Source organism: Salipiger sp. PrR003 (assembly GCF_010500785.1).
GTDB lineage: Bacteria > Pseudomonadota > Alphaproteobacteria > Rhodobacterales > Rhodobacteraceae > Salipiger > Salipiger pacificus_A.
Genome location: NZ_JAAGOV010000028.1, coordinates 56,973 through 151,842 on the forward strand (window position 1 = coordinate 56,973; position 94,870 = coordinate 151,842).

The following is a 94,870-nucleotide window of genomic DNA, read 5'->3' on the forward strand; positions in this document are numbered from 1 at the left end:
CGCCGGAGGATGAAAAGAGCCCCGATCTCGGCCGCTTCCCCTATCTCAACCCGGATTTCACCTTCCGCGAGAAAGTGCCCGGCACCGCGCCTTGGCTCGGCAACGTCTATTGCTTCAACTACGGCGCCACCGCCAGCTTGGGCAAGGTCAGCGGCGACATCCCGGGCGTCTCGGAAGGCGCGGCGTGGCTGGCGCGCGAGCTCTGCGCGAAACTCTACGCCGAGGATGTGGCCAAGCACTGGCAGATCCTGCAGGATTACCAGACGCCGGAGCTGAACGGCGAGGAATGGACGCCCAGCGAGCTGCCGGGCGAAGACAAGACGACCAAAGGACTTGTGGCATGAGCGACCTCTCGACCCTGACCAGCACCGCCATGGGCGGTGTGACGGAAGGAGGGCCCGCCGCCGCCGCGGCAGAGCTGCGCGGCAACATCTTGGAAATGACCCAGACCGCCGAGGAGGCCGTGCTCGCGCCCGCAGACTGCGGCGCCTGGCCGGCCGACCTGCGCGCGGCGCTGGCCGCCCGTATCGCACGGCTGAACGGGCAGGAAGAGACCGCGCGGCGCTATGCCGCGCGCATGGCGGGCCAAGACTATGCCGCGCTGGCCGATCCCTCGGAGGACGGGGCGGTGATGGGACTGGCGCGGGTCGTCGCTTTCATGGATTCCGTTGCCATGCTGCCGCGCGACGTGACGGCCGAGGACATCTCGGCCCTGCTCTCCGCGGGGGTGTCCGATGCCGACATCGTTCGGCTCTGCGAACTCAACGCCTTTCTGGCCTACCAGCTGCGGCTGGTCGCGGGGCTCAAGCTGATGACGGGAGCGGGCGCATGAGCAAGGTCATCCACAAGTTCACCCGCAACGTGCCGCATTGGCAGCCGCGCGTGACGCCGGTCAAGCTCGAGGAGGCAACGCCCGAGCAGCTCGATGCGCTCCAGGTTACACCGTCAAACACTAAGGTCTCGGACTACGTGCTGACACTGGCGCATGACGTCGAGAGCCTGAAGGTGCGCTCGCCGCTGTTCAACGCGATCATGTACGACAAGCAGGGCCTGAGCCGCGCCGAGCGCGAGGTCGGCGCACTGGCCGCCTCGATGGTCAACCGCTGCATCTACTGCGCTGCCGTGCATGCTTCTCGCCACGCGCAGATCCTCAAAGACACAACGGTTACCGACGAGCTCTTCCTGAAGGGCGAGAAGGCCGATCTTGGCCCGCGCGACCGCGCCATCTTCGACTTTGCCCGCAAGCTCTCGGCGGCGCCCTCCGAAGCGGCGCCCGAGGACATGGCGGCGCTGAGAGAGGTGGGGCTAGACGAGGCGGAGATCCTCGATCTGATCCTGTCGACTGCGCTCTTCGGCTGGGCCAACCGGCTGATGCACATCCTGGGCGATCCGGTGCGCCAAGAGGTGGACGCATGAGCCTCTCTATCGGGATCGCCGGGGCGGGCAGCATCGCCTTCGGCACTGCCGCGGTGCTGGAAAGCCGCGGCCACAAAACCGCGCTCTGGTCTCCCTCGGGTCGTGGCACCGATGGGCTGAGGCAGGGGCTGACCGCCTCCGGCGCGCTGTCGGGGGTGTTCCAACCAGAGGTGGCGGACAGCGCCGAGGTGCTGGTCGCGGGCCGCGACGTGGTGCTGATCGCCGTGCCGGGCTACGGCCACAAGGCGGTGATGGACGCCATCGCGCCACACCTGTCCGAGGGCCAGCAGGTCATCGTCTCGTCGCATGCCTCCTTCGGCGCGGTCTACCTGTCCGAGCTGCTGGCCGCGCGGGGCCTGACGCTGCCGATCACGGCCTGGGGCACCACGGCGCTCACCGGGCGCCGCACCGGCGTTGCGGAGTGCAACGTCAACACCATCCGCGCCAAGATCGATATGTGCACTGTACCGGCCGACGCGCAGACCCAGGCACTCCGGACCTGCCAGGCGCTGTTTGGCGATGTCTTCGTGCCGCGCGACGGGCTTCTGGCCATCGCCCTGTCGAACCTCAATCCGCAGAACCACATGGGCATCGCGCTCGGCAACATGACCCGCATGGAACATGGGGAGGTCTGGTCGCAGGCCGGCAACGTCACGCGCAACGTGGGGCGGTTGATGGAGGCGCTTGACGCTGAGCGTCTGGCCATCGCCGAGGCGCTGGGGCTGAGCGTGAAGACCATCTTTGAGCACTACCACCAGAGTTACCACGTGCCGGTCGCGTCTATCCACGAAATGAACGCTGCGCTGGTCGCGGCGGGCACCGGAGGGCAGGGCCCGGCCACCGCCGACAGCCGCTACATCACCGAGGACGTGCCCTACGGGCTGGTGCCGACGGTCGTGCTAGGCGACCTCATCGGCGTGCCGGCGGAGCTGCACCGCTCGGGGGTCAAGCTGTTCTCGGCCATGTATGGCCGAAACTTCGAACAGGAAAACGAGCTGTTGTCTGCCCTATCTCTGGGCGATCTGAGTCTTGACGAAATGCGGGAGCTGGCCCTGTCGGGGCGGCGTCCGGGCCCGGAGCAGCACCGGGCCAGCGCCGGCTGACGAGCTGGCGTGGCTACACAGACGCTGGTCGACGGGCCGGCGCCGATCTCAACCAGACGGGCCTCAAAGACCCGCATTCCACCAACTAGGAGCGAACCCTCATGTCGAAACTGATCCTCAACCGCCGCCGATTCATGGGCACCGCGGCCGCCACAGCCGGCACGCTGGCCAGCCCGGTCTACCTACGCCGCGCCTACGCACAGGGCGGCGAGGTGAATATCTGGACCTACACCGACTTCATCCCCGAGGACTTCAAAAAACAGTTCGAGGACGAGACCGGCATCAAGGTGAACGTCCGCCTCGTTGATGACCAGGGCAAGCAGTTCAACCTCCTGGCCGCCGAGGCGCCGAACCCGACGGTGGACATCCTTACCGTCGCAGGCCATCGCTTCCTGCAATTCATTGCATCGGACCTGCTGGCACCGCTCGACACAGACCGGCTGAGCAACTGGGGCACGATCAACCCGATCTACTCGGAAAGCGACTGGTCGACGATCAACGGCAATAAGTGGGGTGCGCCGATCCTGTCGGGCATGGAGGTGCTCGCCTATAACACCGACATGGTGCCAGAAGAGGACGTGCAGTCCTGGGAGCCGTTCTTCTCGGACAAATACGCCGGCCAGACCGCCTATGTTCTGCAGGACATGATGTCGATCGTCATGCTGATGAAGGGCTACGACGGCAACATGGTCGAGTATCTCAACGACCCCGAGCGGGCCGCCGAGATCGTCGCCGAGGCGCGTGACTTCCTGATTGAAAAGAAGCCGCTGGCGCGCAAGTACTACGACGGCGGCGCCGAGGTGCAGCAGATGTTCGTCAACCAGGACATCACCATGGCCTGCGCCTGGAACGGCCCGATCGCCGCACTGATGGCCGAAGGCTTCCCGGTGTCGATGACCATCCCGAAAGAGGGCAGCTACGGCTTCGTCTACACCTACAACATTGCCAATAACGCGCCGAATGCGGACAATGCCTACACCTTCCTCAACGCCGTGTTGGCGTCGCCCGAGGTCGGGGCCGCGATGACCAAGGCGTCGGGTTTCATTTCGACATTCAAGGGCGCCGACCAGTATCTCACCGACGCCGAGAAGGCCGCGACCTCCTTCACCGACGAGGAACTGGCGGGCATGAAGTTCTTCCGCGCTGAGGCGAACGAGATGAAGTACGGCCTCGTCGATCCTGCCGTCGAAGCTATCAAGGCCGCCTGAGCACAAAGACCGGGGCTGCGGGGTCAAAACAGGGCCACGCAGCCCGACGCACGCGCTTCGTGCAGAGAGGAAACGCCATGACCAACAACGCCGTAGATGCTGGGGCACGCCGCTCCGCCGCGGCGGGAGACGCAGCCGACCGCCGCCCATTCTGGGGCCGGCTGGTCAACTGGGGGCCCTATCAGGCACTCGTCTCGCTGCTCTTCGCTTCGCCCCGCAGGCAGTTCGTGCTGCTGTCACTGATCCCGCTGATCTGGATCGTCACCCAGCACCTCGGGCCGATGCTTCAGATGCTGCAGGTCAGCCTGCTGGACGCCTATCCCATCGCACCGGGACAGGAAAACCACTACACGCTGGCCAATTACGCACGCTTCTTCCAAGAGAGCGTGTTCATGATGCCGTTCCTGCGGACGATCACCTATTCGGCGGTGCTGACGCTGGTGACTCTGATTATCACTTATCCGGTCGCCTATTACCTGGCCCGCTACGTCAAGCGCGAGAACCAGCTTGCGCTGCTTTTGCTGTTGCTGATCCCGTTCTGGACCGGCGAGATCGTGCGCACCTACGCGATCATGATCCTGCTTGGCAACAATGGCGCGATCAACCTCGCGCTCAAGACGCTGGGCCTTATCGACCGGCCGATCCCCTTTATGTACACCGGCTTCTCGGTCAGCGTCGGCCTGATCTATCTCACTGCGCTTTACATGCTCCTGCCGCTCTACTCGGCCTTGGAGAAGCTGCCGCGAAACCTGTCCGAGGCCGGCGCCGACCTCGGCGCGGGCGCCTGGACGCGGTTCCGGCGCATCACACTTCCGCTGTCGCTGGAAGGCATCGGCTCGGGCGCCACGCTCGTGTTCCTCATCTCCACCGGTTACTACGGCACACCTGTGCTTCTGGGTGGGCCCAACACCACGGTCTTTGCCGAGACCATCGCGGGCTTTTTCCACGTGGCCGGTGATCAGTGGCCCACGGGCGCGGCTTTCGCCGTCATCATGTTCTTCGCCGCGCTGGTGCTCACCGGGATCTTCGCCCGCCTTATTGCAGCGCTTCGCAAGGGAGACAGCAAATGACCCGCTCCGGACGCGTCTGGCTTTCCGTTTTCTTCTGGGCTTTCGTGGTCTACCTCTTCGTGCCGCTGCTGCTGATGATCCTGATGGGGTTCAAGGACAGCAAGTTCATCGGCTTCCCGATCAACAGCTGGACGTTCGATTGGTATCTCAGCGTGTTCGACGACGGCACGGTTCTGTCGAGCTTCGTCTATTCGCTGGTCATCGCGGTGGGCTCGACCGTGGTCTCGGTGGCCATGGGCACCTGGCTGGCGGTGCTGCTGAGCGGCCGAAAGTTCGTCGGCCGCTTCGCGGTATACGCGTTGACCATCCTACCGGCGCTGGTGCCCGGGATTATCTCGGCCATCGCTTTCCGTGTCTACGCGCGCCAGCTCGGCATCGAGCCCGGGGGCTTCGCAATTATGTGGTCGCACGCGGTGCACAACGTGCCTTTCGTGGCGCTGGTGGTGATGGCGCGGCTCTCGACCCTGCCGAAGAGCTTTGGCGAGGCGGCGCGTGATCTCGGCGCCGATCCCTTCGTCACCTTCACCCGGGTCACGCTGCCCTACCTGATGCCCGCCATCATCGGGGCGTCGATCTTCTGTCTGCTGCTGAGCTTCGACGATTTCGTCCGCTCGTTCTTCCTCGGCTCCTACGACCCGACTCTGCCAGTTCTGATCTTCGCCAAGCTGCGCTCGGGCATGTCGCCGGAAATCAACGCAATCTCTACCGTGGTGCTGATCCTGACCGCGGTCTTGGGGGTCTGGGCCGAGCGCTCCAGCCGCCGCATGAACAGGGAGCACTGACATGCTGTCCGAAAAGGAACCTATCGTCCGCCTCGAAGGCGTCTCCAAGGCCTACGGCAAGGCGCAGGCGCTGCACCCGTTGGACCTGTCGATCGCGCCGGGCGAGTTCGTCACCTTCCTCGGCCCGTCAGGCTGCGGCAAGTCGACCACGTTGCGCATCCTCGGCGGGTTCGAGAAGACCGACACCGGGCGGATCATCCTCGAGGGACAGGATGTCACCGCGCAACCGCCGGAAAAGCGCAAGGTCAACATGGTGTTCCAGGACTATGCGCTTTTCCCGCATATGACCGTGGCGCAGAACATCTCCTTCGGACTAGAGCTGAAAGGGCTGAGCAAGGCCGAGATCAAGCGGCGGCTCGACGAGGTGATGAGCTTCCTGGAACTCGGGCCCTTCGCGAGCCGCTACGCATCGCAGCTCTCGGGCGGACAGCGCCAGCGGGTGGCACTGGCGCGGGCGCTTGCGCCCGATCCGGCATTGTTGCTGCTCGACGAGCCTCTCGGCGCGCTCGACGCGAAGCTGCGAACGCAGGTTCAAATGGAGCTCAAGTCGATCCAGCGGCGCACCGACAAGACCTTCCTCTTCGTGACCCACGATCAGGACGAGGCCCTCACCATGTCCGATCGCATCGTGGTGATGAACGGAGGCCGCATTGAGCAAGACGGCACGCCCGAAGACCTTTATTTCCGCCCTGAGACGCGTTTCGTGGCGGAGTTCATCGGGGCGACCAATCTGCTCGATGGCACCGTGCGCGGGGTGGACAATGCCTCCAAGGAGATCGTGGTCGACTGGCGCGGAATCGAGTTGAGGGGCCGGGCGCCGGCAGAGGTGCCCGGCACGGGGCAGGAAGTCAGTGCCTCGCTTCGGCTCGAGAAGATTCGGCTGGCGGCCGAAAAGCCCCTCACCGGAAACGCGGTCATGGGGAGGATCGTTGACCGGACCTTCCTCGGCAGCCGCGTGGCTGTTGACATATTGGTAGAAGAGGCCGGTGCCGCACGGCTTCGCGCCTATACCGACACCGACACGACGATGAAACTGGGCGATTCCATGGTCTGGCTGGGCTGGGACAGCGCAAGCCTTTCGGTTCTTCGTCAGTGACCCCGACCTGCTTATAAATATGCGTGGCCCGGTCTTTGTGCCGGGCCACTCCATTCATGCGAGGCAGCCGCGTCACCTTGCCGAGGGCAGCCTCGATCGCTGCCTCCCGCGGTATCGGAACAGCCCTTTTTAGAAAGAAGCGGTCCCTCGCTCAGGCAAGGAGCGCTCGGCGTACGTACGTCCTGTCTTTCGCTAGGATCAAGATCCCCGCTGACCCGCGCAGGGATCGGTCATTTTGATCGTTGTCGGCTTGGTGCGTGATGCGCGACCAGGATCGTTCCGGGACCAAGCGCCATGAACCAGCGCTGGCAAAAATCTGTTTGTCTTGGGGTGCCACAAAGTGACGGTTCAATCGAATCTTTTCCGGTGAGCAATGTCGCATGTTAATTGCTGAATTAATTGCTGCGGTTCAGAGTCATCAATGTCATTGCAGGTCGCGGCCGTGGCAACAACCGCCCAAGGAGTCACGCGCTTCGTTCCGCCAAGTTTTATTTTCTTTACGGAGATTCTTCTAGGAAGGACCGAGATCGAATGGTTCGGAGGATTGCAGGGCTTCGACTGTACCACCAATCCGCGCGCCTACGGGGCTCTTAAGTCCAAGCGTCTTATGGCGTTTCTTCTGCTGGCGGTGTCTTCGCTGGGCCAGTAGGGCTTTGTGACCTGACGTTTGGATATATGGGTGCGACCGTCGGGGTCTCCTTCCTGCAGGTGCTTCTGAACGGCGAGCAGATCGCCGCCTTCAACTGGGACTCGGACCAGGGCGCCGCGCTCGCGAGCCGCGCGTGCCATACGGAATTCACCTTGGAATGGTTGGTTCTCTCGGGCGATGACGTGATCGAACTGGGTGGCCAGGGCGAGGGCGGCGCGCCGCTGCGGGTAGACTATCCCGAGTTGACCCCCATGAGCCTGCCGGGTGCGACCGATATCTGGTTTGAGGCGGTCAATCCAGACGGTGTCGGCAATCGGGTGATGATCGGGCGCAACGCCAGGACCGGTCGTTGCGCGGTAGCAGATCCCGGCGTCCGTTCGGGCGGTCGATCGGCCCTGGCTGCCGACGCGGACGGAGATGGCGACGACGATTTCGTCGAGTTTCGCGGCCTGCAGTCGCTCGATGGCATCGTCGAGATCCCTCCTCAGGACGACGACTCAGGTCCCGTCGAATTCGAATTTTCCTTCACCATCTATGAGAACATCGGCGGTGGGCAGTTCCTCATCGCTGAGAGGTACGACCTTCAAATCGGACTTCCGCTGCAAAGATTAATCCTCGAGAATGACTCTCTCCCGCCCAGAGGATCTGGTGGATATCCAGGACGCGGCGGACGCGGATGGCGATGGTGACGTCGATCTATTCGCGACGAGCTACATCTCCGAGCCCTTGCTCATCTTCGAGAATGGTGGCGCGGGGCGTTTCCAGGTTATGGCACGCAGCGACACCTCGCCTCTCGGCGCCGTGGTGGGCGACAACCATCTTGACCGGCACCGTCAGGCAAGTTGGCCGCCGCCGCCAGCCGTAGGGAGGGCGTAGCCCGACCGAAGGCTGGCGGCGGCGGCGCGGTTCTCTTCACGGGGGATTGCGGGGGGGGGGTGCTGGCCGCTGCGGGCCGGTAGGGTCGAAGTCTCTGCTACCAAACGGAGATCCGACCTTGCCGGGCAAACCCGTCACCGACCAGCAAGTGGGAGTCTACATGACCGACCGCCTTCAATACAGCCAGCGTATCGCTGCCGCCCGCGCAGGGTTCAGCGAACGCACTGCCCGCCGCCTCGAGGCGGATCCCCGCCTTCCTTCGCAGCGCCAACCCGCCCGCGGGCGTACCGTGCCTGATCCGCTCGAGGCGGTTTGGGAACCTTTTCTGCTGCCGATCCTCGAACGCGATCCGGCCGTTCAAGCCGTGACACTCCTGCGCCACCTACAGATGGCCGATCCAGACGCTTTCCCTGATGATCGGGTCCGCTGCACCCTCGAGCGCCGCGTTCGCGACTGGCGTGCCCTGCACGGCCCCGAGCGCGATGTAATTTTCCGCCAAGCGCCCGAGCCGGGCCGGATGGCGCTGTCGGACTTCACGGATGCGGGCAGGCTTGGCGTTACCATCGGTGGCGTGCCGCTGGAGCACCGGCTTTTCCACTTCGTCTTGGCCTACAGCGGCTGGGAACATGCTGCCGTGGTCCTGGGCGGCGAGAGCTTCACGGCGCTGGCCGAGAACCTCCAGAACGCGCTCTGGACCCTCGGCGGCGTGCCTCAGGAGCACAGGACTGACAGCCTTTCGGCCGCTTACCGCAACCTCGATGCCAATGCCGCGGCGGACGTGACCCGGCGCTATGACGCCTTCTGCGCCCATTACGGCATGCTGGCCAGTCGCAACAATCCCGGGGAGGCCCACGAGAACGGCGCCGCCGAGGCTCAGAACAACCATCTCAAGGTCGCTCTCGACCAAGCGCTGATCCTGCGCGGCTCCCGCGACATCGCCGAGCTCGACGACTGGAAGCGTTTCGTTGACGAACTGGTCGCCCGCCGCAACCGGCGGCGCGAGGTCGCTGTGCGCACTGAGATGGCCACGCTGCGACCGCTGCCCATCCGGCGCACCACCGACTTCACCGAGGTTGTCTCCCGCGTCACGAAGACCGGCGGCTTCCTGGTGCATGCCGTCTTCTATTCTGCGCCCTCCCAGCTCATCGGCAAGCGGCTGCGGGTTCATGTCTACGACGATCCGATCGAGGCATTCCTCGGCGCTACCCGGGTCGTCACCCACCCCAGGCAGCGCGGGCGTCGGGACGGCGTGCGTGTCCATTGCGTGAACTACCGCCATGTCATCCACGCCCTGCGCCGCAAGCCGCAGGCCTTGGCAGGGTCGGTCTATCGCGATGGCCTGTTTCCCCGCAGCGAGTACGAGGCCGCCTGGGCTGCGCTTTCCACCGCCTTGCCCCGCAGGGACGCCTGTCGCCGGATGGTCGACCTGCTTTGGCTTGCCCATGACGAAGCCTGCGAGGCCGAGCTCGCGGCGCTGATCGCCGGCGTCCTTGACGAGGGCCTCTTGCCCGAGGCCCGGGCCCTGAAGCCGAAGCTGGTACCGCGGCGGCGCGAGCTGCCGGGAGACACACCTGTCACCCTGACCGACCTCGCCAGCTTCGACGCCCTGCTGGAGGGCCAGGCATGACCGCGCCCGTGCCGCGCCCCGTCGACGTGCATGCGCTGCCCGCCATGCTCACTGCGCTGCGCCTCCCCAGCATCCAGCGGCACTGGCTCGCTCTGGCCGGGCGTGCCGATGCCGAGGGTTGGCCCGAGGCCCGCTTTCTTGCTGCCTTGGCCGAAATCGAGCTCGCCGACCGTGACGCACGGCGCATCCAGCGCCGGGAAGACCCATGTCCTCTGCGCCATCGGACATGCCTTGGTCGAAGCCGGGCGGCGCGTCCTCTACACCCGCACCACTGATATGGTGCAGCGGCTCCAGGCCGCCCGACGCGACCTCGCCCTCGAGGTTGCTCTGGCAAAGCTCGACAAGTTCGACCTGATCATTCTCGACGACATCACCTACGCGCAGAAAGATCAGGCCGAGAGCTCCGTGCTCTTCGAACTCATCGCCCGGCGCTACGAGACCAAGAGCCTCGCGATCGCCGCCAACCAGCCCTTCAGTGCCTGGGGCAGCGTCTTTCCAGACCAGGCTGTCACCGTTGCCGCGATCGACAGGCTGGTCCACCACGCGACCTTCCTGGAGATGAATGGGGACAGCTACCGCCGGCGAGCTGCAGCCTCCCGACAATCACCCGAGGCTGTCGCTCCGCCGACAGCCTCAAGCGACAACATCAGCGACAAGCACGAGGAGGAAACCGCACAGTAACATCAACGAAGAACGCAGCGGTCAAAACCAGCCAATTTGGTTGTCGGTAGCGGCCAAGGAGGTTGACGCCCTACAGCGCCGAAAGCACCGAGGCCTTGTTCGGGGAATTTACAGGGGACGAAACGTTGGACGCGATCGTTGCGACTGATGGCACCGACTCTCCGGGTCTGTAGCTCTGGAACGACGATGGCAGCGGGCACACTATGGCGGCAAGATCGTAGCCCCTTATTCTTCGGCCGAATACTTTTGGGGGCCGCGGATCCACCCGGGCCATTTCGGAAGTCAGGCCTCGTTGCTCTTGAGATGAATACACTCCTGTTCTGGGTGGTGACGCCCGAAAAGTGTGGAGCGCGCATGGGCGCCACGATTCCGCCCGCTCCGTCGCGTCGATCCGACGTGCTGGTCCGTGTGTCGTTGGCGCGCTTCGCTCAATGAGCGGAGGCCAGCGATGCTGCGCTGGCGATACTTCGCGGAGACCTCTCAAAGCCGCCTTGTGGCTTCCCGGCGGTGGATAGCGCAAAGGTGCGCCTCATCGTCTGAGCAGCAACTTGCTGTGCTCTGGAACGCAATCGACCGATCGAGGAGGATGCTGCAGTAGCAAGCATTCCACTTAAGCGTCTGTTACCACTGTCTTTCTGGGAAAAAGTGGTGCCCGGGGGCGGAATCGAACCACCGACACGAGGATTTTCAATCCACTGCTCTACCCCTGAGCTACCCGGGCACGGGAGAAGGCATCGCCTTCGGGTGAGGGGGATTTAGCCGAGGCATTCGGGAGTGTCCAGAGGCTTTTGCGGAAAAAATTTGCATGCCCTAGCGTCGCCCCAGATCGCTCTTTCTTCGCCGTCGGCGGCGCGGTACCAAATGCGCCATGCCACGCAAGATGACACAGCTTTCCGACTTCCTCCGCCATGGCTGCGACACGGTCATCGACGTGCGCAGCCCGGCCGAATTTGCCGAGGACCACGTCCCCGGCGCGATCAACCTGCCGGTCCTCGACAACGAGGAGCGGGCGCGGGTCGGCACCATTTACAAGCAGCAATCGCCCTTCCTCGCGCGCAAACTCGGGGCGGCGCTGGTGTTCCGCAATGCCGCTGCGCATATCGAAGGACCGCTGGCGCATCACGAGGGTGGCTGGAAGCCGCTGGTCTACTGCTGGCGCGGCGGGCAGCGGTCGGGCTCCTTTGCCTGGATGCTGCAGCAGATCGGCTGGCGCGCCGAGGCGGTGGAGGGGGGCTATCGCACATATCGTCGTCTGGTCACCGAGGCGCTCTACGATTCCGCGCTGCCGTTCAAGCTCATCCAACTCGGCGGGCACACCGGCACCGCCAAGACCGCGCTGCTGCCGAGGCTCGCGGCGCGCGGCGTGCAGGTGATCGACCTCGAGGGGTTGGCGCGGCACCGCGGCTCTCTGCTCGGCGACATGCCCGGTGGCCAGCCGAGCCAGAAGTGGTTCGAGACAGAGCTGGTGCAGGCCCTCGATGCGCTCGATCCGGCGCGCCCGGTTCTGGTCGAGGCCGAGAGCAGCAAGATCGGCCAGCTGCTGATCCCGCCCGCGATCTGGGAGGCAATGAAGGGGGCGCCCTGGGTCGAGGTCGCGGCGCCGCTGGAGGCTCGGGCGGGCTATCTGAACGCGGCCTACGACGACATTCTCTCGGATGGACCTGCGCTGAAGGAAAAGCTGTCGCCGCTGCGCTACCACCGCGGTCACGAGCTTGTGGACCGCTGGGAGGCACTCATCGACGCGGGCGAGCGGCTGGCGCTTTGCGCCTCGCTGGCGGCGGATCACTACGATCCTGCCTATGACAAGTCGATGCGCGCCATGTCTCCGCGCGTGGTTGAGCGGTTCGAGACCCCGGCTCTGGACGAAGCGGCGCTCGATGCGCTGGCGGACCGGATGGCGGAGCGGCTTCAGACCATGTCGATCTGACCGCTGCGGTCGGTAATCGCGCCGATCTCCACCGCCGGAAAGCCCGCCGCGCGCAGCTGCGCGAGGGTGTCTGCCGCGTCTCCGGGCACCGCCGCCAGCAGGCCCCCCGCGGTCTGCGGGTCGAACATGAGGTCCTCCTTTGGCCCCAGCGGCTGGAAGGGAAGGGCGGCGCGGTTCTTGGGGTAGAGCGTCGAGGCATGGCCCGCCGCCGAGAGCGCCTCGGCGCCGGGCAGCAGCGGCACCTTGCCCACCTCCAGTTGCGCGCCGACCCCCGAGGCGTTGCAGATGTTCAGCAGGTGCCCCGCCAGGCCAAAGCCGGTGACGTCGGTCATCGCATGGGCGTGGCCCAGAAGGCGCGCGGCGGTGCCCTGCGGCGTGGTCATGTGGCTGAGCGCCTGCGCCACCCAGTCCCCGCGCGCGGCGCCGGCCATCTCGGCGGCCATGATGACACCCGTGCCGATCGGCTTGGTGAGGATCAGCCTGTCGCCGGGGCGGGCGCCGCCGAGCGTGATCGGCGTGCGCGCGCACAGGCCGGTGATCGTCAGCCCGATGCTCAACTCGTCGCCCATAGCCGAGTGCCCGCCGACCAGCTCGGCGCCTTCGGCGCGGAGGATGCCGGTGATCGCGCCGAGGCATTCAGTCAGCGTGCGCTCGGCCAGCGGCTCGGACATGCGCGGCAGCGTGAGGCTGGCGACCGCGGCCTGGGGCGCGGCGCCCATGGCCCAGATATCGCCGAGCGCGTGGATGCAGGTGATGCGGGCCATGATCTCGGGGTCCTCGACGAAGGCGCGCAGGTGATCGACCGTCATCACCTGCCGCGCACCGCCCGTGAGCAGCAGCGCGGCATCGTCGCCGGGCAGCGCGGTGACGTCGGCGCGGATGGGCGGGGGCAGGGACGAAAGCGCCGAGGCGAGCGCGTCGCGGCCGACCTTGGCACCGCAGCCGCCGCACATGGGTTTGCTGCCGAGGGCCTCCTCCATGCCCGCCGCGTGGTGAGCAGGCAGAGGCGGCGGGGTCATCGCCGGAAGCTCTTGGAATTTACGCATGAAGCTGCGGTCGATGTGGTCCTTCCAGCGCCACATGAGCGGACCCGACAGGGCCAGACCCGCCTTGTCGGCCAGCGCCGACTTGCGGCCCAGCGAAATCAGCTTGAGGTAATCGCGCTGCGGGCGGTAGCAGCGCAGGGTGTCGCGTCCCTCGAGCGCAGCGCGCAGGTTGTGCAGCAGGATCGGCGCCTCGCGGACCGCAAAGACCCCGGCCTTGGGGCGGGGGGTCTCGGTCAGATGCGCGCAGTCGCCAGCGGCAAAGATCGCCGGGTCCGAGCTCTGCAGCGTCGGGGCGACCTTGATGAACCCGTCCTGCAGGTCGAGCCCGCTCTCCTGCAACCACCCCTGCGCCCGCGCGCCCGCCGCACCGGTGACGAAGTCGGCGGCGATCTCGCGGCCATCGGCGAGGCGCAGGCTGCGCGCGGTGATCTCGGTGACCTCGGCGGTCTCGATCAGCGTAACCCCCTGCGCGGCCAGCGCGTTGCGCAGCTTTGCCGCAGCCCGGGGGCGCAGCGCCGCGAGCGCGGTGGCGCGTTCGATCAGATGCACCTGCGCCGGGCGGCCGCGCTGCCGCAGGGCAAAGGCCATGGCGCAGGCCAGTTCGGCTCCGGCCACGCCGCCGCCGATCACTGCCGCCGAGGCTGTGCCGCCGCCGTCCCGGTAGGCGGCCCACCCCAAGGCGAAGGGGCCGAGCGGCTTGGCGGGCAGGGCGTGCTCGGCAAAGCCCGGCAGGTCGGGCATGGTCGAGGTGACGCCGATGTTCACCGAGGCGACGTCGAATCCGATCGGGGCGCGGCCCGCGACCCTGACCTGCCGCGCGGTGCGGTCGATGTCGGTCACCGCGCCGAGGATCACCCGCGCCCCGGCGAAGCGCGCCAGCTTCACGAGGTCGATATCGAGCTCGTCGCGGGCGTAATGGCCGGCGACGAAGCCCGGGAGCATCCCAGAATAGGGCGCGGTGGGCCCGGGGTTGATCACCGTCAGCCGCGCGCCCGGCAGCGGTTTCATCCCCCACATGCGCAGCAGCAGCGCGTGCGAATGGCCGCCTCCGACAAGGATGAGGTCGCGGGTGAGGGGCAGGCTGGGCGCGCGCATGAAGTTCTCCGGCTGGTCGGCTCGGGATGTAGCACGGCTTACGTGGGAAGGGGGAGGGGGCTCTGACCCCCACGCGCCGCAGGCGCGTCCTGAAGCAAAGGGGGGCTTGGCGCCCAAGGCTCACTGCGCCTTTTCCCGGGATGTTGTCGCCGGGAAGAACGGCCGGGTCGGAGCGCTGCCTTGGCCGCGGCGATCTCTGCCGCGAGCGTGGCGGGGCCGGCGGGAATGATGCGCGGCGGGTTGAGCGCCTTGATGCCGTAATACCCCGCCTTGATGTGATCGAGGTCGACCGTCTCGGCGATGCCGCCCGTGTTCAGCACCCGCAACATGTGCGCGTGCAGATGGGCATGATCCTCGAGCCGGCGGATGTTGCACTTGAAAAGGCCGTGATAGGCGGCGTCGAAACGGATCGAGGTGACGAAGATGCGGATATCGGTCTCGGTCAAGCTGTCGCCGAAATAGAAGGGGCGGCCGTCCGAGAAGTGCTGCTCCATCCGGGCCATTTCGTCGAACAGCTGGGTGACGGCCTCGTCATAGGCCGCCTGTGTGCTGGCAAACCCCGCCTTGTAGACGCCGTTGTTGTAGCGCGGGTAGATCTGGGCGTTGGCGGCATCAATCCGCGCGCGCAGATCCTCGGGGGCGAGGCGGATGTCAGAGGGGGCGAGTGCCGCGAAGGCGGTGTCGAACATGCGCAGGATGTCGGCACTCTCGTTGTTGACCATGACCCCCTGCGCCTCGTCCCAGAGCACCGGAACCGTGGCGCGGCCAGAGACATGCGGGTCGGCGCGCGTGTAGAGATCGTGCAGGTGGCCCGCGCCGTAGAGCGGGTCCTCATCCGCCCCCGCAAAGCCGCCGAAGCGCCAGCCTTGGTCGTCGAGCCGGGGGTTCACCACGGTGACCGGGATGATCTCTTCGAGGCGCTTGAGCTTGCGGGCGATCAGCGTGCGCGAGGCCCAGGGGCAGATCAGCGCGACGTAGAGCCGGTAGCGTCCTGCTTCGGCCTTGAAGCCGCCGGTCCCGGTGGGGCCGGCGCTGCCGTCCGGGGTGATCCAGTTGCGAAAGCTCGACTCCTGCCGCACGAAGCGACCCCTCTCGTCTGCCTTTTGCACCGGCTGCCAATTTGCGGTCCATTTTCCGTCGATGAGCATGGGGTCAGTCCTTCTGCGTCAGGGTGAATGTGGTGCCCCACGGATCGGTCAGCGGGGTCCTGTCGGTGGCACGGCGGCGAATTGCGGCGATCTCGGCAGCGGTGCTGCGCAGCTCGATCTCGGTAAGGCCGGTCGCGGGGTCCTTGCGCGGTCCGGCGCCGCGGCTCCTCCAGATGTTTGACGCAAGATGGTGGTGGTAGCCGCCCGAGCCGAAGAAGGTGGCGCCTGGATAGCGGCTTGTCACCGCCATGCCGAGGGTGTCCGCGTAGAAGGCCTCGGCGGGGTCGAGCTGGCCCACCTGCAGGTGGACGTGGCCGATGGCGGTTGCCTCGGGCGCGCCTTGCCAGGGGCCGGTGGCGCTCTTCGCGACGTCCTGCAGGTCGAGGGGATTGGTTGCCATCTCGATCTCGGCTCCCTTGTGGGTCCACTGGTCGCGCGGGCGGTCGACATAGATCTCGATGCCGTTGCCCTCTGGGTCGGCGAGGTAGAGCGCCTCGCTGACGAGGTGGTCCGAGGCCCCCTGAAGCGGGACGCGGCTCTCGGCCGCGTGGTGCAGCCAAGCGCCGAGGTCGGCGCGCGAGGGCAGCAGGAAAGCGGTATGGAAGAGGCCGGCCTCGCGTGGGGAGTGACGCGGCGCCGCCTTGTCCTGCCGCAGCGCGATGAGGCTGCGGCCAGACGCGCCGAAGCGGGCCTCGGTGCCGTCGTCCGACAGCTTATCGAGGCCGAGCGCGGATTGGTAGAAGTCGCCGACCCTGACAAGGTCGTTCACGGTCAGGCTCACTTGCCCGATGTCGAGGGGAACGTCGCTGGGTGCCATGATCTCTCTCCGAATACGTGTCCTGCGGATGCAAGGTGGTGCAGCGCTCGCTGCCGTTGGGAGGAATATGCGAGTTGGTATTTCGGAAAGAAATGGTGAATATATGGGGACACTATCCACGTTTTGTTCGGAATGAGCCATGGACATCGTCGAGCAGATCCGCGCCTTCGTTGCCACCGCGCAGACCGGCTCCTTCACCGCCGCTGCTGAACGTATAGGGGTGTCGAACCGGCTGACCTCGAAATACGTGGCCGAGCTGGAGGCGCGGCTCGGCACGCGATTGCTGCAGCGCACCACGCGGCGGGTCGGGCTAGCGCCAGCGGGAGAGAAGCTGCTGGCACGGGCGCCGGCCTGGCTGGAGGAGCTTGAGGAGCTGCTTGGGTCTGTCGAGGATGAGGCGCGGGGCTTTTCGGGCGTGCTGCGAGTGGCGGCGCCGCTGACCTTCGGCGAGATCTACGCCGCCGATCTTCTGAGCCGTTTCGCCGCGCCCCACCCGGAGCTGTCGGTCGAGCTGCGTCTGTCAGATGCCTACACCGATCTTGCACTCGAGGGGATCGATCTGGCCTTCCGCATCGGGCAGCTGACCGACAATACGCTGAAAGCGCGGCGGCTCTGCCGCATCGGGATGAAGCTGGTGGCCTCGCCGGGCTATGTTGCGGCGCGCGGGGCGCCCGGCAGTCCCGCCGCGCTGAGCGCTCATGCCTGCATCCACGACAGCAACCAGCGCAGCCCGCGCTGGCGCTTCGGTGCGGCAGGGGCGCTGCAGGAGGTGCGGATCGCCAGCCGCTTCGCGGTGAACAGCGCACGTGTGGCGCGGGACATGGCGCTCGCGGGGCGGGGCATCGCCTATTGCCCTGAGTTCGTGGTGACCGCCGACATCGAGGCCGGGCGGCTGGTCGAGGTCCTGGCGGAGGAGGAAAAGCCCGCACACGATCTGCACGCGGTCTATCTCGAGGGCGCGATACTGCCGCGCAAGGTGCGCGCGCTGGTCGATTTCGCTGCCGAGGACGTGAAGACCCACCTGCTTGCGGGCTAGCTCAGGCCTCGCAGGGCAGGGCGCCGAGGGTCTGGTCGAAGCTGCGGCGCAGAGCGACGTCGAGATCGTCCATGCTCACCGGCAGGCCCAGATCAACCAGCGACGTCACACCGTATTCGGTGATGCCGCACGGCACGATGCCATCGAAATGCGACAGATCCGGCTCGACGTTGATCGAGATGCCGTGGAAGCTCACCCATTTGCGCAGGCGGATGCCGATGGCGGCGATCTTGTCCTCGGTCACGCGCCCGTCCGCAAGCAGTGGCTTGTCCGGGCGTTCGACCCAGACGCCGACGCGGCCCTCTCGGATATGGCCGGTGACGTTGAACTCGGCGAGGGCGGCGATCACCCAGGCCTCGAGTTGCTGCACGAAACGGCGCACGTCGCGGCCGCGCTTGCCGACGTCCAGCATGACGTAGACCACGCGCTGTCCGGGTCCGTGATACGTGTACTGCCCGCCGCGCTTGGTGTCGAAAACGGGGAAACGCTCGGGCTCGCGCAGATCCTCGGGTTTTGCAGAGGTGCCTGCGGTATAGAGCGGGGGATGCTCGACCAGCCAGATGAGTTCCTCGGCCTCGCCTGCGGCAATCGCAGCGGCGCGCGCTTCCATGAAGGCAACGGCCTCGTCGTAGCCTGTCAGCCCGTCTGTCGTGATCCACTCAACCATGCCGGAGCGATTAGGAGCATTCCCCGCGTCGGTCAATAGAGCGGGCCGGGGGCGGAGTGCGCGGCCCTGACCGAAGAGCGAAAAACCGGTCTTTCGCAAGTTGCCGTAAGGTCGGGTGACATTTTCGCAGAAAGGTTCAATTTTCCTCTTCACATCCCCCGCAGGCTTCGTTAGAGACCGCTTCACCAAGTCAAGACAGTGCGGTCGTGGCGGAATTGGTAGACGCGCAGCGTTGAGGTCGCTGTGGGGTAACTCCCGTGGAAGTTCGAGTCTTCTCGACCGCACCAAAACTCTCCCCTAAGTGTTTGATCATCAGAGCAATCACGAAGGGTGGGAGAGTTTGGCCCCCCAGGCAATCCCCCCCCCGAAGTCGTTGCGCAACCTCCTGCGCCCTGACAGTTTGGTATTCGATGAACGCCTCGACGTCTGCGACTTTGAGCAGGGTGATAAGGCTCTTTCGGAAAGCACGCACCTGGCCAGCCGTCGACCAGAGATGGATCGTCGTGCGGTGGACACAGAAGAGCGCGGTGTTGATTTCCACACGGAACTAACCCGGGTGGCGGCGTAATTTCCATTGGGAAGTGACCCAAGTGACCCTCCCCGCGACGCAGCTTGCAGCGGGGGGTGTCCGGAGTGATCCATATAGAGGCATTTTAATTTCATCCGCCGCATGGCTTTGCGGGAAAAGCTACCGATCCGAGAGACCGCGCGCCGAACCGGCACTTCGCAGAACACGATGATGTCCTAGGGGGTTCTCTAATCGCCTCGGCCAGGGGCTCATGCTCGAGCGTTTCCATCCAGCGTGCCGAGCTCTGGGGTTCGCCATCCGCGACCCGCGTGATCTTGAAATCATAGCTCCGCCAGTCGTGCTCGACGGTGCTTATGTCCATGGCTTCGAGAGCTATGCGCGAAAGTGGCGCTGAGCGTGTCGCGGTTTCTTGTCCAACCTGTCTCTCTTTCTCTCTCTGGAGGCTGGAGAGAGGTCGACCCCCCCGGGTGTTGAGCGTCCGTGGGGTACTTGGAATTTCGGCTCGAAATAACCCGTGGTCCGCTCGACGAGCCGCTGCTTCCTCTCCGCCTGCGGATCGGCTAGGCCGGGCGCAGCTCTTACAACAGGACATGCAGATGCTTCCTTGGGACCTTCTCGCCACCGCCACCACGCCCGAGGGCGACACCCTGCGCCTGTTCCGGCGCGGAGAGGAATATTCCATTCGCCTCAGCGACGGGAACGAGCTGATGAACAGCCGGCTCGGCGGCTCCGAGGAGGCGCTGGCGACCCTTGCTTTCGAGCGGCTGTCCGGGCGCCCCGCGCCGCGCGTGCTCATCGGCGGGCTCGGCATGGGCTTCACACTGCGCGCGGCGCAGGCGGTCGCGCCGACCGGGGCGCAGCTTATCGTCTCGGAGATCGTCCCCGAGCTGATCGCCTGGGCGACGGATCACATGCGGGTGGTCTTCGGCGAGTGCCTCGCGGATCCGCGGGTCGAGGTGCGTGCGGGCGACGTGGTTGAGGAGATCCGCGGCGCGCGGGGTGTTTATGACGCGATCCTGCTCGATGTCGACAATGGTCCCGGCGGTTTGACCCGCGCCGGTAATGACACGCTTTACGGCGAGCGCGGCCTGCAGATGGCACATCGGGCGCTGACCCCGGGCGGCATCCTGGCGGTCTGGTCGGCGCATCCCGACGAGGGGTTCACCCGGCGGCTCGGGCGCTCCGGTTTCGAGGCCAAGGCGCATATGGTGCGTGCCGGCAGAACCAGGCGCGGATCGCGTCACACGGTGTGGATTGGGCGGCGAAAGGGCGCTTGAGGACGCTCTGCTGAGCGGAGCAAACCCGAGGGGTCGCGAAGCGCCGTATCTTTAATGTGGGTGGCGGAGACGAAGGGATTCGAACCCTCGAGACGGTTTCCCGCCTGCACCCTTAGCAGGGGTGTGCCTTCGACCACTCGGCCACGTCTCCGCTGACGCGTATATCCAAGCGAACATGGGAACCACAAGGCGAAACTGGCCTGTCGTGGAAAAATTTCTCTGCGTCCGGAAACCGTTCGGGACGATGCGTCGAGGGGTAACCCGCGGGGCGGCCTCCAGAGGTGGGCATTGGTCAGCCGGGTCGGTCCGTGGGGCGCGCTCGCGCCCAGTGCGCAGGCCTGCCGCCGCACTGGCAAGCCCGGGCAACTTCCGCTAAGAGCGCGACAACTCTAGATTCATTCGCGGGACGAACATGGCACGTCATCTGATCACCTCGGCGATCCCCTACATCAACGGGATCAAGCATCTCGGCAACCTCGTGGGCAGCCAGCTTCCGGCCGACCTCTTTGCGCGCTACCAACGGGCCCGCGGCAACGAGGTGCTCTTCCTCTGCGCCACCGACGAGCATGGCACCCCCGCCGAGCTCGCCGCCGCCAAGGCCGGCAAGCCGGTGGCCGAGTATTGCGCCGAGATGCACGAGGTGCAGTCGAAGATCGCCGATGGGTTCCGCCTCAGCTTCGATCACTTCGGCCGTTCGTCGAGCCCGCAGAACCACAGGCTGACCCAGCATTTCGCCGGGGTGCTTGCCGAGCGCGGGCTCATCCGCGAAGTGTCCGAGACGCAGATGTACTCGCCCACCGACGGGCGCTACCTGCCGGACCGCTACATCGAGGGCACCTGCCCGAACTGCGGCTTCGAGGATGCGCGCGGCGACCAGTGCGACAACTGCACCAAGCAGCTCGACCCGGTGGATCTGATCAACCCGCGCTCGGTGATCTCGGGCGCGACCGACCTCGAGATGCGCGAGACCAAGCACCTTTATCTCTGCCAGAGCCTGATCAAGGATGAGATCGAGGCCTGGATCGACAGCAAGAACGATTGGCCGGTGCTGACCACCTCGATCGCCAAGAAATGGCTGCACGACGGCGACGGGCTGCAGGACCGGGGCATCACCCGCGACCTCGACTGGGGCATCCCCGTCAAGAAGGGCGATGCGGATTGGCCCGGTATGGAAGGCAAGGTCTTCTACGTCTGGTTCGACGCGCCGATCGAATACATCGCCTGCGCGCAGGAATGGGTCGATGCCGGAAAGGGCGAGGACTGGGAACGCTGGTGGCGCACTGACAAGGGCGCCGAGGACGTGACCTACACGCAGTTCATGGGCAAGGACAACGTGCCGTTCCACACGCTCACCTTCCCCGCCACAATCCTCGGGTCGGGCGAGCCCTGGAAGCTGGTCGATTACATCAAGTCGTTCAACTACCTCAACTACGACGGCGGCCAGTTCTCGACGTCCCGTGGCCGCGGCGTCTTCATGGACCAGGCGCTGGAAATCCTGCCCGCCGACTACTGGCGCTGGTGGCTGCTCAGCCACGCGCCGGAAAGCTCGGACAGCGAATTCACATGGGAGAACTTCCAGTCCTCGGTCAACAAGGACCTTGCAGACGTGCTTGGCAACTTCGCCAGCCGCGTCACCAAGTTCTGCCGCTCGAAGTTCGGCGAAGTGGTGCCCGAGGGCGGTGCCATGGGCGCGCTCGAGACCAAGCTGATCGGCGACCTCGCCGAGAAGATCCGCGAGTACGAGGCGCAGATGGAGGCGCATGAGGTCCGCAAGGCGGCCGGCGCGCTCCGCGCCGCCTGGGTGCTCGGCAATGAGTATCTGCAGGAGGCGGCGCCCTGGTCGACATTCAAGACCGACCCCGAGGCAGCGGCGATGCAGATCCGCCTCGCGCTCAACATGATCCGCCTCTACGCGGTGATCTCCTCGCCCTTCATCCCCGACGCCTCGGCACAGCTTCTGGCGGCGCTGAAGACCGAAGATGACAGCTGGCCGGGAGACCTTGACGCGGCGCTGAGCACGCTGCCCGCGGGCCACGCCTTCGAGGTGCCCGAGGTGACCTTCCGCAAGATCACCGACGCCGAGCGCGAAGACTGGCAGGAGCGCTTCGCCGGCACGCGCTGAGCCGCCTTCGCCGGCGCATTCGGCGGAACATCAAGAGAAGCGCGGTCCGCAGGGCCGCGCTCTTCTGTTGGCGTCACTTGCTCGGCACGCCGCCCTCGACGATGCCGGTGGGGGTCGGGCTGAGCCAGCTGTAGAGCAACCCGCCAAGTGCCCCGCCCAGCAGCGGTGCGAGCCAGAACAGCCAGAGCTGCCCCAGCGCCCAGCCCCCGACGAAGAGCGCCGGTCCGGTGCTGCGGGCCGGGTTCACCGAGGTGTTGGTGACCGGGATGCTGATCAGGTGGATGAGCGTCAGCGCCAGGCCAATGGCCAGCGGCGCGAACCCCACCGGCGCCTGCCCGTGCGTGGTGCCCATGATGATGAAAAGAAACATCATCGTCAGCACCACCTCGGCGACGAAGCTCGAGACCAGCGAATAGCCCCCGGGGCTGTGCTCGGCGTAGCCGTTGGCGGCAAAGCCCGAGGCCACCACGTCGAACTCCGGCACGCCGCTGGCGATCACGTAGAGCACCGCGGCGCCGAGGATCGCCCCGATCACCTGTGCAAGGACGTAAGGCAGGATGTCCGAGGCCGGGAAGCGCCCGCCCGCCGCAAGCCCCACGGTCACCGCAGGGTTGAGATGGCAGCCCGAGACATGGCCGATCGCATAGGCCATGGTCAGCACCGTCAGGCCAAAGGCCAGCGAGACGCCGAGCAGCCCGATCCCCACCTCGGGAAAGGCCGCCGCCAGCACCGCAGAACCGCAGCCGCCAAACGTCAGCCAGAAGGTGCCAATGAGCTCGGCCGCGTATTTTCGGGAAGTCCCCATCGCAAACTCCTAAATTGAAATGTGTTCTGAAAAATAGTCCAGCGGGATACTGGCACCGGAGGCCGAGCGCGCAAAGCGCTTTTGCAGCTCCATCCCCGGAACAGGCGACGCGGCGCGAAGAGGGCGCATGCTGCTGCGGCGGAGCTCTGGCGCGTTCGGGTGCCGAGGGGCGCTGACCTGCCGCAGGCCTGCCCTGCCGGGGGAGGGGGTTGGGTGCGCGCACATGTGATGCGCATCGGGCGTGTCGCAAGGGCAGCCTGCGCGCCGGGGGCTTGGCTTCCCCGCTCAGGCCACTAGTGTCGCGCCGAGCGCTAACAGGAGACACCCGATGAAGAAAAACCCGCTGGGCCGCACAGGCATGTCGGTGACCGAGCTCTGCCTCGGCACCATGACCTATGGCAACCAGACGCCGCCCGAGGATGCCTTTGCGCAGATCGAGCGCGCGCTGGATGCCGGCATCAACTTCATGGACACCGCCGAGATGTACCCGGTGAACCCGGTAAAGGCCGAGACGGTGGGCCGCACCGAGGAAATCCTTGGCGACTGGTTCGCCAAGTCCGGCCGCCGCGGCGAGTGGATCCTCGCCAGCAAGCACACCGGCCCGTCGAAGCTGGTGCGCGATGAGGCGCCGATCAGCTCCGAGACCATCCCGGTGGCGGTCGAAGCCTCGCTGAAGCGGCTGAAGACCGATTACATCGACCTCTACCAGTTCCATTGGCCGAACCGCGGCAGCTACGCCTTCCGCCAGAACTGGACCTTCGCGCCCTGGACGCAGGACCGCGAGGCGACCCGCCAGCACATGGCCGACGCCCTCGGCGCGCTGCAGCGCGAGGTCGACCGCGGCACCATCCGCGCCTTTGGCCTGTCCAACGACAGCGCCTGGGGCACCGCGGAGTGGCTGCGCATGGCGGGTGAGGTGGGCGGCCCGCGGGTCGCCTCGGTGCAAAACGAATACTCGCTGCTCTACCGGATGGCCGATACCGACCTTGGCGAGCTGATGGTCAACGAGGACGTTGGCCTGCTGCCCTATTCGCCGCTCGGCGCGGGCCTGCTGACCGGCAAGTACCAGAACGGCGCGCTTCCCGAAGGCTCGCGCATGGCGATCAACGGCGATCTCGGCGGGCGCAAGACCGACCGCGTTTTCCCGGCGGTCGCGGCCTACATCGAGCTTGCGCAGGAATTCGGGCACGATCCGGTGCACATGGCGCTGGCGTGGTCGGCGCGCCGGCCCTTCGTAGCCTCGTCGATCTTCGGCGCCACCACGCTCGGCCAGCTCGAGCATCTGCTCGGCGCGGCGGAGGTGACGCTTTCGGACGAGCTGCTGGAGCGCATCGACGCGACCCACAAGGCGCATCCGTTGCCCTATTGACGCCCGGGAGCCGCGCCGGCTCCTGCACAAAAGGGCGCGGGGAGGATTGCTCCGCGCCCGCTTCGCCGCTACATCGCGGCGCATGACCAGCTCGAACAAGCATCCCGGCGCCCCTTGGCGCAATTTCTACGGCCGCGTAAAGGGCAAGTCCCTGCGCCCAAGCCAGGAGACTTACCTCGAAGAGGACCTGGCGAAGCTCTCGCCGGGCGCGGTCGACTGGGAGGTGAACCCCGAGCGCGAGAACCTCGATCTTCAGGCGATGTTCGGCGGCAAGCCGGTCTGGCTGGAAATCGGCTTCGGCGGCGGCGAGCACCTTGTGCACCAGGCCGCCACGCATCCGCACATGGGGATCATCGGCTGCGAGCCCTATATCAACGGCGTCGCCATGCTGCTGGGCAAGATCCGGCAGGCGGGGGTCGAGAACCTCAAGGTGTACCCCGGTGATGCCCGCAACATGTTCGACGTGCTGCCGGACGAGAGCATCGACAAGGCCTTCCTGAACTATCCCGATCCCTGGCCGAAGACGCGCCACCACCGCCGCCGTTTCGTCACGCAGGAGCATCTCGAGCCACTGGCCCGTGTGCTGAAGCCGGGTGCCGAGTTCCGTGTGGCCACCGACATTCCTGACTACGTCCGCCAGACGCTGCAGGAGGTGCCGAAGGCGGGCTTCGAGTGGCTGGCCGAGGGGCCGAGCGACTGGCGCGCCCCCTGGGATGACTGGATTTCGACCCGTTACGAGCAAAAAGCCCTGCGCGAGGGTCGTACGCCACATTACCTCACGTTCCGAAAGCGCTGAGTCGCGCTCGCACGCCGCGGCGCACGCACCAGCGGAAATCTTGGACGGGCAGGGCGCATGCGCTCTGCCCGCTTTTCTTTGCGGTCACAGAACCCTGTTCCCGCGGGCGCGGAGACTGTCGGGGGGGGGCTCGACGTGGGGCCGACGTGGGGCCACCGGGACGAGTCGCGCCGGGCGCACGCCGCGTGGCAGGGCAGTGGCATTCAATGTCGGCGAGGGCGTGGGTGGCCGAGCAGTCTCGGGAAGGCAAAATCGCGCGGCTGCGCGCGCGCCCCGTGCGGGAATGGACTGTCGTGAAAGGAAGGACTTCTGGTAGCGGAGGAGGGACTTGAACCCCCGACACGCGGATTATGATTCCGCTGCTCTAACCAACTGAGCTACTCCGCCAAGAAGTGAGCGCTGAATATGGGTATGGGCCGAGAGGGTCAAGCGGAAAAATCGCCTGCCGTTGCGGAAATTCCGCGCCTTTTCGCAGGGCCTCATTTCACGATGTCTTCGTCCCGAACGAAGAGGTTCGCCCAAGCCCTGTCGACCAGCTCTGGGGTCATCTTGTGGGGCCAGCCTTCGAAGTCGCAGATCGCTTTCATCTGATCGATGAGGAAGACCGGCTGGTAGTTCGCATAGAGGTTGTCGATGCTCGGATACTTGCTCTTCAGCAGGTAGACGAGCGAGGCCTCATCCAGGACCATCTGCTTCTTGCGCGCGACCATCGCGAAGATCTTCAGGAAGTCTTGCTGGTTCGGCCCGTCGATCTTGATCTTGAAGAAGATCCGGCGCAGCGCCGCCTTGTCGAAGATCTCGTTGGGGTGGAAGTTGGTCGAAAAGATCACCAGCGTGTCGAAGGGCACCTCGAATTTTTCGCCCGACTGCAGCGCGAGGATGTCCTTGCTTTCCTCCAGCGGCACGATCCAGCGGTTGACCAGCTTCTGCGGGGGCTCGGCCTGGCGGCCCAGGTCGTCGACGATGAAGAGCCCGCCGGTGGACTTGAGCTGCAGCGGTGCCTGGTAGGTGCGCGCGGTGGGGTTGTATACGAGATCGAGCATGTTCAGCGACAGCTCGCCGCCGGTGATCACCGTGGGCCGGTCGCAGAGCACGTAGCGCGAGTCGAAGCGGGTGGTGCGACGTAGGCGGTTGGGGTCCTCGAGCTCGGTCTCGGCGGCCTTGTGCACGATCGGGTCGTAGACGGTGATGACCTGGCCGGAATATTCGATGGCGCGGGGCACGTAGATCCTGTCGCCGAGGGCCTCGCGGATGCCGTTGGAGATCGACGATTTGCCGTTACCCGGCGGTCCGTACATCAGGATAGATCGGCCGGCGCTCACTGCCGGGCCGAGGTGCGCGAGCAGCTCGCTTGGCAGCACGAGGTGGCCCATGGCGTCGGTGAGCGCCTCGCGGGTGACTTGTATGTTGCGGATCGACTGACGTTGCACCTGCTCGCGATAGGCCGAGAGCGGCACCGGCATGGGGCCAAAGTACTCCGACTGCGACAGCGCGTCGAGCGCGCGCGCCTTGCCGCTGTCGGTGAGCTGGTAGTGCATCTCGCTGCTCAATGCGTCGCCACGGGTGCCCATGGCCTCGATCAACCCCTGCCCGCGGGCGAGGTCGACCAGCTCCTGGGTGATGACGATCGGCAGGCAGACCGCGCGGGCCAGCTCGGTGATCACGTTGGTGTTCTTGCGGAACAGGGTCTTGAGGATGATGTCGCGCATCATCGTGCGGGGCAGCACCATGTCTTCCAGCCGCTTGGGGGCGGGCGGCGCGATCACGCCGGAGCTTTGCATGTTCATCGGTCGAGCGCCCTGTCTTAACCCTATGTATGTCCTGTCGGCGGCCACAACCCAGAGCGGCCCGTCTGGCGCCAGTCCCTCCGCATGGTCCGCGTTGTTGCTGTTCAGGAAACTCCAGCATTGTGGCAAGAGCTTGTCTCGGTGCGGGAATTGCCGGGGCGGCTTGCGCGAATGGGTGGGGCGGGCGAGACTGGCGCGACTTGCGACGGGAGACCAGGATGGCGGATCATATGACGGTCGGGGTGATCGGCGGCACGGGGATGCTGGGGCGGAGCATGGTGGCGGGCCTGCTTGCGAGCGGCGTGGTGGCGCCCCAGTCGCTGTGGGTGGCCAACCGCTCCGCCAACCGTGGTGACCTGCCCGAGGGGGTTCAGGTCACCGCCGATGCGCAGGCGCTGGTCCGGGCCTGCGAGGTGGTGATCCTTTCGGTGCCGCCGGCACACTTCGAGGCGCTGGAGATGGCGGCCTCGGGCAAGCTGGTGATCTCGGTCATGGCCGGGGTCTCGCGGGCCCGGATCGCCGCGCAGACTGGCGCCGAGCGCGTGGTGCGCGCCATGTCGAGCCCGGCGGCGGCGCAGCGGCTGGCTTTCTCGCCCTGGTGCGGGGATCTCGGGGGCGAGGATGCCGCGCGGGTGGCGGCGCTTCTGGGGGCATGCGGCACCACGGTCCAGGTCGCGGACGAGGCGGAGATCGAGGTCTTCACCGCGCTCACTGGCCCGGTGCCGGGTTTTGTTGCGCAGTTTGCCGCCGCGATGGCCGACTATGCTGCGCGCCGCGGCGTGGCGCCGGAGGTGGCCGATATGGCGGTGCGGCAGCTCTTCCTGGGGTCGGGGCAGATGCTGGCCGAGACGGCTCCTACGCCGGAGGAGCACGTCGAGGAGATGATCGACTACGCGGGCACCACGGCCGCCGGGCTGCTGGCGATGCGGTCGGCGGGGCTGCAGGCCGCGGTGGACGCGGGGCTCGATGCCGCCGTGGCGCGCACCCGCGAGATCGCGGAGCAGGGGCTTCAGCCCGGGGTCGCGCCGTAGAGCGCGCCGAGCAGCAGGTAGAGCCCGAGCGTTCCGGCCAGCGCCAGCCCCATGGGGAAGCGGCTGCCGCTCTGCCAGCTCTTCCAGTCGGGCGCGAGCTTGCGCAGCGGGCTGGCGCGCACCAGCCTGTGGCTGGCAAAGGCGGCCAGCAGCGTCGCGGCAAACAGCGCCATCACGAAGCGCAGATCGCCGAGGTGGATGAAGGGGGCGGCGGCGGCGGCGAATTTTGCGTCGCCCGCCCCGACGGCACCCCCGGCATTGAGCGCGATCCCCGCGACCAGCACCGCGAGCATCTGCACGTAGCGCCAGGCATAGGAGTCCAGTGGCAGCACGAAGGGGCCGATGACCACGAAGATCGCAAAGAGCGCGATCACCGCCTTGTTGAGGATCCGCATGTATTTCATGTCGGTGAAGCACACCCAGAGGCACACCACCAGGACCAGGGGCAAGAACCAGATCGCGGCGGTTGCGGAGATCACCAGCATGTCTCCGGCCTCAGTTCGTCACCGTGCCTTCCAGCGCATCCAATGCGCGGGCGGCGGCTTCGAAATGCTGCGGATGGGTTTCCAGCGCGTCGCGCAGCAGGCCCTTGCCGATCTCCACGTCGCCGCGCTTCACCGCGGCGAGACCCAGCGTCTGCAACAGCTCGGCGCGCTCGACCTGGGTCATTTGCATGACCGGCAGCGCGTAGTTGCCCTGCGCGCCGCGCGACAGAACCAGGTTGTTCTTGGCCGTGAACAGCTTGGGGTCCTGGCGGATGGCGTCGGCAAAGAGCTTTTCGGCATCGGCGTAGTCACCGCGCGAAAGCTTGGAGTATCCCCAGTTGTTCAGCACCGAGGCGGGCTTGGTTGTCAGCCCCGAGGCGACCTCGTAGAAGCTGTCGGCCTTCTGCCATTCCTGGTGGCTGTCGGCGATCATCGCTTCGAGCCGGTAGCGCTGGAAGGACTCGTGGGTGGGGGGGATGCCGTCGAGCACCTGCTCGGCCCGCTCCCAGTTGTTGTTGCGGATCAGCGCGTCGGCGAGCGAGACGCGGTCCTCGTTGGACGATCCCTCGTGGGCGACGACCTGGGTCCAGGCGCTGGTCGCTTCGGGGTAGCGCTTGGCGCGGATCAGAGATTTGGCAAGGCCGCGCTGAAAATCGATGCGGGCGGGGTCCTGTTCGGCACTGCGCGAGAAATAGGCCACGGCCTCGTCGGGGTCGCCGGCGGTGAGCATGATCTCGGTCAGCCCGGCTCCGTCGATCGCGTTAACGCCGGAAAATTCGCGATCCACCGCGTCCTTGTCGATTTCCTTCTCGCAGGCGGACAAGGCCACAAGGCCCGCCAAAAGGGCGATCAAAACTCTCGGGTGGCGCATTTCCTGCGTCCTCTTGCTGCTCGGACCTCTTTTGCTGGCTGGTCTGTGCCGTCTTTGCGGCCTCAGCCCTCGCGCCGGATCAGGAAACTGCCACTGCCCCGGCGAACCAGCCTATAGTCTTGATTTTGCGCCGGATCATAACCGGTATCGTCCCGCTTTGCGAGCGCCAAGCGCAGATTGTCTCGAATTGCGTCACTTTCCCCATTGTCGAGCGCATAGGCCCGCCGGAATATCTCTGCCGCCTCCGATGTCTGGCCGCTTTCCATCAGCGCCACGCCGAGATTGTTCCAGGCCTCGGGCCAGGTCGGCTCGACCTCGACGGCGCGGCGCAGCAGGGTCTCGGCCTGCCCGAGGCGCCCCAGCGCGAGGTTGGCCGAGCCGAGCGAGCTGAGCACCTCGCCGGTGAGACCGTCGCGGCCGGCGGCGCGGGTAAAAGCCTCGAGCGCGAGCTCGGGCTCGCCCGCCTGCATCAGCCGATGGCCGACCAGCAACTGGTCCACCTCCGCACCCCTTGGATCAAGCGTGGGGGCGAAGGGTGTCCCGTCCTGCTGCTCCAACGTCTCGGGCGCGCCGAAACCATCAAGGCCGCCCGTGGAACAGGCGGCCAGACAGAGCAGGGCGATGGTGGCACAAACTGGACGTGGATGCATTCTGCCGAGTCTAGAAGTTGGCGCTGAACTGGCCGAGGCCCACGATCGACGGTCCGACGAGGATGATCATCAACGGGGGCACCGTCAGCATCATAGTGGTCAGCGTCATCTTTGTCGGCAGCTTGTTTGCCTTTTCCTCGGCGCGCATGACCCTTTTGTCACGCATCTCGCCGGCGTAGACGCGCAGGGCATCGGCGATCGAGGTGCCGAAGCTCGCCGCCTGGTTCAGCACGACCACGAAGGACGACACGTCGTGCACCCCGCAGCGCTCACCCATGTCCGCGAGCACCGCGGTCTTGTCCTTGCCCGCCTTGAGCTCGTGGCAGACGATTTCGAACTCGTCGGCGAGCGCGGCATAGGAGGCGCGCAGCTCGCTTGCGACGCGGTTGATCGATTGGTCGAGCGACTGGCCAGCCTCGACGCAGACCAGCATCATGTCGAGCGCGTCCGGGAAACCTTCCTCGATTTGCTGGCGGCGCTCCTCGACGCGGCGGGTGACCCAGTACTTCGGCGCCATGTAGCCCGCGGCGCCCGGACCGAGCATCCACATGAGCTTGGTGGTCAGCGGCGCATCCGGCGTGTCGAGCACCATGAGGTAATAGACCGAGCCGATGGCCAGCAGCCCCAGACCAAGCGTCATCTGCGCGAGGTAGTAGAGCCGCACCGCATCGCGCGAGCGGTAGCCCGCCTGCATCAGCTTCTTGCGGACCGCGCCGAGTTCTTCCTCGGTGGTCGGTTCGAGGTACTGCGCGTACTTGTTCAACTTCTCGTTGCGCCGGGTGTCGCGGAGCACCGCGCGCGTCTCTTTTTCCATGGTCTGGCGCGCGGTCTCGCGCAGCTTGTCCATGGGATCGGGGCGCGAGCGCAGCATCAGCGGAATGCTGGCGAGGATGAGCAGGAAGGCGAGGCCGGCAACCACCAGCAGCGGGCCGGCGGGGCCGAGCTGCGCGGTGATCAGGGTGTTGAGCGTGTCGAGCATGGCGTGCGCCTCAAACTTTGATGTTCACCAGGATCCGCATGACGATCAGGTTCAGAACCAGAAAGATGGCCACGGCGAAACAGGCGGGGATGAAGAGGGGGTGATCGATAACCCCGTCGTAGTAGTGCGGATCCAGCACCTGGATCGCGAGCAGCACGAACACCGGGAACCCCGAGAGGAACTTTCCGGACCATTGCGCTTCGGCGGTGATCGCCTTCACCCGGCGGAACAGGCGGAAGCGGGCGCGGATCACCTTGGCCAGACCTTCGAGGATCTCGGCGAGGTTGCCACCCGACTGCTGCTGGATGCTGACCGCCACGGCGAGGAAGCGCAGATCCTGCATGTCCAGCCGCTCGGCCATGTGTTTGAGCGCCTCGCCGATGTCGCGGCCATAGGTCGCCTCGTCCGATATCACGCCGAATTCGGTCGCCAGCGGGTCCTTGATTTCTTTCGAGACGATGCTGATCGCGGAACTGAACGGGTAGCCGACGCGCAGGCTGCGCACCATCAGCTCAACCGCGTCGGGCAATTGCTCCTCGATCAGCGACAGGCGCTTCTTGGCCTTGCCGTTGACCCACATGTAGACGCCGCCGACACCGATGCCGATCCCCATCACCAGCCGCACGGGCAGCGAGGCCCCGGTGGCGAGGCTGAGCGCGAAGAAGGCAAAGATGCTGACCGCGACCATGATCAGCATGAGCTGCTGCGGGGTGAAGGCAAGCGCCGCTTTCTGCGCCCGGTCCGCCAGCAGGGAATAGAGCGGGATGCCGCGGTTGTTGCCATGCTGGTCCATCTCCTTGCGGAGCGTCGCCAGCACGTCCTCGCGCGAGGTGTTCTTGCCGAGCATGTCCAGCCGGCGGTTGACCTTGCTGTTCAGCCGGATCGATTTGCCGAATGCGACGAGGTAGATGCCCTCTACCAGCACCAGCACACCTATAAAGATCAGGCCATAGATAATCGGTTCTGCGCTGAGCATGGGTTACTCCGGCCGGAAGGGTTCGTAGATCGAGGGCGGCACGTCGTAGCCCCACATGCGGAAGCGCTCGGAATAGTGGCTGCGCACCCCGGTGGCGGTGAAATGCCCGATGATCTTGTTGTCGGGGGTGAGGCCGACCCGCTGGTAGCGGAACACCTCCTGCATCGAGATCACATCGCCCTCCATGCCGGTGATCTCGGTGATCGAGGTCATCCGGCGCGAGCCGTCCTGAAGGCGGCTGGCCTGCACCAGCACGTTGACGGCCGAGGAGATCTGGCTGCGCATCGCCTTCAGCGGCATCTCGACGCCGGCCATGGCGATCATGTTCTCGAGGCGCGAGATGGCGTCGCGCGGGTTGTTGGCGTGGATCGTGGTCATCGAGCCGTCGTGGCCGGTGTTCATTGCCTGCAGCATGTCGATCACTTCCTCGCCGCGCGTTTCGCCGACGATGATGCGGTCGGGGCGCATCCGCAGAGCGTTCTTGAGGCAGTCGCGCGGGGTGACCGCGCCTTTGCCCTCGACGTTCGGCGGGCGGCTTTCCATGCGGCCGACGTGGGTCTGCTGGAGCTGGAGTTCCGCCGTGTCCTCGATGGTCAGGATGCGCTCGGCGTCGTCAATGAAGGAGGAAAGCGCGTTGAGCGTCGTGGTCTTGCCCGAACCGGTACCGCCCGAGACGATGATGTTGAGGCGGGTGGCGACGGCGGCTTGCAGGTAGACGGCCATCTCTTCGGTGAAGGCGCCGAACTGCACCAGGTCGTCGATGCCGAGCTTGTCCTTCTTGAATTTCCGGATCGACACCAGCGAGCCGTCGACGGCGATCGGCGGCACCATGGCGTTGAAGCGCGAGCCGTCGGCGAGACGGGCGTCGACATAGGGGTTGGATTCATCGACGCGCCGGCCCACGGCCGACACGATCTTGTCGATGATCCGCATCAGGTGGCGCTCGTCCTTGAAGGTCACGTCCGAGAGCTGCAGCTTGCCGCTGCGTTCGACGAAGATCTGGTGCGGACCGTTGACCAGGATATCCGAGACCGTGTCATCCTTGAGCAGGGTCTCCAGCGGACCGAGGCCCTTGACCTCGTCGTAGAGCTCCTGGTTCAGCGTGCTGCGTTCCTCGCGGTTCAGCACGATGCCTTTTTCCTGCAGCGACTCGGTGGCGATCGCGGCGATTTCCTCGCGCAGTTCCGCCTCGCTGGCCTGGTCGATGGCGGCGAGGTTGAGGTTGTCGAGCAGGGCGCGGTGCAGGTCGAGCTTGATCTCGCCCATGCGCTCCTTGCGCTTCTTCTCGCGGTCCTGCGGTCCCGGTTCAGCCGCGCGCTTGGGCGACGGCTTGCGCATTGCCTGCGGCCGGTCAGCGGCCTCGACTGGCACCATCTTGGGTTTTGGCGGCTCCGCCGGGATGGCGGCGGGCGGGGGCGGGGATTTCTTGTAACGCGAGAACATTGCGGGCTCCTATCACGCGGCTTCCGCATCCGACTGGCCGATGGCGTAGAGCTCGCCGGCCAGTTTGGCGATTTCCTTGCGCAGGGGGTTCTTCGCCGCCTGCTTGGCCAGCGGCAGGCCGTGGTCGCCGGCCATCTGGACCTGCTTGCCGCCATCGGGCAGCTGCAGGCCGATCTCGATCCCGAGGTTCTCGGCCATGCGCTTGGCGCGGGTCTTGCCCTGGAGGTCGGTGAACTTCGGCGCGCGGTTCAGCGCGAAGCGCAGCTTCTCGAAGGGCAGGTCCTCGGACTGCAGCGCGCGCTTCAGGCGCAGCGCGTTCTGCGCCGAGCGCATGTCGAGCTCGATCAGCGCGAAATAGACCTGGGATTCGGTCAGCACCGTCTCGGTCCAGTGGGCGATGGTCTTGGGCAGGTCAACCACGACAAAATCGAAATGGTCGCGCGCGGTGTCGAGAAGGGCCTTCACGTCCTCGGGCGAGAGAATGTCGAGCGGCAGCAGATCCGGCGGCGCGGTGAGCACGCTCAGCTTGTCGTCGTAGTTCACCAGTGCCTGACCAAAGCTGTCGCCGTCCATCGCGGGGATGTCACTGAGCAGTTCGAAGACCGCGTCGCGGCGCGGCAGGTCGAGGTATGTGGCGATGGTGCCGAACTGCAGGCCGAGGTCGATCAGGCAGACGCGGGGCGCGCCGCCCTTGCGCACGGTGGCAAGCTCCCAGGCGAGGTTGACGGCAAAGGTGGTGGTGCCGCAGCCGCCGCAGAGACCTTGCGCCGCGATCAGCACGCCGTCGCCGCCACCCTTCAGGGTCACCGTTTCTGGCGCAGGCGGGGCCATGGTTGCGGCGCGGGCGGCCTCGGCGCGGGCGCGCAAGCGCATCACGGCGGCCTCCAACTCGCCCTCGGGCAGCGGGTAGGGGGCAAATTCGTCGGCCCCGCCGCGCAGCAGCTTGTGCAATGACGCGGGAGTCACATCGTCGGCGATCAGCACCACCTTGATGCCCCGCTCGGTTGCGCGGGCAATGACCTGGCCGAGCAGCGGCAGGTTGTCCTCGTCCTCGCTGTCTATGGCGAGCGCGATGAACTCCAGCGATGCCGCGTCGGGCTGGCCGAGGAAGGTCAGCGCATCCTCGAAGCCGAGATCCCCCCAGGCTTCGCCCAAAAGCGCTTCCATGTCCTCGATGAGCAGGTCGAACGCCTGTACGTCCCGGCTGATGGTGCAGGCCAGGATGGGCGCAGGGGCAGGCTGCCGCTCGGGAGATGTGGTCATTCTTCTTGTCCTTTGCCTCTCGCGGGGGCGGTGGCAAAGGGTGCGTGCATCCGCAACCGCGCCCCGCCCGCCGCTCTGTGCCCCGACTCGAAAGCCGTGCCGGGAGCGACCCGCTGGGACAGAAATTGTCGGTCAAGTGGGGCAACATTTTGTCCGAATTTCCGTAATTGTACGGAATTGTCGGACGATAAGGCGGCGTATCTTAAGAGCCGCTACCGGACTGCGACAGAGACGTGCCGGTCAGCACAGTCTCGGGTTGAGCGCTGCGGACATACTCGCGGTAGATCACCTCGGCGTATTTTCCATCCAGCAGGGCGGGATGGCCGGCAACGAATCCCGAGACCTCGGTCACGGTGCGACGATTGCGGCGCTCGCGGCCCTCGGTGACGACCAACGGTTGTGTTTCCCCATAGGAAACAACCGCCTCGAGCCGGCCACGCGAGATTCCGAGCGTCGAGAGGTAGCTGACCACGGCCTGCGCCCGGCGCAGCCCGAGCGTCTTGTTGTAGCTGGTGCTGCCGACGAGGTCGGTGTGCCCGTAGACGCGGAACCTGATTTCGGGGAACTGGCGGATCCAGTCGGCCTGCTGGCGCAGGATGGCCTGCGCCTCGGCGTCGAGCTGGCTGCTGTTGAAGGCGAAGGTCACCATGCTGGGCACTTCGGCGGCAAAGCGGGCCGAAAGATCGTGCACGTAGCCCTGCTGACCGGTCATCACCAGCGTGTTGGTCATCGTGGAATTGCCGAAGGTGCCACCGTCGACGGCGGAGCCGCTCTCATTCGGCGAGCAGGCGGCGAGCAGGGCCAGACCCGCGGCGGCGCTTGCGATCCGGAGCATGGGGAAGCCGGTCATTTGCTGTCGTGCCTGCATCGGATCAATCCATCACATAGCCGTAGGAGCCGCTGAAGTCCTGCTTGGCGACCTCGCCAGCCGCGCCCTTCACCGGGCGGTTGCCCTCGGCGGTGGTCCGGCCATAGAGGAACAGGTCCCGCTCGGAGGGCGGCTTCACCCGGTCGGTGGGCAGCGCAAGCGCCTGGCCGCGGGTGGGGGTCACCAGGTGCGGCGTCACGATGATGACCAGCTCCGACTGCTGTCGGCTGTATTCGGCGCTGCGGAAGAGCGCTCCGAGCACGGGCACGTCGCCGAGCCAGGGAACCTGTCCGTTCAGATCGGTGAAGTCGTCCTGCAGCAGGCCGGCGATAGCAAAGCTCTCGCCATCACGCATCTCGACGGTGGTCGAGGTCTCGCGGCGGCGGAAGGCGTCAATGTGGATTTGCTCTTGGTCGAAGCCGTTGGAGCTGTCGATCGACGAGACCGCGGCCTTCAGTTCGAGGTTGATCAGATCGCCGTCGACGACCCGCGGAATGAAGTTCAGCTCGACGCCGAAGGGCTTGAAGTCGACCGAGATCGTGCCTTCCTGCTGCGCCACCGGAACGGGGTATTCGCCGCCCGCGAGGAATTTCGCCTCCTGCCCGGAGAGCGCGGTGAGGTTCGGTTCGGCCAGCGTACGGACCACGCCCTTGGATTCCAGCGCCTCGAGCAGGATGCCCACCTCGAGCCCGCCGGCGTTGAAGCCGAAGACCGCGGCCCCCTCTGTGCCGGCGGCCACAGTGACCGGCGAGCCAAGCGCATTGTCGCCGTCGATCCAGCTTCCGGTCTCGGAGGCCAGCCCAAGATCGCCGCCCAGCAGGTCGCCGCCCAGCGACAGCGAGCTGCGCAGGGTCTTGGCAACCGAGCGCTGCATCTCTGCGAAGCGCACCTTCAGCATGACCTGCTGCACACCGGCCACCGACATCAGGTTCGACACCCGCTCGGGCGCGTAGCGCTGCGCAAGATCCAGCGCGCGGTCGAGCTTCTGGGTGCTCGACACGGTGCCCGAGAGCACGATGCCGTCATTGGCGGTGCGCACCTCGATGTTCTCGCCGGGCAGGATTTGCCGCAGCCGTTCCTTGAACTCGGTGACATCGGCGGCGACGCGCACATCGACATTGGTGATCAGGCGGCCGTTCTCGTCGAGGATGGTCAGCGTCGTGGTGCCGGGCGTCTTTCCAAGCACGTAGATCGTCCGGTCCGACAGCGAGGAGATGTCGGCGATCGCCGGGTTGGCGATGGAAAGCTCGGCGAAGGGCGAGTCGCTTTCGACCACCACGGCGCGGTTCATCGGCACGTTCAGCGCAGTTTCGGTTCCGGTACGCACAACCCGCAGGTTCTCGGCCCGCGCGCTCGGGGGAAGGGCAGTCACGCTCAGCGCCAGCCCGAACAGGGCCGCCTTGAGGAAATTTTCGACTTTCATGTGACCTGCCTTTCGATCACGCCTCGGGAGCGGGTCGTGGCGCCCGCCTTTGCGCGCAGTCTGCGCGCAAACCTGTTTCCAATCAAGAATCAATGACTTCGCGCCGGTCCTTGGTGTGGACCCCGGGCAACATCCGGCTCGGAGACGGCAATGAAACAGGGGACGCCGATTTGGCGCCCCCTGTGCAAGCTGTTGATTCCGTATCAGTTCGTGCAGGGGATCGGGATGTCCGCCACCTCGCCGCCGCGCCGCACGCGGGTGGTGCAGGTCTGGGCGAGCGCTTGTTTTTGCTGTTCTTCCGGCGGCTCGAGGCCGAGCATGACGCGCTGGTCCACCTCGATGACGTCGGCCACGGTCTGGTCGTTGGCGTTCATCAGCGAGAGCGACAGCCGCCCCGAGCTTTGCGCCTGCGCCAGCGAGGCGATCTCCTGCGGGGTGGCGGCCACGGTCACCGAGCGGGCGATGTTCACGTCTGCATCGTCCATGTCGGCGGTCTGGTCGATGGCGATCAACCGCACGCCGGCCTGGATCAGCTTGGTGAACTCGCCGCGGGACTGCCGGGGGTCCTCCGAGGGCATGCGCCCGGTCCAATACACGTCGACCCGGTCGCCGGGGCGCAGGAAGCCCGACACGCCGGTGTGCACGTCGACCTTGATGGCAAAGGCGCGCTGGCCTTTTTCGAGGCGCGAGGTCAGCCCGGCGTCGCCGCCCGGCTCGCTGATCTTGATCGGCACCAGGGCTTCGAACTTCTCGAGCGGGCGCATCGCAAGGCGGGGCGCATCGCCCTCTTTGAAGAGCTGGGTGTTCGCGTCGAAGGCGTTCTCGGGAAGGATTTCGAGCGGCCAGGGGGCAAGCCGAACGTCCTCGGGGGTGATGATCTGCCCGTGGGAGATGGCGCGGGTGGTCACGTAGATCTGCTTGGTGGGCACCGCCTCGACGGATTTCTCGCGCTCTTTTTCCAGGGCGACCTGGTAAGCGCCGATGTAATTCTGAGCCAGGTAGACGGCGAAGCCGGCCAGGCCGAGCCCCGCGATGAGAACCAGTCCGAATAGCAGTCGCATCTCTGTCCCTTTCGATAGCGGGCCGGACCGGCCCCAGGCGCTACATCTGTCACATCAGCGCAGGTTTCCCATGCGCGGCCCAAGGAGGGTGTTACGTGCGGATTGTGGTGAAAAATGGCCGGTCCTGGGCCATCATGGCGGCGGGTGTTTACCGCGCCAGTGGCGCCATGAAGTCGGACATGTGGTAGGGGTGGTCCACTCCGCGACAACTCCCGCCAAAGATAGTGTCGCCGCAGGATGTTGATCCCGCGGCGACAACGCTTGTTCTCGATGCCCGCGCTTGCGGGCACTTGTTATTAGTTTACCGGCGTTGTGGCGGTGAGGTTCGTGCCGACACGGGTAAGTGCGTTGTCGACTTGGGTGTCGATCAGCGTGTAGGCGCCGGCTGCCATGGCGACCACGGCTGCGGTCAGAACGACCCAGTCCACAGTGACTGCGCCATCTTCGTCGTTGCGGAAGGTTTTGATAAATTTCAGCATTGTCTCTCTCCGTAAATCCAGTTTGCTCTCTCTCTCGTCAACCGCTGCGGGGGCTGTCGCGGGCCTCTCTCATTGCCCAGTCCCTTGCGGCCTGGAACCTATAAAGCCGTCGGAATGAGGCGGGACTTTGGCGCAATCGGATTGTTTTTATAGTCGGGAAAGGGTTTTTGGAATGTTTATCAAGGGTCTGATTTATATATGTAAAATATCAAACCCTACGCCATTTCTGGCAAAAGAACGCCCGTTCGAGGCGCCAAGGCCCCAATTTTTCACACGCATACCAGAGAATCTTGGTTGACTTCGCAATCTGTGCGAGACTCGTGCACGAAGCAGTTCGCAGGCGCGCCTCGAGCAGGGCGCGCGATTCCGTTGGTGAACCGCGACATGATCAGCCGGGCGCAGACCCGGGCAGGGCATCCGGCCGGGGTGCCGGCACACCTGGCAGACGAGGCAGCAGTGACCGCAGGCGCGATCCCCCATTCCTTTCTTCGTGCGCCCGCGCTCGCGGCGGCGCTTGCGCTCGCGCTGATCGCCGGGCCGCTGGCGGCAGAGACGCCGCCGCCCTTTCCCGAGTTCTCCGCCAAGCGGGTGACCCCGCCGAAGCCGGGCGCGACGAAGCGCATCACCGTGCAGATCGCGCCGCCGCCGCCGAAACCCCTGCCGCTGCCGCAGGCTGGCGCCGAAGCCGCGCCTATCCCCGGCAGTGTCCCCGGCAGCGCCCCGGGGCGCGCCAAGGGCGCGGGCAGCTACGCCTGGTTCTGGCAGGCGGTCTCTCCGGAGCTCTCGGCCTCCGGGCCGGGACGGCTCGAGCCGGCGCTGCTCAGCCTCGGCAAACCGCCGCAGGGGGCCGGGGTGGGGGCGCCACGGTTGCAGCAGCTGCAGGATATAGCGGCGGGCTATGGCCTCGAGCTGCTCAAGGCCACGGTGGGCACCCGCGTCTCGCCGGCGCTGGCACTGGCTGTTATGGCAGTTGAGTCGGGAGGACGCAGCGATGCGGTCAGCCGGGCAGGGGCACAGGGCCTCATGCAGCTCATGCCCGCGACCGCCGCGCGCTTCGGCGTCGCCAACGTGCTCGATCCGGTGCAGAACATCCGCGGCGGCGTTGCCTTCCTCGACTTCCTCATGGAGCGCTTCGACGGCGATCCGATCCTCGTTCTGGCGGGCTACAACGCCGGTGAGAATTCGATCCCGCAATACCAGGGCGTTCCGCCCTACGCCGAGACCCGCGACTATATCCCCAAGGTGCTCGCCGCCTTCACCGTCGCCAAGGGACTGTGCCTCACCCCGCCGCAGCTGCTCTCCGACGGCTGCGTCTTCCGTGTCTCTGCCAACTGAGCAGGGCCGCGCCCGTCTTCTAGGTCGACATACCCCGGGAAAGGCGTGAGCAGCGCGACGGCGGCGGAGACGTCCATATCCCGGCTCTCGACGCCGCGCCCGCGATCCCGCATAACCTCGCGCATGCAAAAACTGCCCATCGACGACGCCCTTCCCGAGCTCATCTCCGCCCTGCGCGCGCAGGGGCGCGCCGTGCTGCAGGCACCGCCGGGCGCGGGCAAGACCACCCGGGTGCCGCTCGCCATGCTCGAGGCCGGGCTGACGCCGGGCCGCATCGTCATGCTCGAGCCGCGCAGGCTTGCCGCCCGCGCTGCCGCGACGCGCATGGCAGAGACGCTGGGCGAGGCACCGGGCGAGACCGTCGGCTACCGCATCCGCGGCGAGAGCAAGACCTCGAAGGCGACCCGCATCGAGGTGGTGACCGAGGGCATCCTCACCCGGATGATCCAGTCCGACCCCGACCTGCCCGGTGTCGGCGCGGTGATCTTCGACGAATTCCACGAACGCTCGCTCAACGCCGACTTCGGTCTCGCGCTCTGCCTCGAGATTGCCGGGGCGCTGCGCGACGATCTTCTCCTGCTCGCCATGTCCGCCACGCTCGACGCGGGCCCCGTGGGCGAGTTGATGCAGGCGCCGGTCATTACCTCCGAGGGCCGCAGCTTCCCGGTCGAGCCGCGCTGGCTCGAGCGCTCGGTGCCGAAGACCCAGCGCTTCGAGCAGGCCATGGCCGATCTCATCGTGCAGGCAGCCTCCGAGACCCAGGGAGGGCTGCTGGCCTTCCTGCCGGGCGAAGGCGAAATCCGCCGCACCGAGGGGCTGCTCAAGGGCCGCTTGTCCAAGGACGTCACCATTCGTCCGCTCTTCGGTGCCATGGAGTTCGCCGCGCAGCGCGCCGCGATCCGCCCCGAGCCGCCGGGATCCGGCATCCGCAAGCTGGTGCTCGCCACCTCCATCGCCGAGACCTCGCTGACCATCGAGGACATCCGCGTGGTGATCGACGGCGGCCGCGCCCGCCGGGCGCGCTTCGATCCCGGCTCGGGCATGTCGCGGCTGGTGACCGAGAAGGTCACCCGCGCCGAGGCCACCCAGCGCGCCGGCCGCGGTGGCCGCGTCGCCGAGGGGATCGCCTACAAGCTCTGGACCCGGGGCGAGGAGGGCGCGCTGCAGGCCTTCCCCCCCGCCGAGATCGAGACCGCCGATCTTGCCGGGCTGGCGCTGGAGCTGGCGCGCTGGGGTGCCACGCCCGAGGAGCTGCCGTTCCTCACCGCGCCCCACCCAGGCGCCTTTGCCGAGGCGCAGGCGCTGCTGACGATGCTCGGCGCGCTCGACGCGCAAGGGCGTATCACCGCCCATGGCCGCCAGCTCGCCCGGCTGCCGCTGCACCCGCGGCTGGCGCATATGCTCAGCCTCGCCGGTCCCGAGGCCGCGCCGCTCGCCGCGCTGCTGGCCGAGCGCGACCCGCTGCGCGGCGCCCCGTCCGACCTCAGCTACCGCCTCGAGGCCATCCGAGACCTGCGCCGTTTCACTCAGAGCCGCCCCTTCGAGGTGACCCGCGCCGCGCTCGAGCGGATCAAGCAAGAGACCAGGCGGCTCGCGCGCGCCGCTGGCGTAGGGCAGGCTGCCGAGAGCGGCGAGCGGCTCTCGCCAGCCGCGCAGGCCGCGCTCGCCTATCCCGACCGCATCGGGCTGCGCCGCAAGGGCGATGCGCCGCGCTACCAGCTCTCCGGCGGCAAGGGCGCGGTGATGGACGAGGCCGACCCGCTGGCGCAGACCCGGCTCATTGTGGTGACGGACACGGACGGCAACCCGCGCGAGGCGCGCATCCGCCAGGCCATCCCCATCGCCGAGTCCGAGCTGCGCGCGCTCTTCTCCGAGCAAATCGGCTGGCACGAGGTCTGCGAATGGTCGAGGCGGGAGCGCAGGGTCATTGCCCGGCGGCAGGAGCGCTTCGGCGTGCTGGCGCTCGATGACCGGCAGTGGAAAGATGCGCCCGCCGAGGCAATCTCCCGCGCAATGCTGGACGGGGTGCGCGACCTGGGCATCCCGCTCTCCGACGCCGCCCGCCGGTTCTGCGCCCGTGTCGAGATCGGCCGCGCCGCCGGGCTCGACTTGCCGGACATGGGGCCCGAGGCGCTGATGGCCGGGATCGAGGACTGGCTGCTGCCCTTCCTGAATGGCGTGAAGAGCGTCGAGGACTGGAAACGCTTCGACCTGCTTCCCGCCCTGCGGTCCCGGCTCGACTGGGGGCAGATGCAGGCGCTCGACGCCAAGGTTCCGGGCAAGTTCACCACGCCGCTCGGGCGCGAGATTCCGATCGACTACTCGGGCGAGCACCCCGAGATCACGCTGCGCATCCAGGAGATGTTCGGCCAGCGCACACACCCGATGGTCGGCAAGGTGCCATTGCGGGTCACGCTGCTCTCGCCCGCCCGCCGACCGGTGCAGACCACCATGGACCTGCCGGGCTTCTGGGCGGGCTCCTATGCCGACGTGCGCAAGGACATGAAGGCGCAGTACCCGCGCCACCCCTGGCCCGAGGACCCACGCGAGGCCGACCCCACGCTCCGCGCCAAGCCCCGCGGCACGTGACCTGTCGCTTCGTCTCTTTCCAAAAAGGTTCTCTTTCCAAATAGGCCGGGGGGGTAAGGGCAGGCCAAGAGCGGGCACCGGCACCAAAAATTTTTGCCTGGAAGGAAGACCCCGCGGGTGGACATTGCGGGCGCAGGCGGCGCAAATCGAGCGCAAACGGAGCGAGGTGGCATGGATATCGAGGATCTGGCGGCACGCATCGAGGCCGGCGAACGGCGCGCGCTGGCGCGGGCAATCACGCTTGTGGAAAGCGGCCGGGCCGATCACCGCGCGCAGGCGACGGCGCTGCTCGACCGGCTGCGCGGCGGCGGGCGCCAGGGACTGCGGATCGGTCTCTCGGGTACGCCCGGGGTGGGCAAATCGACCTTCATCGAAGCCTTCGGCATGATGCTCACCGGGCAGGGTCTCAAGGTAGCGGTGCTGGCTGTGGACCCTTCTTCGGCGCGCTCGGGCGGGTCGATCCTTGGTGACAAGACCCGCATGGAGCGGCTGTCACGGGACCGCAATGCGTTCATCCGTCCCTCGCCAGCGCAGGCGCAGCTCGGCGGCGTGGCGCGGCGGACGCGCGAGGCGATCGGCCTCTGCGAGGCGGCCGGTTTCGATGTGATCCTGATCGAGACCGTCGGGGTCGGCCAGTCCGAGACCATGGTGGCCGACATGTCCGATCTCTTTGTGCTGCTGCTGGCTCCCGCCGGGGGCGACGAGCTGCAGGGGGTGAAGCGCGGCATCATGGAGAGCGCCGACATCATCCTCGTCAACAAGGCCGACGGCGAGCTGAAAAGCGCCGCCATGCGCACCTGCGCCGATTACGCGGGGGCGCTGCGGCTCTTGCGCAAGCGCCCGCAGGACCCGGAGGGCTTTCCCAAGGCGCTGACGGTCTCGGCGCTGGAGGAGGCGGGACTCGCCAAGGCCTGGGATGAGATGCAGGCGCTGGTGGGCTGGCGCCGCGAGTCGGGGCAGTTTGCCGCTCGGCGGGCGGAGCAGGCGCGCCACTGGTTCGAGGCCGAGGTGCGCGAGGGCCTCCTCGCCCGGTTGCGCAAGGAGCCTGTCCGCGGCGCCATGGAGGCGCTGGCACGCCGGGTCGAGGAGGGGCAGCTCAGCCCGGCCCGGGCGGCCGAGGACATCCTCGACACCTATCTGCGGGGCTATGCCGGGAAGGGCTCTTGACGCCGATGGGGCTTGGAGCTAGAGAAGCCCGACCAGATTCCGGGCGCTGTGCAAGCGGCGCCCTTTGATATTGGCGGAAGGCCCGCTTTCGCCCCGAGACATGAAGGAATGGACCCAATGTCGCGCGTATGCGAACTGACCGGCAAAGGCCCGATGACGGGCCACAACGTGAGCCACGCCAACAACAAGACCAAGCGTCGCTTTCTGCCGAACCTGAACGATGTGACCCTGCAGTCCGAGACTCTCGGCCGCGGCGTCAAACTGCGCATCTCGGCTTCGGCCCTGCGTTCGGTTGACCACCGTGGTGGCCTCGACAAGTTCCTCGCCAAGGCGAAGGACGTCGAACTCAGCGCCAATGCCCTGAAAGTGAAAAAAGAAATCGCCAAGGCACAGGCCGCTCAGGCCTGATCCTGCCCACAGAGATTTCCACAGCCCCGAAGCCTTGTGCTCTGGGGCTGTTTTCTTTTGTTTCCATTGCTTTAAGTCAGGTGCGCCTTCATGTGGCGTGCTGATTGGACATGAATTGTCCACACGTCATCCCCTTGCGGCAGCCGTGTGGATGGTCCACGAATTCCCAAGCATTGCGTTCACTTGGGGAGAATTGCTTAGAATGTGCCTGAAGATCTTCGCTGCCACTGTTCTGGCATTGTCCACAGTCGGGTCGGCGCGTGCCGATATCCGCATCGAAGAGGCCTACGCGCGGGCCGCGATGCCCTCTGCGCCTACCGCCGCGGTCTATCTCGAGCTGCACAATGACGGGTCCGAAGATGAGGTGCTGCTCGGGGCCAGTTCCGAAAGCGCCGCGAAAACCATGCTGCACGGGAGTTCCGAAGGGGCGGGCGGCGTGATGACGATGACCGCGCACCAAGGCGGCGTGGTGATTCCCGCTGGGAGCAGCCATGTCTTCGCGCCCGGCGGCGATCACGTGATGCTGATGGGTCTGACGGAGCCGCTCGACGCGGGTGCGACGCTCGGCCTCACCCTCAGCTTCGAGCGGGCGGGGGAGATTCGCATCGAGGTGCCGGTCGAACTCAGCCGCTGAGCGCGCGCGAGAGAATCTCCTCGACCCAGAGCGGGACGATCCGGCTGGCGGGGCCGACCCGGTGCTCGGAAAAGCTGCGCGAGGTGTCGCTGCCGCCAAGGTTCAGCTCGACCGTATGCGCCCCGGCGAAGGCCGCCTCCTGAACGAATCCCGCCGCCGGGTAGACCTGTCCCGAGGTGCCGATGGCGGCGAAGAGGTCGCAGCCACCGATGTGTTCGGCAATTTCATCCATGAAGTAGGGCATCTCGCCGAACCATACGATGTCAGGGCGGGTGGCGGGGCGGCCGCAGTCAGGGCAGGGATCGGCAGGACGCATGACCAGCGGCGCCGGCCAGCGCGCGCCGCAGGCGGCGCAGAGCGCGCCCTCCAGCGCGCCGTGCATGTGGATCGCCGCCGCGCCAGCCTTCTCGTGCAGCCCGTCGACGTTCTGGGTGACGAGAACCACCTCTCCCGTGTGTTCCTGCTGGAGGCGCGCCAGCGCTGCATGGGCGGCATTCGGCGCGGCCTCGGCGGCCTGCGCGCGGCGGGCGTTATAGAAGTCGTGCACCAGTTGCGGGTTGCGGGCGAATCCCTCGGGGGTCGCCACGTCCTCGATCCTGTGCTGCGCCCAGAGTCCTCCCTCATCGCGGAACGTGCCGAGTCCGCTCTCGGCAGAAATTCCTGCGCCGGTGAGGATGACGATCTTTTCTGCGGTGCTGCCCTGCGCTGCCATGGTGCCCCCAAAATTGCCTGCTGCGCTACGCGGGCCGCTTTGTATCGCCGCTGCCTTCGCGCTATCACGGGGCTCGAAGGAGACCCGCATGACCTACCGTATCCTCTTTGTCTGCCTGGGCAATATCTGCCGTTCCCCCTCGGCCGAGGGGGTGCTGCGCGCGATGGCCGAGGCACGCGGGCTCAGGCTCGAGATCGACAGCGCCGGAACCGGCGACTGGCACGTGGGCGAGCCGCCCTACGGCCCGATGCAGCGGGCGGCAAAGGCGCGGGGGTACGACCTGTCGGGTCTTCGCGCGCGTCAGGTCTCGCGCGAGGACTTTCATCACTTCGATTTGATCTTGGCGATGGACGAGGCGAACATGGCCAATCTCGAGGCGATCCGCCCGGCGGGCGGCGGGGCGGAGCTGGCGCTCTTTGCCGACTATGCCCCCGAAACCGGCGCCACCGAGGTACCGGATCCCTACTATACGCGGGATTTCGACGGGACGCTCGATCTGGTCGAGAGGGCCGCCGAGGGGCTGCAGGCGCGACTGGCGCGCTGAGACGCTGTGGCTTGGCGGATGCGCCGGTTTCCCGAGCCTGTCCGCCGGGTGGACAGCGCCGCATTCCTGCGCCATGCAGACGCCAGGATTTGACGGCGCGACAAGCGCCGGAGCAGACAGGAGAGCACAATGGCCAACGGAACCTTCGCGGTGCTGATGCTGATCGGTGGCCTCACCGACATGGGGATGAACTATTGCGGCACGGCCGAGGGCTGCCTCGGGCCGAACGAGACGCAGCCGCGCGTGGCCTTCTCTCTGGGCAGCGTGGTCGAGCGCCAGGCCGAGGCCAAGGGCGAGGCCTACCTGCGCTATGACTTCGGGCGCAAGTTCGGGCCTTTCGGTCAGGCCATCGGCGTGTCGATGACCGAAGATGGCGAAGGCTGGCTCGGCTATGGCGCCACCTACAAGAAGAACTTCGGCTACAGCCCCTTCTATGCCGAGCTTCATCTCATGCCGGGGATTTACATGGACAACGGCGGCTTTGACCTCGGCGGCCCGCTCGAGTTCCGTTCGGGCATCGAGCTGGGCTACGAGTTCAACCAGGGATGGCGGGTCGGTCTCAGCTACGACCACCGCTCCAACGCCGACATCTACGACAACAACCCGGGCATCGAGACGGTGCAACTGCGGGTGAGCATCCCGACGCGCTGAGCGACGCACCGATTGCGTGCCGAGGGGGCGTCCGGTTCGGACGCCCCTTTTTGCGTGCCGTGGCCGATCGCCAACCTGCTGAAGGTCGGTTGCGTTCTGGTGCGGGATCCAGAAGAGGCGCCCAGCGAGATCTGAGGCAGCCGGACAAAACCAGAGGGCCGGAGCAATGCGCCCCGGCCCTCTGATCTTTCTTCAGGTGCTCCCCGGAAAACCGCACCGCCGCGGCGATGCGGGGCAGGGGTGCTTTGCCTCGGGCGGCTTACCCCAGCGCCGCGTCGCAGCGGGCGCAGGTGGATGCGTGGCTGTGGGTGCCGACGTCGGGGAGGATTTTCCAGCAGCGCTGGCACTTCTCGCCTTCGGCTTTCTCGAAGACCACGCCGACGTTCGGCACATCCGCCATCCGGAACGCCTCGGCGGGGGCGGGGTCGGCGGTGAGCGCGATGTCCGAGGTGATGCAGATGTCCTCGAAGGCCACCGTCTTCAGGGCCTCGAGCATCGCCGCGTCCTCGACATGGACCACCGGGAAGGCTTCGAGCGAAGCGCCGATGACCTTCTCGGTGCGCTGGATCTCCAGCGCCGCGGTGACGGCACGGCGGGCCATGCGGACCTTGCCCCACTTCTCGGCCAGCGCGGCGTTGCGCCAGTCGGCCGGGGTCTGCGGGAAGTCCTGCAGGTGCACCGAGCTCTGCTCGCCCGGGAAACGGTCCAGCCAGACGTCTTCCATGGTGAAGGGCAGCACCGGCGCGAGCCAGGTTGTCAGCCGGTGGAAGAGCAGGTCCATGACCGTGCGCGCGGCCTTGCGGCGGGCAGTGTCGCCGTCGCAGTAGAGCGCGTCCTTGCGGATATCGAAGTAGAAGGCCGACAGGTCCACGGTGCAGAAGGTGAAGACCTGCTGGAACACGTGCTGGAAGTCGTAGGCGCGGTAGCCTTCGCGCACCACGTCATCCAGTTCGGCGAGGCGGTGCAGCACCCAGCGTTCCAGCTCGGGCATGTCAGCCGGCTCGATCCGGTCGCTTTCCTCGAAGTGGCCAAGCGCGCCGAGCATGAAGCGCATGGTGTTGCGCAGGCGACGGTAGCTGTCGGCAACGCCCTTGAGGATCTCCGGCCCGATCCGCTGGTCGGCGGTATAATCGGTCTGGGCGACCCAGAGGCGCAGGATGTCGGCGCCGTACTGCTTGATGACCTCTTCGGGCACGATGGTGTTGCCGAGCGATTTGGACATCTTGTTGCCCTTCTCGTCCAGCGTGAAGCCATGGGTGACCACGTTGCGATAGGGCGCGTGACCAGTGGTGCCGACCGATTGCAGCAGCGAGCTGTGGAACCAGCCACGGTGCTGGTCGGTGCCTTCCATGTAGACGTCGGCGATGCCGTCCTTGGTGCCGTCGGCGCGGTCGCGCAGCACGAAGGCGTGGGTCGAACCGGAGTCGAACCACACATCGAGCACGTCGTAGACCTGCTCCCACTCATCGGCGTTGTACTCCGCACCGAGGAAGCGCTCCTTGGCACCCTCGGCATACCAGCAATCGGCGCCTTCGACTTCGAAGGCCTCGCAGATGCGCGCGTTGACTGCGGGATCGCGCAGCAGGAAGCCCTCGTCAGTGGGCAGGGCGCCCTTCTTGGTGAAGCAGGTCAGCGGCACGCCCCAGGCGCGCTGGCGCGAGAGCACCCAGTCCGGACGCGCTTCCATCATCGAGTGGAGGCGGTTGCGGCCCGACTGCGGCGTCCATTTCACCTGGTCGATGCAGGTGAGGGCGCGGTCGCGGATGGTCTTGCCGTTCTCGTCCTGCCCGTCGTTCACGTCGCGGTCGATGGCGGCAAACCACTGCGGCGTGTTGCGGAAGATCACCGGCGCCTTGGAGCGCCAGCTGTGCGGGTAGGAGTGGGTGACGCGGCCGCGCGCGATGATGCCGCCTGCCTCGACCAGCTTGGCGATCACGGCGGTGTTGGCCTTGCCTTCCTTGCCCTTGTTGTCGAAGACGGTCAGCCCGGCGAAGAACGGCACATGCGGCAGGAACTCGGAGTCCTCGCCGACGTTGTGGGTCATCCGGTCGATCCAGTTGCGCTTGACGAAGCACTCGTAGTCGTCGGCGCCGTGGCTGGGCGCGGTGTGCACAAAGCCCGTGCCGGCGTCATCGGTGACGTGCTCGCCGTCGATCATCGGCACCTCGTAGTCCCAGAATCCGTCTGCGCCGTCGATGCCGGCGAAGGGGTGGGCGAGGGTGAGGCTCGACAGCTCGTCCGCCGAGACGCCGCGCTTGCGCGCGACCATCTCGGGCGCGAGCCGGGCGGCCTTGAAGACGTCGCCGGCCAGCTTGTCGGCCACGACGTAGAGATCGCCCACCGAGCACCAGCATTCCTCGGGGGTCGCGGTGACCTCGTAGAGCCCGTATTCGATGGCAGGGTTGAAGGCGACGGCCTTGTTCGAGGGGATGGTCCAGGGGGTGGTTGTCCAGATCACCACGCGCGCCTTTTGCAGCTCCTCGGCCAGCAGTTCGGTGTCGGCCCCGGCATAGTCGTCATCCTCGCCCTGCGGCAGCGCCACATGGCCGCCCGAGACGATTTGGAACGGTACCCAGATCGTGTGCGACTTGTGGTCGTGGTACTCGATTTCGGCCTCGGCCAGCGCGGTCTTCTCGACCGGCGACCACATGACCGGCTTCGAGCCCTGGTAGAGCGTGCCGTTCATCAGGAACTTCTGGAACTCCTCGGCGATCACCCGCTCGGCGTGGAACGCCATGGTGAGATAGGGATCGTCCCAGTTGCCGGTGATGCCGAGGCGCTTGAACTCGTCGCGCTGGATGTCGACCCAGCCTTCGGCGAACTTGCGGCATTCCTGCCGGAAGTCGATGACCGGCACCTCGTCCTTGTTCTTGCCCTTCTTGCGGTACTGCTCCTCGATCTTCCATTCGATCGGAAGGCCGTGGCAGTCCCAGCCCGGCACGTAGCGCGCATCGTGGCCCATCATCTGGTGCGAACGGACGATCATGTCCTTGATCGTCTTGTTCAGCGCGTGGCCGATATGCAGGTGACCGTTGGCATAGGGCGGGCCGTCGTGCAGCGTGAAGGGGGTGCGGCTGCCGTCCTCGGCCTTGTCGCGGAGGCGGTCGTAGACGCCGATCTTCGCCCAGCGTTCCAGCCACTCGGGCTCGCGCTTGGGCAGGCCCGCGCGCATCGGGAACTCGGTCTTCGGAAGGTTCAGCGTGTCCTTGTAGTCAGGCGTCTGGGTGGTGGTGTCGGCGCACATGTTCTGCGGTCCCGGAAGTTATGTCGGATGTCTGAGAAAGGTCGGCGCGGCGGTCCATACGCCTTGTCCCGGCGGCTCTAGTTAACAGAGCGCCGGGCATGTAATTCGAATGATGATCGCAGTGCGGGGCATCATGGCCGCCTTATAGGCATCCGACTCGCGATGGTCCAGTGGTTGCACGCAGCCGCGAACTGCCGCGAAGGCGTCGGTCGGGCGCAGGGGAAATGCGCGGAAATCCCCCTTTGGACGCTAGGCAAACCGGCGCGGCGCCGCCGGTCCGCGAGCGGGGCGGCGGGGATGTGCCAACTGCGCGCGGATATCTGGCGGCGGGATGCCTGAAATTGCGTGCGGTTTGGAAAAGCGGGATCTCTCGGTGCGTATCGGGTTCTTATCCTCCAACGCGGCGCCATCCTGACACTCAACCGGTATCCGGCGGCCGCAACCGAACCCGTGGAGGCGTTATGGCCTATCGTGACCCCGGGCTGCCCGGTGGCAATCCCCGTGGTGGCTCATTCGGCTCGACCCTGAGGTCCGAGCCAGGACTGACCTTGGCGGACCCGCGCCACACAGAGAACACCGGTACGCTCACCGGGGGTCTGCTGATCGCGGTTCTCATGTTCCTCGGCCTGCTGGTCGGGGTTGGAACCCTGAGGGTTGGTGGGGTGGGTGAGTCCCCCGCCACCTCGGGACGCGGGGCCGCTGGCTCCGCCTCTGGGTGGAGCGGAGGGACCGAAGCCGCTGCACCCCCGGTAGCGCAGGCCTATTAGAGCCTGCGTCCTGTTGTGCTCCTCGCCCAAGAGCTGGGCCCGCCACCACTCACGGATGGTCCGGGCGAGGACGTCCTCCCAAGTGATGCCTCTCGTACCGGGGCATCCCTCAGGCCAGTGCCGACATATATCTCCTTACACGGCACTGGCCGCCCCCACACTTCCAGAAGCATCGCGCCCCAACTGCGAGCCAACGCAGGGCCGAGAATAGCGGCCCCGGATCGCATCAATGTGGGCGCGCCGGGCTCACCCCTTGCCGCTCTCCTTGATCACGAAGCCTGCCAGCGCGGTGCGGATGATCTCGCGGACCGAGGGGCGGTTGCGGCGGGTGAAGGGCAGGGGGCGGCAGACCTCGATCGCGGCCACGCCCACACGGGCGGTCAGCGCGCCATTCACCAGCCCTTCGCCGAAGCGGCGCGAGAGCTTGCCGAGGAGGCCGCCGCCGAGCACCGGCTCGAGCATGTCGTCCCCAACCGCCACGGCACCCGTGGCGACCAGATGCGACATGACTGCCCGCGTCAGACGCCAGCTGCCCAAGGTGCCCGAGCGCCCGCCGTAGATTTCGGCAATGCGGCGGATCATCCGCAGGTTGGAGGAAAGCGCCGCAACCACGTCGGCCAGCGCCAGCGGCACCAGCGCGGTCACCGTCGCCACCTGCCGGGCCGAGGCCTCAACCTCGCGCCGTGCGGCGGCGTCGAGCGGCGCCAGCAGCTCGTTTTCGGCAAGCCCGATCAGCCCCGAGGCATCGAAAACCTCGGCACCCCGCTCCTTCAGCCGCTCGCGCCCCCAGCGCGTGTCCTCGCGCCCGGCGTAGAGGTTCGAGAGCTGGTCGACCACCTTGCGCGCGGCCTTGAGGTCATCGGAAGCCAACGCCGCATCGGCGGCCCGGTGCAGCGCATCGACCTTGGCCAGCCGCGACATGGCGGCAAGCTCCTTGACCACGATTGCCAGTCCGACCAGCACCACCAGCCCCATCAGGACCGAGACCGCGAGCCCAAGCAGCGGCACCGAGGCGATGAGGTCCATGGCAAAGCGCCAGGCAGCGATGGAGATCAGCGCAGAAACCAGCGTGCCCGCGAGCGCCCAGAACCAACGCGCCAGCTTGGACGGCTGCCGCGCGGCCAGCGCCGCGGCGGTGGTCATCGCCTGTCCCTGCGGGCCGGGCAAATCCGGCTCGGGCACCGGCGGTGCTTCGGAGGGGCTCAGAGGCGGCTGTTGCTCGTCGAGGTCGAAAAGGATCGGGCCTTGCTTGCGCGGGCCTTCGGGCGGGAGATCGCTCATCCGCGGGCCTCCATGCTGCGGGTGGCGGGCGCCTCCCAGACGTAGAAAAGATCGGGCAGGCCTTCCTCGTTGGCCGAGCCGTCGCCACGCCGGGTCACGGCAAAGCCCGCGCGCTCGTAGAAGCGCTGGGCGCGGTCGTTGGCAAGGAAGGTCCAGAGTTCCAGCCGCTGCGCGGCGCGCTGGGCGTCGTGCAGGAGTGTCCGCCCGATGCCGTGACCCTGGGCGTCGGGCGTGACGAAAAGTGCGTGCACGTAAGAGCCTTCTCGCGCGAGGAAGCCCAGCAACGCGCCGCCGCGGGTTTCGGCCACGGTGACCCAGCCGCGCTCGATCATCGTGCCGGCGTGGGCGATATCCTCGGCGCCGCTGTGCAGCGCGGGCTTCCATTCATGCGCGGCAACCGCATCGGTGATCATCGCGCCGAGGCTGCCGGCGTCGGTGGGGCGGGCGGGGCGCAGCAGAGGGCTCACAGCCTGTCCCCCACGAGGAATTGCGCCGCCCGGTCGAGGCGGATGTGCGGCGGGCCCTCGCCGGGTTTCAGCGTCAGCGGGGCAGGGGCGAAGCGCATGATCTCGTAATCGGCGTCGAGCCAGCCGGTCGCCCCCTCGCGCGCCGGGGTCAGCAGATGCGCCGGATCCTCGGGCAGCGCACCGGGGTAGAAGGCGGCCTGCCGCCCGCGTGTGCCGTCGGGGCTGAGAAGCGTGCCGCGCACGCAGTCGAGCTCGCTGCCATTGTGCGGCAAGGTCTGCTCGACGGTGGCGCGCAGCGCGGCGATGGACATGGCCGCGGTCTCGGCCCCGGCAAAGCGTGCGCGGTCGCGCGCCTCGCGGGTCAGCGCTTCCATGATGGCGGTCAGCCGCGGGTGCTGGCTGTGGTGCAGGTGGTCGGCCTTGGTCGCCGCAAAGAGGATTTTCTCGACCCGCCGCCCGCGCAGGAGCTGCGTCAGCCAGGCGTTGGAGCCGGGGCGGAAGGCCTTGAGGATCCCCGCCATGGTGCGCCGCAGGTCGTCCAGCGCCGGCGGGCCGGCATGGATCGCGCCAAGCGCATCCACCAGCACGATCTGCCGGTCGATGCGCGAGAAATGATCGCGGAAGAAGGGCTTCACGATCTGGGCCTTGTAGGCCTCGAAGCGCCGCTCCATCTCGCGCCAGAGGCCCCGGCGTGCGGGGCTGTCCGGCTTCGGCATCGGCGCGAAGGTCAGCGCCGGGCTGCCGGCCCTCTCGCCGGGCAGCAGGAAGCGCCCCGGCGTGCAGTCGGAAAACCCCGCCTCGCGCGCCACGTGCAGCGCCGAGGTGAAGGCCTCGGCGAGCGCCTTGGCCTTGGGTTCGGAGAACTCCTCGTTGGGATCGACCTCGCCGAGCAGCTCCAGGAAGGGCTCGGAGCCGGGGCGCTGCGGAAGGCGCTTGAGGGTCTCCTCGGTCCACTGCTCGAAGCTCTGCTCCAGCAGGCCGAGATCGAGCAGCCACTCGCCCGGGTAGTCGACGATGTCGAGATGGATCGTCCGCGGCCCCTGCAGCCCGGCGAGAAGCCCTGTCGGGCGCACCTTGAGCGAGAGCCGCAGCTCCGAGACCGCGCGGGTGCTGTCGGGCCAGCGCGGTGCCCGCGCGGTCAGAGCAGAGAGGTGGCTCTCGTAGTCGAAGCGCGCCACGGTGTCGTCGGGCTGCGGCTGAAGGTAGGCGGTGAGGATGCGCGATTCCGCCTCGGCGGCGAGCTGCGGCATCCGCCCGCGGTCGAGCAGGTTGGCGACCAGCGAGGTGATGAACACCGTCTTGCCGGCGCGCGACAGCCCGGTCACGCCGATGCGCACGACCGGCTCGAAGAAGGTTTCCGACAGCGTGTCGGTGACGTTGCCGACCCCGCGGGTGAGCGTGTCGGCGATGGTTCCGATGACCAAGGCGGCGTCCCTCGTTCTGCGTTTCCCTAGAGATAGAGGCGCGGGGGGCGGGATGCCAGTGCCTCGGGGCCGGGTTGCGGGCAGGGCACTGCCCCTCTCTGCCTGCGGCGACTCCATCCCGGGATATTTGGACCAAGAAGAATGCGCCGGGTCGCGGCGGGGATTGATGGGCGCGCGGCGGCGCGCTAAGGGGCTGCCCATGCCCAGATACGCGCTTTTGGTGGAATATGACGGCGGGCCCTTCGCGGGCTGGCAGCGTCAGGCGGATCAGCCCTCGGTGCAGGGGGCGATCGAGGCTGCGCTGGCGAAACTCGAGAGCCGCGAGCACACCATAGCCGCCGCCGGGCGCACCGACGCGGGCGTGCACGCCCGCGGGCAGGTGGCGCATTGCGACATGCAAAAGGACTGGGATCCGTTCCGCCTTGGTGAGGCGCTGAACTTCCACCTCAAGCCCGCGCCCGTGGCGATCCGCGCCTGCGCCGCCGTCGCGGACGACTGGCACGCGCGCTTCTCGGCAACGGAGCGGCGTTACCTCTTCCGGGTGCTTGTGCGCCGCGCGCCCGCGACGCTGGAAACGGGGCAGGTCTGGCGAGTGATGAACAAACTGTCGCTCGAGGCGATGCGCGAGGGCGCGGCGCATCTCATCGGTCTGCACGATTTCACCACCTTCCGGTCGACCATGTGCCAGGCCGCCTCGCCAGTGAAAACGCTGGACGAGTGCCGGATCGAGCAGGTCGAGACCGGCGCAGGCAGCGAGTTCCATTTCCACCTGCGCGCCCGGAGCTTCCTGCACAACCAGGTGCGCTCGATCGTTGGCACGCTGGAGCGGGTCGGCGCGGGCAGCTGGGCACCTTCCGACGTTAGGGACGCGCTCGGGGCCGCCGACCGCGCCGCCTGCGGGCCGGTCTGCCCGCCGGATGGGCTCTACCTGATGGGGGTCGGCTACCCGGACGACCCGTTTGCGGGCTGATCCGCGCAAGGCGCTTGATTTACGCGGGGAAACCCGGCAAGAGCCTGCGCATGACGCAAGCGATCCGAATCCGACGAGCCTGAGCTCTCCCTTCCGTGCCCAATACGGGCGCGTGCCGTCGTTTGTCCGTCAGACACTCCCTTGAAAACTTGACTTGGCCCCGGGCCCTTGGCACCAATCGGGCCTCATTGCAGAGGAAGCCCCTATGATCCCCTCCGTCCTGCCGACCTATTCGCGCGCGCCGCTTCACTTCGTGAAGGGCGAAGGCTGCTGGCTGATCGAGGAGGACGGACGACGCTTTCTCGATCTCGGCAGCGGCATCGCGGTGAACGCGCTCGGCCATGCCCACCCCGCGCTGGTGGCGGCCTTGACCGAGCAGGCGGGCAAGCTCTGGCACGTGTCGAACCTCTACGAGATCCCGCAACAGCAGGCGCTGGCCGACAAGCTCGTGGCCGCCACTTTCGCGGACACGGTGTTCTTCACCAACTCCGGCACCGAGAGCTGCGAGCTCGCGGTGAAGATGGCGCGCAAGTACTGGTACGAAAAGGGGCAGCCCGAGAAGACCGACATCATCGCCTTCACCGGCTCGTTCCACGGCCGGTCTTCGGCGGGCATCGCGGCGGCGGGCTCCGAGAAGATGGTCAAGGGGTTCGGGCCGATCCTGCCCGGCTTCAAGCATCTGCCCTTTGGCGACATGGACGCGCTGGAGGCGGCCATCGACGCGCAGACCGGCGCCATCCTCATCGAGCCGATCCAGGGCGAGGGCGGCATTCGCCCGCTGCCCGACGATCAGCTGAAGGCGCTGCGCAAGCTCTGCGACGACAAGGACATCCTGCTGATCCTCGACGAGGTGCAATGCGGCATGGGCCGGACCGGGCGTCTCTTCGCCCATGAGTTCGCCGGTATCACGCCCGATATCATGATGGTCGCCAAGGGCATCGGCGGCGGCTTCCCGCTCGGCGCGGTGCTGGCCACCGAAGAGGCCGCTTCTGGCATGACCGTCGGCACCCATGGCTCGACCTATGGCGGCAACCCGCTGGGCTGCGCCGTCGGCGGCGCGGTGATGGACGTGCTGACCGAGGGCGGATTCCTCGATGAGGTGGGCCGCAAGGCCGGCCTGCTGAACCAGAAGCTTGAGGGCCTCGTCGCGGCGCATCCGCAGATCTTCGAGGAGGTCCGCGGCCAGGGGTTGATGATCGGCCTCAAGACCAAGGTCGCCCCGGCGGACTTCGTCAAGGCCGGCTACGACAAGCTGGTGATCACCGTGCCCGCCGCGGACAATGTCGTGCGCCTTCTGCCGGCGCTCACCATCACCGAGGAAGAGATCGCCGAGGCCGTAGACCGTCTCGACGCCACCGCCACCGCTCTGGAGGTTGCCGCCCAGGTGACCGCCTGAGGACTGCCTGAGTTTCTTCTAGGCCAAGATATCCCGGGGGAGTTCGCGCGCCGCGCGGACGGGGGCAGCGCCCCCAACCCCGGCCCAACAAAAAGACCCGACAGATGAACCATTTTCTCGACATTCACAAAACCGACCCGGCGGACCTGCGGGGGATCATCGACAGCGCCAAGGCAATCAAGGACAGCCGCAACGGCCGCCCCAAGGCCATGGCCGATGACGAGACCCCGCTCGACGGGCGCATGGTGGCGCTGATCTTCGAGAAGCCCTCGACCCGAACCCGCGTCTCCTTCGACGTCGGTGTGCGCCAGCTGGGCGGGCAGACCATGGTGCTCTCGGGCAACGACATGCAGCTCGGCCATGGCGAGACCATCGCCGACACCGCCCGGGTGCTGTCGCGCTTTGTCGACATGATCATGATCCGCACCTTCGACGAGGCAGTGCTGACCGAGATGGCCGAGTTTGCGACGGTGCCGGTGATCAACGGTCTCACGGACCGCACCCACCCCTGTCAGATCATGGCCGACATCCTCACCTTCGAGGAGCACCGCGGCCCGATCAAGGGGAAGAAAGTTGTCTGGTGCGGCGACGGCAACAACGTCTGCTCGTCCTTCCTGCATGCCGCCGGGCGCTTCGGCTTCGACCTGACCTTCACCGGCCCGGTGCAGCTCGATCCCGAGATGGAGTTCGTCGGGCTGGCGCGCAACGAGGGCGCCAGCATCACCATCGAGCGCGACCCCTTCAAGGCGGTCGAGGGCGCCGACCTGATCGTGGCCGACACCTGGGTGTCGATGCATGACGCACAGAGCGCCAAGGAGCGGCGCCACAACATGCTGCGCCCCTACCAGGTGAACGAGAAGCTGATGGAGGCCGCGGGCAAGGACGCGCTCTTCATGCACTGCCTGCCGGCGCACCGCGGCGAGGAAGTCACCTCGGAGGTGATGGACGGACCGCAGTCGGTGATCTGGGACGAGGCGGAGAACCGTCTGCACGCGCAGAAGGCGATCATGCGCTGGTGTCTCGGCGCGTGATGCGTCGGGCACGGGGAGGGGGCTCTGCCCCCGCTCGCCTGAGGCCAGTCTCGCCCGGCGTATTCTGAAAGAGAGGAAGCCGGGCGGCAGCGCCCGGTTTCTTGCGTCTTGGGACACGCTATTCCCAAGCATGGGGGACGCACAGTGCATGTGCATCGCGGACCCGTATCGGCGGCTTGCCCGGGGCTCTGGTATCGCTATCTTCCGCAGCAGAAGCACAGGAGGCTGGCATGGCAGACCCGCGGATCGGCATTTACGGATTGGGCACGATGGGGGCGGCGCTGGCGCTCAACATGGCCGACAAGGGCATCGACATCGCCGTGTCGAACCGCAGCGATGCGCCTATCGCGGAGTTCATGACCCGCGCCGCGCCCTTCGCGGCGCATGTGACCGCTCTAGACACGCTGGAAGAGCTGATCGCCGCGTTGCCAAGACCGCGGCTCTTGCTGGCGATGATCCCCTCGACAGCGCCGATGGATGAATTTCTCGCGCAGGTGATCCCGCTGCTCGCGACAGGCGACACGGTGATCGACGCCGGCAATGCCGATTTCCACGCCACCCGCGCCCGCAGCGCCCAACTCGCCGAGCACGGGCTGCATTTCGTCGGCCTCGGCGTGTCGGGCGGCGAAGAGGGCGCGCGGCATGGGCCCTCGATGATGTTCGGCGGCTCCGAGGAGAGCTGGGCCGGGCTGCAGCCGATCCTGTCGAAGATCGCCGCGCAGTTCGATGGTGCCCCCTGCGCCGACCGCATGGGGCCGGACGGGGCTGGGCACTTCGTAAAGACGGTGCACAACGGCATCGAATATGCCGACATGCAGATGATCGCCGAGGTCTACGACCTGCTGCGCCATGGCGCGGGCCTGTCGCCAACAGAGGTCGGCGCGCAGTTCGCCCGCTGGAACGACGGCCCGCTGGAGAGCTACCTCTTCGAGATCACCGGCACAGTGCTCTCCTACGACGACCCGCTGGGACATGGGCCGATGGTGGATGCCATCCTCGACAGGGCGGGGCAGAAGGGCACCGGCCGCTGGACCGCCATTGAGGCCGTGCAACTCGGCCAGTCGGCGACAATGATCGAGGGGGCCGTCGCGGCGCGGGCCTGGTCCGCCGAGAAGGACCTGCGCGAGGTTGCGGGCGCGGCGTTCGGCTCTGATCGGGCCAGTTTTGCGCCGGACTTCGAAGAGTTGGAGGCGGCGCTGTTGGCGGCGCGTATCCTCGAATACGCGCAGGGCTTCCGCATCCTCGCAGCCGCCTCTGCCGAATACGGATGGCAGCTCGACTTTGCCCGCATCGCCGAGATCTGGCGCGCCGGCTGCATTATCCGGGCGCGGCTTCTGGACGACATCTCTGCCGCCTTCCGCGAGACTCCGCCCGAAGGGCAACTCTTCCTCGCGCCGCGCTTTGCGCCGGTGCTCGAGGCGGGCATCCCGGCGTTGCGGCGGCTGGTCTCGGGGGCGATCGCGGCGGGCTATCCGCTGCCGGTGCTCGGCTCGGCGCTGGAGTTCTGGGACACGCTGCGCCAGCCACGCGGCACGGCGGCGCTGATCCAGGCGCAGCGGGATTTCTTCGGCCGCCACGGCTTCGACCGGGTGGATGGCAAGGAGGCGCACCACGGTCCCTGGTGGAACTGACCTCGCTCCGGCACAGGCCGTTTTCCGGTTCGCGTCTGGCCGATCCATCCCTCCGGTCTATCTGACCGCTGTAGACGGGCCACGGTCCCGTGCCGGTTTTGTGGTGGGGCGCGACCGATGCCTTGAATTGGTCGGACAAGCCGCGCAGCATCCGCGAAGGCGGGATCGCGGCGCGGCTGCGCCGCGCGGACCGCAGGATGACCTAACATGAGGAAAAGACCATGCATTTGCCCATCCTGTCCCGGCTGACCGGCGCTCCGGCGGTCATCGCCCTCGGCCCGCTCCTCATCGCCGCCTGCACCCATTCCGCGCCGCCGCAGACCTCCGGCCCGACCGGCGGGGGCGGGATGTCCGCAGAAGTCACCGAACTTGCCATCGCCTGCCGTCACGACGAGGCGCTCGCCGCGCTCGACCAGCTTGATGCGGCGATGGGCGGCAGCACCAGCGCCTCGGAGCTGCAGAGGGTCGTGGTGCTGCGCAACGCCCGGGACACGATGGGCGCCGCACGTGTCCTGCGCGAGCGCAACGCCCGCGCCGATGTCACCGCCGACGAGGCGGTCAATTCCGGCACCGCGGTGGAGAACGAGCTGGAGATGATCCGTTCGGAGCGCGCAGCGCGCACCGGCAGCCGCACCTGCGGGTGATCCCCGTCCGCTGACACGCTTCCGGTCGCCGCACCGAGCTTGGACTGTGGTATCATTCTACCCGGGAGGATGCGGGCCGGATCGGCCTGCGTTGTGCAGAGGACGACCCGTGAGTCCTACCCGGGAGGACTCGGTATGCCGACATTCATAGTGACGGGGTGCTACACGGCGGCGGCCCTCAAGGGCATGATCGCCAATCCCAGCGACCGCGAAGAGGGCGCGCGCTCGGTGGTCGAGGCGGGCGGCGGCAAGATGCTGTCCTTCTATGCCACGACCGGACCGACCGACTGGATGGTGATCGCGGAGGTCTCCGACGTGCATGACCTGCTGGCCAGCCTCATCGGGGTCGGAGCCTCGGGCATGGTGAGCAACATCCAGACCGTCCGGGCCTTTTCGGCGCAAGAGCTGATGGAGATGCAGAAGAAAGCGGGCAAGGCGGCGCAGGCCTACAAGTCGCCTGCCTGAGCAAGGCCGGGGCGGCGCTGCGCCGCCCCGCCGGACGGGACGCGGGCGTCAGCTGCGGATCACCGCGCCCGGGTTCATGATCCCCACAGGGTCCAGCGCCGCCTTGATGGCGCGCATGGCGGCCAGCTTGGCCGGGTCGGCGTAGCGCTCTAGATCGTCGACCTTCAGGCGGCCGATGCCATGCTCGGCGCTGACCGAACCGCCCATCTCGTGGACGAGATCGTGCACGCAGCGCTGCACATCGGCGCGGACATCGACGTAGTCCTGCTTCTTCCGGCCCTTCGGGGGGAAGACATTGTAGTGCAGATTCCCGTCGCCGAGGTGGCCGAAGCAGTTGACCCGGAATTCGCCGAGTTCTGCCAGCCTTGTCAGCCCGGTCTCGATGAATTCGGGCAGGGCGCTCAGCGGCAGCGAGACGTCATGGCTGGCGATGGCGCCGATGTGGCGGTTGGCCTCGGGGATGCGCTCGCGGATGTCCCAGAATTGCTGTGCCTGCGCCTCGGACTGGGCCACCAGCCCGTCACTGACGAGGCCTGCCTCCATGCCGGCGGTAAAGAGGGCCTCGAGCGCCGTCTCCGGGTCCATGCCCTGCGCGAGGCCGAGCTCGACCAGAACGCACCACGCCGGTGCTTCGGCGAAGGGTTGGCGCACCTCGGGGAGCGCCTCGGCAAGGAAGTCGAACCCCATGCGCCCGATGAGCTCGAAGGCGCTGACCATCTCGCCGAGCTGTTCGCGGGCCAGCGCCAGCAGGCTGAGCGCGGCGGCGGGGCTTTCGACGGCGAGCAGCGCGGTGCCGGTGGCGGCGGGCACTGGAGAGAGCTTGAGCGCGGCGGCGGTGATCACCCCCAGCGTGCCCTCGGCGCCGAGCAGCAGCCCGCGCAGGTCGTAGCCGGTGTTGTCCTTGCGCAGCCGCTTCAGCCCGTGCCAGATCGTGCCGTCGGGCAGCACGGCTTCCAACCCGAGCACCTGCTCGCGGGCATTGCCGTAGCGCAGGACGTTGACGCCGCCGGCGTTTGTCGAGAGCAGCCCGCCGATCCGCGCGGTGCCCTCGGAGGCGAGCGAGAGCGGGAAAAGGCGGTTCCGCTCCAGCGCGGCAGCCTGCACGTCGGCCAGCACCGCGCCGGCCTCGGCGACAAGCACGTTCTCCTCGGGGTAGGTGGCGCGTATGGCCGTCATGCGCTCGAGCGAGAGGATCAGCGGGGCGGGGCCGTCGGGGGCGATCTGCCCGCCGACGAGCCCGGTGCCGCCTCCGTAGGGCAAGAGGCCGACGCGGGCCGCGTTGCAGGCGCGGGTGATGGCCGAGACCTCTTCGACGGTGCGCGGCAGCGCCACCCAGCCCGAGATGCCCAGCCAGCGGCCGCGCGGCTCTTCGAGGTAGCGCGGCTCGGTACGGCGCAGCGTGCCCTCGGGCAGCGCGCGGCTCAGGGTCTCGGCAAAGGCGTCATCGGCGGGATTGAGGGGCATTGCGGTCTCCGTTGTCTGTGCCGGTGATAGCGGCCTGATCGGCAAAGCCAACCCCTGCGGCGCGGGCGCGGCGGTAGAGCGGGGTCATCAGCAGCGGGGTCAGGAACATGGGCACCTGGTAGCAGCCGATGAACAGCAGCAGCGGGTCGGTCACCTGCGCCGGCAGGGCGACGAGGAAGATGCCGATGTTGCGGTTGCCGGCGATCATCGCCAGCGCGTCCAGCGCCTCGCCGCCCCCGCTGCGTCCGCCGCGCCCGCGTAGCCAGAGGATCAGCGCCTGCGGGCCAAGGTTCGCGGCAAAGGCCAGGGCCATCCAGCCTGCCAGCTCGAGCGGGCGCTCCAGCAGGGCGGGGCGGATCTCGGAGGTGAGGGCAAGCACGATGGTGGTCATCAGCAGCGCCGAGGCGCCGTCGAGCTGGGCGAGGGCCGCGGGGCCGGGGCGCGGCAGCAGGCGCGGGCGGAGCGCGAAGGCCAGCCCGGTCGCTGCGAGGATGACCAGCAGCAGCTTCAGCGCGGCGCCGAGAATGCCCGCAGCACCGCCGAAGGCAGGCAGCAGGGCGAAGACCGGCAGGGTGGTGGCGGGCAGGATCAGCATGCCGAGGATCAGCATGCGCAGCGCCGGGCCGGGCGCTCCGCCGACCATGAGCGTCAGGTTCGGGCTGCTGGCCAAAGGTGCCGCGGCCATGAGCAGGATCAGCGCCAGCGCCGCGGGGCTTTGCAGCAGGCCGAAGGCGGCGGCGAGGGCGATCAGGACCAGCGGGCAGAGCAGCTGGAAGACCAGCAGCGCCCCCAGCGTGCCGCGCAGGTGATGCACCGCGCCGAGCGCCGCGCGCGGGCCGATGCGCAGCGCCGCGACGAAGAGCATCAGCGCGACCAGCTCCGACAACCACGGCCGCACGACCTGCGCCGCCTGCGGCAGGGCGATGCCGAAGGCGAGGCCGATGAGCATGAGCCAACGGGCATGGCGGGCGAGGAACGGCAGGAGGCGCATCGCGGGCAGGTCTTACGAGAAGCGGTCCGGCGCGAAGGGCGCGAGATCCATGTTGGGCCTCTGCCCCGCAACCAGTTGCGCCAGCAGCCGTCCGGTCTTGGGCCCCGCGGTGAGGCCGACGTGATCGTGTCCGAAGCCGACGTAGGCGCCCGCGAGGCCCGGCGCGGCGCCGATCACAGGCAGCGAGTCGGCGATCGAGGGGCGGTGTCCCATCCATTCCACCTCGCGCGCCCAGGTGAGCCCCGGCATCGCCTTGCGAATGGAGCGGCGCAGCAGGTCGAAGGGCGCGGCGGAGGGCGGTGCGTCGAGCCCGCCGAATTCGACGATCCCGGCCAGGCGCAGGCGGCCTTCCATCGGGGTGGCGACGAACTTCTGCGCGGCGAACATGACGGGGGACTTCGGCATGACCGAAGGCTCCCAGAGTTCGAGGTGGTAGCCGCGCTCGCTCTCCAGCGGCACTTTGAGGCCAAGGCGCCTTGCCAGCGGGCCGGACCAGACGCCGGTGGCGACCACCGCGGCATCGCAGGGCAGGGTCTCGCCGCCGATTCTGAGGCCGCTCAACCTGCCGCCCTCCTCGACGAAATCCCGCACCTCGCCGATCACCAGCCGCGCGCCGAGGGTCTGGGCATGGGCGGCAAGGTCCTTCACGTAGTGCCCCGGGTCGGTGATGCGGCCGTGGTTCGGCTGGCGCACGCCGAGGGTGAAGTCGGCGCTCATCGCCGGGTCGTAGGCCTGGAAAGCGCCGTGCTCGAGCACCTCGTGCGCATAGCCGAGATCGCTCCGGGTCTTCCAGCCGAAGGCATCGGCCTCGAAGGCCGCGCGGTCGGGATAAGCAAAGACGTAATCCGACGGGATGAGCCATTTCTCTGCCGGGGTGCCGCCGGCGAGCGCGAGGTGATCCGCGAGGCTGTCGCCGAGCAAGGGCGCGATGGCGCGGGCGCGGGTCAGGGCGGCCTCGGCGTTCGCATGGGACATGTAGCGCATCAGCCAAGGCATCAGCCTGGGCAGGTAGGACCAGCGCAGGAACAGCGGCTGGTCGGGGTCGAGCAGCATTTTCGGCGCCTTTTTCCAGAGCCCCGGCCCGGTCACCGGCAGCACCCCCGCCGCGGCGAGCACCCCGCCATTGCCGTGGCTGGTGCCCGAGGCCGGGCCTTCGCGGTCGATCAGCACCACCTCGTGCCCGGCGCGGCGCAACTCGATCGCCGTGCTCACACCCACGATGCCCGCGCCGATCACCGCCACCGTCTTCGTCATCATCCGTACCCCGTTCGTGCGTCGGCGCCATAAGGCGACGTCGGGGGAGCATGTGCAAGGGGGCGCGTGGGACTAGTGCGGGAACCAGGCCGCCGCCGAGGCAACGCGGCCATGTTCGAGGTAGAAATCGTCGAGCTGCGGCGGGGCGTAACCGGCGTCCTGCAACTGCACATGGGCCTGTCCGCGGTGGTGGATCTGATGCTGGAAAAGGTGCAGCAGCAGCGGCTGGACCGTCTCGTGCACCGGACCGGAGCGGCGCTGGGTGAGGCGGCTTTCCCTCAGCGTCTCGGGGGTCAGCGCCTCGCAGAGGGCGAGCAGGCGCAGGTCGGTCTTTGCCTGCTCTTCGGCGAGCTTTGCCGGGTCGTCGATCTGCGGGCGGTTCCAAAGCGAGAGCCCAAGCCCGCCGCGCTCCAAGGCGTCGATGTAATAGAGGTCGACCAGAAGGATGTGGTTCATCGTCAGGCTGAGCGAGGGGAAGAAGCCGGGGCGGGGGTCGGTGAACTCCTCCTCGGTGAGCGCCGCGAGCACGGTGTAGAGCGTCTCGTTCGCCCAGGCGTTGTTGCGGGCCATCAGGGTGAAGGGCGTGGGCGCATGCATGGCGGATCCTCCGGGTGCCTGAGAGGAGCTTAGCGCAACAGAGGTGGGCGGCAAAATGATCATGCGGGTCGGCCCGGCGCCTTCACCCGCCCCGCGCAAACGACAAGGGCCGGGGCTTTCGCCCCGGCCCGGAAGTCTCAGTCCAGGTGGCTCACATCGCGTCGCGGAACAGCGCCTCGAGGTTTTTCTCGGTCAGCTCGACGGGGTTGCCGCCGCAGGACGGATCCTTGATCGCGCCCTTGACCAGCTCGGGGATCGCCGCCTCGGTCACGCCGAGCGCGGTCAGCCCCTTGGGCACGCCGAGGCTGTCGTTGAACTCATCCACGAAGGCGCAGAAGCCGTCGAAGCCGCCCTCGATGCCGAGATAGCCCGCCGCCTTGTCAAAGCGCTCGCGGATGGCGTCCGCGTTGAATTTCAGCACCGCGGGCATGCAGACCGCGTTGGTGGTGCCGTGGTGGGTGCCGAAGACCGCGCCGATGGGGTGGCTCATCGCGTGGATCGCGCCGAGACCCTTCTGGAAGGCGGTGGCGCCCATGGCGGCGGCGCTCATCATCTGGGCGCGCGCCTCGATGTCGCTGCCGTCGGCATAGGCGCGGGGCAGGTACTCGATCACCAGCCGCATGCCTTCGAGCGCGATGCCCTGCGACATCGGATGGTAGTGCGGCGAGGAGAAGGCCTCGACGCAATGGGCAAAGGCGTCAAGCCCGGTTCCGGCGGTGATCGCCTTGGGCATGCCGACGGTCAGCTCCGGATCGCAGATCACCACGGCAGGGAGCATCTTGGGATGGAAGATGATCTTCTTCTCGTGGGTCTCGGAGTTGGTGAGCACGCCGGCGCGGCCGACCTCGGAGCCAGTGCCCGCGGTGGTCGGCACGGCGACGATGGGGGCGATGGCGTCGGCATCGGCGCGGGTCCACCAGTCGCCGATATCCTCGAAGTCCCAGACGGGCCGCGACTGCCCGGCCATGAAGGCCACGCATTTGCCCAGATCGAGGCCGGAACCGCCGCCGAAGGCGATGACGCCGTCGTAACCGCCGGCGTTATAGGCCGCCACGCCTGCGGCAAGGTTGCGCTCGTTGGGATTGGGATCGACGTCCGAGAACAGACCGCAGTCGATGCCCGCCTTTTCCAGCACCGCGATGGTGCTCTCGGTGACCGGCAGCGCGGCAAGGCCGCGGTCGGTGACCAGCAGCGGTTTGGTGATGCCGGCCTGCGCGCAGGCGGCGGGCAGTTCCGCGATGCGGCCCGCGCCGAACTTGATGGCGGTGGGGTAGGACCAGTTGGCGGTCAGGCTCATTTCGTCACCTTCTTGAGATGGTAGGACTTGGGGCGGGTGAGGTTGTGGTAGCCGATGACCGACAGGCCGCCGCCGCGACCGGTCTGCTTGCAGCCGGTCCAGCAGAGCCCCGGATCGAGATAGTCGGCGCGGTTCATGAAGACGGTGCCGGTCTCGATGGCATCGCCGACCGTCTGCGCGCGCTCCACGTCCTGCGTCCAGAGCGACGCGGTCAGGCCAAAGGGGCTGTCGTTCATCAGCGCGATGGCCTCGGCGTCGTCCTTCACCTTCATGATGCCGACCACCGGGCCGAAGCTCTCGTCGCGCATGACGCGCATATCGTGGCTGACGTTCGTCAGGATCTGCGGCGTCAGATAGGCGGCGCCGTCATCCTCGGGGAAGGTGTCTATATGGGCCTTGGCCCCCATCTCGAGCGCCTCTTTGATCTGCGCGCGGACTTCCTCGGCAAAGCGGACGTTGGCCATCGGTCCGATGGTGGTCGCCTCATCCAGCGGGTTGCCGAGCTTGTAGCCCTTCACCACCGCCACGGCCTTCTCGACGAAGGTGTCGAAGAGGCTCTCGTGGACGTAGATGCGCTCGATCCCGCAGCAGCACTGGCCGGAGTTGAACATGGCGCCGTCAATCAGCGTGTCGACAGCGGCATCCACATCCGCATCTTCCATCACGTAGCCCGGATCCTTGCCGCCGAGCTCGAGCCCGAGTCCGGTGAAGGTGCCCGCCGCGGCGCGTTCGATGGCCTTGCCGCCGCCGACCGAGCCGGTGAAGTTGACGAAGTTGAAGATGCCCTCGGCGATCAGGGCCGAGGTGGTGTCATGGTCGAGATACAGGTTCTGGAAGACCGCCTCGGGCACGCCGGCCTTGTGGAAGGCATTGGCCAGCCGCTCGCCCACGAGCAGCGTTTGCGTGGCGCCCTTCAGAACCACGGTGTTGCCCGCGATGAGCGCCGGGGCCACGGTGTTGATCGCGGTCATATAGGGGTAGTTCCACGGCGAGACCACGAAGACCACGCCATGCGGCACGCGCTTGATGTAGCGCTTGAAGGTCGCGTCCTCGCCGACCTCGATGTCCGCGAGCGCGCCCTCGGCGATCTCGGCCATGTAGGAAGCGCGCTCGTTGAAACCGCCGAACTCGCCACCGTAGCGGACCGGGCGGCCCATCATCTGCGCCAGCTCAGGGACAATCTGGTCGTTCTGCGCGCCGATCTCGGCGACGCCCTTCATCACCAGCTCGATGCGCTCGGCGAGCGGACGGGCAGCCCATTCCGCTTGCGCGATGCGTGCCGAATTCGCGGCGTCGCGGGCCATGTCGAGGGTCAGGGTCTCGCGCGTTGCAAAAACCGAGCCGTCGATGGGAGAGATATTCTTCAGGGTTGTCATGGAAGCCTCCTCAGGCGCGCTCGAAGCCGCGCGCCAGCTCGTAGTCGGTGACCGCCTTGTCGAAGTCCTGCTGTTCGACGCGGGCGGCATGGGCGAAATGTTCGATGACGGTCTCGCCGAAGGCGTCGCGCAGCATTTTCGAGCTGGCAAACGCCTCGATGGCGGCGCGCAGCGTATTGGGCACATCCGGCACGTCGTCCATGCCATAGACGTCGCCCTGCGCGGGGGCAGGCAGCTCGAGCTTTTCCTCGATCCCGGCAAGACCCGCGGCCAGCTGCGCGGCGCAGGCGAGATAGGGGTTCATGTCCGAGCCGGGAATGCGGCATTCGATGCGCACGCCCTTGGTGTCCTCGCCGACGAGGCGGAAGCCCGCGGTGCGGTTGTCCACCGACCAGGCGGTTTTGGTGGGCGCGAAGGTGCCGGGGGTGAAACGCTTGTAGCTGTTGATGTAGGGCGCAAGGAAAAGCGTCACGTCGGGCGCGTATTTCAGCAGGCCCGCAACGTAATGCTGCATGGTCTGCGACATGCCGTGCGCGCCGTCCTTGTCGTAGAAGGCGTTGTCGGAGCCGCGGAACAGCGACTGGTGGATATGCGCGGCGCTGCCGACCTTGTCGGCGTGCCACTTGGCCATGAAGGTGGCGCCGTGGCCTTGCTGATGGGCGATTTCCTTGACCGCGTGCTTGGAAATCGCGTGGTGGTCGGCGCAGGTCAGCGCGTCGGCGTAGCGGATGTTCAGCTCTTCCTGACCGTGCTCGGCCTCGCCCTTGGTGCATTCCACCGGCACGCCCATGGCGTAAAGGTGGTTGCGCACCGGGCGCAGCACGTATTCCTCGCGGCTGGTGAGCTGGATGGAATAGTCCTGGTTGTAGGGCGAGAGCGTCTCGAGATCGCGCCAACCGCTGTGACGGATCTCGTCGTACGACCGGGCGTAGAGGAAGAACTCCAGTTCGGTCGCCATCATCGGGGTGAGACCCATGGCCTCGGCGCGGGCAACCTGCTTTTGCAGGATCTGACGCGGCGACTCGGCGGCGGGGTGGCCGTGATGGTCGAGCACGTCGCACAGGATCATCGCCGTGCCCTCGAGCCAGGGCACGGGACGCAGCGTGGCGAGGTCGGGCTTCATCACGTAGTCGCCGTAGCCCGAGGCCCAGCTGGTAGATGCGAAGCCCTCGGGGGTGCTCATCACGAGGTCGGTGGCGAAGAGATAGTTGCAGCAATGCGTTTCCTCGATCGCATGCTCGAGGAAGTTGGAGACGTGGAAACGTTTGCCCTGCAGACGACCCTGCATGTCCACGACGCAAACGAGGACGGTGTCGATCTCGCCGGCGCGCGCGGCGTTTTTCAGGTCGTCTAGGGTCAGGGGGGCGGTCATTCCGCGGGCTCCTTGCTGGGCTTTTACGTGTCGCCGCGCGCGGGCGCGGAGATTTGATCAAATTATGATGGCAGATTTATGCGAGGGGATCGGCCCCCGCAATAGCTGAGCGGGGGCCAAAGGGGGTGCGACGGCACGCCTCAGAAGTTGTAGGGCGGGCCGGCTTGGTTGATGACGCCGTTGTACTCTTCGAAGATCGAGACGACCTTGGCGTGGACTTCGCTTTCCTGGGCGATCTCTTTCCAGAAGGCCTTGGCGGCGTTCTCGACCTCGGCCCATTCTTCCGGCGGCACCGAGCGCAGCTGCAGCTTGTCGCCGGTGGCGCGCAGCTTGGCCTCGCCGCCCCAGTACCACTGGTTGCGATAGGTGTCTGCGGCCTTGATCCCCGACATGACCAGCGTCTTGAGGTGCTCGGGCAGGTCGGCCCAACGCTGCTGATTGACGAAGATCGAGCCAATCCAGGCGCCGGAAATGTTGTTGGTCAGGAAGTAATCGGTGACGTTCGCCCAACCGACGGTGTAATCCTCGGTGATGCCCGACCAGGCCATGCCGTCAAGCTCGCCGGTCTGCACCGCGACTTCCGCATCCTCGTAGGGGATGTTCACCGGGACCACGCCGAATTGCGCCAGGAAGCGCCCGGCGGTGGGGAAGGTGTACAGCTTCAGCCCGTCGAGATCGGCAAGGCTGGTGATCTCTTTCTTGGTGTTGAAGTTGCACGGGTCCTGACCGGCGGCGGAAAGCCAGGTCACGCCGACCTTTTCGTATTCCGAGCGCCAGATATCGGCGAGCCCGTATTGCTCGAAGAGCACCGGCACGTCGAGGATGTGCTTGGTGGCAAACGGGAAGTAGCCGCCGAAGACGCGCATCGGGGTGGGCGAGGCCATGGAGTCGTCGTCCGAGTGCACGGCGTCGATGGTGCCGCGCTGCAGCGCCTGGAACAACTCGCCGGTGGGCACGATCTGGTCGGCGTAGTAGAGCTCGATCTCGAGCTCGCCCTGGGCGGCGGTGTTGATGTAATCGACGATCGGCTTGGTCACCTGTTCGCCGAGGGCAGCGCCCGCATAGGTCTGGAAGCGCCACTTGATCGGCTCCTGCGCGCGGCCGATGGAGGGCGCCGCGAGCGCAGCCGGAGCGGCCAGTGCGGCACCGCTCAGGATCTTGCGTCGTGTCAGGGTCATTTTGTCTCTCCTGTTGCGTGGTTGAGGTTTGCGCCCCGTTTCGCGGGGGTCTCGTTGTTAATTGTTGTAGACGAGGTCCGGCAGCCACAGGGCCAGCTCGGGGAAGATCATGATGATCGCCAGCACCACGGTCATCACCGCCACGAAGGGGATGATCGAGGTGTAGATGTCGCGCAGGCCGATCTGCGGCGGGGCCATGGCGCGCATGAGGAAGAGGTTGTAGCCGAAGGGCGGGGTCATATAGGCGATCTGGCAGGTGATGGTGTAGAGCACACCGTACCACACCAGGTCGAACCCGAGGTGCCCGACCAGCGGCACGTAGAGCGGGGCCACGATGACCAGCATCGCCGTGTCGTCGAGGAAGGTGCCCATGACGATGAAGCTCAGCTGCATCAGGATGAGGATCATCCATGGCGAGAGGCCAAGCTTCTCGGTGAACAGCTCCTCGATTGCGCTGACCGCGCCCAGCCCGTCGAACACCGCGCCGAAGGCGAGCGCCGCGAGGATGATCCACATGAACATGCACGACACGCCCAAGGTGTTGCGCACCGAGTTCTCGAAGACCTCGCGGGTCATCCGGCCCTTGAGCACCGCCGCGACAAAGGCTGCGACCGCACCGATGGCCGAGCTTTCAACCAGCGAGGTCCATCCGCGTACGAAGGGCACCATCATCACGAAGAAGATCACCAGCGGCAGCAGCCCGGCGCGCAGCAGGCGCAGCTTCTCGGCCATGGGAATGTCGCGGTCGGCCTTGGGCAGGATCGGGCCGAGCTCGGGGTTCAGCTTGCAGCGGATGACGATGTAGATGACAAAGGCCGCCGCCATCAGCAGGCCGGGGATCACGCCTGCAAGCCAGAGCTGGCCGACCGGCTGGCGGGCGATCATCGCATAGAGCACCAGCACCACCGAAGGCGGCACGAGAATGCCCAGACTCGATCCCGCCTGGATCACCCCGGTGACCATGCGCTTGTCGTAGCCGCGCTTCAGCAGCTCGGGCAGCGCGATGGTGGCGCCGATGGCCATGCCCGCAACCGAAAGCCCGTTCATTGCCGAGATCAGCACCATCAGCCCGATGGTGCCCACCGCGAGCCCGCCAGACAGGCCGCCCATCCAGACGTGGAACATCTTGTAGAGATCGTCGGCGATCTTCGATTCCGACAGCACGTAGCCCATGAAGATGAACATCGGCAGCGTGAGCAGCGGATACCACTTCATCAGCTTGATCGAGGCGGCGAAGCCGAGGTCGAAGCCGCCCCGGTCGCCCCAGAGGCAGAGCGCCGCGACGACCGCGACGAAGCCGATGGCGCCGAACACGCGCTGCCCGGTCAGCAGCAGGCCCAGCATGCCCGAGAACATGACGATTGCGATCAGGTCTTGCGACATCAGAGGTCCTCTCCGCGGATGCGGGCGATGTCGCGGAAGAACTCGGCGACGCATTGCAAAATCATCAGCGTGACGCCGAAGCACAGGATGACCTTCACCGGCCAGACGTAGGGGCGCCAGGCGCTGGGGCTGCGTTCGAGATAGCCCATCAGCTCACCCGCCGCGTCGGGCCCGCCGGTGACGAAGGCCCAGATCAGCTCGCCGAAGAACTTGAAGGGCTCGGTGCCGAAATAGCCGAAGCTGTAGGCGGTCGAGCTGATCGCGCCCCAGAGCAGCACGCCGAGGTAGAACAGCAGGAACCAGATGGTGATGACATCGACGATGGCGCGGCGGCGCGGCGACCAGTCGCCGTAGAAGAAATCCATCCGCACGTTCGAGCCCAGCTGGATCGAATAGGGGCCGCCCAGAACGTAGTAGGCGACCATGATGAATTGCGCCGTCTCCAGCGTCCAGAGCGTCGGCGTGAAGAAGGTCTTGGAGACCGAGGACCAGATCAGCACGCCGATCAGCGCGAAGAGCAGGTACATGGCAAAACGCCCGATGGCGCGGTTCATCTTGTCGATGATCCGCACGTAGCAGACCATGGCTTCAGGCATTGTCCGTCTCCGTCAGTCCCAGACCCGCCAGCGCCGGGCGCAGCAGGGTCAGCAGTTCTCCGGCGATCATCTCGATCCCGGTCTGGTCGGCGAGCAGGTCGTTGCGCACCTCGATCATCACGTTGGGTAGCTCGTTGGCGATGCCGTGCAGCTTCAGCGAATGGGTCACCCCATCCTCGGGGCCGTAGGGATCGTTGCGGGCGATGCAGCGGCCGGGCAGGCGGCTCGCCTCGTCGAGGATGCGGTCGGCAAGCCGGCTGTCGGCGTCGTGCAGAATGCCGATCTCGACCTCTCGTGGCACGCCGAACCAACAGGGGGTGAAGCTGTGCACCGTGATCAGCGCGAAGGGCGTCTCCAGCGTCTTGCGGGTCACCACGGTGCCGGTCACCGCCGCGCAGAAGGGATCGTAGACCTCGCGGGTGCGCCGCGCGCGTTCCTCTGGCGAGAGGCCGATGTTGCCCGGCACGTCCACTGTCTCGGTCTTTGTCGGCATCGCCGAGGCGGCCTCGGGTGGGCGGTTCAAATCGTAGACGAGGCGGGAAACGGTTCCGGCAACCAGCGGCGCGTCGAGCGCCTCGGCCAGCCGCCGGGCGAGGGCCAGAGCGCCGGGATCCCAGGCGGCGTGGCTGCGCCGGTCCTCCTCGTGCAGCCCCAGCCCGTCGTAGCGCGCGGGAATGGCGTTCGAGGCGTGCTCGCAGAGGAAGAGCGCCGGGCCGCGGCCCATGGCTCTGCTCACTTCGAATGCGGTGGTGTCTTCTTCCGACACGTCTGTCCCCCTGTCTTTGGAAAAACCTTTCCACGCGCCAGATAATGCGTCAATATTTTTTCAGAACGATTTTGGGTCGAAGGGACCTGGCGCCAAGCGGCGCTGATTTCTGCCCAATTTTTGAACCTGAACCTAAGGGGAGCCCGTGGACACCAGCCCGACCGGCACCGTGCGCCAGCTCATACGCGAGCAGTACGCGCAGCTGACCAACTCCGAGCGCAAGTTCGCGCAGGCGCTGCTCGACGATTACCCCGGCGCGGGGATCGCCTCGATCACTGCCGCCGCGGCCAATGCCGGGGTCTCGACGCCGACCGTGGCGCGCATGGTGCAAAAGCTGGGATTCAAGGGCTACCCGGCCTTTCACGCGGCGCTGCTCTCGGAACTGCAGGCCAAGGTCTCGGGTCCCGAGGCGCGGCGTGCGGTCTGGGCCTCGGAGGCGCCCGAGTCGCACCTTCTGAACCGCTTCGCCGAGGCGGTGACGCAGAACCTGCGGCAGACCTTCACGAATATCGACGCGGGCCAGTTCGACGCGGCGGCGAAGCGGCTGGCGTCAACCGAGGGGCGGCTCTACGTGGTCGGGGGGCGGATCACCCGTTCGCTGGCGGAATATGCCTTCACCCATTTCCAGGCGATCCGGGCGCGGGTGACGCATCTGACGTCGTCTTCCGCCACATGGCCGCACTACGTGCTGGACATGGAGGAGGGCGACACGCTGCTGATCTTCGACATCCGCCGCTACGAGGACAACCTGCAGCGGCTGGCCGAGATCGCGGCGGCGCGCGGGATGCACGTGATCCTGATCACCGACCAATGGTCGAGCCCGATCGCCAGCGTGGCCGAACACGCGTTCAACTGCTGGGTCGAGATCCCCTCGGCCTGGGATTCCAACATCTCCACCCTGTCGCTGGTCGAGGCGCTGGTCGCTGCCGCGCAGGAGGAACGCTGGCCCGACGCGCGCGAGCGCTTCGAGCGGCTGGACGCGCTGTTCGAGCTGACGCGGCTGTTCCGCAAGCCTTGAAGGGCAGAGGTGCCCGGAATCAAGGCCGAAGGCCGCCGGGCGAGCGCCTGCCCGTCCCGGCGGGCTGGCGCTTTGTCATCGTTGCGCGACGCTCGTATGTCGTCCGGACTTGGCTGGGATAAAGCGCTGACCTCGGCCGGAGCTGCGCCACCCCACGGGCAGGCTCTCGCCCGGCTCCTCACCCCATCAAAAAGAGCCCCCGGCGCAATGAGGGGCGACGGGGGCAGTCTGGGAGCATTCCTTCGCGCAGGCCCGGCTCAGAAGCCGACGGCATCCGCGCCCTTGGTGTCTAGAATCTCGCGGGCCTCGTCCGGGGAGGCGATGTCCAGCCCCAGCCCCTCGATGATCTGCCGCGCCTTGCCAACCTGCTCGGCGTTGCTGCGCGCCAGCTGGCCGGGACCGGCCCAGAGCGAATCCTCGAGCCCGACGCGCACGTGCCCGCCCATCGCGGCGGCCATCGCGGCAATGGGAAGCTGGTTCTTGCCCGCCCCCAGAACCGACCAGCGGTACTGGTCACCGAACAGCCGGTCGGCGGTGCGCTTCATGTGCATGACGTCGTCGGGATGCGCGCCGATGCCGCCCATCAGGCCAAAGACCGTCTGGATGAACAGCGGCCCCTTCACCAGCCCCTGATCGAGGAAGTACTTCAGGTTGTAGAGATGCGCCGTGTCGTAGCATTCGAACTCGAAGCGGGTGCCGAGCGCGCCGAGCGTGGTGACGATGTGCTCGATCTGCCCGAAGCTGTTGTTGAAGATGATGTCCTTGTTGCCGACGTAGTCCCGTTCCCACTGGTGCGCGAGGTTCGGGAAGCGCTGGAGCATCGGAAAGAGACCGAAGTTCATCGATCCCATGTTGAGCGAAGCGATCTCGGGGCGGTGGGTCTGCGCCGGGCGGATGCGCTCCTCGATGGTCATCGTCGGGGCGCCGCCTGTGGTGATGTTGACCACCACGTCCGAGGCCTGCTTGATCACCTGCAGGAAGGGGGCAAAGGCCTCGGGCGTCTGGTCCGGGCGGCCGTCGTCAGGGTTGCGGGCGTGCAGGTGCACCACCGCGGCCCCGGCCTCGGCGGCGCCGATGGCGGCCTCGGCGATCTCCGAGGCGGAGACGGGAAGATATTCGGACATCGAGGGCGTGTGGATCGCGCCGGTCACGGCGCAGGTGATGATGACTTTGCGGGGCTTGGCCATGTCGATGTCTCGCCTCAGCCGCGCAGGGCGCAGGGCGCCGGCGGGCAGATCTCGGGTCGTGTCAGGCGCATTGCGGTCCTCCTCGGGGCGGGTGCCAAAGATCACACCAGATTCTGGTGACCCGAGTTCCCGTGGCAGTCAGTCCTCCCTTGCCGCGGGATCAACGGTTGCGGTCTTGCCCGTTCTGGTGTGATCTGAGATCACAGATGCAGAATGACTCGCAAAGAGTCAACGGGGAGAAACGGTAAATATGGGCGAACTTCAGGAGCGGCTGCCGGAAGAGCGGCCGCGCACGCTCTCGGAACAGGTGCATGAGACCCTGTGCGAAATGCTGTTGTCGGGGCAATTGAAACCACGCGACCGCATCTCGCTGCGCGATCTCGCCGAGCGCTTGGGCGTGTCGATGATGCCGGTGCGCGAGGCGGTGAGCCGGCTCGCGGCGGGCGGGGCCTTGCTGGTCGAGCCGAAGCGCGCGGTGCAGGTGCCGCTGATGAGCGCCGAGGACTTCGCCGACCTCACCGAAATGCGGGTTCTCACCGAGGCGCAGGCCGCAAGGCTCGCCGCCGAGCGTGCCACACCCGAAGAGATCGACGACATCCTCGCGCTCGCCGACCGGTTCGAGGCGATCCTCGATACGGCCTATGGCAGCCCCGAGGCGGTGGCGGCCAACAAGGACCTGCATTTCGCGCTCTATCGGGCGGCGGGCTCGAAAGTTCTGATGGAGATGATCACCATGCTCTGGCTGAAGGTTGGGCCGATCATCAACTTCGACATCGGGGTGAAGGCGGAGGTGCCGCTGGAAGAGGAAATCGGCCGTTCGCGCACGCACCATTCGCGCACCCATCACCGTCAGCTCTGCGACGCGCTGCGTGCCCGTGACGGCGACGCGGCGGCGCAGGCGGTGACCGAGGACATCCGCGTCGCAGCGGAGTTGATCCGCGCCTATGGCGCCGCGGAAATGGAAGACAGCCGTCGGAGGATCCTGCCATGAACCTGGAACTGGAGGGCGCACGGGTCATCGTCACCGCCGGGGCGCAGGGCATCGGGCGGGCCATCGTCGAGGGCTTCGTTGCCGTGGGGGCTCGGGTGGCAACCTGCGACATCGACGCTTCGGCCCTGGCATCGCTTCCGGCCGAGGTCTGGTGGCAGCGCTGCGACGTTTCCGATGCGGGGCAAATCGAGAGCTTCATGCGAGGCGCCATTGGCGAACTCGGCGGGCTCGACGTGCTGGTCAACAACGCCGGTATCGCCGGGCCGACGAGCCCGGTCGAGGAAATCGACCCCGAGGCCTGGGAGCAATGCCTCTCGGTCTGCCTCAGCTCGCAGTTCCACTGCGTGCGCCATGCGGTGCCGGCGCTGCGCCAGAGCGGCAATGCCTCGATCCTCAACCTCTCGTCGATGGCGGGACGGGTGGGTTTTGCCCTGCGCACGCCCTATGCCGCGGCAAAGTGGGGCGTGATCGGCTTCACCAAGTCGCTGTCGATCGAACTGGGCCGCGACGGTATCCGCGCCAATGCGATCCTGCCCGGCATCGTCGCCGGCGACCGCCAGCGCAGGGTGCTCGAGGCCAAGGCGCAGCGGCTCGGGAAGAGCTTCGAGGAGGTCGAGGCCGCAGCCTTTTCCTACACATCGCTCAAGGAATACGTGACGCCGCAGCAGATCGCCGACCAGATCCTCTTTCTCGCCAGCGCGCGGGGGCGGACGATCTCGGGGCAGGCGATCTCGGTCTGCGGCGACGGCCAGATGCTGGCTTGAGCCCGGACGCTCCGGCTCAGCTCTTCGGGCGGGCCGGGTCGTTCGCCGCGGAGGGCGCGTCGCAGCGCTCGAGCACGAGCAGGGTCATCATCCCCACCGGCGGCAGGGAGCGGCGTTCGAGCAGCTTCAGCCCCGGCGTGTCCAGCACCACCGAGATGTCGAAATCCGAATGCCAGCCGATGCGGTCGGCCAGTTTCGCGGTGTGCCGCGACAGATGCGCCATCGGGCCCTTCTTCTTCGCGAAGTGGTTGGACATGATCAGCTGCCCGCCCGGCTTCAGCACGCGCACGATTTCGCGCATGACCCGCTCGGGCTCGGGCACCACCGAGATCATGTGCATCGCCACCACCCGGTCGAAGCTGGCATCCTCGAAGCCGAGGTGACGCGCGTCCATGCGCTGCAGCGACTCGATGTGCGGCAAGTCCATGCGCGCGACCCGGCGCTCGGCCTGGGCGAGCATCTCGGAACTGTAGTCGACCCCGGTGACGCTCATGTGCCGCGGCAAAAGCGGCAGCGACAGGCCGGTGCCGACGCCGACCTCGAGCACCCGCATGCCCTCCGCGCCGGTGACCTTGCGCACCGCGGCGCGGCGGGCGGCCTGGGTGATCACTCCGAAGGTCTGGTCGTAGATTGGCGCCCAGCGGGCGTAGACGGTGGTGGCGGCGCGTGGATCCAAGATGCCCTCCCTGCATCTGCGGCCCGAAGATGGGCCCTTGGGGGCGCACCATGGATCCGAAGCGGCTGAGAGGAAAGGGCTTCATCCCCCGGCACGGACCCGCATCCGCGAGGTTCGCGGCTATTTGATGCCGAGGATGGGCATGGCTTCGGCCAATATGTCGATAGAGTGCTGATGCTCCCCCGCGGCGTGCAGGCGTTCGCCCTCTGTGCGCAGCTGCCGGACCTGGGCGAGATCCGCCTCGGACAGCTTGGGACCCGAGTCGAGCGCAGCACCGATCGTGGACATGCCGGCAAGACACTGGAAGGCGAAGGCGGGGGCCGCGACCAGCGGGAGCGCAAGCACGAGGGCAAGGCGTTTCATGGGGTCCTCCCTTCGATGGGCTCAACGTCCCACGGGAAAAGGGCCGTTCACGCCGAGGTGAAAGGGCAGGCGCATGTTTGCTTTCCGGCGGTGAATGTCCGGCGGGGTTCCGCAGGGGGGATTTGACGCGCGGCTCGCCGCTGGCGGCCCGGGGCCTTCCCGGCAACTCCTTGCTCGGGCGGCCGGCTTCGCCATCGCTGCATTGCGGCGCAGCCGCGGCGCCCCTAGCTCTCGAGGCAAGCCACGGGATGTTCCCGTGCAAGCACTCTGGGAAGGAGACTTCTATGACCCTCAAGAGCACCCTGCTTAAGTCGACCGTCATCGCTGCCCTTGTCGCGGCCCCGCTGGCCCCGGTGATGGCGCAGACCGCAACCCCCGAGGCGCCCGCCGAAGCCCCGGCCGCCGAAGCCCCCGCCGCGCCCGCGCTGGAGTTCAGCGAAGAGCAGCTGGCCGCCTTCGTCGACGCCGCAACCGAGGTCCAGGCCGTTCAGCAGGACTACATGGCACAGATCGAGCAGGTGGAAGAGCCCGAGGGCAAGCAGGCCCTGGTCGAGCAAGCGCAGGCCGAGATGGCCGACGCGGTGAACGAGACCGATGGAATGGACGTGAACACCTACAATGAGATTGGCCAGGCGGCGCAGGCCGACCCCGAGCTCAACCAGCGCATCCTCGCGATGCTGCAAGAGCGCGCGCCTGCCGGTCCCGAGACGATGACCGAGTGAACCCCCTCAACGACGGTCATCCTGGAGCCGCCCCCTCGGGGGCGGCTCTTCTTATATGAGCTAGGCCGCCCGAGTTCATTCGGGAGCAGGCATGGGCTCCGCTGCGGGCATCGCGGGTAGCTCGCCCGCGCCCGCATCTGGGCTCACGGGCGCGGGCGCTGCGGGAGCGGAAAGGGCGGAGGCCGGGGCCTCCGGCGCAGGCATCTCGACCACCGAGCCCTCCGGCACCGCCTCGCTCGGCGCATCGTCGGGCACGAAGACCACGCGGCCGATCTTGCGGTTCGGGCCCCAGCTCCGGTGCTTGAGCATGCCGTCGACGATATAGAGATCCTCGATCCGATAGGTGGCGCGGCTGCCCGCCTCGTCGTGGATCTCGATGAAGGGGTTCAGCGTGTTCTCCTCGAGCCGGAAATAGCTCGGATCGGAATGCGCCTCGAAGTCCCGCATGATCATCAGCACCTGGGAGTAATCGGTGATCCGCTCGTCGACGAAATAGGCGCAGGTGGCCTCGTAGCCCGCGCCTCCGGCGCCGAGGATCAACGCGGGCACCCAGACCATCGGGTTGGCCATGGCCGCGGCGGCGGCCGCGCTGCCCCCCTCCAGCAGCCCCGCCGCGCCGCCCGAGGCAGCGAGCTTGCCGCCGAGCAGCGTGAGCCCGCTGGTGGCGTTGACCAGCGTGTAGAACCCACCATCGCCGCGGCGCTGGCCTGCGACATGCGCAACCGCGCCGGTGGCCGCAGCGGCCGCGCCGGTCACCGTGTCGCCGACCAGCCGGCTTGGCCGGTAGTCGCAGATCGCGGCGGAGAGGGAGGTCGAGGAAAGCAGCAGCGCCAGCGCTGCGAGGGACGTCTTCGGTGCGGGCATCGGAAAGCTCCCATGCGGATATGCGGTGAAGAGGTGAAGGGCGAGGCGGGGCGCACGCCCCAACGTGAAAGGCCGGGGCGCATCTGCCCCGGCCTGCCATCTGCTGCGGACCCGGAAGACCCGGATCAGCTGTCCATCTTGAGTGCGGAGATGAAGGCCTCCTGCGGGATTTCGACCTTGCCGAACTGCCGCATCTTCTTTTTGCCGGCCTTCTGCTTCTCGAGCAGCTTCTTCTTCCGGGTGGCGTCGCCGCCGTAGCACTTGGCGGTCACGTCCTTGCGCATCGCGGACAGGGTCTCGCGGGCGATCACCTTGCCGCCGATCGCCGCCTGGATCGGGATCTTGAACATGTGGCGCGGGATCAGTTCCTTCAGCTTCTCGCACATCGCCCGGCCACGCATCTCGGCGCGGTCGCGGTGCACCATCATCGCCAGAGCGTCGACCGGCTCGTCGTTCACCAGGATCGACATCTTCACGAGGTTGTCCTCGCGGTAGCCGATCATCTCGTAGTCGAACGAGGCATAGCCCTTGGTCACCGATTTCAGGCGGTCGTAGAAGTCGAAGACCACCTCGTTGAGCGGCAGGTCGTAGACCGTCATCGCGCGGCCGCCGACATAGGTCAGGTCCATCTGGATGCCGCGGCGTTCCTGGCAGAGCTTCAGCACGTCGCCGAGGTATTCGTCGGGCACCATGATGGTGGCCTTGATGCGCGGTTCCTGGATATGGTCCACGGTCGACATGTCGGGCATGTCGGCAGGGTTGTGCAGGTCGCGGCGCTCGCCGTCCTTGGTGTAGAGATGGTAGATCACCGAAGGCGCGGTGGTGATCAGGTCGATGCCGTACTCCCGCTCGAGACGGTCGCGGATCACCTCGAGGTGCAGCAGGCCGAGGAAGCCGCAGCGGAAGCCGAAGCCGAGCGCCGCCGAGGTCTCCATCTCATAGGTGAAGGAGGCATCGTTCAGCGCCAGCTTTTCGATGGCGTCGCGCATGTCCTCGAAATCGTTGGCATCCACCGGGAAGAGCCCGCAGAACACCACCGGCACCGAGGGTTTGAAGCCGGGCAGGGCGGTCTCGCAGGGCTTGCGCTCATGGGTGATCGTGTCGCCGACGCGGGTGTCGCGGACCTGCTTGATCGAGGCGTTGAGATAGCCGATCTCGCCCGGTCCGAGTTCCTTCACGTTGGTCATCTTGGGGCGGTAGACGCCGACGTCATCGACGTCGTAGGTGCCGCCGGTCTTCATCATGCGGATGCGGTCGCCCTTCTTCAGCACGCCGTCGATGATCCGCACGATACAGATCACGCCAAGGTACTGGTCGTACTTGGAATCCACCAGCATCGCCTTCAGCGGCTTGTTGCGGTCGCCCTCGGGCGGCGCCGGCAGGCGCTTGACGATGGCTTCCAGCACGTCCGGGATGCCGACGCCGGTCTTGGCCGAGATCAGGCAGGCCTCGGAGGCGTCGATGCCGATCACGTCTTCGATCTGTTCCTTGACCCGGTCGGGCTCGGCGGCGGGCAGGTCGACCTTGTTGAGCACCGGCACGATGTCGTGGTCGGCGTCGATCGCCGTGTAGACGTTCGCCAGTGTCTGCGCCTCGACCCCCTGGGTCGCATCGACCACCAGCAGCGATCCCTCGACCGCGTGCATCGAGCGCGCGACCTCATAGGCGAAGTCGACGTGCCCGGGCGTGTCGATGAGGTTCAGCACGTAGGTCTCGCCGTCCTGCGCCGGGTATTCGATGCGGACGGTGTTGGCCTTGATGGTGATGCCCCGCTCGCGCTCGATATCCATCGAGTCGAGCATTTGCTCCTGCATGTCGCGTTCGGCGACGGTGCCGGTGAGCTGGATCAGCCGGTCGGCCAGGGTGGATTTCCCGTGGTCGATGTGGGCAACGATGGAGAAGTTACGGATATGCGCGAGATCGGTCATGATTGGCCCGATATGTAAGGCTTTTGGCGTCCGGTCAAGCCGGATCGAAGGGCAGGCGGCGCCGCCGCGCCCATCCGCCCGCGCCTCCCGCGATCCCGCCCGGCGCCGCATCGGTGCAAAGCGCGTCACGTCGCTGGTTCCGGGCGGTTTCCCGGCGCGGTCCGTGGCCTTCCTTCAGAGGCAGGCATCCCCCGGGGTGAACTGGCCGTTTGGCCAAGAGGGGCAACGCCCTTTGCATCCGCGGGCGGCCCGTCAGGCCGCTTAGCGTTGCGGAAGCGCCTGTCCAGCAACGAATCGGTGAATTGAATCCGACGCAGGCTTCGGGCATCCTTCGGCAAATCGAGAAAGCGCGGGCGCAAGATCCGCAACGTGAAGGGCAGTAAGAGAGCAGGCGGATGAAACCGATATACCTGGTGACGATTCTGGCGCTGGTGGCGGGCTGCGGTGGCGGCTCGGGCTCGGGCCACAGATATTACGCGACGGGGCCCGTGAGCAAAGCCTGCATGAGCTCGGACCGCAAGGCGCGCAACGATGCGCTCTGCGGCTGCGTTCAGGCGGCGGCGAACGACGAGTTGCGCGGCGGCGACCAGCGCCGGGCTGTGAAATTCTACCGCGACCCGCATCAGGCGCAGGAGGTCCGCCAGTCGGACCGTCGCTCCGACAAGGACTTCTGGACCCGCTACTCGGCCTTCGTGAAGCGCGCCGAGCGGATGTGCACCGGGCTCTGAGCCCGGCGCGGTCCCTTTTGCCTCACCCGGTTGCCCGGAAGGGCCGGGGCGCCAGCCGTGCCTCGGCGCTGCGGGCATGGCCCTCCATGCCCTCGGCGCGGCTGATCCCGGCGCTGGCACGGGCGAGCTCCGGCAGCGCCCGGGGCGACGCCTCCTGCCAAGTGACGCACTTCAGGAACTTGTGCACCGAAAGCCCGCTGGTGTGCCGCGCGGCGCGGCCCGTGGGCAGCACGTGGTTCGGCCCGGCGGCCTTGTCGCCAAAGGCCACGGTGGTGCCGGCGCCGAGGAAGAGCGATCCGTAGCACCGCAGCCGCGCGCGCCACCACGGCAGATCGCGCGCCATCACGTGCAGGTGCTCGGGGGCGTAGTGGTCGGCGATCGCAGCCATGTCTTCGCGGCTTTCGCAAAGCAACACCTCGCCGAGCTGCGCCCAGGCCTCGCGCGCCGCCGAGCGGTTGGGCTCGGGCAGGGTCTCGGCCAGCTGCGGCAGGCGGGCGATCACGGCTTCGGCCAGCGGGCGATGGTCGGTGGCCAGCCAGACCGGCGAGGTGCCGCCGTGCTCGGCCTGTCCCAGCAGGTCGAGCGCGACGATCTCGGGATCGGCGCTGGAATCGGCGAGGATCATCACGTCGGTCGGCCCTGCGACCATGTCGATTCCCACCGGGCCGAACAGCTGCCGCTTGGCCTCGGCGACGAACTGGTTGCCGGGCCCGGCGAGAATGTCCGCGGGCGGCAGGCCGAACAGGCCGAAGGCCATGGCGGCGATGCCCTGCACCCCGCCAAGCGCCAGCACCTCGTCCGCGCCTGCGACGTGCAGCGCGTGCAGGATCGCCGGCGGCAGCCCCTCCTTGCCCGGCGGCGAGCAGGCGATCACCCGGTCCACCCCGGCGGCGCGCGCCGTGGTGACGGTCATCAGCGCCGAGGCGATATGGGCGTAGCGCCCGCCCGGCACGTAGCAGCCGGCGCAGCCGACAGGAATCAGCCGCTGCCCGGCCCGCAGCCCGGGGCGCAGTTCGATCTCAAACTCCTGCACCGAGGCCCGCTGCGCCTCGGCGAAGGCGCGGATGTTGGCATGGGCATAGGCGATGTCCTCGACAAGCGTCACCGGCAGGGCGCGCTGCGCCTCGGCGAGCCGCGCGGCGGGCACCCCGATCTCGCCATCCCAACGGTCGAGCCGGATGGCATAGTCGAGGGCCGCCGCCTCGCCCTCGGCGCGCAGCCGGGCGAGCATGATCTGCACGATGTCGGCGGTGTCGGCGGCGGCCTGCGGCGGCAGGCCCGGGGCGGGCTTGAGATGGGTCACTGTCATGGGGTGGGGGGCTTGCCTGATCTGGGGGAGTTTCGGAAAAAGTTAATCTGTGGCATCGTCGCGCCGGGCCGGGACGGGCCGCGGAATGGGTGGGGGATGGCTTTATGCTGATGAAGGGAATCAGCCTGCGCGGGCTCGAGGTTTTCGAGGCGCTCTCGGCGACCGGCTCGGTGGCGCAGGCCGCCGAGCGCACGGGGCTCAGCCAGCCGGCGGTGAGCCAGCAGTTGCGCAACCTCGAGACCGCGCTCGGGGTCGCCCTGGTGGATCACGGCAGGCGGCCGATGCAACTGACCCCGGCGGGACGCTCGTTCCTGATGCGCACGCAGGCGGTGCTCGGCCAGCTTCGGCTGGCGCAGAACGAGTTGACGGTGATGGATCTGACGCATCTGTCGCAGCTCAACCTCGGGGTGATCGACGATTTCGACAACGACCTGACGCCGCAGTTGGTGACCATCCTGGCCGAGAACATGTCCCGCTGCCGTTTCAAGCTGGTCACTGCGCCGAGCCACGAGATCATGCAGTCCATGGTCGACCGCCACCTGCATATTGCCATCGCCGCGAGCCCCGGCACCGCGGTGCCGGGGGTGATCGAATACCCGTTGGTGCACGACCCCTTCGTGCTGGTGGCGCCGCGTGGCAAGGCGCGCGAGGCGGGCAGCACCGAAGCACTGATGTCGGCCCTGCCGATGCTGCGCTACGACCGCGACCAGATGATCGGCCGGCAGATCGAGGCACACCTCTCGCGGCTCAAGCTGGACTTCGCCGAACGGTTCGAGATCGGCGCGCATCTATCGTTGATGACGTTGGTGGCGCGCGGCGTCGGCTGGAGCATCACCACGCCGCTTGGCTACATGCGCGCGGCGCGCGTGCACGACCGGATCGAGGCGCACCCGCTGCCGATCAAGCCCTTTTCCCGCACGATTTCGCTTTTTGCCGCCGCCGACTGGGCCGACCGGGTGCCGCGCGACGTGGCGCGCACCATGCGCCAACTGGTCAGCGACCTGGTGATCACCCCGGCGCAGCGCCAACTGCCCTGGCTCGAGGGCAAGCTGCACCTGCTCGAGGGAGACTGACCCGGGGCGGGGCTGGGCGGGAGCGGCCATGTGGAAATTTCCGGAACATAAGCGTTTCGGAAACTAGAAGGGGCGGGCGTGCCCCTGGCGCAAGTGCCTCGACGGGCGATTTGAAAAGAGGAATGCGCGGATTCGGAAAAGGAAAATCCGCCCGCGCGTCAGCCCGTCAAATGGGCAGGGGGTGCTGCACCCTCAGGCCGTGAGATCGAGGAAGGCCCGCACCGCCGCCTCGAACTCGCGCGGCTTCTCGGCGTGCAGCCAGTGGCCGCAGCCCGGCAGTTTGGCGAATTTCGCCGCCGGGAAGAGCGCGCGGATGCGGTCGCGGTGCTCGGGAAGCACGTAGGTCGACTCCGCCCCTGAAAGGAACAGCACGGGGCGCTCGAAGCGGGCGTCGATCTCGGGGAAGCCGAGAATTTTCGCCATTTCGGCCTCGAGCACGTCGAGGTTCAGCTTCCAGCGCTTCTCCTTCAGGTCGAGCGACTGGGTGAAGAAGCTGCAGAGCGTCGGATCGTCTAGCACCTTTGCCAGCTGGTCATTGGCGTCCGAGCGCTTCTCGACCCGCGCGAGGTCCACCGAGCGCATCGCGGCGATGTTCTGATTCTGGTCGTGCGTATAGGTCACCGGCGCGATGTCGGCGAAGATGGCCCGGTTCACCAGCTCGGGCCGGGTGAGCGCGAGCGCCATTGCCGCCTTGCCGCCCATGGAATGTCCCAGCACGTCGGCGCGGCCCCCGAGGCTCTCGATCACCTCGGCGATGTCCGCGGCCATGCCCTCGTAGTCGTGGCTATCCTGCCAGGGGCTGTCGCCATGGTTGCGCTGGTCCACAGCGATCACCTCTCGCTGGTCCGACAGGCGCTTCGAGATCACGCCCCAGTTGCGGGCGGAGCCAAAGAGCCCGTGAACGATGACGAGCGGTGGTTGGTCGGTGGCGGAGCCGTGGCGGATCATGTTCAGCATGCGCCCTGTCTAGGCTGCGGGCGGCGCACGGAAAAGGCAAAAACGCATGGGTCGGCGGGGGGCGGCGGGCGAGCCCCCTTCGAAGCTGGTCGGCCAGCCCTGCCGGCGGAAATCGGGCGCCTCCGCTTCCGCGACGCGGCGGCCGCTTGCGCGCGGGCGCCAAATGCCCGAGATTTGCGCCATGGATCAGACCCCAAAATTCGGTGCGCGGCTCATGCCGCTTTTCGAAAGCCGCCTCGGCCTCGGCAAGGGCAGCTTCGACAAGCGCGCCCGGCGCGCGGCGCACCGGCTGCCGCGATGGGCCCGACGCGACCTTGCCGCACTGCGCGCGGCGCAGGGGATGACCGAGCATCCCAAGCTCGCCATGCGGCTCGACACGCCGGCGCTGGACCGGGCCGAGGCGCGCATTGCGCGCCATCTCGAGACGATCGACGTCAAGGCCGAACGCAGCCATTGGCGGCTCGGCGTGCTCGCGGGGCTGATGTTCAACCTCGCGCTCTTCGCGGCGCTGCTGGCGGCCGTCTACTACCTTCTGATCCGCAACTGACGCTTTGGACGGCTCTCCTCGGGCGATCCCGGGGCCCGGCCGTTGAGCCGCAGGAAGAGGCTTTCCTCGTCGTCGTTGCGGAAGAAGGGCACCGAACTTGGCGCGCGCCGGTCGGTGACCCGGGCTGCGACCTCGGCCAGCACCACCTCGGTGATGAAGGGCAGGTCGAAGCCGCGCACTTCGTCGAGCGGCACCCATTGCAGGTGCGACAGCTCGTCCGATGCGGCGGAGAAATCATCGGGATCGGATTTCAACGCCTCGGCATCCACCAGGAAGAAGCGCGCGTCGAAGCGGCGCGGGCGGCCCGGCGGGGTAATGGCGCGGAAAACGAACTGCAGCGCTGAGGCCGAGGGGCGGTGGCCGGTCTCGGCAAACCCCTCCCAGCCGTCGGGCGGGGTCGGCCATTTGCCGGGCCAGCCCAGCACCTGCCCGGTCTCTTCCCAGAGCTCGCGGATGGCGGCGGCGGCCAGCGCCGGACCCCGGCCCGCGGGCGCGCCCTCGTCCAACCGTGCGGCGCAGACGGCGGGCAGGGGGGCGGCGAGCTTCACCTCGGCGTCGGCGGCATCCACCGCGCCGCCGGGAAAGACGAACTTGTTGGGCATGAAGGCGGCCGCCGCGCCGCGCTGCCCCATCAGCACGCTCGGGCGGCTGTCGCGGTCGCGCAGCACGATCACCGTGGCTGCGTCGCGGATGGCTGTCTTGTCGCTGCTCATGCGCATTCCCCTGCGTCTTTTCGATGCCCTGCGGGGGAGGCGCCCGGTCTCAGTGGGCGCGCGCGAAGCCGTGCATTTCGCGCGCCCACTGGAAGCCGACGATCGCCCCCTTCAGTCGGGGCAGAAGGTAGAGGGAAAGCCCGATGCAGCCAATAAGGAAGATGGTGATCAGGATCAGCGGCTCGGGCCGCCAAGTAGTGAAAACCCAGAGCAGCGCCGGCGCCATGATGTGGCCGACGATGAGGATGGTCAGATAGGCTGGGCCGTCGTCGGCGCGGTGGTGGTAGAGCTCTTCGCGGCAGACCGGGCAATGGTCGCGCACCTTGAGATAGGAGCGCAGGATCGGGCCGTTGCCGCAATTGGGGCAGCGGCAGCGGAAGCCGCGCCAGACGGCGGGCCAGGTCTCGCGCTCGGTCTCGCGCTCCGGAGACATGTCGGTCATGGGATGCACCTTGGAAGTCATTCCCCAAAGGTGGCGCAAGCCCGGCCTCATTTAAAGAGGACAGGAGCGCGCAGCGGCGGGATGTCGCAAAGGGGCCTGGCGGATACAGGTTTTGCCGCCGCCGCGCCGCGATAGGTCTCCGGGAAATCAGGCCGCCGAAAAAATCTTCCAGAGGTGCGACGGAAGTTCCCGCCTGCCGCGTGAAAGCTTGTGATCGGACGGCAGACACGCCGCCGGCAAGAGACGCGATGCAATGAGGAGATCGCAGCGATGACCCGCATGACCAAACTGATGACCGGTGCCGCCCTTGTGGTTCTGGGCTCGGCGAGCCTTGCCCTTGCTGCAAGCGACGCCAAGCCGATGGGCCCGCGGGGTGACCGCCCGGCGCCGATGACGCGGATGTTCGAAACCTTCGACACCGACGGAGATGGCTCGATCAGCCGCGAGGAATTCGCGGCGCATGGGCCCGCCGCGGGCTTTGCCGAGGCCTATGCCGGGGCCGATGCGGATGGCAACGGGGCGCTGGAGGGTGACGAGCTGATCGCCTTTGCCGACCTTCGCAAGGCCGCCCGCGAGGCGCAGCGGCTGGAGATGCGCAAGGCGCGCATGCAAGAGCGCATGCTTGAGCGCTTCGACGCCGACAAGGACGGCAAGCTGACCCTCGACGAGATGCAGGCGCAGGGCCCAATGGGCTTTTTCGACCGCTTTGACGCCGATGAGGACGGCCAGGTGAGCCAGGACGAGCTGGCCGCTGCCGCTCCGATGCGCCACGCGCAGCGCGGCATGGGCGAAGGCCACGAGGGTGACCGGAGAATGCGCCACGAGGATGACCACCGGCAATGGCATGGCGAGCGGGGCGGGGATCACGGCGGCCCGGGCATGAAGCGCGGACCGCGGGACGGGCATGGCCCGCGCGGCGGCATCATGCGGGACTTCTGGCAGTACTGATGGGCCGAGGGCAGGGCCGTCGCTTCGGCCCTGTCCTTGCGCGGTCCGGCACTTCGGGCTAGCGCAAGAGGATGGACCGGATGCCCTATGACGCGATGAACGGCGAAAGCGACGAGGCCTTGCTCGCGGCCTACGCCGCGGGCGAGCAGGCCGCGGCGGGCACGCTGGTGCAGCGCCTGGGTCCGCGCGCCTTCGGCCATGCCCATCGCATGCTTGGCGACAGGGCCGAGGCCGAGGACGTGGCGCAGGAGGCATTGCTGCGGCTCTGGCGGGCGGCGCCGGGATGGCGCGAGGGCGAGGCGAAGGTCTCGACCTGGCTCTACCGGGTGGTGTCGAACCTCTGTATCGACCGCCTGCGCAAGCGCCGCGGCGGCGCGGTGGACATCGATGACATCGCCGAGCCCGCCGATCCCGCGCCGGGTGCCGAGGCGACCTTGCAGGGGCGTGCCCGGGCGGGCGCCCTGCAGGAGGCGCTGGACGCGTTGCCCGCGCGGCAAAGGCAGGCCGTTGTACTGCGGCACCTCGAGGGACTTTCGAACCCGGAGATCGCCGGGATCATGGACTTGGGCGTGCGCGCGGTGGAAAGTCTCACGGCGCGGGGACGCAAGGCGCTGGAGGGCCTGCTGGCCGGGCGGCGCGCAGAGCTGGGGTATGACGATGACTGATCAGCGCAGGAAGGAAGAGGGCACACTGGCGTCCTTGTTCGAGGCAGAGCGGCAGAACGCCGCGGTGCCGTCCGGCGACTGGATGGCCCGAATGGAGGCGCTGGCGCGCGCCGAGCAGCCCGCAGCGCGTCCGTCCGGGTCCGCCGCACCGGCCCCCCGTCGCCGCGCCGGCTGGCGCGAGGCGCTGCGCGCCTTCGGCGGCTGGCCGGCGGTGGTCGGGCTCGTCGCGGCCTGCGCAACGGGGGTCTGGATCGGCATCGCCTCGCCGGAGACGATGACCGCGCTGATCACCTTGGACAGCAGCAGCCAGCTCTCGGCCCTCGATCCGGCGAGCGGCTTCGACTACGCGATGTTGGGACTTTGATAATGACGCAGGACAACTCCCAGATGCCCGGGCCGAACAAGGGTCGGCCCTCCGCGGCACCGAAGCCCGCGCGCGCGCCGGGCTGGATGCGCTGGTTGCTGCTGGCCTCGCTGGCGCTGAACCTCGCGGTGGTCGGCGTGGTGGCGGGCGGCCTGCTGTGGCACGGGCGGCCCGAGCATGGTGGCCCGCCACGCGGGCGCGACTTCATCACCCCCTATACCGAGGCCTTCTCGCAGGATCAGCGGCGCGAGCTGGGGCGCAAGCTCTTCCGGTCTTTCGAGCGCAAGCAGGGGGATCGGCCGCGCCCGGCGCCCTTTGGCGACTATCGCAGCGCGCTGTCGCTGCTGCGCGCCGACCCCTTCGACAGCGCGGCCTTCACCGAGGTGCTGAGCGCGCAGGACGCCCGTGCCGCCGAACGGCAGAAGATGGGGCAGCAGGTGCTGGTGGACTATGTCTCGGCGCTCTCGCCCGAGGCCCGCGCCGCCTATGCAGACCGGCTTGAGGCGAAGCTGGACGAACTCGCGAAGCGACTGCCGCCGCGCAAACCAAGCAACTGAGGCGGCCCGCTGCGCCGGGCAGCTGCGCGTCGGGGTGCCGGGGCGCGCCCCCGGGCCGCGGTCCGGGGGGCGTGCCGTTGCGCTGAACCGGGTTGCGCCTCAGGCGCCGCGCAGCGCCCCGAAGGCGTGCGGAAAAGCAGCGGGGGGCGCCACATGGGCGCGGTTGCGCCCGGCGTGCTTGGCCGCGTAGAGCGCGCCATCGGCGCGCAGCAGGGCGGTTTCCACGGCTTCCCCGCCCGCGTCCATCAGCGCGATTCCGATGCTGATCGTCGGCGAGAAGAGCGACGGGCGTCCGGCCCTGAGGCGGGGCATGGGCAGAGACAGCCGCGCCACCTCCTCGCAGAGCAGCCGCGCGGCGGCGGCGGCGGAGTCGATGTCCGAGCCGGGCAAGGCGATGAGGAATTCCTCTCCGCCGAGCCGGGCCACGAGATCCTGCGCGCGTCGCCCCGCGGTGAGCCGCTGCGCCGTGGCAACCAGAACCTGGTCGCCCACGGCATGGCCCCAGCGGTCGTTCACCTTCTTGAAGTGGTCGAGATCCGCGACGAGCAGCGCCAGCGGCTGTCCGCACCGCGCCGCCTGTTGCGCCATGCGGGCGACCTCGGGCAGCGCATAGCGGCGGTTGTAGAGCCCGGTAAGCGGGTCGACCATCGCCGCGCGCAGCCCGTTGCGAAGCGCGGCGCGGTGCCGCTTCGCGCGGCGACTGCGGCCGATCAGCCGCGGCAGGCGGAGCGCGAGCTCGAGCGCCTCAGGCCCATTGTGCAGCACCTCGTCGGCGCCAAGGTCAAGCGCCCGCGCCGCCATCTCGTCCCGGCCCTTGTCGGTGACGTAGACCAGCACCGCACGGTGCTGTGCGCGGGCGGTGCGCAGCTGCGAGAGCAGCGCGAGCCCGGCGCCCGGCTCCCCCCCGGTATCGATCAGCACCACGGCCTCGGCCGAGATGGCATGGCTTTGCAGCAGCGTTCCCGCGGCCGAAAGCTCGACCTGCGCACCGATTCCCACTCGCAGCCGCGCCGCGATGGTGTCGAGCCCGAGCGCCGGATCGAGCGAAACCAGCGCGACACGCGCGGGCCTCTGGAAGCTGCGCGGCGCCTCGGACAGGCCGAGCGCGCGCTTGGCATCGGTGCGCAGCTCCATCTGGTCCTGCGCGCGGGAGCGGCGCAGCAGGCTGCGCAGCCGCGCGAGCAGCAGGATGTCTTCGACCGCGCGGGCGATCACGTCATCCGCGCCGACGGCGAGCAGCGCCAGCCGTTCGTCGACCAGATCGTCCTCGGTGAGCAGCACGAGCGGGGTGTCGGCCTGGTCGGGCAGGGCGCGCAGGCGTGTGCAGAAGCCGCTGCCGCACATGTCCGGCAGTTCGGTGGCGGCGAGCACGAGATCCGGGCGGGACTCATTGATCATCGCCAGCGCCTCGCCGCCTGTCTCGGCGACCAGAACCTCGTAGAAGGCCGAAGTCAGCCGGGCGCGCAGCAGGATACGATGGCTCGCGGTGCCCTCGACGATGAGTATGCGTCCTGCCATGCGTCTTTCTGCCCCCTATGCCAGATTTCGTACCGTTGCCGTTCCGCCCTGAAGCCGCCCCCAAGCCGCCCCGACGCCAGACCGGGGCCCTCTCGGCGCGTCTCGCTCCGGCGCGCCACCCGGGCGCTGCTTTTGCGCAGGCTTGCATCCGTTTGCCCGCTCAGTCTTTATGAAAAACGGTTAACAAAGCCTTTCGAAATGCGAGGACAGACGAAGATGGTGGGGCGTGACGAGGCCGAGCTGATCGGGCTGCAGGCGGTGGCCTGGCTGGCAGCGAATGACGAGCTGCTGCCGGTGTTCCTCGGGGCGACAGGCGCCTCGGCGGAGGATTTCCGCAACAACCTTTCGGATCCGGGATTCCAGGGCGGCGTGCTCGATTTCCTGCTGATGGACGATGCCTGGGTGCGCGGGTTCTGCGACGAGGCGGGCCTGTCCTACGACCTGCCCTTCCAGGCGCGCCAGCACCTGCCCGGCGGCGGCGAGGTCCATTGGACATGAGCCCCATGCCGCGCTTGCGCGCCGCGGCGGTGCTCTTCGACAAGGACGGCACCCTCTTCGACTTCGCCCGCACCTGGAGTGCCTGGGCGCAAGGGGTCATGCAGCAGCTTGCCGGGGGCGATGCCGCGCTGGTCGAGGCCATGGCCCGCGAGCTGCGCTTCGATCTCGGCAGCGGCGGCTTTCTCAAGGACAGCCCGGTGATCGCCGGCACCAGCCGCGAGGCGGCGCAATGCCTGGCCCGGGCTCTTGGCCGACGCGATCCCGAGGCCATCGAGGGCATCCTGTCGGAAGCGGCCGCCCGCGCGCCGCTTGCCGAGGCGGTGCCGCTGGCGCCGCTGCTGGACAGGCTGCGCGGCGCGGGGCTGCGGCTGGGGGTGATGACCAATGACAACGAGGCCGTCGCCCATGCCCATCTCGCGCAGGTCGGGGTCGGCGACCGCTTCGAGTTTGTCGCCGGGTTCGACAGCGGCCATGGGGCCAAACCTTCGCCCGCGCCGCTGCTCGCCTTCGCCGCGGCGCTCGGCCTGCCGCCCGAACAGGTGGTCATGGTCGGCGACAGCACCCACGACCTGCAGGCTGGACGTGCGGCGGGGATGATGACTGTCGGCGTGCTGACCGGCCCCGCCGAGGCGGAGGAACTGCGTCACCTCGCGGATGTGATTCTGCCCGACATCGGCCACCTGCCGGACTGGCTCGGCGCCGTGGTTGCGTGATCCGGCCCTTTTCATCTGCATTTTACCCTTTGCGGAAGTCTTAATGTCCCTGCGGTAGCATGACCCGTCAGCGCGGGACTCGTGACTCTTCGCCTGCACGGGTCCAAGCGGGATGAGGGCCGTTCGGCCGCGACACGGTAGAGCAGAAACAGGGGCCTGACGCGCAGAGCGGAATGGCGTGAGCGGGCACTGAGCTGGCACTGAGCGGGCACTGAGCTGGCACATGGGACGCGGCGGCGCATAGGCGACCCGCACAAGGGCGAGGGCGCTCGGGATGGGACGGCGCATGCATGGACTGGTCGCGCGCACGCTGCAGTGCTTCGTGCAGGACACCTACGGGCAGGATCGCTGGCGCAGCATCGCCGACGCCGCAAGGCTCGACCTGCCCGAGTTCGAGGCCATGCTCGACTACGAGGCGCAGCTCATCGGTCTGGTTCTGACCCGCGCCGAGACCGAGCTGGGCAAGCCGCGCGCCGCGATGCTCGAGGATATCGGGACCTACCTGATGACCCATCCCAACAACGAAAGGCTGCGCCGTCTGATGCGCTACGGCGGCGAGGACTTCATCGATTTTCTGCACTCGCTCGAAGAGCTTCCTGGCCGCGCCCGGCTGGCGGTGCCCGATCTCGACCTGCCGCCGCTGGAGCTGACCGAGGCCACGCCGCGCCGTTTCACCCTTGTCTGCCGCTGCAGCGGTCCCACCAGCCGGGGCTATTCGCGCGTGCTCGCCGGAGTGGTGCGAGCCATGGCCGATGACTACGGCGCATTGATCCTTCTTGAACTGGCCAGCGGCCCGGACGAGGAGGAGGTGATCGAAATCACCGTGGTCGAGACCGCCTATACCAAGGGGCGCGCCTTCGAGCTTGGGGCGCATGGCGCAGGGCGGCCATGACCCCGCTCGCGCTGCCCCAGGCGACGCTCGAGGCGCTCTGCCCGATGCACGCCCGCCTTGATGCCGGGGGGCGGGTGCAGGCCATGGGGCCGACGCTGCTTCGGGTGCTCGCCGGCCAGAAGCGCGTCGGCCGGCACTTCTCCGAGCTTTTCGACATCTTCCGCCCGCGCCAGGTTCGTGACCTGCCGGACCTTTTGTCGCTTGCCGGCCGCCGCCTGCAGCTGCGGCTGGTCGGGCAGGGGGACAGTCTTCGCGGCCTTGCCATGCCAGATGCCGAAGGCGGTGCGATTCTCGATCTCTCCTTCGGCCTCGGCCTCGTAGAGGCGGTGCGCGATCATGCGCTCACCAGCAGCGATTTCGCGGCAACCGACCTCGCGATCGACATGCTCTACCTCGTCGAAGCGAAATCCGCGGCCATGGAGGCCTCGCGCACGCTCAACCGGCGCCTGCGCGGCGCGATGCTCGCGGCCGAGGAGCGCGCCTTCACCGATCCGCTCACCGGGTTGCGCAACCGGCGGGCGCTGACCCGGGCGATGACGGACCTGCTGCGACGCGGGGCCAGCTTCGCGGTGATGCATGTCGACCTCGATTACTTCAAGCAGGTGAACGACACGCTCGGCCATGGCGCCGGCGACAGGGTGCTGGCCGGCGTCGCGGCGCTAATGCTTGATCTGACCCGGGAGGACGACATGGTGGCGCGGATCGGCGGCGACGAATTCGTCATCATTGTCTCCGGGCTGACCGAGGGGGCGCGCCTGTGCGAACTCGCGGAGCGTCTCATCGCCCGGCTTGAAGCCCCGACCGCCTTCGGTTCGGCGGAGGCGGGCGCGCAGGTGCGAATCTCGGCAAGCATCGGAATTGCCCTGAACACCCCGGGCTGCGGCGCGCCACGCGGCGCCGAGGATTTGCTCGAGGAGTCCGATGTTGCGCTCTACGCGGCCAAGCGCGCGGGGCGTGGTCGCTTCGCCTTTCACGCGGCCACCTCGGCGCCGGAAGGCAGCGACCGGCGGGCCTCGGCGGAGGATATCGGGGGAGCTGGCAGGGGTTCCGCAAGGTGAGGTCAAAAAGTCAGAGATTTTTTCCAGAAGGGGGTTGCGCCCTCCCGGAGGCTGGCGTAAATCCCGCGCCACGGTTGGGGCGTAGCCAAGTGGTAAGGCACCGGTTTTTGGTACCGCGCACCGTAGGTTCGAATCCTACCGCCCCAGCCAATATCTCCTAATGTGACATTCGCCGAAGAGTGGAGCCTATCCGGTTCTACTTGGTACCTTGCTCGGGCAAGACTAGTATCTGCTGACATTCCAGCCGCTTCGCCGTACGCAATTCCTCTGAACTGCCAGACATTTGCGCCCGTATGATCTCGTCCCTAGACTGAGGTCTGACGAACACGGAGGGCACAGATATGGCCAACTGGTATTCGGCCGACCTGCACTTCGGCCACCACCGCATCATCGACTTCTGCAGGCGCCCCTTCGCCTCAACCGCGGAGATGAACGCAGCCCTGATCGCCAACTTCCAGGCCTGCGTCGCGCACGATGATGACCTCTGGATCTTGGGAGATTTCGCCTTCGGCCGCGCTGACGATACGGCGCAATTCGAGAGCTGGTTTCACAGCCTGCCCGGCCGCAAGCATCTAATCATCGGTAACCACGATGATGAAGCTGTCATCTCGCTGCCTTGGGCCAGCACTGAGTACATGGCCGAGATCCAGGACGGCGAACACAGCCTCGTCCTTTGCCATTATCCGATGATCACCTGGAACGGCGCACGCAGAGGCGCCCTACAGCTGTTCGGCCACGTCCACGACCAGTGGGCAGGCTCGCGAAACAGCATAAATGTCGGCGTCGACCAGTGGAACTTTCGACCGATCCAGATTGAGGAAATGGCAAAGCGCGCAGCCCGTATGCCCGTCAACAAGCATTGGGCGGATGTCGAACATGGAAACGAGCTTCCGTAGACCAATTGAGCGGGTGGCATCTCGGACCAGCTGGTTGAGCGATCGCATGGTGAGCAAGAGCTCAGAGGTTCGATCTCGCAAGGGCAGCTCGCCTCTGTGTTGAAAAGCACCAGATAGTTCTGCCTTTTTGGTCAGAGGATTTGCCTCTGCCGCGCAGACACGTGCTATTTCCCCTACGAAAAATCCATGCCGCCTTGATCCGCGCCCGTGGCGTGTTGCTCGCGTCGCAGCCCTCCCCCTGTCAAATCCTAGGATGGCCCATGAGAGACCATTTCTTTGTCGTGACGGGCGGCCCCGGTGCGGGCAAGACTGTGGCGCGACATCGCAGTTGAGTGCTGAGCGACATCGCAGGTGGATGACGGTGACGTTTTTTGACGGTGCCGGTTT

Annotated in this window: 92 protein-coding genes and 5 tRNA genes (1 of these 97 running past the window's edge); 51 read left to right on the plus strand and 46 right to left on the minus strand. The window is 67.3% G+C overall.

Annotation, left to right across the window (positions count from 1 at the left end; translation table 11 throughout):
* The 12 genes from G0D83_RS05475 to G0D83_RS05530 all read left to right on the plus strand — a co-directional run.
* A protein-coding gene (locus G0D83_RS05475) for an NAD(P)-binding domain-containing protein (RefSeq protein ID WP_164190373.1) crosses the window boundary here: on the plus strand, window positions 1-344 show its 3' portion. 1,141 nt of this gene lie to the left of the window's left edge; only the last 344 of its 1,485 coding nucleotides appear in the window; its start codon lies beyond the left edge, outside the window; the stop codon is at window positions 342-344.
* On the plus strand, window positions 341-832 hold the full coding sequence (locus G0D83_RS05480) for a hypothetical protein (protein WP_108964787.1): 492 nt from the start codon (window positions 341-343) through the stop codon (window positions 830-832). The genes G0D83_RS05475 and G0D83_RS05480 overlap by 4 nt, the downstream gene beginning before the upstream one ends.
* Window positions 829-1,416, plus strand: a complete 588-nt coding sequence (locus tag G0D83_RS05485) for a peroxidase-related enzyme (RefSeq protein WP_164190375.1) — start codon at window positions 829-831, stop codon at window positions 1,414-1,416. Before G0D83_RS05480 ends, G0D83_RS05485 begins: the two co-directional genes overlap by 4 nt.
* Window positions 1,413-2,519, plus strand: a complete 1,107-nt coding sequence (locus G0D83_RS05490; protein ID WP_164190378.1) for an NAD/NADP-dependent octopine/nopaline dehydrogenase family protein — start codon at window positions 1,413-1,415, stop codon at window positions 2,517-2,519. The genes G0D83_RS05485 and G0D83_RS05490 overlap by 4 nt, the downstream gene beginning before the upstream one ends.
* Before the next feature lie 101 nt (window positions 2,520-2,620).
* Window positions 2,621-3,727 carry a PotD/PotF family extracellular solute-binding protein gene (locus G0D83_RS05495; protein WP_164190380.1) on the plus strand — a complete coding sequence of 369 codons (1,107 nt, stop codon included), beginning with the start codon at window positions 2,621-2,623 and terminating at the stop codon, window positions 3,725-3,727.
* Window positions 3,728-3,804: 77 nt separating this feature from the next.
* On the plus strand, window positions 3,805-4,797 hold the full coding sequence (locus tag G0D83_RS05500; RefSeq protein ID WP_164190382.1) for an ABC transporter permease: 993 nt from the start codon (window positions 3,805-3,807) through the stop codon (window positions 4,795-4,797).
* Complete coding sequence (locus G0D83_RS05505; protein ID WP_108964792.1) at window positions 4,794-5,579, plus strand: ABC transporter permease; 786 nt, start codon at window positions 4,794-4,796, stop codon at window positions 5,577-5,579. Before G0D83_RS05500 ends, G0D83_RS05505 begins: the two co-directional genes overlap by 4 nt.
* A 1-nt stretch (window position 5,580) precedes the next feature.
* Window positions 5,581-6,675, plus strand: a complete 1,095-nt coding sequence (locus tag G0D83_RS05510) for an ABC transporter ATP-binding protein (RefSeq protein ID WP_108964793.1) — start codon at window positions 5,581-5,583, stop codon at window positions 6,673-6,675.
* Between the two features lie 421 nt (window positions 6,676-7,096).
* Window positions 7,097-7,324 (plus strand): hypothetical protein, encoded by a 228-nt coding sequence (locus G0D83_RS05515; RefSeq protein ID WP_164190384.1) that lies wholly within the window; start codon window positions 7,097-7,099, stop codon window positions 7,322-7,324.
* A 26-nt stretch (window positions 7,325-7,350) separates the two neighbouring features.
* Entirely contained in the window at window positions 7,351-8,013 is a 663-nt protein-coding gene (locus G0D83_RS05520; RefSeq protein ID WP_164190386.1) for a hypothetical protein, read from the plus strand.
* A 347-nt stretch (window positions 8,014-8,360) separates the two neighbouring features.
* On the plus strand, window positions 8,361-9,827 hold the full coding sequence (istA, locus tag G0D83_RS05525) for an IS21 family transposase (protein WP_235939575.1): 1,467 nt from the start codon (window positions 8,361-8,363) through the stop codon (window positions 9,825-9,827).
* A 171-nt stretch (window positions 9,828-9,998) separates the two neighbouring features.
* The gene (locus G0D83_RS05530; RefSeq protein WP_370457168.1) at window positions 9,999-10,508 is read left to right on the plus strand and encodes an ATP-binding protein; all 510 of its coding nucleotides are present in this window, start codon (window positions 9,999-10,001) and stop codon (window positions 10,506-10,508) included.
* 646 nt (window positions 10,509-11,154) lie between these two features.
* Here the strand turns inward: G0D83_RS05530 and G0D83_RS05535 are convergent.
* Window positions 11,155-11,229, minus strand: a tRNA-Phe gene (locus G0D83_RS05535).
* Window positions 11,230-11,376: 147 nt separating this feature from the next.
* Between G0D83_RS05535 and mnmH the strand changes: the two genes are divergently transcribed.
* Window positions 11,377-12,435 carry a tRNA 2-selenouridine(34) synthase MnmH gene (gene mnmH, locus G0D83_RS05540; RefSeq protein WP_164190388.1) on the plus strand — a complete coding sequence of 353 codons (1,059 nt, stop codon included), beginning with the start codon at window positions 11,377-11,379 and terminating at the stop codon, window positions 12,433-12,435.
* Here the strand turns inward: mnmH and selD are convergent.
* From selD to G0D83_RS05555, 3 genes are read right to left on the minus strand one after another with little or no spacing between them, the layout of a single operon-like run.
* Complete coding sequence (selD, locus tag G0D83_RS05545; RefSeq protein WP_164190390.1) at window positions 12,417-14,576, minus strand: selenide, water dikinase SelD; 2,160 nt, start codon at window positions 14,574-14,576, stop codon at window positions 12,417-12,419. The two genes, mnmH and selD, sit on opposite strands and share 19 nt — an antisense overlap.
* A gap of 38 nt (window positions 14,577-14,614) precedes the next feature.
* On the minus strand, window positions 14,615-15,724 hold the full coding sequence (locus tag G0D83_RS05550) for a glutathione S-transferase family protein (RefSeq protein WP_164190392.1): 1,110 nt from the start codon (window positions 15,722-15,724) through the stop codon (window positions 14,615-14,617).
* 4 nt (window positions 15,725-15,728) lie between these two features.
* The gene (locus tag G0D83_RS05555) at window positions 15,729-16,541 is read right to left on the minus strand and encodes a VOC family protein (RefSeq protein WP_164190395.1); all 813 of its coding nucleotides are present in this window, start codon (window positions 16,539-16,541) and stop codon (window positions 15,729-15,731) included.
* A gap of 139 nt (window positions 16,542-16,680) precedes the next feature.
* Between G0D83_RS05555 and G0D83_RS05560 the strand changes: the two genes are divergently transcribed.
* Window positions 16,681-17,577, plus strand: a complete 897-nt coding sequence (locus G0D83_RS05560; protein ID WP_164190397.1) for a LysR family transcriptional regulator — start codon at window positions 16,681-16,683, stop codon at window positions 17,575-17,577.
* 1 nt (window position 17,578) lies between these two features.
* On the opposite strand, the gene lipB is transcribed toward G0D83_RS05560, so the two are convergent.
* A complete protein-coding gene (gene lipB / locus G0D83_RS05565; protein ID WP_164190399.1) occupies window positions 17,579-18,244 on the minus strand; it encodes a lipoyl(octanoyl) transferase LipB in 666 nt (221 codons plus the stop codon).
* 200 nt (window positions 18,245-18,444) lie between these two features.
* On the opposite strand from lipB, the gene G0D83_RS05570 reads away from it, so the two are divergent.
* Window positions 18,445-18,531: transfer RNA gene (locus G0D83_RS05570), tRNA-Leu, on the plus strand.
* Between the two features lie 838 nt (window positions 18,532-19,369).
* Window positions 19,370-20,050, plus strand: coding sequence for a spermidine synthase (locus G0D83_RS05575; protein WP_164190401.1), 681 nt, complete (start codon window positions 19,370-19,372; stop codon window positions 20,048-20,050).
* 61 nt (window positions 20,051-20,111) lie between these two features.
* Here the strand turns inward: G0D83_RS05575 and G0D83_RS05580 are convergent.
* Window positions 20,112-20,201, minus strand: a tRNA-Ser gene (locus G0D83_RS05580).
* 261 nt (window positions 20,202-20,462) lie between these two features.
* Between G0D83_RS05580 and metG the strand changes: the two genes are divergently transcribed.
* Window positions 20,463-22,172 (plus strand): methionine--tRNA ligase, encoded by a 1,710-nt coding sequence (gene metG / locus G0D83_RS05585; protein ID WP_164190403.1) that lies wholly within the window; start codon window positions 20,463-20,465, stop codon window positions 22,170-22,172.
* Between the two features lie 73 nt (window positions 22,173-22,245).
* Here metG and aqpZ read toward each other — a convergent pair whose 3' ends face one another.
* The gene (gene aqpZ, locus G0D83_RS05590; RefSeq protein WP_164190406.1) at window positions 22,246-22,977 is read right to left on the minus strand and encodes an aquaporin Z; all 732 of its coding nucleotides are present in this window, start codon (window positions 22,975-22,977) and stop codon (window positions 22,246-22,248) included.
* Window positions 22,978-23,305: 328 nt separating this feature from the next.
* Between aqpZ and G0D83_RS05595 the strand changes: the two genes are divergently transcribed.
* Together G0D83_RS05595 and trmB are read left to right on the plus strand one after the other, a co-directional pair.
* Complete coding sequence (locus G0D83_RS05595; protein ID WP_164190408.1) at window positions 23,306-24,346, plus strand: aldo/keto reductase; 1,041 nt, start codon at window positions 23,306-23,308, stop codon at window positions 24,344-24,346.
* Between the two features lie 82 nt (window positions 24,347-24,428).
* On the plus strand, window positions 24,429-25,142 hold the full coding sequence (trmB, locus tag G0D83_RS05600; RefSeq protein WP_164190410.1) for a tRNA (guanosine(46)-N7)-methyltransferase TrmB: 714 nt from the start codon (window positions 24,429-24,431) through the stop codon (window positions 25,140-25,142).
* Window positions 25,143-25,452: 310 nt separating this feature from the next.
* Here trmB and G0D83_RS05605 read toward each other — a convergent pair.
* Together G0D83_RS05605 and G0D83_RS05610 are read right to left on the minus strand one after the other, a co-directional pair.
* Window positions 25,453-25,529 (minus strand) — tRNA-Met (locus G0D83_RS05605).
* Window positions 25,530-25,621: 92 nt separating this feature from the next.
* Window positions 25,622-26,929, minus strand: coding sequence for an ATPase (locus tag G0D83_RS05610; protein WP_164190413.1), 1,308 nt, complete (start codon window positions 26,927-26,929; stop codon window positions 25,622-25,624).
* A 218-nt stretch (window positions 26,930-27,147) separates the two neighbouring features.
* Between G0D83_RS05610 and G0D83_RS05615 the strand changes: the two genes are divergently transcribed.
* On the plus strand, window positions 27,148-27,960 hold the full coding sequence (locus tag G0D83_RS05615; protein WP_164190415.1) for a pyrroline-5-carboxylate reductase: 813 nt from the start codon (window positions 27,148-27,150) through the stop codon (window positions 27,958-27,960).
* Here G0D83_RS05615 and G0D83_RS05620 read toward each other — a convergent pair.
* The 11 genes from G0D83_RS05620 to G0D83_RS05670 all read right to left on the minus strand — a co-directional run bounded on the left by G0D83_RS05620 (window position 27,939) and on the right by G0D83_RS05670 (window position 38,458).
* Window positions 27,939-28,445 (minus strand): prepilin peptidase, encoded by a 507-nt coding sequence (locus G0D83_RS05620; RefSeq protein WP_203594884.1) that lies wholly within the window; start codon window positions 28,443-28,445, stop codon window positions 27,939-27,941. The two genes, G0D83_RS05615 and G0D83_RS05620, sit on opposite strands and share 22 nt — an antisense overlap.
* A 10-nt stretch (window positions 28,446-28,455) precedes the next feature.
* Window positions 28,456-29,316, minus strand: a complete 861-nt coding sequence (locus tag G0D83_RS05625) for a lipopolysaccharide assembly protein LapB (RefSeq protein WP_164190417.1) — start codon at window positions 29,314-29,316, stop codon at window positions 28,456-28,458.
* Window positions 29,317-29,378: 62 nt separating this feature from the next.
* Window positions 29,379-29,966, minus strand: a complete 588-nt coding sequence (locus G0D83_RS05630; protein WP_164190419.1) for a tetratricopeptide repeat protein — start codon at window positions 29,964-29,966, stop codon at window positions 29,379-29,381.
* Window positions 29,967-29,976: 10 nt separating this feature from the next.
* Window positions 29,977-30,945 carry a type II secretion system F family protein gene (locus tag G0D83_RS05635; RefSeq protein WP_164190422.1) on the minus strand — a complete coding sequence of 323 codons (969 nt, stop codon included), beginning with the start codon at window positions 30,943-30,945 and terminating at the stop codon, window positions 29,977-29,979.
* A 10-nt stretch (window positions 30,946-30,955) separates the two neighbouring features.
* Entirely contained in the window at window positions 30,956-31,921 is a 966-nt protein-coding gene (locus G0D83_RS05640; RefSeq protein WP_108964811.1) for a type II secretion system F family protein, read from the minus strand.
* 3 nt (window positions 31,922-31,924) lie between these two features.
* The gene (locus tag G0D83_RS05645; protein ID WP_164190424.1) at window positions 31,925-33,364 is read right to left on the minus strand and encodes a CpaF family protein; all 1,440 of its coding nucleotides are present in this window, start codon (window positions 33,362-33,364) and stop codon (window positions 31,925-31,927) included.
* Window positions 33,365-33,376: 12 nt separating this feature from the next.
* Window positions 33,377-34,627: an AAA family ATPase gene (locus G0D83_RS05650; RefSeq protein WP_164190426.1), complete on the minus strand. Its 1,251-nt coding sequence runs from the start codon at window positions 34,625-34,627 to the stop codon at window positions 33,377-33,379.
* Between the two features lie 202 nt (window positions 34,628-34,829).
* Complete coding sequence (locus tag G0D83_RS05655) at window positions 34,830-35,477, minus strand: OmpA family protein (protein ID WP_164190428.1); 648 nt, start codon at window positions 35,475-35,477, stop codon at window positions 34,830-34,832.
* Between the two features lie 22 nt (window positions 35,478-35,499).
* Entirely contained in the window at window positions 35,500-36,918 is a 1,419-nt protein-coding gene (locus tag G0D83_RS05660) for a type II and III secretion system protein family protein (protein WP_164190431.1), read from the minus strand.
* 203 nt (window positions 36,919-37,121) lie between these two features.
* Window positions 37,122-37,979: a Flp pilus assembly protein CpaB gene (cpaB, locus tag G0D83_RS05665; protein WP_164190433.1), complete on the minus strand. Its 858-nt coding sequence runs from the start codon at window positions 37,977-37,979 to the stop codon at window positions 37,122-37,124.
* Window positions 37,980-38,275: 296 nt separating this feature from the next.
* Window positions 38,276-38,458, minus strand: a complete 183-nt coding sequence (locus tag G0D83_RS05670) for a hypothetical protein (RefSeq protein ID WP_164190435.1) — start codon at window positions 38,456-38,458, stop codon at window positions 38,276-38,278.
* A 372-nt stretch (window positions 38,459-38,830) separates the two neighbouring features.
* Between G0D83_RS05670 and G0D83_RS05675 the strand changes: the two genes are divergently transcribed.
* The 5 genes from G0D83_RS05675 (at window position 38,831) to G0D83_RS05695 (ending at window position 44,591) form a co-directional block, all read left to right on the plus strand.
* On the plus strand, window positions 38,831-39,793 hold the full coding sequence (locus tag G0D83_RS05675) for a lytic transglycosylase domain-containing protein (RefSeq protein ID WP_370457169.1): 963 nt from the start codon (window positions 38,831-38,833) through the stop codon (window positions 39,791-39,793).
* Between the two features lie 123 nt (window positions 39,794-39,916).
* Window positions 39,917-42,382, plus strand: a complete 2,466-nt coding sequence (hrpB, locus tag G0D83_RS05680) for an ATP-dependent helicase HrpB (protein ID WP_164190437.1) — start codon at window positions 39,917-39,919, stop codon at window positions 42,380-42,382.
* A 171-nt stretch (window positions 42,383-42,553) separates the two neighbouring features.
* Window positions 42,554-43,549, plus strand: coding sequence for a methylmalonyl Co-A mutase-associated GTPase MeaB (meaB, locus tag G0D83_RS05685; RefSeq protein WP_164190440.1), 996 nt, complete (start codon window positions 42,554-42,556; stop codon window positions 43,547-43,549).
* A gap of 117 nt (window positions 43,550-43,666) precedes the next feature.
* The gene (gene rpmB / locus G0D83_RS05690) at window positions 43,667-43,957 is read left to right on the plus strand and encodes a 50S ribosomal protein L28 (protein WP_092429714.1); all 291 of its coding nucleotides are present in this window, start codon (window positions 43,667-43,669) and stop codon (window positions 43,955-43,957) included.
* A 202-nt stretch (window positions 43,958-44,159) separates the two neighbouring features.
* Window positions 44,160-44,591: a copper chaperone PCu(A)C gene (locus tag G0D83_RS05695; protein ID WP_164190442.1), complete on the plus strand. Its 432-nt coding sequence runs from the start codon at window positions 44,160-44,162 to the stop codon at window positions 44,589-44,591.
* On the opposite strand, the gene G0D83_RS05700 is transcribed toward G0D83_RS05695, so the two are convergent.
* On the minus strand, window positions 44,581-45,303 hold the full coding sequence (locus tag G0D83_RS05700) for an NAD-dependent deacylase (RefSeq protein WP_164190444.1): 723 nt from the start codon (window positions 45,301-45,303) through the stop codon (window positions 44,581-44,583). The two genes, G0D83_RS05695 and G0D83_RS05700, sit on opposite strands and share 11 nt — an antisense overlap.
* 88 nt (window positions 45,304-45,391) lie before the next feature.
* On the opposite strand from G0D83_RS05700, the gene G0D83_RS05705 reads away from it, so the two are divergent.
* Complete coding sequence (locus tag G0D83_RS05705) at window positions 45,392-45,847, plus strand: low molecular weight protein-tyrosine-phosphatase (protein ID WP_164190446.1); 456 nt, start codon at window positions 45,392-45,394, stop codon at window positions 45,845-45,847.
* Window positions 45,848-45,976: 129 nt separating this feature from the next.
* Entirely contained in the window at window positions 45,977-46,498 is a 522-nt protein-coding gene (locus tag G0D83_RS05710; protein WP_164190449.1) for an acyloxyacyl hydrolase, read from the plus strand.
* 259 nt (window positions 46,499-46,757) lie between these two features.
* Here G0D83_RS05710 and ileS read toward each other — a convergent pair whose 3' ends face one another.
* Window positions 46,758-49,742 (minus strand): isoleucine--tRNA ligase, encoded by a 2,985-nt coding sequence (gene ileS, locus G0D83_RS05715; RefSeq protein ID WP_164190451.1) that lies wholly within the window; start codon window positions 49,740-49,742, stop codon window positions 46,758-46,760.
* 461 nt (window positions 49,743-50,203) lie between these two features.
* Between ileS and G0D83_RS05720 the strand changes: the two genes are divergently transcribed.
* A complete protein-coding gene (locus G0D83_RS05720; protein ID WP_164190453.1) occupies window positions 50,204-50,509 on the plus strand; it encodes a hypothetical protein in 306 nt (101 codons plus the stop codon).
* A 246-nt stretch (window positions 50,510-50,755) separates the two neighbouring features.
* Here the strand turns inward: G0D83_RS05720 and G0D83_RS05725 are convergent, their stop codons facing one another.
* From G0D83_RS05725 to G0D83_RS05735, 3 genes are read right to left on the minus strand one after another with little or no spacing between them, the layout of a single operon-like run.
* Entirely contained in the window at window positions 50,756-51,790 is a 1,035-nt protein-coding gene (locus G0D83_RS05725) for a YcjF family protein (protein WP_164190455.1), read from the minus strand.
* Complete coding sequence (locus G0D83_RS05730) at window positions 51,787-52,257, minus strand: GNAT family N-acetyltransferase (protein ID WP_164190458.1); 471 nt, start codon at window positions 52,255-52,257, stop codon at window positions 51,787-51,789. The genes G0D83_RS05725 and G0D83_RS05730 overlap by 4 nt, the downstream gene beginning before the upstream one ends.
* Complete coding sequence (locus tag G0D83_RS05735; protein WP_164190460.1) at window positions 52,254-53,681, minus strand: YcjX family protein; 1,428 nt, start codon at window positions 53,679-53,681, stop codon at window positions 52,254-52,256. The genes G0D83_RS05730 and G0D83_RS05735 overlap by 4 nt, the downstream gene beginning before the upstream one ends.
* Before the next feature lie 199 nt (window positions 53,682-53,880).
* Between G0D83_RS05735 and truA the strand changes: the two genes are divergently transcribed.
* The 6 genes from truA to G0D83_RS05765 all read left to right on the plus strand — a co-directional run bounded on the left by truA (window position 53,881) and on the right by G0D83_RS05765 (window position 59,818).
* Window positions 53,881-54,651, plus strand: coding sequence for a tRNA pseudouridine(38-40) synthase TruA (gene truA, locus G0D83_RS05740; protein WP_164190462.1), 771 nt, complete (start codon window positions 53,881-53,883; stop codon window positions 54,649-54,651).
* A 205-nt stretch (window positions 54,652-54,856) separates the two neighbouring features.
* A complete protein-coding gene (locus tag G0D83_RS05745; RefSeq protein ID WP_164190465.1) occupies window positions 54,857-56,047 on the plus strand; it encodes an aspartate aminotransferase family protein in 1,191 nt (396 codons plus the stop codon).
* Window positions 56,048-56,151: 104 nt separating this feature from the next.
* Window positions 56,152-57,078: an ornithine carbamoyltransferase gene (argF, locus tag G0D83_RS05750; protein WP_108964833.1), complete on the plus strand. Its 927-nt coding sequence runs from the start codon at window positions 56,152-56,154 to the stop codon at window positions 57,076-57,078.
* A 230-nt stretch (window positions 57,079-57,308) separates the two neighbouring features.
* On the plus strand, window positions 57,309-58,709 hold the full coding sequence (gndA, locus tag G0D83_RS05755; RefSeq protein WP_164190467.1) for an NADP-dependent phosphogluconate dehydrogenase: 1,401 nt from the start codon (window positions 57,309-57,311) through the stop codon (window positions 58,707-58,709).
* 221 nt (window positions 58,710-58,930) lie between these two features.
* Window positions 58,931-59,353 (plus strand): hypothetical protein, encoded by a 423-nt coding sequence (locus G0D83_RS05760; protein WP_164190469.1) that lies wholly within the window; start codon window positions 58,931-58,933, stop codon window positions 59,351-59,353.
* 135 nt (window positions 59,354-59,488) lie between these two features.
* Window positions 59,489-59,818 (plus strand): GYD domain-containing protein, encoded by a 330-nt coding sequence (locus G0D83_RS05765; protein WP_164190472.1) that lies wholly within the window; start codon window positions 59,489-59,491, stop codon window positions 59,816-59,818.
* Window positions 59,819-59,866: 48 nt separating this feature from the next.
* Here G0D83_RS05765 and G0D83_RS05770 read toward each other — a convergent pair whose 3' ends face one another.
* The 11 genes from G0D83_RS05770 to G0D83_RS05820 form a co-directional block, all read right to left on the minus strand.
* The gene (locus G0D83_RS05770; protein ID WP_164190474.1) at window positions 59,867-61,282 is read right to left on the minus strand and encodes an FAD-binding oxidoreductase; all 1,416 of its coding nucleotides are present in this window, start codon (window positions 61,280-61,282) and stop codon (window positions 59,867-59,869) included.
* Complete coding sequence (locus G0D83_RS05775; RefSeq protein WP_203594885.1) at window positions 61,260-62,273, minus strand: hypothetical protein; 1,014 nt, start codon at window positions 62,271-62,273, stop codon at window positions 61,260-61,262. Before G0D83_RS05775 ends, G0D83_RS05770 begins: the two co-directional genes overlap by 23 nt.
* Window positions 62,274-62,285: 12 nt before the next feature.
* Window positions 62,286-63,527 carry an FAD-binding oxidoreductase gene (locus G0D83_RS05780; protein WP_164190537.1) on the minus strand — a complete coding sequence of 414 codons (1,242 nt, stop codon included), beginning with the start codon at window positions 63,525-63,527 and terminating at the stop codon, window positions 62,286-62,288.
* Between the two features lie 72 nt (window positions 63,528-63,599).
* On the minus strand, window positions 63,600-64,124 hold the full coding sequence (locus tag G0D83_RS05785; protein ID WP_108964838.1) for a DinB family protein: 525 nt from the start codon (window positions 64,122-64,124) through the stop codon (window positions 63,600-63,602).
* A 151-nt stretch (window positions 64,125-64,275) separates the two neighbouring features.
* The gene (locus tag G0D83_RS05790) at window positions 64,276-65,421 is read right to left on the minus strand and encodes an iron-containing alcohol dehydrogenase (RefSeq protein ID WP_164190477.1); all 1,146 of its coding nucleotides are present in this window, start codon (window positions 65,419-65,421) and stop codon (window positions 64,276-64,278) included.
* Complete coding sequence (locus G0D83_RS05795; RefSeq protein WP_164190479.1) at window positions 65,418-66,797, minus strand: aldehyde dehydrogenase family protein; 1,380 nt, start codon at window positions 66,795-66,797, stop codon at window positions 65,418-65,420. The genes G0D83_RS05790 and G0D83_RS05795 overlap by 4 nt, the downstream gene beginning before the upstream one ends.
* A 10-nt stretch (window positions 66,798-66,807) precedes the next feature.
* A complete protein-coding gene (locus G0D83_RS05800; protein ID WP_164190481.1) occupies window positions 66,808-68,169 on the minus strand; it encodes a glutamine synthetase family protein in 1,362 nt (453 codons plus the stop codon).
* Window positions 68,170-68,309: 140 nt separating this feature from the next.
* Window positions 68,310-69,347, minus strand: a complete 1,038-nt coding sequence (locus G0D83_RS05805) for a TRAP transporter substrate-binding protein (RefSeq protein WP_108964842.1) — start codon at window positions 69,345-69,347, stop codon at window positions 68,310-68,312.
* Between the two features lie 57 nt (window positions 69,348-69,404).
* Window positions 69,405-70,730 (minus strand): TRAP transporter large permease subunit, encoded by a 1,326-nt coding sequence (locus G0D83_RS05810; RefSeq protein WP_108964843.1) that lies wholly within the window; start codon window positions 70,728-70,730, stop codon window positions 69,405-69,407.
* The gene (locus tag G0D83_RS05815; protein ID WP_164190484.1) at window positions 70,730-71,326 is read right to left on the minus strand and encodes a TRAP transporter small permease subunit; all 597 of its coding nucleotides are present in this window, start codon (window positions 71,324-71,326) and stop codon (window positions 70,730-70,732) included. Before G0D83_RS05815 ends, G0D83_RS05810 begins: the two co-directional genes overlap by 1 nt.
* Window positions 71,319-72,050, minus strand: a complete 732-nt coding sequence (locus G0D83_RS05820) for an N-formylglutamate amidohydrolase (RefSeq protein ID WP_164190539.1) — start codon at window positions 72,048-72,050, stop codon at window positions 71,319-71,321. The genes G0D83_RS05815 and G0D83_RS05820 overlap by 8 nt, the downstream gene beginning before the upstream one ends.
* 187 nt (window positions 72,051-72,237) lie before the next feature.
* Between G0D83_RS05820 and G0D83_RS05825 the strand changes: the two genes are divergently transcribed.
* Window positions 72,238-73,110, plus strand: a complete 873-nt coding sequence (locus G0D83_RS05825) for a MurR/RpiR family transcriptional regulator (RefSeq protein WP_108964846.1) — start codon at window positions 72,238-72,240, stop codon at window positions 73,108-73,110.
* Between the two features lie 257 nt (window positions 73,111-73,367).
* On the opposite strand, the gene G0D83_RS05830 is transcribed toward G0D83_RS05825, so the two are convergent.
* Window positions 73,368-74,297 (minus strand): 3-keto-5-aminohexanoate cleavage protein, encoded by a 930-nt coding sequence (locus tag G0D83_RS05830; RefSeq protein WP_108967532.1) that lies wholly within the window; start codon window positions 74,295-74,297, stop codon window positions 73,368-73,370.
* Between the two features lie 250 nt (window positions 74,298-74,547).
* On the opposite strand from G0D83_RS05830, the gene G0D83_RS05835 reads away from it, so the two are divergent.
* Window positions 74,548-75,288, plus strand: a complete 741-nt coding sequence (locus G0D83_RS05835; RefSeq protein ID WP_164190486.1) for a GntR family transcriptional regulator — start codon at window positions 74,548-74,550, stop codon at window positions 75,286-75,288.
* Complete coding sequence (locus tag G0D83_RS05840; RefSeq protein ID WP_164190488.1) at window positions 75,285-76,052, plus strand: SDR family oxidoreductase; 768 nt, start codon at window positions 75,285-75,287, stop codon at window positions 76,050-76,052. Before G0D83_RS05835 ends, G0D83_RS05840 begins: the two co-directional genes overlap by 4 nt.
* Before the next feature lie 16 nt (window positions 76,053-76,068).
* Here G0D83_RS05840 and G0D83_RS05845 read toward each other — a convergent pair whose 3' ends face one another.
* On the minus strand, window positions 76,069-76,728 hold the full coding sequence (locus G0D83_RS05845; RefSeq protein ID WP_164190490.1) for a class I SAM-dependent methyltransferase: 660 nt from the start codon (window positions 76,726-76,728) through the stop codon (window positions 76,069-76,071).
* A 120-nt stretch (window positions 76,729-76,848) separates the two neighbouring features.
* Window positions 76,849-77,091: a hypothetical protein gene (locus tag G0D83_RS05850; protein ID WP_164190492.1), complete on the minus strand. Its 243-nt coding sequence runs from the start codon at window positions 77,089-77,091 to the stop codon at window positions 76,849-76,851.
* A gap of 284 nt (window positions 77,092-77,375) precedes the next feature.
* On the opposite strand from G0D83_RS05850, the gene G0D83_RS05855 reads away from it, so the two are divergent.
* On the plus strand, window positions 77,376-77,813 hold the full coding sequence (locus G0D83_RS05855; RefSeq protein WP_164190494.1) for a DUF4168 domain-containing protein: 438 nt from the start codon (window positions 77,376-77,378) through the stop codon (window positions 77,811-77,813).
* Between the two features lie 75 nt (window positions 77,814-77,888).
* Here G0D83_RS05855 and G0D83_RS05860 read toward each other — a convergent pair whose 3' ends face one another.
* Together G0D83_RS05860 and lepA are read right to left on the minus strand one after the other, a co-directional pair.
* Window positions 77,889-78,677, minus strand: a complete 789-nt coding sequence (locus G0D83_RS05860; protein ID WP_164190496.1) for a hypothetical protein — start codon at window positions 78,675-78,677, stop codon at window positions 77,889-77,891.
* A gap of 125 nt (window positions 78,678-78,802) precedes the next feature.
* Window positions 78,803-80,605: a translation elongation factor 4 gene (lepA, locus tag G0D83_RS05865; protein ID WP_108964852.1), complete on the minus strand. Its 1,803-nt coding sequence runs from the start codon at window positions 80,603-80,605 to the stop codon at window positions 78,803-78,805.
* A gap of 395 nt (window positions 80,606-81,000) precedes the next feature.
* Between lepA and G0D83_RS05870 the strand changes: the two genes are divergently transcribed.
* Window positions 81,001-81,333: a hypothetical protein gene (locus tag G0D83_RS05870; RefSeq protein ID WP_108964853.1), complete on the plus strand. Its 333-nt coding sequence runs from the start codon at window positions 81,001-81,003 to the stop codon at window positions 81,331-81,333.
* Window positions 81,334-81,355: 22 nt separating this feature from the next.
* On the opposite strand, the gene hisD is transcribed toward G0D83_RS05870, so the two are convergent.
* Window positions 81,356-82,642: a histidinol dehydrogenase gene (gene hisD / locus G0D83_RS05875; protein WP_164190498.1), complete on the minus strand. Its 1,287-nt coding sequence runs from the start codon at window positions 82,640-82,642 to the stop codon at window positions 81,356-81,358.
* Window positions 82,643-82,746: 104 nt separating this feature from the next.
* Here hisD and G0D83_RS05880 point away from each other — a divergent pair, with 104 nt between their 5' ends.
* On the plus strand, window positions 82,747-83,715 hold the full coding sequence (locus G0D83_RS05880) for a LysR family transcriptional regulator (RefSeq protein WP_164190500.1): 969 nt from the start codon (window positions 82,747-82,749) through the stop codon (window positions 83,713-83,715).
* 192 nt (window positions 83,716-83,907) lie between these two features.
* Here the strand turns inward: G0D83_RS05880 and G0D83_RS05885 are convergent, their stop codons facing one another.
* A complete protein-coding gene (locus G0D83_RS05885) occupies window positions 83,908-84,672 on the minus strand; it encodes an alpha/beta fold hydrolase (RefSeq protein WP_108964856.1) in 765 nt (254 codons plus the stop codon).
* Between the two features lie 181 nt (window positions 84,673-84,853).
* On the opposite strand from G0D83_RS05885, the gene G0D83_RS05890 reads away from it, so the two are divergent.
* Window positions 84,854-85,219 (plus strand): hypothetical protein, encoded by a 366-nt coding sequence (locus G0D83_RS05890; RefSeq protein ID WP_164190502.1) that lies wholly within the window; start codon window positions 84,854-84,856, stop codon window positions 85,217-85,219.
* Here the strand turns inward: G0D83_RS05890 and G0D83_RS05895 are convergent.
* Together G0D83_RS05895 and G0D83_RS05900 are read right to left on the minus strand one after the other, a co-directional pair.
* Entirely contained in the window at window positions 85,198-85,932 is a 735-nt protein-coding gene (locus G0D83_RS05895) for an NUDIX hydrolase (RefSeq protein ID WP_164190505.1), read from the minus strand. The genes G0D83_RS05890 and G0D83_RS05895 overlap by 22 nt on opposite strands.
* Window positions 85,933-85,981: 49 nt before the next feature.
* On the minus strand, window positions 85,982-86,374 hold the full coding sequence (locus tag G0D83_RS05900) for a DUF983 domain-containing protein (RefSeq protein WP_164190506.1): 393 nt from the start codon (window positions 86,372-86,374) through the stop codon (window positions 85,982-85,984).
* A 270-nt stretch (window positions 86,375-86,644) separates the two neighbouring features.
* Between G0D83_RS05900 and G0D83_RS05905 the strand changes: the two genes are divergently transcribed.
* The 4 genes from G0D83_RS05905 (at window position 86,645) to G0D83_RS05920 (ending at window position 88,908) form a co-directional block, all read left to right on the plus strand.
* Window positions 86,645-87,322, plus strand: a complete 678-nt coding sequence (locus G0D83_RS05905) for an EF-hand domain-containing protein (protein WP_235939580.1) — start codon at window positions 86,645-86,647, stop codon at window positions 87,320-87,322.
* A gap of 80 nt (window positions 87,323-87,402) precedes the next feature.
* The gene (locus G0D83_RS05910) at window positions 87,403-87,987 is read left to right on the plus strand and encodes an RNA polymerase sigma factor (protein WP_164190509.1); all 585 of its coding nucleotides are present in this window, start codon (window positions 87,403-87,405) and stop codon (window positions 87,985-87,987) included.
* Window positions 87,974-88,351 carry a hypothetical protein gene (locus G0D83_RS05915; protein ID WP_164190511.1) on the plus strand — a complete coding sequence of 126 codons (378 nt, stop codon included), beginning with the start codon at window positions 87,974-87,976 and terminating at the stop codon, window positions 88,349-88,351. Before G0D83_RS05910 ends, G0D83_RS05915 begins: the two co-directional genes overlap by 14 nt.
* A 2-nt stretch (window positions 88,352-88,353) precedes the next feature.
* Window positions 88,354-88,908: a periplasmic heavy metal sensor gene (locus G0D83_RS05920; protein ID WP_235939583.1), complete on the plus strand. Its 555-nt coding sequence runs from the start codon at window positions 88,354-88,356 to the stop codon at window positions 88,906-88,908.
* 99 nt (window positions 88,909-89,007) lie between these two features.
* Here the strand turns inward: G0D83_RS05920 and G0D83_RS05925 are convergent, their stop codons facing one another.
* Window positions 89,008-90,426 (minus strand): diguanylate cyclase, encoded by a 1,419-nt coding sequence (locus tag G0D83_RS05925; protein WP_164190521.1) that lies wholly within the window; start codon window positions 90,424-90,426, stop codon window positions 89,008-89,010.
* A gap of 216 nt (window positions 90,427-90,642) precedes the next feature.
* Between G0D83_RS05925 and G0D83_RS05930 the strand changes: the two genes are divergently transcribed.
* The 6 genes from G0D83_RS05930 (at window position 90,643) to G0D83_RS05955 (ending at window position 94,483) form a co-directional block, all read left to right on the plus strand.
* Window positions 90,643-90,924, plus strand: coding sequence for a DUF3572 domain-containing protein (locus G0D83_RS05930; RefSeq protein ID WP_108964862.1), 282 nt, complete (start codon window positions 90,643-90,645; stop codon window positions 90,922-90,924).
* Window positions 90,921-91,637 carry an HAD family hydrolase gene (locus G0D83_RS05935; RefSeq protein WP_235939586.1) on the plus strand — a complete coding sequence of 239 codons (717 nt, stop codon included), beginning with the start codon at window positions 90,921-90,923 and terminating at the stop codon, window positions 91,635-91,637. The genes G0D83_RS05930 and G0D83_RS05935 overlap by 4 nt, the downstream gene beginning before the upstream one ends.
* A gap of 286 nt (window positions 91,638-91,923) precedes the next feature.
* Complete coding sequence (locus tag G0D83_RS05940) at window positions 91,924-92,529, plus strand: heme NO-binding domain-containing protein (RefSeq protein ID WP_164190523.1); 606 nt, start codon at window positions 91,924-91,926, stop codon at window positions 92,527-92,529.
* Window positions 92,526-93,587, plus strand: a complete 1,062-nt coding sequence (locus G0D83_RS05945; RefSeq protein WP_164190525.1) for a diguanylate cyclase — start codon at window positions 92,526-92,528, stop codon at window positions 93,585-93,587. Before G0D83_RS05940 ends, G0D83_RS05945 begins: the two co-directional genes overlap by 4 nt.
* 75 nt (window positions 93,588-93,662) lie before the next feature.
* Window positions 93,663-93,737: transfer RNA gene (locus G0D83_RS05950), tRNA-Gln, on the plus strand.
* 191 nt (window positions 93,738-93,928) lie between these two features.
* Complete coding sequence (locus tag G0D83_RS05955; protein ID WP_164190528.1) at window positions 93,929-94,483, plus strand: metallophosphoesterase; 555 nt, start codon at window positions 93,929-93,931, stop codon at window positions 94,481-94,483.
* Window positions 94,484-94,870 lie beyond the last annotated feature (387 nt).

Bases quoted from the DNA above. Each gene is read 5' to 3' on its own strand.
- G0D83_RS05480 (WP_108964787.1), top strand. From the start codon at position 341: ATGAGCGACCTCTCGACCCTGACCAGCACCGCCATGGGCGGTGTGACG.
- G0D83_RS05485 (WP_164190375.1), top strand. From the start codon at position 829: ATGAGCAAGGTCATCCACAAGTTCACCCGCAACGTGCCGCATTGGCAG.
- G0D83_RS05490 (WP_164190378.1), top strand. From the start codon at position 1,413: ATGAGCCTCTCTATCGGGATCGCCGGGGCGGGCAGCATCGCCTTCGGC.
- G0D83_RS05495 (WP_164190380.1), top strand. From the start codon at position 2,621: ATGTCGAAACTGATCCTCAACCGCCGCCGATTCATGGGCACCGCGGCC.
- G0D83_RS05500 (WP_164190382.1), top strand. From the start codon at position 3,805: ATGACCAACAACGCCGTAGATGCTGGGGCACGCCGCTCCGCCGCGGCG.
- G0D83_RS05505 (WP_108964792.1), top strand. From the start codon at position 4,794: ATGACCCGCTCCGGACGCGTCTGGCTTTCCGTTTTCTTCTGGGCTTTC.
- G0D83_RS05510 (WP_108964793.1), top strand. From the start codon at position 5,581: ATGCTGTCCGAAAAGGAACCTATCGTCCGCCTCGAAGGCGTCTCCAAG.
- G0D83_RS05515 (WP_164190384.1), top strand. From the start codon at position 7,097: ATGTCATTGCAGGTCGCGGCCGTGGCAACAACCGCCCAAGGAGTCACG.
- G0D83_RS05520 (WP_164190386.1), top strand. From the start codon at position 7,351: ATGGGTGCGACCGTCGGGGTCTCCTTCCTGCAGGTGCTTCTGAACGGC.
- istA (WP_235939575.1), top strand. From the start codon at position 8,361: ATGACCGACCGCCTTCAATACAGCCAGCGTATCGCTGCCGCCCGCGCA.
- mnmH (WP_164190388.1), top strand. From the start codon at position 11,377: ATGCCACGCAAGATGACACAGCTTTCCGACTTCCTCCGCCATGGCTGC.
- selD (WP_164190390.1), bottom strand. From the start codon at position 14,576: ATGCGCGCGCCCAGCCTGCCCCTCACCCGCGACCTCATCCTTGTCGGA.
- G0D83_RS05550 (WP_164190392.1), bottom strand. From the start codon at position 15,724: ATGCTCATCGACGGAAAATGGACCGCAAATTGGCAGCCGGTGCAAAAG.
- G0D83_RS05555 (WP_164190395.1), bottom strand. From the start codon at position 16,541: ATGGCACCCAGCGACGTTCCCCTCGACATCGGGCAAGTGAGCCTGACC.
- G0D83_RS05560 (WP_164190397.1), top strand. From the start codon at position 16,681: ATGGACATCGTCGAGCAGATCCGCGCCTTCGTTGCCACCGCGCAGACC.
- lipB (WP_164190399.1), bottom strand. From the start codon at position 18,244: ATGGTTGAGTGGATCACGACAGACGGGCTGACAGGCTACGACGAGGCC.
- G0D83_RS05575 (WP_164190401.1), top strand. From the start codon at position 19,370: ATGCTTCCTTGGGACCTTCTCGCCACCGCCACCACGCCCGAGGGCGAC.
- metG (WP_164190403.1), top strand. From the start codon at position 20,463: ATGGCACGTCATCTGATCACCTCGGCGATCCCCTACATCAACGGGATC.
- aqpZ (WP_164190406.1), bottom strand. From the start codon at position 22,977: ATGGGGACTTCCCGAAAATACGCGGCCGAGCTCATTGGCACCTTCTGG.
- G0D83_RS05595 (WP_164190408.1), top strand. From the start codon at position 23,306: ATGAAGAAAAACCCGCTGGGCCGCACAGGCATGTCGGTGACCGAGCTC.
- trmB (WP_164190410.1), top strand. From the start codon at position 24,429: ATGACCAGCTCGAACAAGCATCCCGGCGCCCCTTGGCGCAATTTCTAC.
- G0D83_RS05610 (WP_164190413.1), bottom strand. From the start codon at position 26,929: ATGAACATGCAAAGCTCCGGCGTGATCGCGCCGCCCGCCCCCAAGCGG.
- G0D83_RS05615 (WP_164190415.1), top strand. From the start codon at position 27,148: ATGGCGGATCATATGACGGTCGGGGTGATCGGCGGCACGGGGATGCTG.
- G0D83_RS05620 (WP_203594884.1), bottom strand. From the start codon at position 28,445: ATGCTGGTGATCTCCGCAACCGCCGCGATCTGGTTCTTGCCCCTGGTC.
- G0D83_RS05625 (WP_164190417.1), bottom strand. From the start codon at position 29,316: ATGCGCCACCCGAGAGTTTTGATCGCCCTTTTGGCGGGCCTTGTGGCC.
- G0D83_RS05630 (WP_164190419.1), bottom strand. From the start codon at position 29,966: ATGCATCCACGTCCAGTTTGTGCCACCATCGCCCTGCTCTGTCTGGCC.
- G0D83_RS05635 (WP_164190422.1), bottom strand. From the start codon at position 30,945: ATGCTCGACACGCTCAACACCCTGATCACCGCGCAGCTCGGCCCCGCC.
- G0D83_RS05640 (WP_108964811.1), bottom strand. From the start codon at position 31,921: ATGCTCAGCGCAGAACCGATTATCTATGGCCTGATCTTTATAGGTGTG.
- G0D83_RS05645 (WP_164190424.1), bottom strand. From the start codon at position 33,364: ATGTTCTCGCGTTACAAGAAATCCCCGCCCCCGCCCGCCGCCATCCCG.
- G0D83_RS05650 (WP_164190426.1), bottom strand. From the start codon at position 34,627: ATGACCACATCTCCCGAGCGGCAGCCTGCCCCTGCGCCCATCCTGGCC.
- G0D83_RS05655 (WP_164190428.1), bottom strand. From the start codon at position 35,477: ATGACCGGCTTCCCCATGCTCCGGATCGCAAGCGCCGCCGCGGGTCTG.
- G0D83_RS05660 (WP_164190431.1), bottom strand. From the start codon at position 36,918: ATGAAAGTCGAAAATTTCCTCAAGGCGGCCCTGTTCGGGCTGGCGCTG.
- cpaB (WP_164190433.1), bottom strand. From the start codon at position 37,979: ATGCGACTGCTATTCGGACTGGTTCTCATCGCGGGGCTCGGCCTGGCC.
- G0D83_RS05670 (WP_164190435.1), bottom strand. From the start codon at position 38,458: ATGCTGAAATTTATCAAAACCTTCCGCAACGACGAAGATGGCGCAGTC.
- hrpB (WP_164190437.1), top strand. From the start codon at position 39,917: ATGCAAAAACTGCCCATCGACGACGCCCTTCCCGAGCTCATCTCCGCC.
- meaB (WP_164190440.1), top strand. From the start codon at position 42,554: ATGGATATCGAGGATCTGGCGGCACGCATCGAGGCCGGCGAACGGCGC.
- rpmB (WP_092429714.1), top strand. From the start codon at position 43,667: ATGTCGCGCGTATGCGAACTGACCGGCAAAGGCCCGATGACGGGCCAC.
- G0D83_RS05695 (WP_164190442.1), top strand. From the start codon at position 44,160: ATGTGCCTGAAGATCTTCGCTGCCACTGTTCTGGCATTGTCCACAGTC.
- G0D83_RS05700 (WP_164190444.1), bottom strand. From the start codon at position 45,303: ATGGCAGCGCAGGGCAGCACCGCAGAAAAGATCGTCATCCTCACCGGC.
- G0D83_RS05705 (WP_164190446.1), top strand. From the start codon at position 45,392: ATGACCTACCGTATCCTCTTTGTCTGCCTGGGCAATATCTGCCGTTCC.
- G0D83_RS05710 (WP_164190449.1), top strand. From the start codon at position 45,977: ATGGCCAACGGAACCTTCGCGGTGCTGATGCTGATCGGTGGCCTCACC.
- ileS (WP_164190451.1), bottom strand. From the start codon at position 49,742: ATGTGCGCCGACACCACCACCCAGACGCCTGACTACAAGGACACGCTG.
- G0D83_RS05720 (WP_164190453.1), top strand. From the start codon at position 50,204: ATGGCCTATCGTGACCCCGGGCTGCCCGGTGGCAATCCCCGTGGTGGC.
- G0D83_RS05725 (WP_164190455.1), bottom strand. From the start codon at position 51,790: ATGAGCGATCTCCCGCCCGAAGGCCCGCGCAAGCAAGGCCCGATCCTT.
- truA (WP_164190462.1), top strand. From the start codon at position 53,881: ATGCCCAGATACGCGCTTTTGGTGGAATATGACGGCGGGCCCTTCGCG.
- G0D83_RS05745 (WP_164190465.1), top strand. From the start codon at position 54,857: ATGATCCCCTCCGTCCTGCCGACCTATTCGCGCGCGCCGCTTCACTTC.
- argF (WP_108964833.1), top strand. From the start codon at position 56,152: ATGAACCATTTTCTCGACATTCACAAAACCGACCCGGCGGACCTGCGG.
- gndA (WP_164190467.1), top strand. From the start codon at position 57,309: ATGGCAGACCCGCGGATCGGCATTTACGGATTGGGCACGATGGGGGCG.
- G0D83_RS05760 (WP_164190469.1), top strand. From the start codon at position 58,931: ATGCATTTGCCCATCCTGTCCCGGCTGACCGGCGCTCCGGCGGTCATC.
- G0D83_RS05765 (WP_164190472.1), top strand. From the start codon at position 59,489: ATGCCGACATTCATAGTGACGGGGTGCTACACGGCGGCGGCCCTCAAG.
- G0D83_RS05770 (WP_164190474.1), bottom strand. From the start codon at position 61,282: ATGCCCCTCAATCCCGCCGATGACGCCTTTGCCGAGACCCTGAGCCGC.
- G0D83_RS05775 (WP_203594885.1), bottom strand. From the start codon at position 62,273: ATGCGCCTCCTGCCGTTCCTCGCCCGCCATGCCCGTTGGCTCATGCTC.
- G0D83_RS05780 (WP_164190537.1), bottom strand. From the start codon at position 63,527: ATGACGAAGACGGTGGCGGTGATCGGCGCGGGCATCGTGGGTGTGAGC.
- G0D83_RS05785 (WP_108964838.1), bottom strand. From the start codon at position 64,124: ATGCATGCGCCCACGCCCTTCACCCTGATGGCCCGCAACAACGCCTGG.
- G0D83_RS05790 (WP_164190477.1), bottom strand. From the start codon at position 65,421: ATGAGCCTGACCGCCAACTGGTCCTACCCCACCGCCATCAAGTTCGGC.
- G0D83_RS05795 (WP_164190479.1), bottom strand. From the start codon at position 66,797: ATGACAACCCTGAAGAATATCTCTCCCATCGACGGCTCGGTTTTTGCA.
- G0D83_RS05800 (WP_164190481.1), bottom strand. From the start codon at position 68,169: ATGACCGCCCCCCTGACCCTAGACGACCTGAAAAACGCCGCGCGCGCC.
- G0D83_RS05805 (WP_108964842.1), bottom strand. From the start codon at position 69,347: ATGACCCTGACACGACGCAAGATCCTGAGCGGTGCCGCACTGGCCGCT.
- G0D83_RS05810 (WP_108964843.1), bottom strand. From the start codon at position 70,730: ATGTCGCAAGACCTGATCGCAATCGTCATGTTCTCGGGCATGCTGGGC.
- G0D83_RS05815 (WP_164190484.1), bottom strand. From the start codon at position 71,326: ATGCCTGAAGCCATGGTCTGCTACGTGCGGATCATCGACAAGATGAAC.
- G0D83_RS05820 (WP_164190539.1), bottom strand. From the start codon at position 72,050: ATGGGCCGCGGCCCGGCGCTCTTCCTCTGCGAGCACGCCTCGAACGCC.
- G0D83_RS05830 (WP_108967532.1), bottom strand. From the start codon at position 74,297: ATGGCCAAGCCCCGCAAAGTCATCATCACCTGCGCCGTGACCGGCGCG.
- G0D83_RS05835 (WP_164190486.1), top strand. From the start codon at position 74,548: ATGGGCGAACTTCAGGAGCGGCTGCCGGAAGAGCGGCCGCGCACGCTC.
- G0D83_RS05840 (WP_164190488.1), top strand. From the start codon at position 75,285: ATGAACCTGGAACTGGAGGGCGCACGGGTCATCGTCACCGCCGGGGCG.
- G0D83_RS05850 (WP_164190492.1), bottom strand. From the start codon at position 77,091: ATGAAACGCCTTGCCCTCGTGCTTGCGCTCCCGCTGGTCGCGGCCCCC.
- G0D83_RS05855 (WP_164190494.1), top strand. From the start codon at position 77,376: ATGACCCTCAAGAGCACCCTGCTTAAGTCGACCGTCATCGCTGCCCTT.
- G0D83_RS05860 (WP_164190496.1), bottom strand. From the start codon at position 78,677: ATGCCCGCACCGAAGACGTCCCTCGCAGCGCTGGCGCTGCTGCTTTCC.
- lepA (WP_108964852.1), bottom strand. From the start codon at position 80,605: ATGACCGATCTCGCGCATATCCGTAACTTCTCCATCGTTGCCCACATC.
- G0D83_RS05870 (WP_108964853.1), top strand. From the start codon at position 81,001: ATGAAACCGATATACCTGGTGACGATTCTGGCGCTGGTGGCGGGCTGC.
- hisD (WP_164190498.1), bottom strand. From the start codon at position 82,642: ATGACAGTGACCCATCTCAAGCCCGCCCCGGGCCTGCCGCCGCAGGCC.
- G0D83_RS05880 (WP_164190500.1), top strand. From the start codon at position 82,747: ATGCTGATGAAGGGAATCAGCCTGCGCGGGCTCGAGGTTTTCGAGGCG.
- G0D83_RS05885 (WP_108964856.1), bottom strand. From the start codon at position 84,672: ATGCTGAACATGATCCGCCACGGCTCCGCCACCGACCAACCACCGCTC.
- G0D83_RS05890 (WP_164190502.1), top strand. From the start codon at position 84,854: ATGGATCAGACCCCAAAATTCGGTGCGCGGCTCATGCCGCTTTTCGAA.
- G0D83_RS05895 (WP_164190505.1), bottom strand. From the start codon at position 85,932: ATGAGCAGCGACAAGACAGCCATCCGCGACGCAGCCACGGTGATCGTG.
- G0D83_RS05900 (WP_164190506.1), bottom strand. From the start codon at position 86,374: ATGACCGACATGTCTCCGGAGCGCGAGACCGAGCGCGAGACCTGGCCC.
- G0D83_RS05905 (WP_235939580.1), top strand. From the start codon at position 86,645: ATGACCCGCATGACCAAACTGATGACCGGTGCCGCCCTTGTGGTTCTG.
- G0D83_RS05910 (WP_164190509.1), top strand. From the start codon at position 87,403: ATGCCCTATGACGCGATGAACGGCGAAAGCGACGAGGCCTTGCTCGCG.
- G0D83_RS05915 (WP_164190511.1), top strand. From the start codon at position 87,974: ATGACGATGACTGATCAGCGCAGGAAGGAAGAGGGCACACTGGCGTCC.
- G0D83_RS05920 (WP_235939583.1), top strand. From the start codon at position 88,354: ATGACGCAGGACAACTCCCAGATGCCCGGGCCGAACAAGGGTCGGCCC.
- G0D83_RS05925 (WP_164190521.1), bottom strand. From the start codon at position 90,426: ATGGCAGGACGCATACTCATCGTCGAGGGCACCGCGAGCCATCGTATC.
- G0D83_RS05930 (WP_108964862.1), top strand. From the start codon at position 90,643: ATGGTGGGGCGTGACGAGGCCGAGCTGATCGGGCTGCAGGCGGTGGCC.
- G0D83_RS05935 (WP_235939586.1), top strand. From the start codon at position 90,921: ATGAGCCCCATGCCGCGCTTGCGCGCCGCGGCGGTGCTCTTCGACAAG.
- G0D83_RS05940 (WP_164190523.1), top strand. From the start codon at position 91,924: ATGCATGGACTGGTCGCGCGCACGCTGCAGTGCTTCGTGCAGGACACC.
- G0D83_RS05945 (WP_164190525.1), top strand. From the start codon at position 92,526: ATGACCCCGCTCGCGCTGCCCCAGGCGACGCTCGAGGCGCTCTGCCCG.
- G0D83_RS05955 (WP_164190528.1), top strand. From the start codon at position 93,929: ATGGCCAACTGGTATTCGGCCGACCTGCACTTCGGCCACCACCGCATC.